Source organism: Paenibacillus sp. CB74 (assembly GCF_055687625.1).
Map to the genome: position 1 here is coordinate 5,535,201 of NZ_CM146009.1, position 115,343 is coordinate 5,650,543.

Annotated in this window: 97 protein-coding genes (2 of these 97 cut by a window edge); 67 read left to right on the forward strand and 30 right to left on the reverse strand. The window is 47.8% G+C overall.

The features are described from left to right. The 3 genes from ACX9NY_RS24500 to ACX9NY_RS24510 all read left to right on the forward strand — a co-directional run. Positions 1–127: the end of a hypothetical protein gene (locus tag ACX9NY_RS24500; RefSeq protein WP_339238756.1), read on the forward strand. Its footprint begins 428 nt before the window's first position; only the last 127 of its 555 coding nucleotides appear in the window; its start codon lies beyond the left edge, outside the window; the stop codon is at positions 125–127. Positions 128–648: 521 nt separating this feature from the next. Further along, positions 649–1,944 carry a GntP family permease gene (locus ACX9NY_RS24505; protein ID WP_472475597.1) on the forward strand — a complete coding sequence of 432 codons (1,296 nt, stop codon included), beginning with the start codon at positions 649–651 and terminating at the stop codon, positions 1,942–1,944. Between the two features lie 30 nt (positions 1,945–1,974). After that, complete coding sequence (locus tag ACX9NY_RS24510) at positions 1,975–3,141, forward strand: glycerate kinase (RefSeq protein ID WP_472475599.1); 1,167 nt, start codon at positions 1,975–1,977, stop codon at positions 3,139–3,141. A 135-nt stretch (positions 3,142–3,276) separates the two neighbouring features. Here ACX9NY_RS24510 and ACX9NY_RS24515 read toward each other — a convergent pair whose 3' ends face one another. Beyond that, positions 3,277–4,323 (reverse strand): CdaR family transcriptional regulator, encoded by a 1,047-nt coding sequence (locus ACX9NY_RS24515; RefSeq protein ID WP_472475601.1) that lies wholly within the window; start codon positions 4,321–4,323, stop codon positions 3,277–3,279. A gap of 467 nt (positions 4,324–4,790) precedes the next feature. Here ACX9NY_RS24515 and ACX9NY_RS24520 point away from each other — a divergent pair, with 467 nt between their 5' ends. Beyond that, entirely contained in the window at positions 4,791–8,831 is a 4,041-nt protein-coding gene (locus tag ACX9NY_RS24520) for an S-layer homology domain-containing protein (protein ID WP_472475603.1), read from the forward strand. 261 nt (positions 8,832–9,092) lie between these two features. Beyond that, positions 9,093–13,052, forward strand: coding sequence for a DUF4073 domain-containing protein (locus tag ACX9NY_RS24525; RefSeq protein WP_472475605.1), 3,960 nt, complete (start codon positions 9,093–9,095; stop codon positions 13,050–13,052). A 140-nt stretch (positions 13,053–13,192) separates the two neighbouring features. Here ACX9NY_RS24525 and ACX9NY_RS24530 read toward each other — a convergent pair whose 3' ends face one another. Both ACX9NY_RS24530 and ACX9NY_RS24535 read right to left on the reverse strand, forming a co-directional pair. Further along, positions 13,193–13,912, reverse strand: coding sequence for a hypothetical protein (locus ACX9NY_RS24530; protein ID WP_472475607.1), 720 nt, complete (start codon positions 13,910–13,912; stop codon positions 13,193–13,195). Between the two features lie 257 nt (positions 13,913–14,169). Beyond that, entirely contained in the window at positions 14,170–14,712 is a 543-nt protein-coding gene (locus ACX9NY_RS24535; RefSeq protein WP_339238748.1) for a GbsR/MarR family transcriptional regulator, read from the reverse strand. Positions 14,713–14,909: 197 nt separating this feature from the next. On the opposite strand from ACX9NY_RS24535, the gene ACX9NY_RS24540 reads away from it, so the two are divergent. The 7 genes from ACX9NY_RS24540 to ACX9NY_RS24570 all read left to right on the forward strand — a co-directional run bounded on the left by ACX9NY_RS24540 (position 14,910) and on the right by ACX9NY_RS24570 (position 22,336). Then, on the forward strand, positions 14,910–15,785 hold the full coding sequence (locus ACX9NY_RS24540; protein WP_339238747.1) for a carbohydrate ABC transporter permease: 876 nt from the start codon (positions 14,910–14,912) through the stop codon (positions 15,783–15,785). 89 nt (positions 15,786–15,874) lie between these two features. Further along, the gene (locus ACX9NY_RS24545; protein ID WP_248278243.1) at positions 15,875–16,690 is read left to right on the forward strand and encodes a carbohydrate ABC transporter permease; all 816 of its coding nucleotides are present in this window, start codon (positions 15,875–15,877) and stop codon (positions 16,688–16,690) included. A gap of 280 nt (positions 16,691–16,970) precedes the next feature. Next, positions 16,971–18,344 carry an ABC transporter substrate-binding protein gene (locus tag ACX9NY_RS24550; protein ID WP_472475609.1) on the forward strand — a complete coding sequence of 458 codons (1,374 nt, stop codon included), beginning with the start codon at positions 16,971–16,973 and terminating at the stop codon, positions 18,342–18,344. 152 nt (positions 18,345–18,496) lie between these two features. After that, the gene (locus ACX9NY_RS24555; RefSeq protein ID WP_472475611.1) at positions 18,497–19,267 is read left to right on the forward strand and encodes an HAD family hydrolase; all 771 of its coding nucleotides are present in this window, start codon (positions 18,497–18,499) and stop codon (positions 19,265–19,267) included. Then, positions 19,264–19,602: a DMT family transporter gene (locus ACX9NY_RS24560; RefSeq protein ID WP_472475613.1), complete on the forward strand. Its 339-nt coding sequence runs from the start codon at positions 19,264–19,266 to the stop codon at positions 19,600–19,602. Before ACX9NY_RS24555 ends, ACX9NY_RS24560 begins: the two co-directional genes overlap by 4 nt. Next, on the forward strand, positions 19,602–20,696 hold the full coding sequence (locus ACX9NY_RS24565) for a metallophosphoesterase family protein (RefSeq protein WP_472475615.1): 1,095 nt from the start codon (positions 19,602–19,604) through the stop codon (positions 20,694–20,696). Before ACX9NY_RS24560 ends, ACX9NY_RS24565 begins: the two co-directional genes overlap by 1 nt. A gap of 182 nt (positions 20,697–20,878) precedes the next feature. Then, entirely contained in the window at positions 20,879–22,336 is a 1,458-nt protein-coding gene (locus ACX9NY_RS24570) for a carboxylesterase/lipase family protein (protein ID WP_339238741.1), read from the forward strand. Between the two features lie 120 nt (positions 22,337–22,456). Here the strand turns inward: ACX9NY_RS24570 and ACX9NY_RS24575 are convergent, their stop codons facing one another. Beyond that, entirely contained in the window at positions 22,457–23,608 is a 1,152-nt protein-coding gene (locus ACX9NY_RS24575) for a VanZ family protein (protein ID WP_339238740.1), read from the reverse strand. Positions 23,609–23,851: 243 nt separating this feature from the next. Between ACX9NY_RS24575 and ACX9NY_RS24580 the strand changes: the two genes are divergently transcribed. From ACX9NY_RS24580 to ACX9NY_RS24605, 6 genes are all read left to right on the forward strand, one after another. Then, the gene (locus ACX9NY_RS24580) at positions 23,852–24,193 is read left to right on the forward strand and encodes a zinc ribbon domain-containing protein YjdM (RefSeq protein WP_339238739.1); all 342 of its coding nucleotides are present in this window, start codon (positions 23,852–23,854) and stop codon (positions 24,191–24,193) included. A gap of 144 nt (positions 24,194–24,337) precedes the next feature. Continuing rightward, entirely contained in the window at positions 24,338–24,577 is a 240-nt protein-coding gene (locus ACX9NY_RS24585; protein WP_472475618.1) for a class I SAM-dependent methyltransferase, read from the forward strand. Between the two features lie 15 nt (positions 24,578–24,592). Beyond that, complete coding sequence (locus ACX9NY_RS24590; protein WP_472475620.1) at positions 24,593–25,150, forward strand: class I SAM-dependent methyltransferase; 558 nt, start codon at positions 24,593–24,595, stop codon at positions 25,148–25,150. A 109-nt stretch (positions 25,151–25,259) separates the two neighbouring features. Next, entirely contained in the window at positions 25,260–25,517 is a 258-nt protein-coding gene (locus tag ACX9NY_RS24595; RefSeq protein WP_339238737.1) for a hypothetical protein, read from the forward strand. After that, on the forward strand, positions 25,514–25,900 hold the full coding sequence (locus ACX9NY_RS24600) for a retropepsin-like aspartic protease (protein WP_472475622.1): 387 nt from the start codon (positions 25,514–25,516) through the stop codon (positions 25,898–25,900). The genes ACX9NY_RS24595 and ACX9NY_RS24600 overlap by 4 nt, the downstream gene beginning before the upstream one ends. Before the next feature lie 154 nt (positions 25,901–26,054). Then, positions 26,055–27,107 carry an LLM class flavin-dependent oxidoreductase gene (locus ACX9NY_RS24605; RefSeq protein WP_472475624.1) on the forward strand — a complete coding sequence of 351 codons (1,053 nt, stop codon included), beginning with the start codon at positions 26,055–26,057 and terminating at the stop codon, positions 27,105–27,107. Positions 27,108–27,246: 139 nt separating this feature from the next. Here ACX9NY_RS24605 and ACX9NY_RS24610 read toward each other — a convergent pair whose 3' ends face one another. Then, complete coding sequence (locus tag ACX9NY_RS24610) at positions 27,247–27,906, reverse strand: TetR/AcrR family transcriptional regulator (RefSeq protein ID WP_339257949.1); 660 nt, start codon at positions 27,904–27,906, stop codon at positions 27,247–27,249. A 297-nt stretch (positions 27,907–28,203) separates the two neighbouring features. Here ACX9NY_RS24610 and ACX9NY_RS24615 point away from each other — a divergent pair, with 297 nt between their 5' ends. Continuing rightward, a complete protein-coding gene (locus tag ACX9NY_RS24615) occupies positions 28,204–29,019 on the forward strand; it encodes an SDR family NAD(P)-dependent oxidoreductase (RefSeq protein ID WP_339257948.1) in 816 nt (271 codons plus the stop codon). A 133-nt stretch (positions 29,020–29,152) separates the two neighbouring features. Here the strand turns inward: ACX9NY_RS24615 and ACX9NY_RS24620 are convergent, their stop codons facing one another. Further along, positions 29,153–30,454 carry a VWA domain-containing protein gene (locus ACX9NY_RS24620; protein WP_339257947.1) on the reverse strand — a complete coding sequence of 434 codons (1,302 nt, stop codon included), beginning with the start codon at positions 30,452–30,454 and terminating at the stop codon, positions 29,153–29,155. Between the two features lie 139 nt (positions 30,455–30,593). Beyond that, positions 30,594–31,058, reverse strand: coding sequence for a DUF4385 domain-containing protein (locus ACX9NY_RS24625; RefSeq protein WP_047840920.1), 465 nt, complete (start codon positions 31,056–31,058; stop codon positions 30,594–30,596). A 96-nt stretch (positions 31,059–31,154) separates the two neighbouring features. On the opposite strand from ACX9NY_RS24625, the gene ACX9NY_RS24630 reads away from it, so the two are divergent. From ACX9NY_RS24630 to ACX9NY_RS24645, 4 genes are all read left to right on the forward strand, one after another. Then, complete coding sequence (locus ACX9NY_RS24630) at positions 31,155–31,622, forward strand: YfbM family protein (RefSeq protein ID WP_339238728.1); 468 nt, start codon at positions 31,155–31,157, stop codon at positions 31,620–31,622. Between the two features lie 133 nt (positions 31,623–31,755). Beyond that, positions 31,756–31,884, forward strand: coding sequence for a hypothetical protein (locus ACX9NY_RS24635; protein ID WP_339238727.1), 129 nt, complete (start codon positions 31,756–31,758; stop codon positions 31,882–31,884). Between the two features lie 207 nt (positions 31,885–32,091). Next, the gene (locus ACX9NY_RS24640) at positions 32,092–33,600 is read left to right on the forward strand and encodes a copper amine oxidase N-terminal domain-containing protein (protein WP_472475627.1); all 1,509 of its coding nucleotides are present in this window, start codon (positions 32,092–32,094) and stop codon (positions 33,598–33,600) included. A 228-nt stretch (positions 33,601–33,828) separates the two neighbouring features. Next, the gene (locus tag ACX9NY_RS24645; RefSeq protein WP_339238724.1) at positions 33,829–34,617 is read left to right on the forward strand and encodes a glucose 1-dehydrogenase; all 789 of its coding nucleotides are present in this window, start codon (positions 33,829–33,831) and stop codon (positions 34,615–34,617) included. 177 nt (positions 34,618–34,794) lie between these two features. Here the strand turns inward: ACX9NY_RS24645 and ACX9NY_RS24650 are convergent, their stop codons facing one another. From ACX9NY_RS24650 to pdxR, 3 genes are read right to left on the reverse strand one after another with little or no spacing between them, the layout of a single operon-like run. Continuing rightward, positions 34,795–35,253, reverse strand: a complete 459-nt coding sequence (locus tag ACX9NY_RS24650; RefSeq protein ID WP_472475629.1) for a GNAT family N-acetyltransferase — start codon at positions 35,251–35,253, stop codon at positions 34,795–34,797. Further along, positions 35,250–36,170: a D-alanine--D-alanine ligase gene (locus ACX9NY_RS24655; RefSeq protein ID WP_339238722.1), complete on the reverse strand. Its 921-nt coding sequence runs from the start codon at positions 36,168–36,170 to the stop codon at positions 35,250–35,252. Before ACX9NY_RS24655 ends, ACX9NY_RS24650 begins: the two co-directional genes overlap by 4 nt. A gap of 12 nt (positions 36,171–36,182) precedes the next feature. Continuing rightward, positions 36,183–37,634 carry a MocR-like pyridoxine biosynthesis transcription factor PdxR gene (gene pdxR, locus ACX9NY_RS24660; RefSeq protein ID WP_472475631.1) on the reverse strand — a complete coding sequence of 484 codons (1,452 nt, stop codon included), beginning with the start codon at positions 37,632–37,634 and terminating at the stop codon, positions 36,183–36,185. A 669-nt stretch (positions 37,635–38,303) separates the two neighbouring features. Here pdxR and ACX9NY_RS24665 point away from each other — a divergent pair. From ACX9NY_RS24665 to ACX9NY_RS24720, 12 genes are all read left to right on the forward strand, one after another. Beyond that, positions 38,304–38,660 (forward strand): nucleotide excision repair endonuclease, encoded by a 357-nt coding sequence (locus ACX9NY_RS24665; RefSeq protein WP_253441952.1) that lies wholly within the window; start codon positions 38,304–38,306, stop codon positions 38,658–38,660. 207 nt (positions 38,661–38,867) lie between these two features. Then, positions 38,868–39,614, forward strand: coding sequence for a Bax inhibitor-1/YccA family protein (locus tag ACX9NY_RS24670; RefSeq protein WP_342573506.1), 747 nt, complete (start codon positions 38,868–38,870; stop codon positions 39,612–39,614). A 305-nt stretch (positions 39,615–39,919) separates the two neighbouring features. After that, positions 39,920–41,134: an ABC transporter substrate-binding protein gene (locus ACX9NY_RS24675; protein WP_472475633.1), complete on the forward strand. Its 1,215-nt coding sequence runs from the start codon at positions 39,920–39,922 to the stop codon at positions 41,132–41,134. Between the two features lie 51 nt (positions 41,135–41,185). Next, on the forward strand, positions 41,186–42,235 hold the full coding sequence (locus ACX9NY_RS24680) for an ABC transporter substrate-binding protein (RefSeq protein ID WP_339257939.1): 1,050 nt from the start codon (positions 41,186–41,188) through the stop codon (positions 42,233–42,235). 270 nt (positions 42,236–42,505) lie between these two features. Next, the gene (locus ACX9NY_RS24685) at positions 42,506–43,366 is read left to right on the forward strand and encodes an alpha/beta hydrolase (RefSeq protein ID WP_472475636.1); all 861 of its coding nucleotides are present in this window, start codon (positions 42,506–42,508) and stop codon (positions 43,364–43,366) included. 63 nt (positions 43,367–43,429) lie between these two features. Next, entirely contained in the window at positions 43,430–44,215 is a 786-nt protein-coding gene (locus tag ACX9NY_RS24690) for a 2,3-dihydro-2,3-dihydroxybenzoate dehydrogenase (protein ID WP_472475638.1), read from the forward strand. Between the two features lie 26 nt (positions 44,216–44,241). Continuing rightward, positions 44,242–45,585 carry an isochorismate synthase DhbC gene (gene dhbC, locus ACX9NY_RS24695; RefSeq protein WP_472475640.1) on the forward strand — a complete coding sequence of 448 codons (1,344 nt, stop codon included), beginning with the start codon at positions 44,242–44,244 and terminating at the stop codon, positions 45,583–45,585. Between the two features lie 3 nt (positions 45,586–45,588). Further along, the gene (locus ACX9NY_RS24700) at positions 45,589–47,205 is read left to right on the forward strand and encodes a (2,3-dihydroxybenzoyl)adenylate synthase (RefSeq protein WP_472475642.1); all 1,617 of its coding nucleotides are present in this window, start codon (positions 45,589–45,591) and stop codon (positions 47,203–47,205) included. 295 nt (positions 47,206–47,500) lie between these two features. Continuing rightward, a complete protein-coding gene (locus tag ACX9NY_RS24705; protein ID WP_472475644.1) occupies positions 47,501–48,499 on the forward strand; it encodes an isochorismatase family protein in 999 nt (332 codons plus the stop codon). A gap of 14 nt (positions 48,500–48,513) precedes the next feature. After that, on the forward strand, positions 48,514–55,740 hold the full coding sequence (locus ACX9NY_RS24710; protein ID WP_472475646.1) for an amino acid adenylation domain-containing protein: 7,227 nt from the start codon (positions 48,514–48,516) through the stop codon (positions 55,738–55,740). 12 nt (positions 55,741–55,752) lie between these two features. Then, a complete protein-coding gene (locus tag ACX9NY_RS24715; RefSeq protein ID WP_124116798.1) occupies positions 55,753–55,989 on the forward strand; it encodes an MbtH family protein in 237 nt (78 codons plus the stop codon). Continuing rightward, entirely contained in the window at positions 55,986–57,467 is a 1,482-nt protein-coding gene (locus ACX9NY_RS24720) for an MDR family MFS transporter (RefSeq protein ID WP_472475648.1), read from the forward strand. The genes ACX9NY_RS24715 and ACX9NY_RS24720 overlap by 4 nt, the downstream gene beginning before the upstream one ends. A 499-nt stretch (positions 57,468–57,966) precedes the next feature. Here ACX9NY_RS24720 and ACX9NY_RS24725 read toward each other — a convergent pair whose 3' ends face one another. Then, entirely contained in the window at positions 57,967–58,653 is a 687-nt protein-coding gene (locus ACX9NY_RS24725) for a 4'-phosphopantetheinyl transferase family protein (protein ID WP_472475650.1), read from the reverse strand. 162 nt (positions 58,654–58,815) lie between these two features. Then, entirely contained in the window at positions 58,816–59,688 is an 873-nt protein-coding gene (locus ACX9NY_RS24730; protein ID WP_472475652.1) for an arylamine N-acetyltransferase family protein, read from the reverse strand. 287 nt (positions 59,689–59,975) lie between these two features. On the opposite strand from ACX9NY_RS24730, the gene greA reads away from it, so the two are divergent. The 3 genes from greA (at position 59,976) to rlmN (ending at position 63,366) form a co-directional block, all read left to right on the forward strand. Beyond that, a complete protein-coding gene (gene greA / locus ACX9NY_RS24735; protein ID WP_339238706.1) occupies positions 59,976–60,452 on the forward strand; it encodes a transcription elongation factor GreA in 477 nt (158 codons plus the stop codon). 284 nt (positions 60,453–60,736) lie between these two features. Continuing rightward, complete coding sequence (locus tag ACX9NY_RS24740; protein ID WP_339238705.1) at positions 60,737–62,092, forward strand: sodium-dependent transporter; 1,356 nt, start codon at positions 60,737–60,739, stop codon at positions 62,090–62,092. 179 nt (positions 62,093–62,271) lie between these two features. Then, positions 62,272–63,366 (forward strand): dual-specificity RNA methyltransferase RlmN, encoded by a 1,095-nt coding sequence (rlmN, locus tag ACX9NY_RS24745; protein WP_472475654.1) that lies wholly within the window; start codon positions 62,272–62,274, stop codon positions 63,364–63,366. 165 nt (positions 63,367–63,531) lie between these two features. Here rlmN and ACX9NY_RS24750 read toward each other — a convergent pair whose 3' ends face one another. After that, entirely contained in the window at positions 63,532–63,972 is a 441-nt protein-coding gene (locus ACX9NY_RS24750) for a GNAT family N-acetyltransferase (RefSeq protein WP_472475656.1), read from the reverse strand. Positions 63,973–64,130: 158 nt separating this feature from the next. On the opposite strand from ACX9NY_RS24750, the gene ACX9NY_RS24755 reads away from it, so the two are divergent. The 5 genes from ACX9NY_RS24755 (at position 64,131) to ACX9NY_RS24775 (ending at position 69,164) form a co-directional block, all read left to right on the forward strand. Then, positions 64,131–64,637, forward strand: coding sequence for a MarR family winged helix-turn-helix transcriptional regulator (locus tag ACX9NY_RS24755; protein WP_472479393.1), 507 nt, complete (start codon positions 64,131–64,133; stop codon positions 64,635–64,637). An 84-nt stretch (positions 64,638–64,721) separates the two neighbouring features. Beyond that, positions 64,722–65,828, forward strand: coding sequence for a glycosyl hydrolase family 8 (locus tag ACX9NY_RS24760; RefSeq protein WP_472475658.1), 1,107 nt, complete (start codon positions 64,722–64,724; stop codon positions 65,826–65,828). 128 nt (positions 65,829–65,956) lie between these two features. After that, positions 65,957–66,832, forward strand: a complete 876-nt coding sequence (locus ACX9NY_RS24765; protein WP_339257927.1) for a diguanylate cyclase domain-containing protein — start codon at positions 65,957–65,959, stop codon at positions 66,830–66,832. Between the two features lie 155 nt (positions 66,833–66,987). Further along, positions 66,988–68,283, forward strand: a complete 1,296-nt coding sequence (locus ACX9NY_RS24770) for a glycosyltransferase family 2 protein (protein ID WP_339257926.1) — start codon at positions 66,988–66,990, stop codon at positions 68,281–68,283. Positions 68,284–68,435: 152 nt separating this feature from the next. Then, positions 68,436–69,164, forward strand: coding sequence for a class I SAM-dependent methyltransferase (locus ACX9NY_RS24775; protein ID WP_472475660.1), 729 nt, complete (start codon positions 68,436–68,438; stop codon positions 69,162–69,164). Between the two features lie 189 nt (positions 69,165–69,353). On the opposite strand, the gene ACX9NY_RS24780 is transcribed toward ACX9NY_RS24775, so the two are convergent. Beyond that, positions 69,354–70,136, reverse strand: a complete 783-nt coding sequence (locus tag ACX9NY_RS24780; protein ID WP_472475662.1) for an ABC transporter ATP-binding protein — start codon at positions 70,134–70,136, stop codon at positions 69,354–69,356. Between the two features lie 75 nt (positions 70,137–70,211). Further along, a complete protein-coding gene (locus tag ACX9NY_RS24785; RefSeq protein WP_472475664.1) occupies positions 70,212–71,435 on the reverse strand; it encodes an MFS transporter in 1,224 nt (407 codons plus the stop codon). A gap of 117 nt (positions 71,436–71,552) precedes the next feature. On the opposite strand from ACX9NY_RS24785, the gene ACX9NY_RS24790 reads away from it, so the two are divergent. From ACX9NY_RS24790 to ACX9NY_RS24830, 9 genes are all read left to right on the forward strand, one after another. Then, positions 71,553–72,356, forward strand: coding sequence for a helix-turn-helix domain-containing protein (locus ACX9NY_RS24790; protein WP_472475666.1), 804 nt, complete (start codon positions 71,553–71,555; stop codon positions 72,354–72,356). 353 nt (positions 72,357–72,709) lie between these two features. Further along, a complete protein-coding gene (locus tag ACX9NY_RS24795; RefSeq protein ID WP_036612224.1) occupies positions 72,710–73,627 on the forward strand; it encodes an ABC transporter permease in 918 nt (305 codons plus the stop codon). Positions 73,628–73,656: 29 nt separating this feature from the next. After that, positions 73,657–74,538 (forward strand): carbohydrate ABC transporter permease, encoded by an 882-nt coding sequence (locus tag ACX9NY_RS24800; protein ID WP_472475669.1) that lies wholly within the window; start codon positions 73,657–73,659, stop codon positions 74,536–74,538. A 69-nt stretch (positions 74,539–74,607) separates the two neighbouring features. Next, positions 74,608–76,203 carry an extracellular solute-binding protein gene (locus ACX9NY_RS24805; RefSeq protein ID WP_472475671.1) on the forward strand — a complete coding sequence of 532 codons (1,596 nt, stop codon included), beginning with the start codon at positions 74,608–74,610 and terminating at the stop codon, positions 76,201–76,203. 39 nt (positions 76,204–76,242) lie between these two features. After that, on the forward strand, positions 76,243–77,211 hold the full coding sequence (locus ACX9NY_RS24810) for a LacI family DNA-binding transcriptional regulator (RefSeq protein WP_339257920.1): 969 nt from the start codon (positions 76,243–76,245) through the stop codon (positions 77,209–77,211). Positions 77,212–77,282: 71 nt separating this feature from the next. Further along, on the forward strand, positions 77,283–78,395 hold the full coding sequence (locus tag ACX9NY_RS24815; RefSeq protein ID WP_472475673.1) for a glycoside hydrolase family 88/105 protein: 1,113 nt from the start codon (positions 77,283–77,285) through the stop codon (positions 78,393–78,395). Next, a complete protein-coding gene (locus ACX9NY_RS24820) occupies positions 78,392–79,444 on the forward strand; it encodes a pectinesterase family protein (protein WP_472475675.1) in 1,053 nt (350 codons plus the stop codon). Before ACX9NY_RS24815 ends, ACX9NY_RS24820 begins: the two co-directional genes overlap by 4 nt. A 384-nt stretch (positions 79,445–79,828) precedes the next feature. Next, the gene (locus ACX9NY_RS24825; protein ID WP_472475677.1) at positions 79,829–81,400 is read left to right on the forward strand and encodes a chitinase; all 1,572 of its coding nucleotides are present in this window, start codon (positions 79,829–79,831) and stop codon (positions 81,398–81,400) included. After that, positions 81,401–83,500: a glycosyl hydrolase family 18 protein gene (locus tag ACX9NY_RS24830; protein ID WP_472475679.1), complete on the forward strand. Its 2,100-nt coding sequence runs from the start codon at positions 81,401–81,403 to the stop codon at positions 83,498–83,500. 154 nt (positions 83,501–83,654) lie between these two features. On the opposite strand, the gene ACX9NY_RS24835 is transcribed toward ACX9NY_RS24830, so the two are convergent. Together ACX9NY_RS24835 and ACX9NY_RS24840 are read right to left on the reverse strand one after the other, a co-directional pair. Further along, positions 83,655–84,512 carry an aldo/keto reductase gene (locus tag ACX9NY_RS24835; protein WP_339238684.1) on the reverse strand — a complete coding sequence of 286 codons (858 nt, stop codon included), beginning with the start codon at positions 84,510–84,512 and terminating at the stop codon, positions 83,655–83,657. A gap of 194 nt (positions 84,513–84,706) precedes the next feature. Further along, positions 84,707–85,921: an MFS transporter gene (locus ACX9NY_RS24840; RefSeq protein WP_472475681.1), complete on the reverse strand. Its 1,215-nt coding sequence runs from the start codon at positions 85,919–85,921 to the stop codon at positions 84,707–84,709. A 164-nt stretch (positions 85,922–86,085) separates the two neighbouring features. On the opposite strand from ACX9NY_RS24840, the gene ACX9NY_RS24845 reads away from it, so the two are divergent. From ACX9NY_RS24845 to ACX9NY_RS24855, 3 genes are all read left to right on the forward strand, one after another. After that, entirely contained in the window at positions 86,086–86,481 is a 396-nt protein-coding gene (locus tag ACX9NY_RS24845; protein ID WP_017691613.1) for a winged helix-turn-helix transcriptional regulator, read from the forward strand. Beyond that, a complete protein-coding gene (locus tag ACX9NY_RS24850; RefSeq protein WP_339238682.1) occupies positions 86,478–87,155 on the forward strand; it encodes a TIGR00266 family protein in 678 nt (225 codons plus the stop codon). The genes ACX9NY_RS24845 and ACX9NY_RS24850 overlap by 4 nt, the downstream gene beginning before the upstream one ends. A gap of 130 nt (positions 87,156–87,285) precedes the next feature. Further along, positions 87,286–87,747 carry a MarR family winged helix-turn-helix transcriptional regulator gene (locus ACX9NY_RS24855; protein ID WP_339238681.1) on the forward strand — a complete coding sequence of 154 codons (462 nt, stop codon included), beginning with the start codon at positions 87,286–87,288 and terminating at the stop codon, positions 87,745–87,747. A gap of 144 nt (positions 87,748–87,891) precedes the next feature. Here ACX9NY_RS24855 and ACX9NY_RS24860 read toward each other — a convergent pair whose 3' ends face one another. After that, positions 87,892–88,866: an aldo/keto reductase gene (locus ACX9NY_RS24860; RefSeq protein WP_342573505.1), complete on the reverse strand. Its 975-nt coding sequence runs from the start codon at positions 88,864–88,866 to the stop codon at positions 87,892–87,894. 115 nt (positions 88,867–88,981) lie between these two features. Here ACX9NY_RS24860 and ACX9NY_RS24865 point away from each other — a divergent pair, with 115 nt between their 5' ends. Both ACX9NY_RS24865 and ACX9NY_RS24870 read left to right on the forward strand, forming a co-directional pair. Then, positions 88,982–90,022 carry an LCP family protein gene (locus ACX9NY_RS24865; RefSeq protein ID WP_472479395.1) on the forward strand — a complete coding sequence of 347 codons (1,041 nt, stop codon included), beginning with the start codon at positions 88,982–88,984 and terminating at the stop codon, positions 90,020–90,022. A gap of 192 nt (positions 90,023–90,214) precedes the next feature. After that, positions 90,215–92,803 (forward strand): DUF2339 domain-containing protein, encoded by a 2,589-nt coding sequence (locus ACX9NY_RS24870; protein ID WP_472475684.1) that lies wholly within the window; start codon positions 90,215–90,217, stop codon positions 92,801–92,803. A 328-nt stretch (positions 92,804–93,131) separates the two neighbouring features. On the opposite strand, the gene ACX9NY_RS24875 is transcribed toward ACX9NY_RS24870, so the two are convergent. Next, on the reverse strand, positions 93,132–93,287 hold the full coding sequence (locus ACX9NY_RS24875; protein ID WP_017691624.1) for a hypothetical protein: 156 nt from the start codon (positions 93,285–93,287) through the stop codon (positions 93,132–93,134). Positions 93,288–93,701: 414 nt separating this feature from the next. On the opposite strand from ACX9NY_RS24875, the gene ACX9NY_RS24880 reads away from it, so the two are divergent. After that, positions 93,702–94,373: an FHA domain-containing protein gene (locus ACX9NY_RS24880; protein ID WP_339238674.1), complete on the forward strand. Its 672-nt coding sequence runs from the start codon at positions 93,702–93,704 to the stop codon at positions 94,371–94,373. Between the two features lie 26 nt (positions 94,374–94,399). Beyond that, positions 94,400–94,978 carry a class I SAM-dependent methyltransferase gene (locus ACX9NY_RS24885; RefSeq protein ID WP_472475686.1) on the forward strand — a complete coding sequence of 193 codons (579 nt, stop codon included), beginning with the start codon at positions 94,400–94,402 and terminating at the stop codon, positions 94,976–94,978. 163 nt (positions 94,979–95,141) lie between these two features. Here ACX9NY_RS24885 and ACX9NY_RS24890 read toward each other — a convergent pair whose 3' ends face one another. The 3 genes from ACX9NY_RS24890 to ACX9NY_RS24900 are packed head-to-tail and all read right to left on the reverse strand — an operon-like array spanning position 95,142 to position 98,969. Then, positions 95,142–97,445: a carbohydrate-binding domain-containing protein gene (locus tag ACX9NY_RS24890; RefSeq protein ID WP_472475688.1), complete on the reverse strand. Its 2,304-nt coding sequence runs from the start codon at positions 97,443–97,445 to the stop codon at positions 95,142–95,144. Between the two features lie 26 nt (positions 97,446–97,471). Next, on the reverse strand, positions 97,472–98,152 hold the full coding sequence (locus ACX9NY_RS24895) for a DUF4956 domain-containing protein (RefSeq protein WP_091012463.1): 681 nt from the start codon (positions 98,150–98,152) through the stop codon (positions 97,472–97,474). Then, positions 98,145–98,969 (reverse strand): VTC domain-containing protein, encoded by an 825-nt coding sequence (locus tag ACX9NY_RS24900; RefSeq protein ID WP_472475690.1) that lies wholly within the window; start codon positions 98,967–98,969, stop codon positions 98,145–98,147. Before ACX9NY_RS24900 ends, ACX9NY_RS24895 begins: the two co-directional genes overlap by 8 nt. A 253-nt stretch (positions 98,970–99,222) precedes the next feature. On the opposite strand from ACX9NY_RS24900, the gene ACX9NY_RS24905 reads away from it, so the two are divergent. The 3 genes from ACX9NY_RS24905 to ACX9NY_RS24915 all read left to right on the forward strand — a co-directional run bounded on the left by ACX9NY_RS24905 (position 99,223) and on the right by ACX9NY_RS24915 (position 101,766). Continuing rightward, positions 99,223–99,900: a response regulator transcription factor gene (locus tag ACX9NY_RS24905; RefSeq protein WP_253442924.1), complete on the forward strand. Its 678-nt coding sequence runs from the start codon at positions 99,223–99,225 to the stop codon at positions 99,898–99,900. Then, positions 99,900–101,252, forward strand: coding sequence for a sensor histidine kinase (locus ACX9NY_RS24910; RefSeq protein WP_472475692.1), 1,353 nt, complete (start codon positions 99,900–99,902; stop codon positions 101,250–101,252). Before ACX9NY_RS24905 ends, ACX9NY_RS24910 begins: the two co-directional genes overlap by 1 nt. 202 nt (positions 101,253–101,454) lie before the next feature. Continuing rightward, positions 101,455–101,766 (forward strand): hypothetical protein, encoded by a 312-nt coding sequence (locus ACX9NY_RS24915; protein WP_076332227.1) that lies wholly within the window; start codon positions 101,455–101,457, stop codon positions 101,764–101,766. 433 nt (positions 101,767–102,199) lie between these two features. On the opposite strand, the gene ACX9NY_RS24920 is transcribed toward ACX9NY_RS24915, so the two are convergent. Continuing rightward, positions 102,200–102,967: an SDR family NAD(P)-dependent oxidoreductase gene (locus ACX9NY_RS24920; protein ID WP_076332059.1), complete on the reverse strand. Its 768-nt coding sequence runs from the start codon at positions 102,965–102,967 to the stop codon at positions 102,200–102,202. A 194-nt stretch (positions 102,968–103,161) separates the two neighbouring features. Between ACX9NY_RS24920 and ACX9NY_RS24925 the strand changes: the two genes are divergently transcribed. Further along, positions 103,162–103,800: a TetR/AcrR family transcriptional regulator gene (locus ACX9NY_RS24925; RefSeq protein WP_339238669.1), complete on the forward strand. Its 639-nt coding sequence runs from the start codon at positions 103,162–103,164 to the stop codon at positions 103,798–103,800. Positions 103,801–103,809: 9 nt separating this feature from the next. Here ACX9NY_RS24925 and cobA read toward each other — a convergent pair whose 3' ends face one another. From cobA to nirB, 4 genes are read right to left on the reverse strand one after another with little or no spacing between them, the layout of a single operon-like run. Continuing rightward, positions 103,810–104,580 carry a uroporphyrinogen-III C-methyltransferase gene (gene cobA, locus ACX9NY_RS24930; protein ID WP_472475695.1) on the reverse strand — a complete coding sequence of 257 codons (771 nt, stop codon included), beginning with the start codon at positions 104,578–104,580 and terminating at the stop codon, positions 103,810–103,812. Then, positions 104,577–105,458, reverse strand: a complete 882-nt coding sequence (locus ACX9NY_RS24935) for a formate/nitrite transporter family protein (RefSeq protein ID WP_472475697.1) — start codon at positions 105,456–105,458, stop codon at positions 104,577–104,579. Before ACX9NY_RS24935 ends, cobA begins: the two co-directional genes overlap by 4 nt. Positions 105,459–105,495: 37 nt before the next feature. After that, a complete protein-coding gene (gene nirD / locus ACX9NY_RS24940) occupies positions 105,496–105,813 on the reverse strand; it encodes a nitrite reductase small subunit NirD (protein ID WP_074092734.1) in 318 nt (105 codons plus the stop codon). A 16-nt stretch (positions 105,814–105,829) separates the two neighbouring features. Beyond that, positions 105,830–108,271 carry a nitrite reductase large subunit NirB gene (nirB, locus tag ACX9NY_RS24945; RefSeq protein ID WP_472475699.1) on the reverse strand — a complete coding sequence of 814 codons (2,442 nt, stop codon included), beginning with the start codon at positions 108,269–108,271 and terminating at the stop codon, positions 105,830–105,832. 591 nt (positions 108,272–108,862) lie between these two features. Here nirB and ACX9NY_RS24950 point away from each other — a divergent pair. Beyond that, positions 108,863–109,456 (forward strand): ANTAR domain-containing response regulator, encoded by a 594-nt coding sequence (locus ACX9NY_RS24950; RefSeq protein ID WP_339238665.1) that lies wholly within the window; start codon positions 108,863–108,865, stop codon positions 109,454–109,456. A gap of 18 nt (positions 109,457–109,474) precedes the next feature. Continuing rightward, positions 109,475–110,551, forward strand: a complete 1,077-nt coding sequence (locus tag ACX9NY_RS24955) for an anthranilate phosphoribosyltransferase (protein ID WP_339238664.1) — start codon at positions 109,475–109,477, stop codon at positions 110,549–110,551. Between the two features lie 35 nt (positions 110,552–110,586). Here ACX9NY_RS24955 and ACX9NY_RS24960 read toward each other — a convergent pair whose 3' ends face one another. Continuing rightward, positions 110,587–111,099 carry an acyl-CoA thioesterase gene (locus tag ACX9NY_RS24960; protein ID WP_124116913.1) on the reverse strand — a complete coding sequence of 171 codons (513 nt, stop codon included), beginning with the start codon at positions 111,097–111,099 and terminating at the stop codon, positions 110,587–110,589. A 204-nt stretch (positions 111,100–111,303) separates the two neighbouring features. Then, a complete protein-coding gene (locus tag ACX9NY_RS24965; RefSeq protein ID WP_091012490.1) occupies positions 111,304–111,927 on the reverse strand; it encodes an acetate uptake transporter in 624 nt (207 codons plus the stop codon). A gap of 435 nt (positions 111,928–112,362) precedes the next feature. On the opposite strand from ACX9NY_RS24965, the gene ACX9NY_RS24970 reads away from it, so the two are divergent. Next, on the forward strand, positions 112,363–112,539 hold the full coding sequence (locus ACX9NY_RS24970; RefSeq protein WP_339238663.1) for an aspartyl-phosphate phosphatase Spo0E family protein: 177 nt from the start codon (positions 112,363–112,365) through the stop codon (positions 112,537–112,539). 175 nt (positions 112,540–112,714) lie between these two features. Here the strand turns inward: ACX9NY_RS24970 and ACX9NY_RS24975 are convergent, their stop codons facing one another. Then, positions 112,715–113,644 carry a response regulator gene (locus ACX9NY_RS24975; protein ID WP_342571381.1) on the reverse strand — a complete coding sequence of 310 codons (930 nt, stop codon included), beginning with the start codon at positions 113,642–113,644 and terminating at the stop codon, positions 112,715–112,717. 330 nt (positions 113,645–113,974) lie between these two features. On the opposite strand from ACX9NY_RS24975, the gene ACX9NY_RS24980 reads away from it, so the two are divergent. Next, positions 113,975–115,343, forward strand: the 5' portion of a protein-coding gene (locus ACX9NY_RS24980; protein WP_339257903.1) for an alanine/glycine:cation symporter family protein. The gene runs 68 nt beyond the window's last position; only the first 1,369 of its 1,437 coding nucleotides appear in the window; it begins with the start codon at positions 113,975–113,977; its stop codon lies off the right edge, out of view.

The following is a 115,343-nucleotide window of genomic DNA, read 5'->3' on the forward strand; positions in this document are numbered from 1 at the left end:
CATCAAGTTATGGAACAAGTTGCCGGCGCTCGTGACACCGGATGATTTTCGCCAGAGTGAACGATTGCAAATGGTCTATGAAGGGAAATTGAGTGAGTATACGTTGGGGAATGCAGAGCAGGAATAGGATAGGTGCGTGTGCCGATGCTTGCCAAGGAGTTCAACCATAAACCAGCCTGCTGCCACGAGATGACGAGGCAACAGGCTATTTGTGTATTTCATATAGATAGTGGTGAGAGCCGATTTCTAAGGAACACAGGACGTCTTATTTGGCCTCTCGGCCCTCTTTTGAAAATGTAAGGAACACGAGACACGTTATTTCCCGCAATCACTTGATAAATACGCTGCAAACGGTTATTTATTCAGGTATAGCGTGTCTCAGGTTCATTAGATTTCTGTGGGCGCTTCAAACCGCTCAATAAGACGCCTCAGATTCTTTAGCGATCCGGTTCAGCTCAGCTTTTGCCCCAACCCCGTGGGTGAGAGGAAGGATTCGATTCGCGGCCGTCCAAGTGCAGTATATCATTTGAAGGGACGAAATTCATTATGCATATGCACAATGAATTTCGTCCTTTCATCAATATTTATTCTCGCCTCCAGCAACTATAATGAAAGCGTGTTCAACAAGTGCATGGGGGGCAATTACTAATGGAACCTTTAACAATTAGCTGGATTGGCGCGCTGGCAGGACTGGCTATAGCCATCATTTTGATTTTGAGGAAACTGAATCCGGTCTATTCTTTATTTCTGGGTGCAATTGTAGGCGCTTTAATTGGCGGAGCGAACCTGGATGAGACCGTAAATATACTGGTGAATGGCACGCAAAGTGTTATGGGAACGGTACTCCGTGTATTAGCCGCCGGGGTACTTGCAGGTGTCATGATGGAATCGGGAGCGGCGGAGACGATAGCGCAGGCGATCGTACGTAAATTTGGCGGAAGCAAAGCGATTCTCGCCTTGGCACTGGCTACGATGATCATTACCGCGGTTGGGGTATTTATCCCCGTAGCCGTGCTGATCGTGGCACCAATTGCATTGTCTGTAGGTAATAAAATGGGCATATCCAAATTGGCCCTACTGCTGGCTTTATCGGGTGGAGGTAAGGCGGGCAACATTATCTCTCCGAACCCCAATACCATTGCAGCAGCACGAGGATTCGATCTTGATCTGAGCAACGTTATGCTGGCAGGCGTAATTCCCGCCATCTGCGGCTTGATTGTAACTGTAATTGTAGCTTCAATGCTCAAGAACAAGGGGGTTATGGTTTCTGACCAGGAAGCCGAACAGGGCGATATAGATACATCGAAGTATCCTCCACTGAGCAAAGCCATTGTTGCTCCGTTGGTAGCGATCATTTTGTTAATGATCAATCCCATCGGCTCTATTACGGGCATTGATGTATTGTCTACTTTCAAAGTGGATGCGATGTACATCCTGCCGATTGCAGGCATCATCGGTATGCTGGCGATGGGGCAAGGCAGAAACATCGTGAAATATACAACCTCAGGATTAAACAAGATGACAGCAACTGTGCTCATTCTAGTAGGTGCAGGCGGAATCGCAGGACTTATCTCTGCTTCAGATCTGTCGGGTCAGGTCGTTGGTCTGATCGAAGCATCCAGAATATCCGGCACCTTCCTCGCACCAATCGCGGGCATTCTGATGGCGGCAGCAACGGCTTCGACATCGACGGGGGTTATCTTGGCAACAGGTTCCTTCGGTGATGCCATCCTGAACATGGGCACAGCACCACTCGCGGCCGCTGTTATGGTGCACACCGGGGCTACCGTTATCGATTCCCTGCCACAGGGCAATTACTTCCACGTGTCGGCTGACAGCATGAAGATGACAATTCGTCAGCGGATGGGCGTTATTCCATATGAAGCAATTGTAGGTGGCACGATGGCGATCGTTGCAACGATATTGTACGGATTTATCCTTTAATTCTTGAATTTAACGGATGGAGTGAGAGAGATGAGAGATACGGTAGAAAATAGAGGCATGACGTTTGTTCTGGCACCAGATTCGTTTAAAGAAAGCATGACTGCGAAAGAAGTATGTATCGCGATGGAAAAAGGATTGCGTAAAATATATCCGACCGCAGGATATATTCATGTCCCCATGGCGGATGGTGGGGAAGGCACGGTCCAGTCCCTTGTGGATGCTTCTGGCGGTTCCCTTCACCAGCAAAAGGTGAGTGGACCCTTAGGTCAGACCGTGACTGCCCAGTATGGCATTCTGGGTGACGGAACAACGGCGGCCATTGAGATGGCATCGGCCAGTGGCATACATCTGGTAACCAAGGAAGCTCGAGATCCGTTACGGACGACAACCTATGGAACAGGAGAGTTGATTCGGGCATGTCTGGATCTGGGTATCCGTAAAATTATTATTGGCATTGGTGGCAGTGCCACTAATGATGGTGGTACTGGTATGGCTGAAGCGCTTGGTGCGAAGTTTCTGGATGCACAGGGTCAACCGCTTGCGCGGGGTGGTGGGGCTTTGGATCAACTGGCTCAGATTGATGTATCCGGTCTGGATGAGCGTTTGAAGGAAGTGGAATTCATTGTCGCCTGTGATGTGACCAATCCACTCTGTGGGGAACATGGTGCATCGAGGGTATTTGGGCCACAAAAAGGGGCTACCCCAGGGATGGTTGAGCAGCTGGATGCGAACTTGTCCCATTATGCAGATGTGGTGAAACAGCAACTGTGCAAAGATATCCGTGATGTACCAGGTGCCGGAGCGGCTGGTGGATTGGGTGCGGGACTTTTGATTTTTACACAGGCAGTGCTACGTAAAGGGATTGAAATTGTCATTGAATATACGGAGTTGCGTGAAAAATTGACTGCTGCGGATGTGGTATTTACGGGCGAGGGCGGTATTGACTTCCAAACGAAATTTGGTAAAACGCCATATGGCGTTGCTCGGGCAGCCAAGGAAGCGGGTAAACCCGTGATTGCCCTTGCAGGCTTCGTGGGTGAAGGGATCGACACCCTGTACGCGGAAGGCATTGATGCCATATTTGGTATTGTGCCTGGGGCAGCAAATCTGGAGCGACTATTGCGAGAAGGCCCGGAGAATGTAGAGCGTACAACCGAGAATATTGCCAGGGTGCTGAAACTGGGTCTACTCTCTTAGATCAGTGACGATCAGGATCGTACGGGGAGTTACGTGATCGTATTGGAATGCGATGTAAAAAAGACGGGATACGGATATGCCTGAAATCAGGTGATCTGTGTCTCGTCTTTTGCTATTTTCGAAGCTGTTCTGACGTTATTGGTAGAACGCGAGTAGTCCGTGGGTAAGTTCAATGAGTTCCAGCAAATTACGGGGGTCTTTGCCCGTCAGGGTCTGTATGCGTTTAAGCCGATATTGAAGGGTATTGCGGTGAATATTGAGATGGTCTGCTGTCGTGGTCATGCTGCCGTTATGATGGATAAAACTGCGCAGGGTATCCAGCAGATCAGCTGTGTCCTCAAGTTTGCTGACGATGTTGGCATGAGGCGTTAAGTCAGCTGCGCTGAATCGTACCAGAAAGGGCACTTCCTCATACCGAATGATTAGCGAATCTGGTTGAAGTGCCAGCAGGATGTTCATCACAGACCGGGCCTGTTCATAACCGATGGCGATATTCGCTTCTTTTCGGCTGACGGCGATGAACGCTTCGGATGTGACCTGTCTCAAAGTTTGGATTGTAGGATCAACGTCTGCTTCATTCTGGATCAGAATGATCTGTGTGTCGCCATCACCTTCAACAGAGAATGAAGGAACTTGGTGCAATATTCGGTTGATCTCAGTGTCAGCAGCCATGGATTTCCTGGGGAAACGGATATATAGAAGAATGGTGGGCAATTGCAGATCAATACGGTATTGCAGGGCTTCCTTTTTGACCCTTTGTGAGTAGGAGCCGGATTGGTTCAGCAGTCGTTCGATAAAGGCTTTTTTACGTGAAGCTTCATGGGCTATACTTTCCAATTGATTACGCTGTTCGATCAGGAGAGATACGGTGGTACGCACGATGTTGCAGAAAGGCCGAACTTCATCCGGATGACCGGATATGCCAATGACTCCGACATGCTGCTGATTGATGAGAATCGGTTCGTTGGTGCCCATTTTCTCAAGTATGCCATCCCGCCAGACCTCAATCATGCTTCCTGTCGTCAACGCGCGGACAGCACCCTGATGAACGGTGCCCACACGTTCCTTCTGACCACTTCCAATAATAATGCCGTGCTCATTCATAATGTTGATGTTGTATGGAATGTCCTGCATCATTTTATCTACAATATCCTGCGCCTGTTTTTCCGAAAGCTGCAACAACGAAGTTCCACCCCTTCCATATCATCGTGCAAAATGTACTTCTTCTCTAATTAATGATTCTGCCCGATGTTCATATTGTTCATATTGTGCATCTGAATGAAATTATAGAGGAATGGTAAGGCTTACACAAGCGAATAGGCTAAAATGAAGAGATTGCACATACAGTTACGTAGTTAAAGACCAAAACATTCATGACCGGCAGTACGTTGTTTGTGGATGGCGGGTATATCTTGATATAAGATCCGGAGTTATATAGGTCCAAAAGAACATTATTTTAAAAATAAAATGATGAAATATGGCGAAAAAAGTTGAGATCTATCCTGTTTTTGCACTACAGGGTGGGTCTTTTTCCTTTTATTCTCATTTTTTGTTTAGATTCTGTTTATTGCAGTGCACTACAATAGGCCTTACGTATCAGATGGATTGAATTTATATGTAAAAAACATGAGATCGGGAGGATCAAGTACATGAATTACAGAAAGCTGATAAGCTGCCTTTTAATTGCGGTTTTGTTATTACAGGTGGTTAGTGAGGGTGGGGTTGCAAGTGCCGACCCGGTTACTCCAGTAGAGCAAATGAATGAATTAAAAAATTCAAATAAGGATATTGAAGAGATTGTTTTAAATCTTCAGAGTGTATTGGAAGATGACGGCATAATTGGTGTAGACAGTATATATAACGAGTTGGATAGTATTCAAAAGAGTGAAATCGCACGAGGCATGATACTCTTGCTACCGAGCGGGACGGATTACAGTAGTTCTGATCAGATTCTGGACGTTTTCCTTCTACTACATGAATTAGTAGTCCTGCCCAGAGAAAAAAATCCGGATTATGTCCAACAAATTTTGGATCATCTATACGACACTTCGTATCGAGAAGCCACTAGTTTTCTTCCTTTTGATCAAGCCGAACCAATGGTTGAAGCGAGTGCTAAATACAGCTTGTTGAAAGGCGCCGATAAGCAAATTTTTACGAATATTATCATGTTTGAACCTGTTATAGGGCCCAACCCAGATAAAATCCATTACCAGGGTCAGCTTGATGCATTAATAAAAACGCTGTCCGAATACCTCCCAATTAATAAAGCGAGCAATGTTACAGACATGGAGGCTGTACTAAATGCAATGTATTGGAATCACTTTATAAGTGTGAGTTTTGCTGGGAATAACCCTAGCCTTCAATTGTATATTTTTCCCGTCAATATGGAGAAGATGTCGACCATCCAGAACGATACAACCAAAAAATCCGAACTGGCTCAGTGGATGATTGATCATAAGCCGCAAAACGGTTATGAAACGGTATCCGAAGTTCAGAAGGAGTTTGATGCTTTTTTCGAACCCAATAGTTCAGCCTTGTTGGAGCAATTTAACGATATCAAAGAGAAAAAAGATCAGGATCCTATTACCGATTTCATCCCAGAAGTAATAGAGCTGCTTAGTAACAAAAATTTCATTGCTACTCCGGATTTTGAATCATTATCTGAAGAAGAACAATCTGAAATTGCAAAGTATATGTTGGAGGAATCAAGTCCGCCAGCATCTAGTAGGTATAAGAGTAAGGAACAAGTCCAATATGTAGTGCAGTTAGCCTTGCAAGCCTTGGAGCTTCCTCACAAAATTGGAGGAACTGACTCCAGAGAAGTCCTTGATGCATTTTTTAATAAACAAGCCGAACGAATACAGCAACAATTCAATGATATAGAAGCAGATGATGAATACTATGAACTTATTCACTATTATCTCAATTCCTCCGAAGTTGAAAGACGTATGGCAGCTTTTAGATATGAGCGTAAACTCACAAAAAAACTCAATATCTCGGAGATACTGAATTATACGCAATCAGCACTGGATGAAACCCCTTTTATTAACAAAGTAGAAACATCAGAAGAAATGTTGAAAAAGTTAATAAATATGTTAGAAATTCAGGGAGATATTGAGAGATATAATTCCGATGAAGACGTGGAGATTCCACTTGGAAAATTCCCGCTGGATGTTAGCAAATTGGATAATCTCAACTCTGAAGAGCAAGAACAACTGGCAGATCATATGCTTAGTGAGAGACCACTTGGTGGATATGCAAGTTTCGAAGCAATTCAGACTGCCTTTAATAAATTTTTCCCTGATGACAACGGAACTGATCCACTGACTGCCTTAAATATTGCAAAAAGCAACTTTGATAGAGATGCTATGCGTGTTGCGATGGAAAACCCGGATCTGGGTATTACTCTGCCGGATGGCTACGGCGCTTTAACCCCGCAGGTTAGAAATTTCATTGCAGGATTCCTGATTCAATATGTAAGTAAAGAGTTCAAAAATAAAGAACAGGTTCAATACATGATTGAACTGGGTGTCCTCGCACAATCGGTTTGGGAGCAAAAGGAATTTGTTACTCTTAAAAACAAGCTGGATGCACTTGCGCAGAAGTTGGCCAATTTGCCGGCATCCTTTAATGATCAACAAAGCGAAGAATATCGTAGTATTGGTCAAGAATACTTGAAACGTACGAACGAAGTAGACAAAAGTGTGTTTGCTTACAGATATTTGTATTCAATAGCCTACGAGAGGTTAGAAGGGAATTACCAAGGGGTTATAGTGGAACCTATGGTTGTGTTAGGGCTTTTGACTACGCCATACCAGTCTATCGACAAGGCTACCAAGGTTGATCGAATGGATCAATGGCTTGATTCAGCTATGAATGATTACATTACAGGTGAAGCATTCTTCAACAAATACAAGTTTGATCGTACAGGTGCCCTTGATTTATCCAAAAGAGCAGAGCTGAGTCCTGAAGACCAAAAGGAATTGGCAGAATGGTTACTCACTGAACAAGAAAGCTACGAGACTGTTGAGAATCTACAGTATGTATTTGATCGTTTCTTTACAGCTCCTAATGTGAAAGGGAATGACATCAATAACACCCTAACGGGCTTGGACGACACGATGGAGATTTCCTTTGACAACAAGTTGCACTGGTTGGATCTGGCTAATATTCAGAAACTTGATCTTAGCGGTAATAAAACGGTATGGGTTCGTTACAAAGCAATCAGCGATGAACTGCCAGGCCGCGCCGTGAAGTTTGTCTTTACACAGAACGGAGATAGCAACACTGATAATGGCTCAACACCTAACCCAGGTGGAAGTAGTGGGGGCGGTTCTACGTCTGCACCTGTAACATCTACACCTGCACCAACAACGAAACAGGAACAGATCGTGGTTGACGTCAATGGGACGAACGGTACCAACTTGACCAAAACACCGATTACCCGTACAACGGAAACCAACGGCACCATTAAAGATTTGGTGAAAATGACCGAAGCGATTGCGAAGGAATCCGTGGAAAAAGCGAAGCAATTGAACATGAACACCGCACGCATCGTGATTCCAGACACCAAAGATGCCGTGTCCGAGACACGGATTGAACTGCCTAAAGCAGCCGTGAAAGAACTGAATGATGGTTCGCTGAAACTCGAAATTTCCACTGAAAATGCAGTAATTTCCGTTCCGACGAGTTCCATCGCCGGATTCGATCAGGACCTGTACTTCCGTGTGGTTCCGCTGAAGAAAGAATCGGAGCGCAAAGAAGTTGAAGAGCGTGCGAAGAAAGAGCAGCTGATTCAACAGGTCGCTCCGAATGCGAATGTACGCGTACTGGCTCGTCCAGTTGAAATTGAAACCAATATGCAGAGCCGCGAAGTAACACTTACGTTGCCATTGCGTGATAGTCTGCCGACTGATCCGGCTGCTCGTCAGCAAGCATTGGACAACCTGGCGATTTACATTGAACACAGTGACGGCACCAAAGAATTGATTCAAGGCAAACTGGTACAACTCGCGGATAACAGCGAAGGCATTGAGTTTACCGTGACAAAATTCAGTACGTTCACCCTCGTTGTAGTGGATGGACTGAAAGCTTCACAAAGTACACATCAACCGTATATCCAAGGTTTTGGTGCAGATTTCCGTCCGGATGCATTCGTAACCCGTGCACAGATGGCAGCCATGCTGGCTCGCAATCTTCCAACTGAAGAAGCAGCAGCAAGTTCCACTACTAGTGTAAGCTACACGGATGTATCTGCGACACACTGGGCAACAAGTGAGATTCAAAAGGCTCAATCTGCTGGCATCATGAACGGCATGAGCAACACTCAATTCGCACCGGAAGGTTCGATTACCCGTGCACAGATGGCTACCGTTGCGTATCGTTGGATGCAGCAACAATCTACTACTACAGTCGTGAACGGTGCAGAAGTTTCCTTCACAGATGTACCCGCAGACCTGTGGGCAGCAGATGCGATTGCATACGTGCAATCGGCTGGCCTGATGGTCGGATATAACGATGGTACTTTCAAACCAGAAAGTAAGCTGACGCGTGCAGAAGCCGTGAAAGTGCTGAATGTATTGTTCAACCGTACACCACTCACTGGTGCAGCTACATCAACGTTCAGCGATGTACCAGCAACGCACTGGGCATATGCAGATATTGAAGCTGCCGCTCAATCAATAAGATAGGTAACAAAGAGGGCCGTCCCTTAGGGGGCCCTCTTTGTAGTTTAACGAACCTTGAGTTCAATTGAATGGGCGTATTACAGAAAAGTGCAAAAAAAGATGAATATTAGGTTGTGTTTGTAGAATATTATCGAAAATAATCGAAAAAATGCGAAATTTTAATGTTTTTCCTCGATTCTAAGCCAATTGTTCAGAATTCGTTCAGACCAAAGTACTAGAATGGTGAATATCAAGATTCGAGCTGGGAGGCTCAAGGAGGAAATAATGAAATCATATGCGAGGAAATTAGTTAGTGCTGCATTGGTATTATTGATGTTTATCCAAGTTGTCGCTGTCGTACCTGTTCAAGCGGAGTCCATGACATCTTTGGAGAAGTTGAATGCTGCAATCATTGGAGGATCTCTTAGCGATATACAAGAGGTACTGGAAGGGAACCCCATTGTGACGTTGCCATCCGGCTACTTTGAAATGTCTATACAGCAGAAAGAAGCAATAGCAGAGTTGGTGGCTACTTTGCCAGCAGGGGAAGCGTATTCTGATGAGGAACAAGTAGAATATACTTTTAACTTAGCATACCAAGGAATTATTCTAATCAGTAATACGGACTTATTTGCTATCCAAATCCAAATGGATCAGGTATACAATCTTTTGAGTCAGTCCATAAACTACTTTATCAATGAGAAAACCGAAATGATGTTTACTTCTGGTATGAAGTACGAAAAAATGAGCAGTGTTGACCGACAACTATTTTCCCATGTTATCCAGATGACCTTAATAGGTTTTTATGATAGTGAGGAATCGAATGAGTTATATAACTTATTTTTCAATGCAATATTCGGTTTGAACGAGTATCCTGAAATGAATAACGCAAAGAGTCAGGAATTGATGTTGAATACGTTAAGCTTTAACCAATTCTTTAAAGGGATCATTGATGAGTATATTGATGATAACCCTGAATCTGTTACAGTAGCGTATCCATTAAATTTTGATAAATTACAACCAATTCAGGAAGACTCGGAACAAATGACAGAACTGGTTAATTGGATGATTGAAAAGATGCCGCAAGGAGGCTTTACTAAAATAGAAGATATCCAAGAAGCTTTTGATCTGTTTTTTAATTCGCCCGCACCGTTAGTAAACGTAGATGATGATTTCAATATCATTGTTGGTGCGGATGATACTATGGAATACACTCAGGATAATGGCGAGAATTGGTATGATTACAGCACCACTAACCCACCTGAATTTAAAGGGAATAAAACGGTATGGGTTCGTGTTAAAGCAAACGGAAGTAATGCTGCAAGTCTCTATGAGATATTAATATTTACAGAGAACAAAGAAACAGACCCGCTTGAATTATTGAATCTAGCTAAAAGTAATGAAGATGTAGAAGGTGTCCTTAGCGAAATTCAAAATGTGACGTTCGGACTCGAGCTGCCTTTTGATTTCAGCGATTGGAGCAATGATGAGAAAGAATCTGTAGCTGTATTTGTCACTTTAATGAATGGGGCAAAAGGATATGTGAGTAAAGGACAAGTACAATATATACTCGATATGGCTGTAGAACCACGAAACCTGTTTAATCAACCTGCACTTATTGATGTTGAGGAGAATATACATTCTTATTTTTCCAAACTTTTGAATTTACCTGAGGTTTTTAGCATAAACCTCGACCCAAGTATTCAATCGCTATATAAAATAGGGAAAACGTATGAAAATTTGTCTGCTGTAGATAAACAAATTTTTGCATACCGTATGAAATTTTACTCCATGCGTGATGAAATTCCTTCATATCAGAACAGAGATCAACTGTCTTCGTCGTTATCTACTTACAATGCAATCAATGATGTGACTAATCAAACCAAGATGTATAATGCTTTGGTACGTCTTCGTTTAGTACAGAAGGAATCAACACAGTATAACAATCTGCCTAGTACCATCAACTATATGGTAGAGTTTCCGCTTAACATGGACAAAGTGGATAGCATAGATTATGAGACATATAGAAAACTTGCCCAATGGATGATTGATAAGCGTCCAGTTGGTGGTTATGAAAACTACAGAAATATCCAAAGAACTTTTGATCAGTTCTTTAATCCAACAGATCCTTTGAAGATAATCAATGAAGCTAGAGCTACGAGGAATACTGATGCTATTCTGGAAGCAATTACTCAACCAGAATGGTTGAATCTTCCGGCAGGCTTTGACATTCTCCAACCTGAGGAGAAGAAGGCCATAGCTAATGTGGTAATGACCTTTTTACCGAGTGACTATGCCTACGATCTTAAGAAACAAGTGCAATATGCTGTAGAAATTGGATATAAAGGCATCCAGACGATCAAACAAACAGACAAGATTCTTTTCCAAGAGCGTTTGAATGAGTTCTATTCCCTTTTTGTTGAATCAGCAGATTACTTTCAGTATCCAGGGATGGAAATGCTTAAAGAGTTAGGTCAAAAATATTTGAATTCATCTAAAGTGGATAAAGAGTTGCTGGCTTTTACGGCACAACGGCTGTTTCAGAGAACGGATATTTCAATTGAACAGGTATATGGTGCTTCATTAATGTTAGTTATGAATTATTCATCCATTAATGATGCTTTAGACGTTAGCGAGATGAAGAAAGCTATGCTGGTGCTATACAGCTTTCAGCAGTCTACTGAGATGATGGAGCCTTTCGAACCATTCCTACTTAAGTTGAACGCTATGAAGGATCTAGCAGAAGATGATACTCAAATGGGAAAACTTGCTCAATGGATGATGAATCACAAGCCTGCTAACGGATACAGCAGTATTAGTGAATTGCAGACAGCCTTTAATCGTTTCTTTGATCAGATCGTTATTATTAATCCAACACCTAACCCTGGTGGAAACACAGGGGGGGGAGGATCTACGTCTACACCTGCACCAACAACGAAACAGGAACAGATCGTGGTTGACGTCAATGGGACGAACGGTACCAACTTGACCAAAACACCGATTACCCGTACAACGGAAACCAACGGCACCATTAAAGATTTGGTGAAAATGACCGAAGCGATTGCGAAGGAATCCGTGGAAAAAGCGAAGCAATTGAACATGAACACCGCACGCATCGTGATTCCAGACACCAAAGATGCCGTGTCCGAGACACGGATTGAACTGCCTAAGGCAGCCGTGAAAGAACTGAATGATGGTTCGCTGAAACTCGAAATTTCCACTGAAAATGCAGTAATTTCCGTTCCGACGAGTTCCATCGCCGGATTCGATCAGGACCTGTACTTCCGTGTGGTTCCGCTGAAGAAAGAATCGGAGCGCAAAGAAGTTGAAGAGCGTGCGAAGAAAGAGCAGCTGATTCAACAGGTCGCTCCGAATGCGAATGTACGCGTACTGGCTCGTCCAGTTGAAATTGAAACCAATATGCAGAGCCGCGAAGTAACACTTACGTTGCCATTGCGTGATAGTCTGCCGACTGATCCGGCTGCTCGTCAGCAAGCATTGGACAACCTGGCGATTTACATTGAACACAGTGACGGCACCAAAGAATTGATTCAAGGCAAACTGGTACAACTCGCGGATAACAGCGAAGGCATTGAGTTTACCGTGACAAAATTCAGTACGTTCACCCTCGTTGTAGTGGATGGACTGAAAGCTTCACAAAGTACACATCAACCGTATATCCAAGGTTTTGGTGCAGATTTCCGTCCGGATGCATTCGTAACCCGTGCACAGATGGCAGCCATGCTGGCTCGCAATCTTCCAACTGAAGAAGCAGCAGCAAGTTCCACTACTAGTGTAAGCTACACGGATGTATCTGCGACACACTGGGCAACAAGTGAGATTCAAAAGGCTCAATCTGCTGGCATCATGAACGGCATGAGCAACACTCAATTCGCACCGGAAGGTTCGATTACCCGTGCACAGATGGCTACCGTTGCGTATCGTTGGATGCAGCAACAATCTACTACTACAGTCGTGAACGGTGCAGAAGTTTCCTTCACAGATGTACCCGCAGACCTGTGGGCAGCAGATGCGATTGCATACGTGCAATCGGCTGGCCTGATGGTCGGATATAACGATGGTACTTTCAAACCAGAAAGTAAGCTGACGCGTGCAGAAGCCGTGAAAGTGCTAAATGTATTGTTCAACCGTACACCACTCACTGGTGCAGTTACATCAACGTTCAGCGATGTACCAGCAACACACTGGGCATATGCAGATATTGAAGCTGCCGCTCAAAAGTAATTTCTGTTACACAAGCATAGAGCCCAGAATGAAGGGGAAAGAGCAGGTTATCGATAAGATAACCTGCTCTTTTTTGGTATCTATGAGGTTAAGAGAGAGAGCAAACCTTCAGCAGCCCCTCCCATACTTATTGATTGATGTTAATTATTGAACATGGGTTCTGTTCGGAGCAAATAGTTACCCCTAACTTCTGCAGCCCAATATGCAAAGACCTCTCTCCATTGAACACTGTTAAAGAATTCCTCAACGGATTGATTCTCGGAGTCCCAATCAACAAATATGTTGAGTGGTGTGATGCCCCCAGCCCAGATTCCATTACTGACATCCGTTCCCGTCTCTCTAACTAATAAGATGGGAATTCCGAATTGAAAAGCCATGGCAGGTTCGATTTGAGAAAAAGTAGAACCTTCCCAGAATGGTGTGCTCGTTGGTGGACCACCCACATTGGATTGAAGAATTTGAACAAAAAATCGTTGGAAGTTGATTGCGAGCAAGCCATAGCTTGAAAAAACCAAGCGTCGGATATTTGTCAGGATATTTTCCGGATATTGTTCACTTACGGGCAATGTGCGTGGGAAGAGTAATGCATCTTCAATTTCTGCAATAAGACGGTTCAGAAATTGTCCTTGCAGGTCATTTACCGTGTTGGTTGTACTCAAGAAAATCGGAATACGAAAAGCGCGATCTACGCATTCATTAATAGCCGAGGATGTGTCCTTTTCATTATGGGTGGGGTTGGGATTCGAGGAGGAATTCCTTGCGTTACCGCGGACGGGTGGGAGTTCAGATATAATGCTTACGGGAGAAAGTTTTTTCATGGGAATTTGCTGGGTCTTAACCTTATTTTTTGGATTACTCAATGTTCACATCTCCAATACATAAGAATCTGGATTTTATTTAGTCCCAGTCTATGCATTAGCCCATTTTGTGTTACCAATTGCCCCAATATAGTTGGTGATGTAGTCGTTAGTCCGTTGTTTTTACATTGCTTGTATCAAAAAAACGGCATAGGACTCGGTCCATACCGTTTTGGAATGACTTCTTATTCCTATCTTGTCTTTACTCGTCTCTCATTTAATGCGATTACTGCATACTAGTCGTTTTTCCGAGGAGAACTCTAGTAAAACTTACCGTCACGCAACTGATCCACGAATCCTTGTAACCAGACGTAATATTGCTCTGCGTGTTGGAGTTTGTGCAGATCACGCAGGGCATCATCTCGATCTTCGGAAGAGGTGTGCTCCGAAAGAATCATTGCCGACAGGTCCGGAATGACCTCACGAATGCCTTCTAACATCACATCCACTTCCCGTTGGAGCTTGGACCCGAAGAAATTTTGAAATGTACGATAAAAGTCGGTCTCAGCCACATACTGATCCTGACGTTCTTTCTTCTCCTCCAGTTTATAGATCATCTGTGACTCCGTAAGTGACCGAACCGCATAGCTCATGTTGCTCTTACTCATATTCATCGAGGTCTTCATCTCTTCAAGTGTCATCGGTCGATCTTCGAAATACATAATGCCGTATAATTTGCCAAACGTATGATTCACCCCATACAGATCCATCGTATTGGCGATGGCCTCAATGACTCTCTCCCTCAGCGCATGCCGATCAGGTAACGAAGGATGATTCGGTTTCCCGTCAGTTTCTTTTCCCACAATGTCACCTCTGGTTTATGATAACGTTCCCCTAGCTGCCTCATATTTTACATGACTTGCTCCAATTTTAACATAAGCCGGAATTAGAATTTTCAATACGAGTGTACAATAAATTTTGTATAGAAGAAATATAAAGCTGATTATACTCAATAATTCCCAATCGTTAAAGAAAAATTGAACAGTAAGGAGTGGGGGATTTGCGTTTAAAACTATGGAGGGAGTCTGAGGCGGTTCTATTCACGCTACCAGCTCTAATCCCGTTGCTGATCTTCTGGCTGGGACCTCTGGGATATATCGTGTATCTCAGTTTCACCGATTGGGACTTCATGAGCCCAGACAAGTTGTTTATTGGGTTGGACAATTACAGTTATCTGCTGACGAACTCTGAATTCTATCGATCCCTGAAAGTCACCCTGTTATTCGGACTGGGAAGTGTAATCCCAACCATTGTGGGCGGATTGGCGCTTGCGATGCTCATGAATAGCAAGATCAAATCATCCGGCATCTTCCGAACATTACTCTTCTCACCATGGGTTACTCCGACAGTTGCGGTGTCCATTGCGTGGTCCTGGATCTTCGAGCCCGAAGTGGGACTGGCCAATCTCATGCTGGGCTGGGCCGGTGTATCCCCGATCGGCTGGTTGCGTGACGCAGACTGGGCACTGGTTGCCGTCCTGATCGTTACGCTCTGGAAATCGATTGGGTGGGCGATGGTATTTTATCTGGTTGCACTACGCAATCTACCCTCTGATCTGCTCGAAGCAGCTTCAATCGATGGGGCCAACGGTTGGGATAAGTTCAGAAGTATCACGTTGCCGCTGATCTCACCAACGACATTTTTTCTCTCGATTATTCTTACCATCCAGTCCCTGCAAGCCTATGACCAGATTAATGTCATGACGCAAGGTGGACCGGCAGGATCAACGAGAACGTTGCTGTACATGTATTACCAGTCAGCATTCGAATCTTTTAATGTGGGTGAAGCTTCGTCCATCGCCGTTGTGATTATTCTGATCTGCGTGTTGCTGTCGGGTGTATCCTTCCTGCTTGGCAGACGTCTGGTGCACTACTAATGACAATGACATTGCCTAACAAAAAGTCTAAACGGATGAAGCGCAAGGAGTTGCAGAACGTGTCACAACCGAATTTTAAAATAAGTAAAATGATCCGCTATCTGCTGTTGGCCGTTATCGCGCTGGGTACAGCCTTTCCCTTCTATTGGATGGTCATTAGCGGATTCAAAACCAATGATGAGATCTGGCAGTTCCCGCCGACCTTCTGGCCGGAAACGTTCCTATGGAGCAATTATGTGGACGCCTGGAATGCGGCACCCTTTGCCCGTTACATCCTGAACAGTACCGGGGTAGCCTTAGCCATCTGTCTATTTCAGATCGTCAACTCCAGTATGATGGCGTACGCCCTGACACATATGAAATTCCGTCTCAAAGGTGTACTGACATCCCTGATTCTGGTGGGTTATATGATACCAAGTACAGCCGTGTATCTGCCTAGTTACCTGGTGCTTAGCGAACTTAATCTGCTAGATTCCTACACGGGCTTGATTGTATCCAACTGTGTCAGCGTGTTCTCGATCTTCCTGATCCGGCAGGCGTTCATGCAGGTATCTCACGAATTGGTGGAAGCTGGACAGCTCGACGGTGCGTCCCACTTCCGGATTCTCTGGACAATTATCACGCCGCTTGTTCGCTCAAGCTTCGCCGTGATGGTACTGATTACGTTTATTGAACAGTACAACAACTATTTCTGGCCTATGCTCATCACCAAAGACCCTGACTTGCAGCTGGTATCGGCGGGTCTACGCAGTTTCTTTGTAGAAGGCGGGGCATACGGACTTGCTTGGCCACAGATTATGGCTGCGAGTGCCTTCACGATTGCACCCCTACTTATTCTCTTCCTGTTCACCCAGAAGACCATCATGCAGAGCGTGAATATCACGGCAGGTGTGAACAAGAACTGATATTAACTACCTTACTATATAAATTGAAATAAACATTTACACAAAACGGAGAGGACAGAAATAATCTGAAGAAGCGAAGCGCTCGCCTAAAAGCTTTCTGCAAGAAAGCTACATCGGAAGCATACGCTTATCCCCGGATTTTACCTTTATAAAAAGGAATCAAAAAAATCTGGGGATAACAGCGATCGGAGGGTTGTTCTGTCATTGGAGTGGCTAGTGTAAATATTCTTTAGTTCAATTTATGCAAACTACCATTTCACCTAAAACGGGAGGAACGACAATGAACTGGAGTCAAGCAAGCATGACATGGAAAAAGAGATTGAGGTTGAACTGGAAGGGTGGCATGTCGCTGGTACTCGCGACCAGCTTTGCTCTACTGACCGCTTGTGGAACACAAGCACCCGCAGAATCGGGCACGACGGCTGCTGCCAGTGGAACCGAAGTTCAGGCCAAAGATCCGGTTGAGATCGAGTTCTGGTATGGTCTGGGTGGTAATCTGGGCGATAACATGAAAAAGACGATTGATGCGTTCAACGCCTCACAGAACGAAGTCGTTGTGAAGGGAATTGTACAGGCAGATTACACGGAGACGGAACAGAAGCTGCAAGCAGCGATTGCTTCCAAGAATGTTCCCGCCGCGGTACTTAGCTCCAATATAGACTGGGCACGTAAAGGATATTATGCGCCCATGGATGAGATGATTGCTGCTGATCCGAATTTTAGGAAAGACGACTTCATTCAGACATTCCTGAAACAGGGACAGGTGGATGGTAAGCAATACTTTTTACCAATGTACGGTACAACCCAAATCATGTATTACCGCATGGATACGTTCAAGGAGAATGGGATCGACCCAGCAAGTTTGACGACATGGGAGAAGCTGGCTGAAGCAGCTGCGAAGATGAGCAAGCAAGAGAATGGCAAGACCACCTTCTACGGCTGGGAACCGATGTGGGGTAGCGACAATATGATTGATGCCGTGCTGGGTAGGGGCGGACAGATTATTAGCGACGATGGCAAAACCGTCATGATTGACTCCCCGGAATGGATCGAGACATGGGACCTGTTCCGTAAATGGATCAACGAAGACAAGATTATGGGCATTCATTATGGTGGTCAGGGCTGGGAGTATTGGTACAAAACGATTGATGATGTGATGAAAAATAAAGCAGCAGGTTACACCGGATCCAGTGGGGACCAAGGTGACTTGGACTTCAGCGTAGTCGCTGCAATGCAACAACCAGGCTGGGAAGGTATGGGTGAAGGAAAACCGGTAGCAAGTGCCATATCAGCAGGTATTCCGTCAGCGGCAAGTCCAGAGCAACAACAGGCAGCCTACAAATGGCTTACGTATTTCTCCGAAACTTCGAACACAGCTTCATGGTCCATGAACACCGGATATATTGCAGTGCGTCAATCGGCACAACAAGATCCAGAATTCATGAAGTTCAGTGAGGAGAATCCACAGATCACTGTACCATTGCAACAGGCAGCTCACGCCTCGGCTCCATTCCAGGATCCAACAGGTGGCAAAATCAATGATGCATTAAAAGATGCAGCTGATCAGGTGCAGATCAATAATATGCCAGCCGAACAAGCGCTGAAGGAAGCGAAGGAAAAAGCACAGAAAGAACTGGATCGTGTAACGAAATAATGGTATCGATGAATGGTTTCCACGTGCTTCGGTCGTGAAGCTGCTCGACTAACAAGCAAAACGTATTGCTATAAGTAACTCATGCGAAAAGGGCGGTACATGCTGTACCGTCCTTTCCGTTCATACAAGATCGCAGACAAGGAGTTTAACTGATGCAAGATGAAACGTATGTGGAAGGATTAACAATTCCGATTGAAGCCGTATTGTTCGACAAGGACGGAACATTACTTGATTTTACGCGCATGTGGGGGTTCTGGACCGATTGTGTGTTGGGTGGCTTCAAAGATCAGCTAGCTACCCGGGGACTGCGTATCAATACAGAGGAACTTCCACAGATCTGGGGTACATTCCACGATGACCAAGGCCGAATGAATGGCTATGACGTGCGCGGGCCGCTTGCGATGGGAACCATGGATGAGGTGTACGCTGTGTTAACATGGCACGGATATCGTGCGGGTCTCAGCTGGGCGGAAGCCAAGATGATGGTTCGGGAGTGTTTGGCGCAAGCAGAGGAAGAGATGGAGAAGCATCGCCCGGCACGTCCATTACCAGGAGTTCGAGAATTCCTTGAACAGTGCCGTAGCGAAGGCGTGGTTATGGGTGTCGTGACGGCGGATGATACACCTAGTGCAGTCAAGCACTTGCAGTGGATGGGGCTGGAATCCTTTTTTGACGTAGTGATTGGTACGGATCTGGTGGAGCGGGGAAAACCTTTCCCCGATATGCTTCTGCTTGCATGTGAACGGTTGGGAATACCTGTACAGCATACTGTGGTTATTGGAGATACGGACGGAGATATGGAGATGGCACGAAAAGCTGGTGCAGGATACAGGATTGGGATTGGAGAAAAAGGAAGAATCCGCTTGGCGGACAGAACGATTCAATCATTTCATGAATTGCTGAATGGTGGGCTGAGTCGATGACGAACAGTCACGCCTACTTGGGCTGGGTACTGTTGGCGCTGGCCATCGGTCTGGAGCTGAGCGCTACCATTTTGCTAAAAGTATCGGATGGGTTCTCACGGTTCTGGCCTTCGGTGTTGATGTTTGTCTGTTATGCTGCGAGTTTTACGCTTCTTAATTATGCAGTGAAGTATATGCCGCTGGCTGTAGCTTATGCGATCTGGTCTGGCGTGGGCATTACGCTTATTGGCGTTGTGGGGCATTATTTTTTTGGTGAACGTCTGCGGCTCAATTCGATAGTATGGATCGGTTTTATTCTGATTGGCATTATTGGACTGAAATGGAGTGATTCTTGATGAAAAATGAACATACACCGGAGCAACCTATTGCCAGCTTCCAGGTCATTACGGACACACATGTGCGAGATGAGGCAGACCATATTCATAATCGGCATCTGGACCAAGCATTCGCCGACATAGCTACATTCAGTCAAGGGAGCAGCGGAATTATGCATGTGGGTGATGTGACGGATCGGGGGCTGCCGAGCGAATATCGTGAGTTGCAGCGCATATGGAAGCAACATGCGGAGAGCTTGCCGGACATCCGGTACACGGTAGGTAATCATGATATTGGAGCCGTGATATGGCAAGATCCGCCGATCGTTTTGCTTGAGATGAATGAGGACGAAGTAGCCGAGCTGTTGGAGCAAGAAGCAGATATGGAACGGATCACAACACAAACTGCTACTGAATCAGCTGCACTGATTGAGCAACTATCCGGCGGGACCTATACGTTGTCTGCTGCACCTTCGGGGCAGGAGGGTCAGGATGGGCGACCGATCTCTTCAGGAGTCGACCCCATTACGGTTGCAGGGTTATGGCAGCGTCGATGGAGTGATTTTGGAGGGACAACAGGCATGAAGGGCTCTTACCACGATCACTGGATTGATGGATATCATTATATATTCCTGGGCACTGAGCAACCTCACCCGAAGGATTGCGATATGTCAGTTGAACAGTTGGAGTGGCTGGATGCAAAATTGTCTGAACATGCAACACCAGATCATCCCATCTTCCTGTTTTTGCATCAGCCGCTGATGGATACGGTAGCAGGATCAATGAAAGAGCAAGGCTGGCATGGTGTGAATCAGGATGCGGAACTTAAAGCGGTTCTGGCTAAATACCCGCAAGCAATTCTCTTCTCAGGACATACCCATTGGCAGTTGGAGGCGCAGCATACGATGTACGATGGTGCGGGCCACATGCCAACCATGTTTAACGCTTCGTCTGTAGGTTATCTCTGGACGGATGAGGATGAGCATCTGGAGGGCAGTGAAGGACTTCATGTGGAGATTTATAAGGATCGAGTTGTTGTGAAGGGACGGGATTTTGTCGCGGGCGAATGGATCGAGGGTGCTGAGTTTACGGTTCTTTATCCACGAGAAGGGTAGTTAATTGGGTTGGGGGATCAAAGGGGAGGGTCACTCCCCTAAAGTTCCACGTGAAACGTAGTAGGAATGTATAGAGTTGGGTAAAGTTGTAAATGGGTGGGTGTACAAACTATACTCAAATAAGTACACATAACGTAATCAGCAATAGTCCAACCTATTCACGGAGAGGAAGTAGAAGCGGCATGAGAGAACTTCAGGTTCAAACGAAATATGGTACAGTTCAAGGCGAGCTTTTGCACGGTGCAAGTGTATGGAAGGGCATCCCTTATGCGAAACCCCCGGTAGGTGAGTTGCGGTTCAAGGCTCCGGTACAACCCGAGTCATGGGATGGAATCAGACAGGCTACGCAATTTGGGCCTGAGAATATACAACCTCGGAATCATCAACCTGAAGGCCTGACAGAACTACCGAATGAGTCAGAAGATAGTTTATATCTGAATATATGGGCTCCTGGGGAAAAGGCAGAACTATCATTGCCGGTCATGGTCTGGATTCACGGCGGTTCCTTCGTATCCGGTTCGGGCAGTCAACCCATGTATGATGGTACACAGTTAGCGGTACGGGGCGACGTCATCGTTGTCACGATCAATTACCGACTGGGACCTTTGGGTTTCCTCCATATGGCTCCATTAGGTGATTCATATGTATCCAATGCAGGTCTGCTGGATCAGGTGGCGGCATTACAGTGGGTGAAGGATAATATCTCTGCTTTTGGTGGTAACCCGGATCAAGTAACGGTGTTCGGCGAATCGGCAGGCAGCATGAGTATTGCGGCACTGATGGCGATGCCATCGGCCAAAGGACTTTTCCAACGTGCAATTATGGAGAGTGGTGCTTCCCAGTTCATGCCGGCAGAGCAAGCCTCAGCGTTGCGGGAAGGCATGCTGAAGATTCTTGGGGTGGACCCGGATCATCTGCAGAAGTTAAGTACAATCCCTGTAGAGCAGATTATTGCAGCCGGTGAAAAGGTCAAACAGCAGAGCGGGGCAGGTCTGGCCTTATTGTTCCAACCTGTCTTGGACGGGGAGACTCTTCCGCAAGTGCCACTACAGGCGGTGAGCGAAGGCTCGGCACAGGACATTCCTGTGCTGATTGGTACGACATTGCACGAGGGTGCACTGTTCATCCAGCCGCATGTGCCGTATTCAAAAGAGATCGATATGGTGCAGGGCGTAGACTTTATGACGCCAGATCTGGAGAACCGGGCAGCCATCGCGGACAGTTATCCCAAAACAGCTGATGGACAAGCTCAGGTCATGACCGATATGTTCTTCTGGCGTTCAGCGCTACAGTACGCTGGTGCACAGCAGAAGTATGCCCCGGTGTGGATGTATCGATTTGATTGGGTCATGCCGGAACATCCCTTGTTAAAAAGAGCGATTCACAGCATAGAAATGTTCTTTGTGTTTAATACACTGCATGTCCTCAAATTCATGAATGCGGAGCCGGATGAAGCTGCGGCGGCACTTGCCCTCAAGGTACAGGATGCCTGGATTTCCTTTGCCAAGAACGGCAAACCTGAAGTTGCTGGTGTAAGCTGGCCTGAATACGAGCAGGATCGTGCGACACTAATCTTTAACCATGAGATTGAAGTTGTGCATGATCCGGATGCAGCCAAGCGAGAGCTGTTGGGTTTATAATTCAGACCAAAGAGGAGTTCATTCTCAGAATGAACGTCCTCTTTTATTAATTAATTCGGCTGAAGAAGCAGAACGTGAGAAGAGATTCAAGGAAAATCATGCATGGTTATATTCCAAACATTATTTACGAGAGGCCTGCGTGTTGGACACCTCATCGAAGTAGAAGGAACGTTTCCCACGGGAGAAGAGCACGATCAAGACATGAACAAAGAGCACCGCGTAGACCAACATATAGACACCGACTGTTCCGAGGGAAAGCCATATTTGATAAGGCCGGAGCATGACATCCTCATTACTGGTGAAGGCATAATCATTGACCCAGCGGATGATTGTAATCACGAACCAAGGCGTGTAAAGTGCGAGCAGTCTTTTAAATAATGATTCCATGGTCGGTGAACCACTCTGGCGATTCACATAACGGAAGCGCAGAATAGCTGAGCCTGGTGTTATTCCGTTTCGTACCCATGGAATAAAGAACAGTACAATGACCATTGCAATGGATGTATTCAATGCTCCTTGAATTACATCGGACGGGGTGAAGATGGACAACACATTGCTAATCAGCACGACTACCGCACCATCGATAAGCAATGCAAGCAGTTGTGGTACGGGATACACGCGATTTTGCTCCACAATCTGCTCGCTCTTTGCCTGAATGCTTGCACGCGATGGGAATAAAGCAAGCAGGATGGGCGCTGTGAAGAATCCAATGACCGTTCCTGAAGTATTCAATAACAGATCATCTACATCGAAGAGACGGTAAGGGCAATTATAATACCCGTAGAATCCGGTGATCTGGGTGATCTCGAAAAATAAGGAAAGCCCGAAGCCACCAAGCAGGGCATACGTCCAGAACGATCTCTTTTGAAAGAAATAACGGATATATACACCCAGCGGCATAAGGAGCAGGACGTTAAATAGAACTTGCAAAAAGGCTCTGCCCTGAATCATACCCATATAGCTGGATGGCTGAGACCATACAATGGGTGTTTCTTTCATGATGTCTTTGACAAAAGTGAATGGAACCAAATTGTAGTAGATCGTGTCAGCGGCTTGCTGCGCACAGGTATCTCGCGTAGTGGGGAACGGGAGAATAACGAGGCAATAGGCGGCCAGGATATAAAAGATAAAGGAAAAGCTGATGCCAAACCGCGACCAGCTGAAGAAGCCGTCTTTGCGATAACCATAGATCAGCCACGGCACCAGCAAGAACATGGCCGCAACAACAAAGATGAAAAAAGCCGTTTGCACCGGAAAAACATAGGGAGACATGAGTAGGCACTCCTTTGGTATGTGGTATCAAATATAGTAACTCTCATAGAGAAATAGATAGGATTTAAGTATGTGTAGAGAATATCTGATAGTTACATCATAAGTTGTTACCCTTAAAGTGAGGGATGCATGAACCTTAAATTTGGTTTAAATTCATTCATGCAGTGATCAACCATATGGAACATACCGCCGAAATCCCGTATACTTGCTGGATAGCCGATCGTAGAATGGAGAGTAATACATATGTCTAATTTGCCTAACTGCCCGAAATGTAATTCGGAGTACACGTACGAGGATGGTAACCTGCTGGTATGCCCGGAGTGTGCACATGAATGGTCTTTGGAAGCAGACAATGAGAACGCAGAGGATGCGAAAGTAATCCGTGATGCCAACGGAAATGTGCTGAATGATGGTGATACTGTTACGGTTATTAAAGATCTGAAGGTTAAAGGTAGCTCGCTTGTAGTCAAGCAGGGCACGAAGGTGAAGAATATCCGCCTGATTGATGGGGACCATGATATTGATTGCAAGATCGACAGCTTCGGTGCGATGAAGTTGAAGTCCGAGTTTGTGAAGAAAATATAAGATTGAGAAACGTTCAGTTCTGCATACATTGGGAATTGAACGTTTTTTGGTTGACAGGAAATATTTAGCAGATATATACTGGTTGGAATTTAATTTTTGAATATGGTTGAGTGCTCTACATATAAAAAGGCAGGTGTCAGAGCGATGAAGAGAGATCACATTATTGAATATTATTCGAGGTTTGATGAGTGGGGGAGACTGGAGCGGGAACCGATTGAGTTCATCATTAACATGCATTACATCAAGGAGTGTCTCCCCGCTACCGGTCATATTCTGGATAATGGCGCTGGACCGGGAAAATATGCCATGGAACTGGCGAGACTGGGGTACCAGGTCACTTTATCGGATCTGACACCGTCCTCCGTGGATACTGCACGGCAATAGGCTCAGGAGTTCGGTTTGACACAGCAATTCGATGGATTCCATGTTCTTGATGCCACTTCGCTCTCCGGTATGGCTGACGAGACGTATGATGCTTCCCTTATGCTGGGGCCGTTATATCATCTGCAGACAGAGGAGGAGCGAACGGCCGCTGTACGGGAGTTGTATCGGGTAACCAAGCGAGGAGGCGTGGTATTTGTAGCGATGCAAAGCCGTATGCGCATGAGTATCAATTCGCTGCAATCCCCGCAGCATTGGAAACCGAATGATAACATGGCAGCAATTCGTTCTTTTGTGGAAAAGGGTATATTCGATCATCAGGATCAAGGACGATTTACGGGGGCATATTATTTTAATATTCAGGACGTTACGCCCTTCATGGAGCAACAAGGATTTGAAACTGTTGATTTCATTGGTTCATCCAGCCTTAGAGCCATGCTTACGGACGAGCAGCAACAACACTGGAAAGAACGTGGCGAGTATGATGAACTTATTCAATATATGATTGAAGCCGCCAAAGACCCTTCCATTTTGGGTATCTCGTCTCACCTGTTGTACATTGGAAGGAAGAAATAATGGATTTACCAGAAATGATCTAAAAAAGTATCTAATTTAGAATGTCATCCCGTGGAATGCTGTTTGCACATGATATAATATTTGTATCTAATGTTCTGGAGGTGTCACTATGCAATGGAAGGAAGTTCAGGAGCGATTCCCTAATGAATGGGTCGTTTTTGAGGCAACCAAGGCGTACTCTAGTGAAGGCCAGCGTTACATTGAAGAGATGGCAGTGATTGATTCATTTGATGATTCTACAGAGGCATTAAAACGTTATGGTGAATTACATCAGGAAGATCCCAGACGGGAATACTGCTTTTTTCACACTTCACGTCCAAAGGTTATTGCAAGAGAACGATATATTGGCATAAGAGGCCTCCGATGAAAATTTCAGAGATTTACGGTCTACCCTTTATAAGTATAGAACTTAAGTTTAGAGGAGAAGTACTTCATTTAGAAAGGGTCCTTTTGGATACCGGGTCAGCAAGTACGTTGTTAAATGCAGATACAGTTCGAGAAGTAGGGATGGTTCCTGAAGAGGATGATCTCGTTGATATTATTAGAGGCGTAGGAGGTATAGAGTATGTTTATACCAAGTCTCTGGATTCTATAACTGTGGATGGAACAACGCTCAATAACTTTCAGATTGAAATAGGAAATATGGATTATGGCTTGGAGATTGACGGAATTTTGGGATTCAATTTCATGCGACAGGCCGGTGTTGTAATTAATGCCAATTTCATGGAACTTAGTATAGACAAGCCATAATTATAGAAAATAAGCATAAAAGTACCCCCTGGAAACAAGGGGTACTTGTGTTTTTTATCAAAATAGTTCAATATTAAGATACATAACAAAAGGTGATCTACTTACAATAGGTTAGATGAACGACGGATCGCTTCATACCAAGGAGGAACAGACAATGGAAATCGGAATTAGTACATTTGTGGAGACGAATCCGGATGTAAAAACAGGAGAGCTAATCAGTCATGCGCAGCGTATTCGCGATGTCGTTGAGGAGATTGTTTTGGCAGATGAGGTGGGTCTGGATGTATACGGCGTGGGAGAACATCATCGTGTTGACTATGCGGCTTCATCACCAGCTGTCATTCTGGCGGCGGCAGCTTCACAGACCAAGAATATTCGCCTGACGAGTGCCGTAACGGTGCTGTCATCGCATGATCCGGTACGGGTATATCAGGATTTTGCGACACTGGATGGCATTTCGAACGGTCGTGCAGAGATTATGGCAGGGCGGGGATCATTTATCGAATCGTTCCCACTGTTCGGCTATGATTTGAATGATTATGATGAACTATTCGACGAGAAACTGGATTTGCTGCTCAAGCTGCGTGATTCGGAAAAAGTAACCTGGCAAGGCAAACACCGTCCTTCCTTTAACAATCTGGGCATCTACCCGCGCCCGGTACAGGAAAAACTTCCGGTATGGATCGGCAGTGGTGGTAATCAGGAATCGGTTGTTCGTGCAGGACTGCTTGGTTTGCCACTGGTGCTTGCCATTATTGGTGGCCGTCCGGTGCAATTCGCACCACTGGTGGAGCTGTACAAAAAAGCAGCTGCTCACGCGGGACATGATGCTTCCAAGCTGACAGTCGCTTCTCACTCTCACGGCTTCATTGCCGATACAACAGACGAAGCGGTGGAGAAATTCTTCCCGCCAGCTCAAGCGGTCATGAACATGTTGGGCCGTGAACGTGGCTGGGGACATTACAGCCGTGCGACATTTGATGCGGCGCGCAGCCTTGAAGGTGCATTGTATGTAGGTGATGTGGATACGGTAGCTCAGAAGATTATCTATCTACGTAAAGAAGTCGGAATTACCCGCTTCATGTTGCACACCCCTCTCGGCACCATGCCGCATAACGAGGTGATGAGAGCGATCGAATTGCTCGGTAAAGAAGTCGCTCCAATTGTGCGCAAGGAAATTGCACGTTGGGAAGCGGAGAACCAGTAAACACGTTCATCGACTGAAAGTTGATACAGTTATAGACTGAGTGAACCAAATAAAGGAGCACGTCCTCGGCGGATTAAGCCATTGGACCTGCTCCTTTTTCATTTGTTTGCCGAAACGCTATAAAGTACAGATTACATGCTTATTCACTCGCAGATGTACTGACAAGGGAGTGGATTACCATGGACACCGTATGATCATAGAGCGTTTTGGCAGCTTCCTCGCTCTCAATATGGCCTCCCAGGTACAGATGAATAACACCGTGTAAGGGAGCCCAGATCATTCGTACCGCAAGCATGGGATCTTGCACCTGAAGCATTCCCTGTTCAATGGCTACCTCTACCAAGGCAGATACTTGCTTCAGTGCAGTCGCTGTTCCCTGCAAATTCTCTCCATCCGGTTTGAATTCGGAAAAAGACCCTCCAAACATCAGCTGATAGAAGCTGGATTGTGAAATGCCGAAGTCCCAGTAGACGTGGGCCAGATCCCGGAAATATTGTTCGAACGATTCATGCCGGGGCATAGCTTCAAACCGCTGGGCCATGAGAGAGCAACCCTCTAAATATAAATGCTTGGCTAACCCTTCTTTTTTGCCAAAAAGGTTATATATGATTTTGGTGGAGCACTCCATGCGTTCAGCTACACGGCGTACCGTGACGGCTTCCGGTCCATGCTCTTGCAGTAAAGCAGCAGCAGCATGCACAATATTTTGCCGCAGATTATCCGAGTGCTGGAGTCTGGCTTCCTGAAAAGTTGTTACCGTATGTGCAGATTCCGTGGAACCCGAATTAAGATCCTTCATTGATTTTCATCCTCATAACCGTATTGTTGTTGTTTTTGTATAGAAAAACTTCAGCTTAAATGCGGTGTGTCTTCTATGAAAGTACGTCGATATATTTTTTTCTTATGGTCATTCTACTGTTTTACGTCGGATAACGTCAATTTAATCCGAATCCAGTAAGGAGGCGCACCGCTCAAGATCCAATTTTAACAAATGTATTTGACAGTGTCATGAATTTCGATTACGATGATTCCATTAGGAAACGTTGTTTCCATATGAAAACAAATGTTTCAATCATGTGTAGAGGGTGGATGAGAGATGTTAAAGGATCAACAACAATGGGCACTTATTACAGGCGCATCATCAGGTATTGGGGAAGTTTTTGCACTTGAAATGGCTTCCAAGGGTAGAAATATTGTGCTTGTGGCCAGAACAGAGACCAAACTGATTCAATTGGCACAACGAATAGAGCGTATATATCAAGTAAAGGCGGAGGTGATCGTATCGGATTTGTCGCAAGTTGATGCACCTCAGAGCGTATATGAGGAATGTCAGAATCGGGGCATACACATCGATATATTGATTAACAATGCTGGATTCGCTACCCATGGATGTTTTGAACAGGTGGATGGTTCAAGGCAACAGGACGAGATTATGTTAAACGTGTTGGCCGTGACCAATATGACACATCTTTTCCTGCCAGGCATGTTGCAGAAGCGAGAGGGTGCTGTCATTAATGTCTCGTCGACGGCTGCCTTTCAACCTGATCCGTATATGGCTGTGTATGGAGCGACAAAGGCATTTGTACTTTCTTTTACCGAGGCGTTATACGAAGAAAACAGGAAGCGTGGCGTTCAGTTCTTAGCGCTATGTCCTGGCTCAACCGAGACTTCATTCTTTGATATCGTGGGTGCGGAAGAAGCTTCTGTGGGCAAGCGTGATACACCTGAGCATGTCGTAGCCGTGGCCATGAGGGCACTGGAATCAGGCAAACCCTACGCTGTGCCGGGGTCCGGTAATTATTGGACAGCGCAGTTCACTCGTCTCGTGCCACGCAAGTTGATGTTGCGAATTGTGGGAGGTATGCTTCGTCCGCGTTCCAAGGGTGGTAAACCAGAAAAAGCGAAAGCCTGAGAATGATAAGTGGTGAGTAGTTCGAAAGTGGTAAAGTAAAAAGAAAAACGCTGTCAGCGAGGTATTCACTGGCAACGTTTTTCATGAATTGGAGTTCGTTCATCTTAATATCGTGGATGATGTGATCGGAAGTTTATGTCAGAATCCCTTTGGCCCGAGCTTCTTTGATCCAGCCTGGAAATTCATTCAGAAGCCGATCATATAGCTCTTCATCACTGATCTTGGAGAAATCGTCCAAGGCAAAAAAGTCGGCGTTATCTATGAAGCGTCCAGGCATGTCATCCAATTTTTCCAATACTCCATAATAGGACCGTCCCAGGCCAACAAACTGCCAGAACAGGTTTTTGTGCGAGCTTTCGGTAATAAGCTGTGTGATTTTGCTTTCTTTATCCACACCTCCATCGCTGAAAAAGATAATGTAGGTTGGGATATGTGCATTAGGCTCTTCCACCGTATACTTACGAATAACATCTTCCATTACCTTGGGTTCATTGTTTCCGAAGCCCCTACGTCCGAGAACATACGTGCGAACAATGTAATCCTTGTAATCTTTGGCTGTTACACTTGGCGCACGCATAAAATCATCCGCAAAGAACCAGACATCCAACTCGCCATTGTCGTCAAACGCTGCCGCAACGGCGAGTATACGTTCAAAGGCTTCTTGCACAATGCCACTGCGGTATAGATTGAACATGGAACCGGATGCATCGAAAACAACGGCTACACGTGCCTGTAAAGGATCAACTTTTTTCTTTTCCAGAGATAAGGTGACTTTACGTTCAAGCAGATCTATTTTGGTCAATTTCAGTGGTTTAGTTTTTTTCTTTTTTGCAGGACTAGGAGGTTTCACCGGCTCGGCCATTGGTACCTGTGACTCTTGGGAAGCGGCAACTTCAGACTTGGCTTCGCTCGGACTTTCAATTTCAACACCAAACGACTCGGCAAGAGGCTGCAAACCTCCAAAGAAACCGCGTCCGATGGCGCGAACTTTGAACCCGTCCTGATGCTTATAAATTTCAATGAAAATAAGTGCTGTTTCTGACGTAGCTTGCGTAATCTCGTATGTAATTTGTTGTGAACCTGCTCTTACAATGGCTTGGCATTTCTGAACATCTGCAAACGTACCTACGGAGTCAATCGTAGCGGTGAAGACGCATTTTTCTACAGGAGCCTGTCGTAATTTACGGGTATCTAGCACAAAGGATGACTTGAGATCCTCGGCATGTTGGAGAACAACGCTGCGGTGGGGATCAACATTCTGATTATAAAATACAAAATAATCGTCCGAGGGAACTTGTCCCCTGTCGTTGACCATAAAACAGCTTGCATCGAGAGCAGAAGGTGCTGAAGCACTTTGAATCGTTACGTGAATCTGGCCTGACTCATGAATCGTGGTATTTTGGCCGGTGCTTAAATGAATGATGGGATCTGTCATATTCCGATTGCCTCTTTTCTTCAAACTCATTAATGGTACTACATAGTAACAAGTTAGATTTTGATACATATGTTTCCATAAGTCAACGAGCAGATGACAGATCCAATCAGTGAGACTATATTACGGTTCCCCCGTTTTTCTACGCCTCATCAGACTCATACTTTTCCCGATGCTCCTTCTTCATCTTCACATAGTCTGGGTCCGTTTTCGCAATCTCCCATTGGGCTTTGAATATGGCTGCGGCTTCTGCCTTCACCTTATCATTCTGATAGGGCAAGATTGAGCCATCCTCCTTCGAATATTTGCGTCCGCCTTTGTGATTCGTATACCGTCTGGCCCGTGTATAGCCCATCTGGAGAAATTTGCGAGCCATATCCATACCCACGAAATCCCCTTTTTTCTTATACTCCAAAAATAGCTCATAGATTTTCTCCGATGACTCTGTCGCAATCTCGGGTGTTTTGAATCGCCAGTGTGGAAGAATCTCGCCCTTGTATGGCTCAACCATGAGAACACCCTGCTCTCCCCGGCCTACGGTGTATAGCTCAGGATGTTTGCGCAGATCCAACTCATCATAATTGAGACTGTAGTCAAATTTTTTCATGTATACGACCTCCTTGATAGGAATTACCCCGATTCTGAACCAACAAGCACGGTTAATGGGGAACATTAGAATCAATTACACAGGAGGGATAACGGTATGGGAATGTCCGGAAGATATCTTGTGGTAACGAAAGAGCTAGTTGAATCCATCAAGTCAGGGGAGATCAGTGTCCATGATTGTGCAGTTGATCTGGATATCGATAAAACCTGGCAGATGATCCAATTCACGCTGAACGGCAATCTGGTAGATGGGAAGCCACCCCTGGGCTATGTAGTGCCTCTCGCAGGTGAGCAATACTTGGGAAACTATTCGGATATGGATCTGTTCTTACTCAGTAATGAGCAGGTGCTGGAGGCTTACATGGCGTTGGAGCAGCTCACACCGGATGAATTAAAGCAGCGGTATAGTCTGGAACAGATGATCACTGAGGGCGTCTATCCAGTCATGGAAGATTGGGATGCGGAAGAGACATTTCAGGAGATTGTCCAGACGGTGGATGATATCCAGGCCTTGTTTCAGGCAACGGCTGCAAGTGGAAACGGAATCGTGTTTTATGTTTTCTAAACGGGCACTGAAATGATGGGAAATGGTTGTCCGTCGCGGAGACAGGTTTGAACTGTGCCTATTCGGGTTATTGATAGACACAAGGCTCATGCCTTGCTGACATGACAATCTGGTAGAAGAGAGGGAATGCGATATGACACAGGATCAGAACGAAGAGAATAAAGCGATTCAAGAGGACGAGCCCGATCAATTCGAGACTCCCGCAACTGTGAAAGATGAAGAAACGGATGAGAAACTCGCAGAAGATCAGGATCAAGAATAACTTCCAGTATTGCATAATGAAGCAGGATCTTTTATCGAAACATACGATATGTTGAAATATAGATAGACCAGAGGTCGGACATGTTCCGGCCTTTTGGTTTATTTTTTGCGTATCCGTTTACAACAATTACCTATACCTTCATAATGGAAATGAATCATATTTTTCTAAGGAGGGGATCTTATTACGAATCGGAAGTTAGTCCAATGGATGGCAGTGCCACTGGTATTATTAATGGTTGTTCTTACAGGATGTCAGGCTGTGGGTGGAGTAGACGTTGGCAAAGCAATGGCCAATGGTGCGAGTATCAAGTCCGGTGAATCCAGACAATCCATGAATATAAACATAGAACCGGCTAAGGAATTTGCGACAGAGAACGACCTTGAAATGATCGAACGTATTAATTCCATATCTCTGGATATTGATCAAGCCAAAATGAAAGATGCGAAGACAGCATCGATCAAAGGTACACTGAGCATGGAGGGAACGAAGTTACCTTTCCACCTGTCCATGAATGAGTCCCAAGTGGTGATTGATCTGGATGGAGCCCAGAAACCGCTGTACATATCTCTGGATACGTTCCAGGATGCACAAGCTCTTCCAATGGTGGATACGAAGGCTCTGGAGAAACAACTCGAGGAAATCTCACCGAAACTGTTCTCTTTTGTCCTGAAACATCTGTCCAATCCGAAGAATATCTCTGTAACACCGGTACAGGAATCCGTGAATGGCGAAACACTTAGCCTCTCCAAGCTGCACCTGGAGATCAGTGGTGAAGAGATGCTTGCCATGGTTAAACCGTTCCTGACGAGTGTCTCGAAGGATGAGCAAGGGCTGAAAGACCTGATTGGAGATCTGTACGATGTGTTCTATCCTGTACTGGAAGCTGTGAACGAGGTTGAAGGCGGGGGAGATGAAACGCTGAATTCGATCGTTCCTGAATCGAAAGATGAAGCCGTTGCTTCACTATATGCCATAATCAAAGTAGGACTGGACAGCATGCTGGTCAATTATGATCAGGAGCTGAACAACCTGTTGAATGAGACTCCAGAATTCAAAACGGTATTTGGTACAGAAACCAAACTGAAATTGGACTTCTATCTCGACAGCAAGCTGGATATCCGCAAGCAAAACTTTGAACTGAAGGTAGCGCTACCGGCCTCCGAAGATCTGCCAGTGAACGCTGTAACCGTGAGCGGAAACAGTGAACAGTGGAATATCGGTGGAACGGTTGCAGTGGATGAAGTGGATGTATCGGGCGGCGTTATGGATCTGATGAAGGATGATATTACACCTGGAAAGATGCTGCGCAATTTTGATTCCAATTCACTTGCATATCAATTGCTCAAAGATGAAGCTGGGATCACGAATAAAAGTGTAGTACTCTTCCCGGATGATGAATACGCCGGGGCGATCACCGTTAAGAATACAACATTTGTTCCGCTTCGCTACGTATCTGAAGAATTGGATGCTGAAGTGAAATGGACCAAAGGTTCGAACCGAATTGTTGTCATTGACGACATCACGGGTGATGAGATTGTCCTGACCGTAGGTTCCAAGAAGGCAACCGTTGCTGGTAAAGAAGTAACCATGGTGGAATCCGCTTATGTAGGCAAGGACGGCAAAACATATGTGCCGCTGCGCTTTATGGCTGAATCCCTTGGAGCTACTGTAGATAAGGAACAAGAAACAGGCTGGATTTACATTGACCGTCCTTAAATTTTTATGACTAACAAAAACGATGAATTAATTCTATGGGGAGTGCTTCTTTTGGAGGCGCTCCTCTTTGTTGTGCTATCTCAGGCCAGATGAATGACTGGATGGGTATAGAAGCATACTAATCCGGTTGAATTTTTGGTTGTAAGAGATCCCCGTTTGATTAGAGCAAATGATGAAATGGGTAATTATGTGTTGAAGATGTCAAAAACAGCAAAGGGAGGTCTATGGATGATGTCTGAACGATTTGCAGGTAAAGTAGTCCTGATTACAGGTGGTGGTTCGGGTCTTGGCCGATCAGCTGCGGTGGAAGTCGCGCGTGAAGGGGCAAAACTTGCCCTGGTGGATGTGAACATGAAGGCGCTGGAAGAGACCAAGCGTGTGATATCAGAAGAGGTAAAGCATGCCGAGTTCCTGCTAATTGAAGGTGACGTAGCCGACGAAGAAGCAGTGAAGAAGTATGTTAGTGATACGGTAAATGCGTTTGGACGTATCGATGCATTTTTCAACAATGCAGGCATTGAAGGCAAGCAAAACCTGATCGAGAACTACGAGACAGAGATGTTCAATAAAGTCATCGACATCAACCTGAAAGGTGTATTTTACGGGTTAAAGCACGTCTTGCCTGTAATGAAAAAACAGGGTGAAGGCTACATTGTGAACACGTCCTCTGTCGGTGGCATTCGTGCTGTGCCAAACCAGATCGCCTACGGGGCGAGTAAACATGCCGTTGCTGGCATGACCAAAGATGCGGCGATTGAATACGCTGAGCACGGAATCAGTATCAATGCGGTAGCACCTGGAGCCATTCTGACAGATATGGTCATCGGTTCGTTCAAACAGATCAATCCGAATGACTGGCAGTCTGCATCCAGAGAGTTCGTGAAGGACAATCCGGCGAAGCGCTTGGGTGAACCGAAAGAAGTGGGACGCCTCGTTGCCTTCCTGCTGTCCGGCGAAGCACCGTTTATTAACGGAGCCATTATACCAATCGATGGTGCACAGTCAGCCAAATATTGATCCCAGATATGTTACGGTACTGATTCGACCTGAAAATTCAACATAGAATAACCAATAGATTACCTGGAGAATCATTCCTTCCACCATGTACCTCGGATACGAAAGAACGCCCTTAACTGGCCAATGTGCTGAATGGGGCGTTCTTTTTCGTGCATCCAGATAGCGTATATCCGCAGGTTAAGTGTGTTGTAAGGTCTGAGGCTTCTTGCTAAACCCGGTGCTTCCGGCTGTAAAGCCCATCTGACGATAGAATTGATGTGCAGCTTCACGTTCCGGGCGATTGGCACTGTTCAGAGACAGGGAGTCCACGTTATGCGTGGCTGCCCATTGCTCAGCTTCAAGAATGAGCTGACGGCCGATGCCAGAACCTCTGAACTGGTCATGTACAACCAAGGCCAAGATACGGCAGTGTCTTCCGTTCTTCTCATATAGATAAGACGTCTGTAATCCGATCAGTCCAACTACGCGTCCGCGTACCTCAGCTACCAGTGTCGTAAAGTTTGCGTCCGCAGAGATATGAATATAACGCTCTTCCATCTCGGCGTAAGTGGTGGGGTAACCGAGTTGGTCCATCAGAATGACCATATCTTGCAGATCGGTAGGGGAGCTGTGTCTAATCGTCACATCCAGGCTCATAATGTTGTATCCTCCTTGGGTCTTTCCTTCAATGAAAGTTCAATAATGGTATCCAGTAGTTCTGCAAAAGAAATGCCTGCAGCAGCTGCACTTTTGGGCAGCAGACTGTTACGAGTAAGTCCCGGCAGCGTGTTCACTTCAAGCACATAAGGCATGCCTTCCCGAATCATCATATCCACGCGAGCGTAGACGCTGCATTTTAGCACCTGATAACAGGCCAGGGCCGTGGCTTCGACGCGATGGTGAAGGTCCACAGGCAATTGCACAACCTGCTCATCGGCCCCATTGTCATCGTATTTGGAAGAATAGTCGAAAAACGCAGCGTTCGAACGAATGGAGATCACCGGCAGCATCTTACCATCCAGAATGGCACAGGTGATTTCCTCACCCTCGATATACTGTTCAATCATGACCGTGTCATCCCAGGCGAGGGCAGCCTCTACAGCAGCAGGCAGGGCGGAAGCTTCCTTCACCACTTGGGTACCAATGCTGGAACCGCCTGAATTCGGTTTGACCACCACGGGGTACGTTAATTGTTGAACAGCAATAGAGGCCAGCTCCTCCATATGACTCACTCGCAACCATTCACCGGTAAGCACACCTGCATGCTGCATGAGCTGTTTGGACATGTCTTTATCCATGCATACACTGCTTGCAAGCACACCACAGCCTGTGTAGGGAATACCTAGGGATTCCAGTGTGCCTTGAACCGTACCGTCTTCGCCGTATTTGCCATGCAGGGCAAGCAGTGCCACATCGATTCCCGCTGACTTGTCGATCAGATCGCGCTTGGAATTCAGTTCAATGGGCACAACCTCGTATTTGTCTCTATTCAGATTGGCAATCATCTCCTGTCCGGTGAGCAGTGAAATATCCCGCTCTGAAGATGTACCGCCCATAATTACGCCAACTTTCATGTGAAATCCTCCTTATCTCATTTGAGCTGCTGTCTCGCCAATGATGCGAATGCCTTTACGTATATGCTCATCGCTCACTCTGGAGAAACCCAGACGCATCGTGTTCACACCCTGACCGGGCTCCAGATAAAAGGTATCCCCTGGTGTGAACGTTACACCTTTCACTTTACAAGCCTCTAGCAGTTCACGGGTTCTGTATTCGGACGGGAACTGCACGAACAGATGCAGACCACCCGCACCGGAAATCCGGCACATTGGCAGATGTTGCTTCAGGCAACGCACAACCAATTCATATTTTCGCTTATACTCCGTGCGGGCTCGCTTCAAATATTTCTCGAAATTGCCGTTGCTCAGATATTGATACAATAACGATTGGTCCAGTGTGGAGGTATGGATGCTGCGTGCCCGTTTCATACTCTCCAGATAATCAATCAGCGCCGTATCAGCAATAACCCAACCCACCCGCAGACCTGGGAACAGGACTTTGGAGAAGCTGCCCAGATAAACCAGTCCATTGCCCTTGCCCATGCTGGCGATCAAGGGAGATACGTGGGAACCGGAATAGCGCAATTCTTCGTTGAATCCATCCTCAATGATGGGAACCTGATACTTGTTCATCAACCGGATGATCTCTACCCGTTTCGCAGGAGACGTCACAATCCCGGTTGGATTGTGGTAGGAGGGCACGAGATACGCCAGATCATATGGACTTTCCTCAAGTTCATGTTCCAGCTGCTTCAAGTCCAGGCCATCCGGCTCCATATTGACACCGGTTAGGTGGAACTGGTGCAGCTTCAGGTTTTTGATTGCCGTGTGGTGCGTGGGATTCTCACAGAGCGCTTTTCCGCTTTTTTTGCGCAACGCTCCAAGCACCAGATCGAAACCTTCCGTGAATCCGTTGGTGATCAGGATGTCCTTGCCACGGAGGTTAACACCTTTGTTCTCCATATATCGTAGTAAATAGTTCATCAGCGGTCTGTATCCTTGCGCATATCCGTAATTCAGCAGTACTTCGCCTTCAAGTGACATGCGATCCAGAAAAGCCCGTTTCACGTTCGGCAGATCAAATAGCTTTTCATCCGGTGCTATGCTGGTAAACGAGATCTCGCCGCGCTCTGCCCCGGAGCCATGCTTCATCAGATCGTACTGCTCTGCCTGGATGGCATACTTACTTACCTCTGTCTTCCAGTCCAGTTGCCAGCTCGCTGTGGCCTCAGGAGCCTCAATGGAAGCACTAACGTAATTGCCTTTGCCTTTGACCGCGTAGATCAGACCTTCATCTTCAAGCTCGGCATAAGCGAGCAGAACCGTGCTACGACTAACCTTCATGAGTGTACTAAGTTCACGGGTGGAGGGCAGTTTTTGTTTGGCTTGCAGGCCACCTTTGAGCATCAATCGCTTCATATAATCTTTGACTTGTATATATACAGGGCGGTCCTCCGTCAGTTGCAGATCGGAATACATCCCATCACTCCTCTACTGGTATCTTGCCATATTATAAACCCGACAGAAAGAACCACGATACCTCTGTTTCCCTGAGGAGGTGGTCGGTTATTCGCGTAAACGCAAAAAAGCCCAAGCAATATGCCGGGGCCTGTGGTGAGACTTGATCCATTTTCTATAGTACTGCTGCTATAATTCTACAGTTGCATTGCATGACTAGTCTCTCTAGGATCGATAGCTATCTGACCTTCTACGTGTGTCTATTAACTCAGTACGACTATAATTGCAGGCTTTCTAGGTGATACTTAAAATCTACAGTGAATCAAGAATCTAGGTCTTTCTACGTTTGCTTGCTGCAAGGGTCGATTAGATGATGAATCTACAATCTATAAGCTAAGGTTCTTGCTAACTGTACTCTTGTCGTGATCACGTAACAGAATTCAGCATGAAAAAGAGTTTCAATCATAGGGTACAATAGACGGAGGTAGATATAAAGACATGTGTCTCAGTGCCCAATTTCTTCCTCATACCCCTATAGTAACACTTTGAATCAGGGAAGTTAACCTTTTTTTTGAAATATTTGTCGTAATAGCGAAAATTGCGTGAATTGTACTTCTTATAGATTGAAATGGTGTCCCTTTATAATATGTGATAGGATGTAAACCTATAGATAATGAGGAAGTGAGCCTATTGATTAATATTACTGTGCCAACACCGGATGTAACCATTACGAAGCAGGTTGATCCACAGCTTAGCCACATTTATGGATTTACGGATTTTCACCTGATAACCCGGGAACTAGGCGGGATTTTCATGTTTTACAATGCCGCTGGAGAGCTGTTATTTGTCGGGAAAGCACGAAAATTAAGACCACGTATCAAAAAGCATTTTGAAGATACCGTATCACCAATGAAGAACCACCGCGAAGAAGTAACGAAGATTGAAGTGTGCGTGATTGAAGATCCGGTAGATCGTGAAATTTACGAGACGTATATCATCAACACGATGCGTGCGAAATACAATGTAGATAAAGTATTGTACAAGTAAGATGCATAAAATCTGAATTAACATGCAACGACTAGGACATATGTCCTAGTCGTTGCAACACGAGGTAAGGATGTAATCGAAGGGTTGCATCCGATCCTTTGTGGTGCCATCCCGCTCTTTCAAGGGAATAGCTTGTAGAATTTGAAACGTAGAACGCCCAAACCCAGTATCACAGATATACCAAATACATATGAAGAGGTGATTGTGTTGATCGGTCGTAGCGGTAACCCTACCCTTAAAGACAGCACGTTTGAGAACAGAGGATATGGAGAAGATCGGTATCAGAATTATATGACAATTAACGGCACGGTGAACAAAGCGTTTATTACGCTGGTGATCCTGTTGGCTAGTGCGTTTGCAACCTGGATGATGTTCTTTAACGGACAAGAAGTAATGCCGCTCGCGTATGGCGGATTGATCGTTGGTTTCATTCTGGCACTTGTGATTTCGTTCAAACCGATAACAGCACCATATCTCGTACCCGTCTATGCCGTGGCAGAAGGCCTGTTCCTGGGGGCGCTCTCCGCAACCTATGAATCCCTGTATAACGGAATTACCTTGCAGGCTGCTCTGTTGACGATGGCTGTATTCATCGCGCTGCTGATGGCATACAAAACCCGTTTGATCAAAGCTACAGAGAATTTTAAGCTTGGGGTCGTCGCTGCAACCGGCGGTATCATGATCATGTATCTGCTGAGCTTTGTACTTGGTTTCTTCGGCATTTCGATTCCTTATCTGCATGACAACAGCTTGATCGGCATCGGTATTTCGGTCGTTATTGTTATTGTGGCTGCTCTCAATCTGGTCCTTGATTTTGACTTCATCGAAGGTGGCGCTGAGCGTGGTGCGCCCAAGTATATGGAATGGTACGGTGCATTTGGATTGATGGTAACGCTGGTATGGCTGTACATTGAGATCATCCGTCTGCTTGGCAAATTGCGTAGCCGGGACTAGTCTTGCTTCAATTATGTTCGAGAAGTAAACGGAGTTTGAATTTAAAGTCAAAAAGCTAACGCGTGTTACTCACGTCGTTGGCTTTTTTTGTTTTATATGGAGGTAGTCTGAAAGCAACATGGAAAGTAGAAGGAGGACAATTATGTAGAGTCAGATGTGTACATGTTACCATATTTGGATTGACGGTCTGGAAATAGTTATGTTATTTTATTGATAATGATTATCATTTTCGTTTAGAGGTTATTAAGTTGCCTGATGTTATCATTCTCTAGCTAAAAATCAAGCAGATCGAAAGGAGTGGCCTCATGTTACTGGAAAATGATTCGCAGATTGCTGCGCACCAGCCTGTTACCGGCCGCAGTCCCAAAACGAATCTTGCCAACGTTAAAACATACATGGACAAGCATTACGACCAGCACCTATCAATTGCAGATCTTGCCTCGAAAGCGGGAATCAGTCCGAAATATTTCGTAGATCTGTTCAAGAAAACGTATGGACAAAGTGCAATGGAGTATCTTACTGATCTGCGCATTAATCGCGCCAAGCGATATCTGAAGGAATCCCGATACAAGCTTCGCGATATTGCGCTGAGGGTGGGATATAGTGATGAATACTATTTTAGCCGCAAATTTAAAAAGGAAGTCGGCGTATCTCCTTCGGATTATGCGAAAAACGCCAGAAAACGGATTGCCACCTGTTCTTCCAGTGTGATTGGGCAACTTCTGGCACTCAATGTCATTCCCGTCGCTGCACCCATCGATCCCAAGTGGACGGCGTATTATTATAATGCACATCGTACAGAGATTCAGTCCCACCTGAAATTGACGGACCCGTACACGAGCTGGCGGTTTGAGGCCAATGTGGAACGGTTGGTTCATATTCGTCCTGATGTCATTGTAGGTACAGACGAAATTAGTGAACAGGATCAGTCCCAATTGGCCGAGATTGCGCCTTGCTGTTTTGTCCCCAAACATCATTCGGATTGGCGGACACAGCTGCGCATGATTGGATTATTTCTGGAGCGGAAGGAACAGGCGGAGCAATGGATACACATGTACAACCAGCGAGCAGAAAAGGCGCGTGAATCGGTACAGCGGGAAGTGGGCCGGGAGAAAGTGATCGTTGTGCGGGTATACGGGCAAAGTCTGTACCTCTATAGCAATCCCGGTATTGAAGAAGTATTGTATGGAGCGCTGCAACTGGATACATTCTCTGATCTTAGTGCCAATGATCCGTTAACGTTGGAGCAGCTCGCCGCCATGAACCCCGATCGAATTCTCGTTATGGTGTGTCCCGAAGCAGCTTCACGGGCATACTGGCTCAGCTTGCAGCATTCGGTTACATGGCGCCAGCTTAAGGCCATTCGTCAGTATCAAGTTCATCTGATCACAGGCGACCCCTGGTTTGATTATTCGGCTGTAGGTGTGTTGCGCATGTTGGATGAAGCGCTATTGATCTTCACGGGATATTGTCCAAACATATATCTGGATAACGTCCATGGTGATTCCCGGGCGACGTGACATATAATCCTTGTATCTAAATGAGAATGTTTATCAAGGGGGATATCACACATGTTTCACTATATCAAAAACATCGGACAACGTTCCGTTGGTAACCAATTCCGCAGTGCCCGGCTCTCAGCTCTGATTCTACTCATGTTAATGACAGGACTGTTGTCCGCCTGTGGCGCAGCATCCGAGAATACAGGATCGGCCCAAGCAGAGCAGCCCACAACGGAAACTTCAAACCCGGCTTCAACCGAGACAGTTGCAGAGGAAGAACATGGGAAAGAAACAGCTGGTGAACGCACCGTAAAAGACGATCTGGGACATGATGTGATTGTTCCAGCGAAGACTGAACGCGTATTTGCGCCATATCTGGAAGATTCCCTGTTAACCCTTGGTGTTAAGCCGGTAGCCCAATGGGCAAGTGGTACAAAAGGACACGTCTATCTCCAGGATCAGCTCAGTGATGTGCCTACACTTGATTTCTCCAGTGGGTTACCTTCACCTGAAGCGTTGATGTCGTATAAACCTGACTTTATTATTTTACATACGGCCCAATATGCCGAGAACGGGGTGTACGAAAGTTATTCCAAGATCGCACCGACCTACGTATTTACGAATGCTTCGGGTGATGTAGAGAAGTCTTTGCAGGTCATTGGTGATCTGCTGGGCAAAACGGCTGAAGCCGAAAAAGCCATTGAAACCTACCATGCCAAGGTTGAGTCAGCCAAAGCTGAGCTGGCGAAAGTAGCCGAAGGCAAAAAAGCAGCCATTATCCGTTTTGCCCCGCGTGGCATCAGCATGATGGGTGGCAACTACTTCAGCGGTTACGTCGTATATGAACAGCTGGGACTTGGTAAGCCTGCATTGGTCGAGTCGGAGAACAGTGCTATTGTATCCACTGAGATATTACCAGAGATTGATGCCGATTTTATTTTCACCGTGGAACAGGGCCCGGGTAGTATGAAGGAAATGACCGAAACCAACGTATGGAACAGTATGCCTGCGGTAAAAGCAGGGCATGTGTACGCTGTCGAGCCAGCTCCGTGGCTGGGCGGTGGATTGATCGCATACGGTCATGTCATCGATGATACGCTCAAAGCGTTAACGCAATAATTGGAGAAGTACAACTCCCTTTGGAGTGTCGGAAGCCGGATGTTAGTCCAGTGTTTCGGATACACCATGAGGGAGTTTTTTTCGATTGAAACGTGAACTTGATATGACATAAATATGGAAATATGGAGATAATCAAAATGATTTCTGGATATCGTCCATGGGACAGCCGCATTCACTCTTTTATAATTGGTAATGAGAATCAATCTCATATAAAGATGCAGTTCAGTATTCAACTTATATAAGCAGAACAACGAGGAGGACCCATCCGTAATGACGTTTCAGCCCAACCTAACTGTTCCTGGCACCCTGGAGCACATCGCACGCAGTACCATTCAGATCCCGAACGCCGAACAATGGACCATGAAATCACGTTCAGGCCACCATGACTATCAGATTATGGTATTCAAGCCTGCCGAACCTCCGCCTCCGTCCGGTTACCCGGTGATTTACCTGCTGGATGCCAATTCCGTATTCGGCACCATGGTGGAAGCCGTTCGTGTGCAGGGACGCAGACCGGAGAAGACAGGATCGGTCCCAGCAATTGTTGTGGGCATCGGGTACCCGATCACGGGCCCCTTTTCCTCTCAACGATACTATGACTTTACTCCACAGGCCACGACTGAATATACCACCAAGTCCGATGGTACACCTCTTCCGGAACAAGGAGGTGCTGATGAATTCTTACGTTTTATTGAAGAAGAACTGAAACCGGATATGGAGCAGCAGTTTCGGATTAATCAAGATAGACAGGCTATATTTGGTCATTCACTCGGTGGGTTGTTCGTGATCCATGCGTTGTTCACGAAGCCAGAGGCTTTTCGATATTACATTGCAGGCAGTCCCTCACTGCACTGGAATCAGAAGGTTATGCAGGCTGAGGAACAGGAATTTGTCGCAAGGCTGGAACAGCAGCCGGTGAACGTCAGGGTATGGATTGGTATGGGAGAACAGGAAAAGACCCACCCGGCTCGTAACAATAATAAGGCATCCAGTCTTACGGAACGCTTATCCGCATTGAAGCATCCGGGGCTGGATATCGCATACACCGAGTTCGAAGAAGAGAATCATGTCTCGGTATTGCCATTTTTGATTAGTCGTACGATGCGTTTTGCCTGTAGTCCGGAGTCATAGAAGGTTGGAATGAGGAAGTTTTTAGGGGAGAACACAGCTATAGGCAGTATGGGAGGTATACGAGTGAGCTACACAGGAATCGATGGAACAGTGGCCGTGGTCACTGGTGCTGCGCAAGGGATTGGTGAAGCAGTGGCGAGGTTGCTTGCACAGAATGGCGCGATCGTTGCACTGGTGGATCGACAGGATAATTCGCTTAATCAGCTTGTCACCGATCTACGCAGTCATGGCCATCAGGCAACAGCCCATGTTGCTGATATATCGGATCGTCAAGCCGTTGAGGATACTGTTCAACAGATCGAAGAGACGGTTGGCCCTATTGGCATTCTGGTGAATGCTGCGGGTGTGCTGTACACAGGGGCAGTTAGGGAGCTGACAGATGAGGAATGGATGAGGACGTTTGACGTAAATACACACGGTGTATTTTACATGTCGCGTGCAGTAGTAAGAAATATGGCTGAACGCAGGACGGGTGCGGTGGTTACCGTGGGTTCGAATGCTGCTGGTGTTCCGCGAATGTATATGTCTGCCTACGCTGCTTCCAAAGCCGCTTCGACCATCTTCACCAAATGTCTGGCTCTGGAATACGCGGATCAGCATATTCGCTGCAATATTGTCTCTCCAGGTTCAACGGATACGCCAATGCAGCGAGCCATGTGGCAAGATGAACATGGCGCTGAGGCGGTTATTGCAGGCTCACCGCAAACCTTCCGTCTGGGCATACCGCTGAACAGGATGGCATTGCCCGAGGATATCGCGGATGCGGTGGTCTATCTGGTATCGTATCAAGCCAGACATATAACGATGCACGATCTGTGTGTGGATGGAGGCGCCACACTTGGTGCCTGAATCAAGAGATAAGGAGATGATGAATCATGTCAAAAGCGGGTACGGTCACTGTAACTTCCGCCATACACCTTCTGGAGCAATATCGAGAGGGGACGTCCTTTTTCTGGTCTTCACCGCAACATACCTTGCTCGCGCAAGGAGAACGGGTTCGTTGGTCTCCGCTGCATACGGAGCACGCAATTCAATCAGATCTCAGCAATTCTGCTGTAGTTATGGAACATAAATATAAGGAAGAGATACATCTTTTCATAGACGGTATTCAACAGCTTATGGACAAGGCCAAACAAGCTGGTCAATCGAGCCCGATGGTGGTTGGCGCCATTCCATTTGATCCGCTGGATGCTGCTGCTGAGTTATATGTACCTGAGACGGTGCAGTGGGCTGAATCGTTACCCCCGGAATCACGTGCATTAATTCAAAAGCTGCCAGCAGCCGTAAGCTGTGAAGTTGTTGAGGTTCCTGCGGGGGAAGTGTATGAACAAAGTGTAGACAACGTATTGGTTGACCTGAACCAGCGTGATCTCCACAAGGTCGTGTTATCCCGTACGCTTGAGGTGACTTCACAGACCCTCGTGGACACGTATCAATTGCTGCGTAATCTGTTCAGGGACAACACACATGGATATACATTTGCGGTACCAATGAGAGGCCAAACCCAGTTAGAAAGTACTATAACAACGAATGAAAGACAATACAAACTAGACGGACACATTGAAAATAAAACGAGTCGCACCTTCATCGGGGCAAGCCCGGAACTGTTGGTTACCCGCAAAGGAATAAATGTACGAGCCAATCCACTGGCAGGCTCTGCACCCCGGAGTGAAGATCTAGCAGAAGATCGCCGCCGTGCAGAGGCACTGCTGGCCTCAGCCAAAGATCGTCATGAGCATGCCGTAGTCATTGAAGCAGTTGCGGAGGCGTTACGTCCATTATGCCGACAACTATCCGTTCCAGCAGAACCTTCGCTGATTCAGACGCGCACGATGTGGCATTTATCTACCGAAATACACGGGGAGCTGGCGGACGCGGCCACAACATCACTGGAGCTCGCTTTGGCTCTTCATCCCACACCCGCTATCTGTGGAACACCTGTACAGGCTGCGCGGACAGCTATTAAGCAACAGGAGCCATTCGACCGGGGATTATTTACGGGAATGGTGGGCTGGTGCGACAGTGAAGGCGATGGCGAGTGGGCTGTAACGATCCGATGTGCTGAAGTGGAAGGCACAGCTGTGAAATTGTTCGCGGGAGCAGGCATTGTAGCAGGATCTACGGCAGAAGCAGAGCTGGCAGAGACTGCTGCCAAGTTCAGAACGATGCTGCTTGCGATGGGGTTGGATTCGAATGTATCGATTCAGAAGGAGGAATGAACAATGCTGCCAGGATATCAGGCTTGGCCTGAGGAAGTTGCAGAACGTTATCGGCAGGAGGGATGCTGGGAAGGGATTACGTTTGGAGAGATGCTCCGTCAGCGTGGTGATCTATATGGCAATCGGGTAGCCGTTATTAGCGGGGAACAACACCTCACCTATGCAGAACTGGATGAACGGGTGGATCGATTGGCATCCGGCTTATATGCCAAAGGTATACGGCAGCATGACCGAGTTATTATACAGCTGCCTAATATGACTGCGTTTGTTGAAGCATGTTTTGCTTTATTCCGCATCGGTGCACTGCCTGTATTTGCTCTTCCCTTGCATCGAAAGAGCGAAATCACCTATTTCGCTCGTTTCTCTGAGGCCGTAGCATACCTGATCCCGGATCAGGATGGCGGATTTGATTATCGCACTCTGGCAGAGGAGGTACAGGCAGCGGTGCCGGGACTTCGACATATTTTCGTGGCGGGAGAAGCGGGGCCGTTTACAGCCTTAGAAGATGTCTATGCAGAACCTGTCACACTGCCGGATGCACCGACATCTTCCGATGTTGCTTTTCTACAGTTGTCGGGTGGAAGCACCGGATTATCCAAGATGATCCCACGTACTCATGATGATTACATTTACAGTTTGCGAAGAAGTGTCGAGGTATGTGGCCTCAGTCCCGAGAGTGTCTATCTGGCTGCACTACCAGTAGCACATAACTATCCAATGAGCTCACCCGGCATTCTGGGCACATTGTATGCAGGTGGCACGATTGTGTTGTCTCGGGGATCAAGCCCGGATGAGGCCTTTCCGCTCATCATGTGCCATCAGGTAACGATCACGGCTTTGGTGCCGCCGCTGGCTCTCGTCTGGCTCAATGCAGCGGCTGCCCGTGGGATCGAGCTTCCGTCGCTCCAGGTTCTTCAAGTGGGAGGAGCCAAATTCAGTGCAGAGGTAGCGGCACGCGTCAAACCGATTCTTGGCTGTACATTACAGCAGGTATTTGGCATGGCCGAAGGGCTGGTGAACTACACACGTCTCGACGATTCCGAGTATGTCATTACCCACACACAAGGTAAACCAATGTCTCCTTATGACGAGCTGAGGATTGTGGATGACGAAGACGTTGAGGTGGAGCAGGGACAAGCCGGACACCTGTTGACACGTGGACCCTATACCATACGTGGTTATTACAAAGCGGAGGAACATAACGCCAGATCATTTACGACCGACGGTTTCTATCGCACAGGCGATATCGCGAGTCTGACGGCTGACGGATATCTCGTTGTGGAAGGGCGGGCGAAGGATCAGATTAACCGTGGCGGGGATAAAGTGGCTGCCGAGGAAGTGGAAAATCACCTGCTGGCCCATCCTGGCGTGCATGATGCAGCATTGGTATCCATGCCCGATGAGTATCTGGGCGAACGCTCTTGCGCATTTATTGTGCCAAGCGGTGAAGCTCCGGGGGTGGCCGAGATCAAGTCTTTTCTACGCAATCGGGGACTGGCCAGTTATAAAATTCCGGACCGGATTGAGTGGGTAGACACTTTTCCGAAGACACAAGTAGGCAAGGTCAGCAAAAAAGCATTACGTGAGATGTTGACCATCGGGCAACCTGTTTCTAAATAAGAATTCTCAATCACGTTGCACTGTATCGGTTGAACTAACCATTTACACAAGAACGTAGAGGGCAGAAATAACCTGAAGAAGCGAAGCGTTCGCCCAAAAGCTTTCTGCAAGAAAGCTACATCGGAAGCATACGCTATCACCGGATTTCCACCTTTGTAAAATTGAATAAAAAAATCTGGGGGTAACAGCGATCGGAAGATTATTCTGTCATCGGAGTGGCAAGTGTAAACATTCTTTAATTCAACTGATATGGCTGAACGTGATCTGATCAATAAAGCTGAAAAGAGGGATATTCATGGCACTTCCAGTGATTCAACCATATGCAATGCCTGTAGCGTCGGAGCTTCCGGTCAACAAGGTATCCTGGACCCCGGATGCGAAGCGTGCAGTACTTTTGATCCACGACATGCAGAACTATTTCATGAATGCATTTACGGCGGGAGCATCCCCGGCGGTAGAGCTGATTGATCATATTGCACAACTTCGTTCAACGTGTCATGAACTAGGGATTCCCGCGGTCTACTCGGCACAACCGGGTGGGCAGACACCGGAGCAGCGCGGACTACAGCTGGACTTCTGGGGTGCAGGGATCGATGGCGGACCTGTGCAAAAAGAAATTGTTGAATCGCTTGCACCCGCTCCACAGGACATCTTTATGACCAAATGGCGCTACAGCGCCTTCCAGAAGACAGAACTGCTTGAATTGATGGAGCGGCAGGGCCGGGATCAATTGATGGTTTGCGGCATATATGCGCATATCGGATGTCTGATGACGTCAAGTGAGGCATTCATGCGAGACATTCAGGCGTTTCTGATTGCCGATGCGGTTGCTGATTTTTCAGCGGAAAAACATCGTATGGCGCTGACGTACGCGGCAGAGCGATGTGCGGTAACACTAACGACCGAACGTTCGATTGCGTTGCTGAATGCATCAGCCTCAACCAGAATTGGAGAGGAAGTTACGTCCGAGGTGCAGCAGCAATCAGCATCCACCGCGGAGATTGGGTCTGTCGAGCAAGGACGAGAAGCCGTTGATCATGCAAGGTTGGTAGCATTACGAGCTCAGATTGGCGATCTGTTACAGGAGCAGTCCGATTCCATTGGGGAGCATGACGATCTGATTCAGAACTGGGGAATGGATTCCATTCGCATGATGAGTCTGGCTGAACGTTTTCGCGCGGAAGGAGCAGAGGTTACCTTTGTTGATCTGGCGGAGCAGCCTACACTGGCCGCTTGGGCAAGACTCCTTGATCATGTCCAACCGAAAGTACTGCCGAACGGAGACTACTTTTGAGCGGGGCGGTGCAGATGTCGCATCGTCGGAACACAGCTTGGCCTTTATCTTCTGCACAGTCGGGCATCTGGTATGCCCAACAGTTGAATCCGGACAACCCGATGTACAACACGGCCGAGTATGTGGTTATTGAAGGTCAGATCCATATGGGACGATTAGAGGAGAGTGTACGCCAGACCGTGATGGAGGCCGAATCGCTGAATATGGTATATGGCGAAAATGAGCAAGGCCCGTGGCAATGTCTGCGCACCAATAGGAATGATTGGACATTCCATGTCATGGATGTTCGTAATCAGGCTGATCCTCATATGGCTGCGCTCAACTGGATGAAGCAGGATCTGGCACGGCCTGTTGATCTGGCAGTTGGTCCACTCTTCACAGAAGCCCTGTTCCGGGTGAGCGAAGATCGGTATTACTGGTACCAGCGCATTCACCATATTGCGATTGATGGGTACGGCGTATCCCTGATCACACGCAGGGTTGCCAGCTTGTACTCTGCAAGCTTTCAGGGAGAGAGTGCGGGACAGATACAGGGAACGGCAGCGTTTGGATCACTGACTTCTGTTCTGGAAGAAGATGAAGCGTACTCAACCTCCACCAGTCGGGAGCAGGATCAGCAGTTTTGGATCGAACGATTCGCGGATGCACCGGATGTGGTCAGTCTGGGTGAACGCTCTTCACGTACATCCACCGAGTTCTTACGACAGAGTGCGGTCTTCACGCCGTCACAACGGGAGCAATTGCAAGCAGCAGCGGGAAGGTTCGGTGCGACTTGGCCGGATCTGTGTGTAGCGGCAACAGCGGTCTATGTGCAGCGAATGACAGGGTCCAACGATGTTGTTCTGGCCTTGCCCGTGATGTGCCGATTGGGTTCTGCATCTCTACGTGTTCCGGGCATGGTCATGAATGTGCTTCCGCTCCGCCTGTACCTGAATTCGCAGATGAACTTGTCTGAATTGATGGGACAGATTGTGAAGGAGATTCGGTCGGTACGCAAACACCAGCGATACCGACATCAGGACCTGCGGCGGGACCTCAAGCTTCTGGGAGAGAATCGGCGTCTGTTTGGACCGATGATCAATGTAATGCCCTTCCATCATGAGTTGAATTTTGCAGGCGCACGCGGCATGATCCATAATCTGTCCACCGGTCCAGTGGATGACCTGTCGATTCATATTGTAGACCAGGGACATGGTCATGGACTGGGTATTTCTTTTGATGCGAACCCTTCGATCTATGTGGATTCGGAACTGCGTAATCATCAGCTTCGTTATGTGCAAATCCTGCAATCCATGATGTCAGAAGGGGCAGAAGACATATCGGTTGGACAGACCAACATTCTGCTCCCTGCCGAACGCGAACAAGTGCTGGAAGGATGGAATCAGACGCAACATGCCGTTGCTGAGTGCAATTCAGCAGCGTTATTCGAGCAGCAGGTTCGGCGTACACCTCTTGCAGATGCAGTGACATTCGAAGGGTCATTGCTAACCTACGCAGAGCTGAACGAGCGTGCCAATCAACTGGCACATGAACTGATACAGACTTACGGAGTAGGGCCTGAGCAGGTAGTTGGCATTGCCATGCCTCGTTCAGTGGAAGTGGTTATCGCGATTGTAGCTGTTCACAAAACAGGAGCAGCCTATCTGCCGCTTGATCCAGATTATCCCCAAGAGCGTCTCATCTACATGTTGGAGGATGCCAAGCCTGCTTGTGTAGTGACGGTGATGAACAACTTCTCTCATATTCCGCAGGCGCCCAGTGTACCGATTCTGGTCATGGATGAACCGGACAGTATACAGGCAGTGAGCGGTCGGTCGGGAAGCAATCCCGAAGATGACGATCTGTCAGGCACGGCTTCTCTGCTCAACCCTGCGTATCTGATCTATACCTCGGGTTCTACCGGTAAACCAAAGGGTGTGGCTGTGACTCATCTTGGATTAGCGAATCTGCTTGAAGATATGAAGACGAGACTACAGGTCGGTCCGCAGGATCGCTGGCTGTCGGTGACCACGATTGCTTTTGACATCTCGGTACTGGAAATCTTCCTGCCTCTGACGACTGGGGCCAGACTGGATATCGCACAAAAGGAAACCATTCTTGATCCGGTAGCACTGGCCAGGAAGATGAGAGAGCAAGAGACGACGATTATGCAGGCTACGCCAACGTTATGGCAGTCTCTGGTTGCGAGCTGCCCGGGAAGGTTCGACGGAGTAACGGTGATTACCGGAGGAGAGGCCTTATCCGAGGAACTGAAGCTTTCGCTGGAGGCGTTGGGGTGTCAGGTCAATAATCAGTACGGGCCAACGGAGACAACCATCTATTCTACAGCTGCATCGCTTAGGAAAGGACATTCAGGCAAACCGTCTATTGGTGGTCCCGTTCGTAACACACAGCTCTATGTGCTGGATCAGAGTATGCAACCTGTCCCTCCGGGTGTAGCAGGGGAATTGTATATCGCAGGAGAGGGACTTGCACGGGGATATTTGGGCAGACCTGATCTGACCGCAGAACGTTTTGTCGCGAGTCCCTTCGGACAGCCGGGCAGTAGAATGTACCGGACAGGAGACTTGGCCAAATGGTTGCCGGACGGTTCCATCGATTATTTGGGACGAGCAGATCATCAGATCAAAATCAGGGGCTTTCGCATTGAACTGGGGGAGATTGAATCCGTCATCTCCAGATATCCGGGTGTAGCACAGGTCACGGTCATGGCACGTGAAGACCAACCTGGGAACCAGCGGTTAGCGGCATATATTGTGGCTGATGCTGAAGATCGTCAAGCTGACATGGATTTGGCTGATATCAGAGCACAGGTAGGTGATGCGTTACCGGATTATATGGTGCCTTCTGCCTTCATGCTGCTTCCAGAGATGCCGCTGACACCGAACAAAAAAATCGATCGCAAACGCCTTCCTGTGCCTGCATTGACAACTAGTGCAAACGGAAGGGAGGCACGTACACCGCAGGAGGAGATCCTATGCAGCCTATTTGCAGAGATTCTGGGTGTAGCTCGCATAGGGATTGATGATGATTTCTTCGAACTGGGTGGACATTCCCTGCTGGCCGGGCGAATTATAGCCCGAGTGCGTGATGTATTCGGAGCTGAATTGTACATCGGCAGTGTGTTTGAATCTCCGACAGCGGCAGGGCTTGCCCGAAAGCTGGATCAGGCGAAGTCCGTCAGACCCGTTATTCAACCTGTTCCGCGTGCGGGTGAGATTCCGCTTTCCTTTGCCCAGCGACGGTTATGGTTCCTCTATTGCCTTGAGGGGCCTAATCCCACCTACAATATTCCGTTGGTTGCACGGTTGACCGGGAAGCTGGATGTGGACGCTCTCCGAAACGCTCTGCAAGATATTGTTGCCCGTCACGAGACGCTGCGCACATTGTATCCGCCAGATCTGGGTTCGGCGAGCCAGCATATCCTTCCTGCATCAGAGGTGACGGTGAATATGAAGCTCACCCGGGCTTCGTCTGAGAAACTGCCCGAGCTGCTGGCAGAAGCGTCACGTTACAGCTTCGAGCTTAGTACCGAGCCGGGTATACGCGCAGAATTGTTCCATACGGATGCGGATGAACATGCATTGCTGTTGCTGATTCATCACATTGCAGGGGACGGATGGTCCTTATCAAGGCTCATCCTGGACTTGTCGGAGGCCTATACTGCTCGTCTGCGTGGGTCCGCTCCGGCTTGGGAGCCGCTACGCATTCAGTATGCAGATTATGCGGTGTGGCAGGAGAGCCTGCTTGGGGATGAGAAGCGGCAGGACAGTCTGATCGCGAGGCAGTTAGCGTTCTGGACTGATCGGCTAGCAGGATTGCCAGAACAAATCACGTTCCCGGCAGACTATGCCCGTCCAGTTGCGTCCAGTTACCGAGGCGGATCGGTGCCGTTTACGATCAGTCAACGTCTGCATGAGCAACTTGCGATAGTTGCCCGTGAGCATAAAGTCAGTCTGTTTATGCTTCTGCACTCCGCGTTATCTGTGCTGCTTACTCGAATGGGTGCAGGGACGGATATTGCGATAGGTACACCGATTGCCGGACGGAGTGACGATGCGCTGGATGATGTCGTGGGGATGTTCATCAATACGCTTGTTCTGCGTACAGACACCTCGGGCGATCCTACTTTCCGAGAGCTATTGGCCCGCGTGCGGGATGCAGATCTTGCGGCTTATGAACATCAGGATTTACCGTTTGAACGGCTGGTCGAAGTGCTGAATCCGCCCCGATCTCGTTCCAAACATCCACTCTTTCAGGTGATGCTGGTGCTTCAAAACACGCCAGATGTTCGTCTTGACCTGCCAGGTGTTGAAGCGGAGACTCGCATCCACGGTTTGGGTTCATCCAAATTCGATCTCACACTTGAACTGACGGAGAAACGGGAGCAGAACGGACTTCCAGCCGGAATTGAAGGTGTACTGGAGTATAGTACAGATCTCTACCGTGAATCGACTGCTGGAGAGCTGGTGGTTCGGTTAATGCAGGTGCTTGAGGATGCCGTACAGCAGATGGATGAACGCATCAGCAGATTTGACCTGGTTACACCTTCAGAGCATGCCCAGCTTGAGAAGGAATGGATATCTTCACAGGATGAAGGTCCACAGCTGACCATAGCCGAGCGTTTTGAAGTGCAGGCAGCCGCTCACCCCAGTTCGGTTGCCCTCCATTGTGAGGATATCCGTATGACTTACAGGGAGCTGAATGCACGGGCTAATCGATTGGCCAGACTGTTGATCGCAGAAGGTGCTGGGCCGGAACAGATGGTGGCTTTAGCCTTACCTCGATCGGTAGAGATGGTCGTAGCCATTCTTGCTGTACTCAAAACGGGCGCTGCCTATCTGCCCTTGGACCCGCATTATCCGGCAGACCGTTTAACGCATATGCTGACGGACGCAGCGCCGAAAGTGTTGATTACAAGTACAGATGTATACGCCCTGCTGCCGCAGATGGCGAATATTGAATGTATCAACATGGACGATCTGCATACCCAGGGGCAATTGGAATCCATGGATGAGCGAAACCCGGCAGACCATGAACGGAACGGACGGGTAACTCCGCTGAGCCCGGCTTACATGATCTATACCTCAGGTTCAACAGGGAAACCCAAAGGTGTCGTGATTCCACATGCGAATGTCATCCGGTTATTGGATGCTACGCAGCACTGGTTCCTTTTTGACGAGAGCGATGTGTGGACGTTGTTCCATTCCTATGCGTTTGACTTCTCCGTGTGGGAAATCTGGGGTCCTCTGTTGTATGGAGGCAGCTTGGTTGTTGTTCCCCATGAGATTAGCCGCTCACCTGGAGCGTTCCTGCGACTGCTCGCCGAAAAGAAGGTAACCGTACTGAACCAGACGCCATCTGCATTCTACCAACTGATGCAGGCTGACAGGGAAAATCCGGTCTGGGGACAGCAATTTGCGCTCCGCTATGTGATCTTTGGAGGCGAGGCACTGGAGCTGGGACGTTTGGATGACTGGTATGAACGCCATGCGGATGACGCTCCAAGACTCATCAATATGTATGGTATTACGGAAACAACGGTTCATGTCAGCTACAAGGAACTGCACGCGGGCAGCGCTGCAGAAGGCGTAAGCAGCTGGATTGGCTACGCTATTCCAGACCTGCGCGTTTATGTGTTGGATGATGATCTGAAGCCTGTACCGACAGGTGTAACTGGAGAGATGTATGTGGCCGGAGCCGGTCTGGCACGTGGATATTGGGGACGACCAGATCTCACGGCAGAGCGATTCGTCGCTGATCCTTATGGGCCACCAGGCACGCGAATGTATCGTACGGGCGACTTGGCCAAACGTCTGCATGACGGGTCGCTTGATTATCTGGGACGAGCAGATCAACAGGTGAAAATCCGCGGGTTCCGCATTGAGCTTGGCGAGATTGAGGCTGTACTGGCAAAACATCCGAGCGTGGCTCAGGCTGCTGTTATCGTTCGTGAAGACCAGCCGGGAGATAAGCGTCTTGCCGCTTATATTGTTCCTGCATCGGACAATGAAGCGGAACTGGAAACGCCTGCGTTACGCCGACATGCGGCAGCGAGCCTTCCGGATTATATGGTTCCGTCTGCGGTTGTTTGGATGCACATCCTGCCACTTACGCCAAATGGCAAGCTGGATCGTAAAGCGTTGCCTGCACCAGAGATGCAATGTTCGGTTGATGGCCGAGCACCGCGCAATCCGCAGGAGCAGATTCTCTGTGATCTGTTTGCCGAAGTATTGGGATTGCGGAGTGTGAGTATTGATGACAGCTTCTTCGAACTGGGTGGTCATTCGCTGCTTGCGGTGCGCCTGATGAGTCGAATTCGTGAAGCGATGGGCAAGGAGCCGGGCATCGGCATTCTGTTCGAGACCGCCACGGTGGCTGGTCTGGCCGAGCGATTGGAGATGGGTGCCGATTCCGGGAAAAGCTCGCTTCAAGTGTTGTTACCGCTGAGGACTCATGGGCAGCATCCGCCTGTATTCTGTGTGCATCCGGCGGGAGGACTCAGTTGGTGTTATGCCGGGTTGATGAAACACTTGGGTATGGAGTATCCGCTGTACGGGTTGCAGGCAAGAGGGATTGCCGAGTATGAGGTGCTCCCGTCAACACTGGAGGATATGACAGCGGATTACATCCGTCACATCAGGTCTGTGCAGCCCGAAGGCCCTTATCGTTTGCTTGGCTGGTCACTGGGCGGCAACGTGGCACAGGCTATGGCCGTGCAGCTTCAGTCTGAAGGAGAGGAAGTAGAGTTTCTGGCCATGCTGGATGCGTATCCGAGTCACTATCTGCCTATTCGCGGGGAACCAGATGAGGAAGAAGCTTTAACGGCATTGCTTGCACTTGGCGGATATGATCCGGACAGTATTGGGGATGGGCCGCTGGATATGGCAACAGCGATGCGTATTCTTCGTAGCGAAGGCAGTGCACTTGCAAGTTTAGATGAAGAGACGATCATGAAGCTGCGGAAAACCTATGAAAATTCCGTCCGGATCTTGGGGGCTTACACGCCATCCCGATTCGAAGGTGACCTGATCTTCTTCCGTTCTACCATTATCCCCGACTGGTTCGATCCGATTGAACCCGAGATGTGGAATGCATTCATTGGAGGCCAATTGGAACGTCATGATATTGCCTGTCGTCACAAAGATCTTTGTCAGCCGGGGCCATTGGAGGAAATTTGCCGTACCCTGTCCATCCGGCTGGAGATGCTGAACAAGAATCGTAACATTCAACACAAATAGGAGGATAAGCTGATGAGCAACCCTTTTGAACATGAAGACAGCAATTATCTGGTGTTAATGAATGATGAAGGACAGTATTCGCTGTGGCCTGCATCCATTCCGGTACCGGCAGGTTGGACCCTGGTGCTGGGGAAAGCCAAACGACGTGTATGTCTGGATTACATTGCGGAGCAGTGGACAGACCTGAAGCCTCTGAGTCTCTGTGATGAAACGGGGATGCCTGGCATGATTCATGAGGCTGGCAGATGAGGTTTCGTCTGAATCCAAAGGCAATTGTGAGCATTGTCTATGTTCTGGCGATGTTTATGGTTGCCATGGATGCAACGGTCTTAAACGTGGCGCTGCGAACCATCAGTAACGAACTGGGTATTCCGCCGGCTGCTGCCGGTACCTTAAATGTAGGTTATTTGGTGAGTTTGGCAGTATTTTTGCCTGTCGCCGGCTGGCTTGGTGACCGATGGGGCACGAAACGGGTTTTCCTGTCGGCGCTGACACTGTTTACGGTGTCCTCTGCGCTGTGTGCCACAGCTGATCAACTAGGAACGTTGACATTTTTCCGCATTTTGCAGGGAGCAGGGGGCGGTCTGCTTACACCTGTGGGGATGGCGATGCTGTTTCGGACCTTTCCACCGCAGGAACGGGCCAAGGTATCTCGCATGTTGGTGCTGCCCATTGCCCTTGCTCCAGCCTTAGGGCCGATTGTGAGCGGATTGATCGTGGATCAACTGTCATGGCGCTGGATTTTCTATGTGAATCTGCCTGTTGGTATTCCAGCCGTGATCTTCGGCATGCTGTATCTGAAGGAGCACCGAGAACAGGAAGCAGGTCCTTTGGATCTGCCGGGGTGGTTATTATCTGCACCGGGACTCGCACTGATGATGTATGCGCTCAGTCAGGGGCCGCTGCGAGGCTGGACGTCACCGCTTATTATGGGAGCGGGCTTTGCAGGTATTCTGCTGCTGACGTTGCTCGTCGTGGTCGAGCTGCGCACCAAGCAGCCGTTGCTTGATCTGCGTTTGCTGAAGCACCGACTGTTCCGTTATACAGGCTTGGTATCCGTATGTGGGGCAGCCGGATTGCTGGGCATGCTGTATGTGTTTCCAATAATGTATCAAAATGTACTACATGCCTCTGCGTTGGAAACAGGACTTACCACATTCCCAGAAGCGCTGGGACTGATGATTGCTTCTCAGCTTGTCCCTTGGACTTATCCGCGGCTGGGCCCGCGAAAGCTGATCTCGATGGGCTTGATCTGTACGGCAGTCATTTTCATCACGCTTAGTCAGATCACAGTGGATACGAACCCGTGGTTCATTCGTTCATTATTGTTCGGTGTGGGAATTTTCCTGGGACAGACGGTAGGGGCGGTACAGATCGCTGCATTCGCCCAGATTCCTCCTGCATCCATGGGGAGAGCTTCTACCTGGTTCACGGTACAAAATCGTCTGGGATCAGCCATCGGCATGGCTTTACTCTCTGCTGTTCTGGCAGGTGTAGGTACAACAACGGTGACTGCTACAGGCGCGATGGAGTCGAATATGTTGGCGTACCGTTTGGCTTTGCTGGGGGCAGCAGCATTTCTGCTCATCGGGCTGTGGTTTGCCCTGAAGATCCGGGATGCTGACGCGGCAGCCACGATACGAAAGACGCCAGCTGGAGGATTGTTTGGCAAGTTGAATCGTTCATCGGCTGTGAGTTCTGAATCGGTGGTACAGCAAGAAGGATAGGATTGAGTTTGCGAATGAAGCAACGAAAGACAAGTAGACGGTTCTACCTGATAGGGTTTTGATAAAAAAAAGCGAGTCATACGGGACGTGGTTCATTTGTCGCCGGATTGACTCGCTCTTTTTTGGGTTGGTTAGTTAATTGGTTAGTCACTTATTTATTTGCAGGATTTGCAGGAAGAGGTGAGAGATTCTAACGAATCTATCACATCTTAATAGAGGATTTTTAGTGTTTTGGGAAAACTAACGAACCTCAGACACCTTATTGTTGCAGAATTCGGCAATATCAACGTGAAAAAGGACATATTAGAGCATATAGGGTGCGTAGGGTTCCTTAGAATGCCAGACCTGTGTAATTGAAGCCCATAAGGCGTGTCAGGTTCGTTAGGGCATGAACCCAATCTTAACCCCGACCCCCAAAACCCGGCCCTAAACCCCAAGCCTGAAAACCAAATCCAAACTATACTTCACGATCCCCTAATAAGCCGCAACTAGCCGAACACTACATCAACTCCGTATATAGACCCTCCAAGGTTACAATCTTGGGCTGGCTTGGCAACTCTCCCCCAGCCGAACATGCCGCAAGCATATGCCCATCGTCCAGTCGCTGACTGAGAAAGCGATATGCCCCGGCTTGCTCGCAATACCAAACTCCGCCCTCATCCGGCAGGATGGCGAAGGAGTCCAGCGGTATGGACAACCCCATACCCACTGCCTTGATATAACTTTCCTTCAGCGTCCATAGACGGTAGAAGGTATTCAGCCGACGATCGTCAGGCGTGGCGGACAAGAACTGGCTCTCCGTTGGAGAGAAGAAACGTTCTGCAATCTGCATGTCAATGGGGGCTATTTTCTCGACGTCCACACCCAGTTCATCGGTACCGCCGGAGATCAGAGCAATCCAGTCACCAGAATGGGAGACGTTGAATTGTACATCCGAATGGTGGCTGAGGGAAGGTTTGCCGTAGGGATTACGGGTAAAAGAAAGCTCAGCTGGCCTTAGGCCAGTTAACCTGCTCAAAGTCACACGAGTCAATATTTCTCCCAACACGGAGCGATACGCATCAGCCTGACGAACAAAACGTGAAGCCTGGGTGCGACGCTCTGCCGAGACTTGGGACAGAAAATGATTCCAGTATGCCTCAGGCATTACTTCTGGAACTTGGAGTACACGAATCGTTATCATCATTTATCACCTAAGGACGTATTCGGCGTGGATCAGTAGCTTTCCTTTATATGGAACAATCCCTTATGTGATTTCTATTTAAGTGCCCCCTATACGGATGCTTAATCAAGATAATTATCCTGTTTTCCTTATCGTGTTAAGGCCTCAGGTTCTGCATCTTCCTCTTTATGCTTCTTGCGCTTGTTTCCATTCCGTATGCGCAGCCTGCACTCGTTCCCACATGTCCTGGCATTCCAGTTCGCTGTAATTCACCAAGGGTTCATGGAATATTTCAGTTAATACGTTACGCCATTCGGTATAACTCTGAATTTCCGTTTTCCGAATTCCTTCGATATCATGGGTTCGGAGCATACATCCTCGTAGTTCGTGACTGCGGTTCTCATTCCGCTGACGAAGCAAAAATACATTATGCCAAGGGGATTCGGCCGCCCGACTGTAGAATTCATGTTTCGGTATGAACTCCCCCAGATCGTGAACTGCTTCAGGAGCATAGTCGACGCCTTCACTTGGCCCATTCGGTTCGTACTCAAGCCGCCATCCCCCAGAAGCAACAGATGATGGCATCAGTTGGTAAGTGAATGGAGCGGAACCATGGGTTCCATAACGAAGTGGCAGAGGTTCAAAGGGCATTCCGCCCAGACCTACATCCACAATCCAGCGTTCAGTTGTTGGATCGGCATCCGGCAGAAGGACAGACAGACCGAGATGGAATGAATTCACGCGGGGTTGTTCCCCATGAGGCTGTACTCCGCCACGATGCCAATCAACCGTATAACCCAGCGAGCGGAGAAGAACACTAAATGCACCGTTTAGATGAAAGCAGTAGCCGCTGCGCCCCTGTAATATGAGCTGAATTGATTCTTGAAGACTGATTCCTACAGGACGGCCTGCAAAAATATCGACCGTTTGCCACGAAAGATATTGCACATGTGTACGTTGGAGTTCAATTAAGTATTCCAGCGTAGGTTTCTTTATATCATTCATGCCAATCCGTTTCAGATAGGCCTGTATTTCAGATGGATTTAATATAACGTTCATTCAGATCACCTCAGGATATATATTGGGCTGCAAGCAATGGTTATAAACTTCTGCTGCCCTGAGTTCATTGTAAGAGTCAACGGGTGAAAGAAACATCGTCAATTAAGCTAATTGTAACGGTACAATTAGTAGGACAACTCTGAAAATCATTTCAAGAGGTAATCATGGTTTTGATGGTAGTGAAATACAATATATGGATGAGCTATTTCTTTTTCTGGGGTATGCTAACCCTTTGGAGTGGATATAGGTTAGAATATAGATAGATAGCAGGATTAGGAGATGGAAAAATGGCTAATGAAGAAGTGATTTTGACACAGGAAGGCTTGGAAAAGCTGGAGGACGAACTGAGGGAATTGAAGACAGTGAAGCGTAAGGAACTGGCTGAGCGTCTGAAACTCGCGATCAGTTACGGTGACCTGAAGGAAAATAGTGAGTATCATTCAGCCAAAGATGATCAGGCCTTTATGGAGACCCGGATTCTGATCGTGGAGAAGATGCTGAAAAACGCCAAAGTCATCACATCCGAGAATATGGATGCTACCAAAGTGGGTGTAGGTTCCACTGTATTGCTCAATGATATCGAATTCGCTGAGAAGATTGAATATAAATTGGTTGGTCCTGCTGAGGCTGATGTAGCAGATAATAAAATTTCCTATGAGAGTCCACTTGGCAAAGAACTGATGGGCAAAGAAGTGGGCAGCGTCATTCATGTTAATGCTCCGATGGGTGTTATCAAATATGAGTTGCTTGAAATAAGAGTTTAATTTTAAAAGAGAGGTGTTCCCCAGTCATCAAAGTGGCTGAGGGACACCTCTTTTTCGCTCTAATGGGTTTTGAAAGGTTGGAGATATGGTTATGTTATAACTCCATACGGTTGGCCTGACAGAATTTATCACATACTGTGTTTAGGGAACTTATGAGAATGAAGATGATCGAGTGCTTTTATATGTAAAAAAATAACATTTCGACAAATTTCGAATTTCGAATGACCTGACAAGGCCAGTAGTATATAATTACGGGAAAACTTTAAAGTGATGGAGTAGATATAATGAATTTTAGTAAGCCTAATCGAAATCAAGACAACGCTGGCAAAGGAGAGCGTTTTTCCCAAGCTGGATTTATCCTGGCAGCCATTGGTAGTTCGGTTGGTCTGGGCAACATGTGGAAATTCCCGTACATTACGGGTGAGAACGGAGGAGCTGCGTTTTTCCTGCTCTTCATCGTCTGTTTGCTGCTCATCGGTCTGCCAGTGCTCCTGGCTGAACTTGCGATTGGTCGCAGTGGACGAGGTAGTGCTGCTACTGCTTTTATCAAAGCAGGTGGACATAAGGGTTGGCTCGCAGCCGGATTGCTGCAAGTATTAACGCCATTTATCATCTTGTCCTTTTATGTCATTATCGCGGGCTGGACATTGCAATATGCAGTGACTTCCTTCAGTGGAACATTGTTTAATAATCCGGATTATGCTGGACAATTCGGCTCCTTTGTAAGCGGGTATTTGCCGATCGTTTGGCAGCTGGTTGCAGTTCTGATTACAGGCTGGATTGTTGCCAAAGGCGTTTCGAACGGAATCGAGAAGTTCAACAAGGTACTGATTCCGGCAATGTTGGTTTTGCTTATTATCCTGATGATTCGTGCTGTTACGTTGCCAGGTGCAGGGGCCGGGGTTTCCTTCTTCCTGAATCCGGATTTCTCGCAGCTGACAACGGAATCTGCACTGGTGGCGCTTGGACATGCCTTCTTCTCCCTGTCACTCGGGATGGGTATACTGGTGACTTACGGTTCGTATGTGGATAAAAATCAATCTCTCGGTGCAGCGACCGTCGCTGTGGGTGCGGGTGACCTCATCTATGCATTCATTGCTGGTCTGATCATCTTCCCAACGACATTCTCGTTCGGTATTGCACCGGACCAAGGCCCGTCACTCATCTTTGTGGCTCTTCCGGCAGCCTTCTCAGCTATGCCGCTTGGATTCCTGTTTGGCGGATTGTTCTTCATCCTGCTCGCTATTGCGGCTTTGACGTCAGCCGTGTCCTTGCTGGAAGTCCCTGTGAAGTATTTCATGGAACGTCTGTCATGGAGCCGTAGTCGTGCGGTATGGATTATCTCGCTAGGGGTCTTTATCGTGGGGCTTCCTTCGGTACTATCGCTCGGTTTGCTGCCTGAATGGACGATTGGATCGAAGAGTGTGTTCGACTGGATGGATTTTGTAGCATCCAACATCCTGCTGCCTGTAGGTGGACTGCTTGTGACGATTTTTGCGGGATACTTCTGGAAAACGGCTGCTGAAGCTTCCGGTCTGCGTTCCGGATGGTTCCGGGTGTGGCTGTTCATGCTGCGTTACGTGGCTCCGATCCTGGTTCTGCTGGTTCTACTGCACACATCCGGTATCATTCACTTCTAAATGTGAAGGCCCGATAGGGTTAAATATGGTCTGTTGTGCAGATTTACCATGGATAAAACCTCTTGGAAGAAATGCAAAAGCCCTTGTTTTCCCTCGTCAATTTTGGGACAATACGGAGTAGAGGTTTTTTGGGTAGGACCGATAAGCCATATGCTTTTTTGCGAAAAGAGGATTATACAATGAACAAATCATCCATATATGGATTAACATTAGAGCAATTACGTTCCTGGCTGCCGGAGCATGGACAGAAGAAATCCCGTGCATCCCGGATCTGGGAATGGTTATACCAAGAGCGTGTGCATGATTTCTCGGCGATGTCCGATGTTCGTCAGGAATGTCTGGACGTTCTCTCCGAGCATTTCACCATGAACTCGCTGAGCGAACATGTGAAACAGGAATCGGCAGATGGTACCGTGAAATTCCTGCTTCGAATGCAGGACGGCAACCTGATTGAGACGGTATTGATGCGGCAAAAATACGGACTGACTGTCTGTGTGACCACACAAGTCGGCTGTAATATTGGCTGTAGCTTCTGTGCGAGCGGTCTGATCAAGAAGAGCCGTGACTTGACTGCTGGAGAGATTGTCGAACAGATTATGCATGTGCAGCGACATCTGGATGCAGCAGGACAAGACGAACGGGTAACCAACGTGGTTGTGATGGGTATTGGTGAACCATTCGATAACTTCCAGCACATGAGTGATTTCATCGAAGTCATCAAGGATCGCAAAGGACTGGCACTTGCCGCCAAACGCATAACGGTGTCCACTAGTGGCCTTCCGGACAAAATCAAGGAATTTGCAGACAGCAGTCTCCAGGTCAATCTGGCGATCTCCCTGCATGCGCCTAATAATGAACTGCGTACGCACATCATGAAGATTAACCGGGCTTTCCCAATCGAGCAATTAATGGATGCAGTCGATTATTATCTAGCTACGACGAACAAACGCATCATGTTCGAGTATATCCTCCTGCGTGATGTTAACGATCAACGTGAGCATGCCGCGGAGCTCGCTGAACTGTTGTCCAGTCGCAGGAGTATGGTCAGTGTGAATCTGATCCCATACAACCCGGTGGATGAGCACAGTCAGTATCAACGGAGTACTGAGGAGTCGATTCTGGGCTTCTATGATACGCTCAAAAAGAACAACATCAACTCCACTGTACGTATGGAACATGGTACGGATATCGATGCTGCGTGCGGACAGTTGCGCAGTAAACAAATGAAGAACAACACTGCCGAATCAGAGCCAAACCGTCTGGCACTGGGATAAGACACAACACGGAGCTGGCAAGTAAGTTAGTTAGCATACTTGATTACTATAATCGGGTCTGTACGTGCCATTTCCGTTGTTGGGTTGCGAATGAATGTGTTGCCTGAATACAAAACGCCTCTGTACATCACTGAGAAGTGATAACGGAGGCGTTTTTGGAATACATTATTTCAGTTTTTTGGTCATCAGCAGATGGGGAATGCCGTCTTCCATAAACACGTCCGATGCAGGTGCATATCCGAGACGTTCATAGAACCCGGAGGCTTGTACCTGGGCGTGTAGTTTGGCTTTCTCCAGTCCGTCGGCAATGGCCATCTGCTCCAGCTTGTTGATCAGCACACGGCCCAGACCGTGTTTGCGGTAATCGAGCATGACACAGATCCGTTCCAATTTGGCGACCTGCTCAACAACGCGCAGTCTGGAGGAGGCAGCAGGTACACCGTCTACGTAAAGCAGAATGTGGCGCGCCTCTGCTTCTAATGTATCATAAGCGTCGAATTCATCCGCTGCGGATACGCCTTGTTCTTCGACAAAAATAGCGGTACGGATGGCGAAGCAGGCATCGAGCAATTCCTGATTATTAACTTCAACAATCGTTGTATTCATGAATGTTTCTCCTTTGGGTGAACGTAATGTGATCCTGACGTGATAAACTGGTACATAACAGGAACGTGGAACCATTTTCGTTCCATGTATACGGTTTGAGCTATATGTTTAAAATTGAAACCAATTCAACTGTAGTTATACCATCAATTATGTTGCGAATGCAACAATTTTATAGGGGCGTGAATGTGTTGACCGAAAAAAAAGAAGTGCTGCGTGAGATTGGTATGATTGCCCGCTGTCTGGATTCCATCAGTAATGTCGAGTTTCAGCATCTGAACCTGTCCCGCGGACAATATCTCTATCTGTATCGCATCTGTGAGAATCCGGGAATCATTCCGAATCAGCTCGCTGAACTGATCAAAGTGGATCGCACGACTGCCGCCAGAGCCATTAGCAAACTCGAATCCGATGGATTCATTATTAAACAGCCGGCAATGGGTAATAAGAAGAATAAGGTGTTGTATCCCACCGAAGCTGGACTTGAGGCATGGGAATTCATTCGTAAAGAGGGCGTACATTCCGATCAGGTGACTTTGGATGGTCTGACCGAGGAAGAGATCGAGACTGCCATTCATCTGCTCAGACGGATGCGTCATAACATTGAAGTGGATTGGAAGTTTGTCAAAAAAGGTGGACGAAGATCCTACATGGATAGTGAAGAATAAGTGCACACTTTAGATAGGTTGAAATCCTCAACCAGAGGCGTTGTAGTTTCTTTGTCGTACACAAGCAGGAGGAATGGCGTAAGGATGATATTCCGAAAAAAACGAACTTGGCTTGTATTGCTGCTGCTTACTGCTACCGTAGCCAGCATATTGTTACTTAGGGAGCGGTTCCTGATGAATGGAGTATCCCCGACCGTGTCTTTCATTGAAGATCATATGACCAACCCGAATGGTACACTGGCCACATATTTGCAGGATGCAACATCGAAGAGGGCAGATACTGTTGCAGGCAGAGAGGCATTGTCCGAGTCTCTTGGCCTGTGGATGCAGTATGCTGTAACGAGTGATGATCAAGCATTGTTCGAGCAGAGCTACGAGCAATTGAAGACCTATTTTCTCACGCCGCCAGATCCTTATATAGCCTGGAAGCTGGATGCCGAAGGTAATTCCCATGTAACAACCAATGCACTTGGCGACGATCTTCGTATCATTGGTGCCCTGTTGCAGGCTGCAGATCAGTGGGAACAAGGGAGAGAGGCGAAGCTTACGACCGCAGCCGCCATTTCCCGTGCCTTAACACAGTCAGCTCAGCAGCGAGGATATTTGGTGGATTTCCATGATTTTTCAAGTGGTCACTCGACAGATACGTTAAGTCTGGTTTATGTTGATCTCCTTTCTCTTCAAGCGATGGAAGAGCATCAAGTGGTGGAACCCGGAACCTACGCGAAATACAAAGCAATACTGAAGAAGATGCCTGACGATGAATTGTTCTATCCGAAGACCTTCGATGTGGTCCGTAAAGAATATACGTATGATGACACCGTAAACTTGATCGACCAGTTGATCGTGGCGAATCATCTAACGGTGACCGACCGCAAACCGGATAAGCTCATTTCTTTTTTGAAAAAGGAGTTCAGCGCCCGTCATCAGCTGCCCGGACAGTATACGCGAAAATCACACACACCTGCCGTCTCGTACGAATCTTCATCGGTATACGGCCTGGCCATCCTACTGGCTGTACGTTCAGGTGATCCGAAGTGGGCCAAACAGCTGTATAACCATATGATTACATTGCGTGGTCAGGACTCTCGTTATCCAGGTGGATATGTATTTGACGGTAACACGCATCTGTTTGATAATCTTTTTCCTTTGTTGGGAGAAATTAATTTACAGAAAAGCATTAAAAAGTGATGATTTTGTCATTTAATAAATTCTTCAATGTGTTAGCATAGTTTTGTCTAATCATGTCATAAATTGTTGCAATTTAAGAGAATTGAGTATGTACAAGTGTTCTAAAAATTCAACGGAAAGAAGGAACTATGAAGAATAAAGCGCCTACTCGCCGTATTGCATGGGGATATGCCCTTTTAATTGGACTTGCCCTCATGCAGCAACTGTTGATTTATCTTAAAGTGTACATGGATCAGAGCTACACAACAGGAGATATGATTTTTAGTATCGTGTCACTGGTTGCATTGGTTTTTGGTCTTATGCTGCCTGTTGGCATATCCGTTGTAACGGGATTTGTATATCTAGTTTCTTATTTTGTGTGGCTGGTTACTTACGCTGATGCGAATGTGCTTGTTTTCTCCTGGTGGTTGCTCATCCCGGCCAACGTGGCTGTGGCTGCATTCATCAAGGCAAGCCTGCTGCGCAGTGCGCGTGTAGTGGAACGCCTTCAGGATATGCAGGATCGTAACCCGGAAATCGATCTGGATACCTCGCTTGGGAATAAAGGCGCTCTGGCAGATACGTTAATCAAACAGAGTAACCTTGCGCGTCGATACTCCGAAAAGTATGGATTCAGCATTGCCATGTTCAAGATTGAATTCTTGCCATTGGTGATGGAATCTCTCGGTTCTGCCCGATATGCACAGTTCCTGCTTGAAATCTCGGGTACGATCCAGAAGCAGATTCGGTATGAGGATTATAAATTTTTCGTGGATCGTGGGCGATTTGTTATCTTATGTCCTCTGGTGAATGTGGAATACCTGCCACTTCTGACACAGCGGATCAAAAAAGCCATCATGGATCTTCACGTGATTGATAAAAAGGGAACTGAGCTACAGACGGTGATACGCTCCGGTGCTCTGGTATTTCAGAAGGAGCAGTTCAGCAAGTACGATGATATAGACGCAGTGATTGCCGCCCTTGAACGAAACACAGAGACCGATCTTATCGGAGAATATATATAACAGGAAGGAGAGATGCACAGTGGACTATATGTCCTGGTTCATTCCGATCTGTATCGCCGTAAGTTGTATATTTGCGGTATTTACGATTTGGTTAACGATTGCAACCCTTCGCTTTCGATCGAGAGTTATTCGCAAGTATGATCGGAGGAAAGTAAGTGGCTGATTTTATTTTAATATTATCGATATTTAGTATATGGATTGCCGTATTCGAGTCGATTGTTATTATGGCAGGTGCGATTCGTTTTATTAATAAACAGGACAAAAAAGGGATTCAGATTCCTGAAGATATGAATCATTATCCAACAGTCACTGTCATGGTACCTGCGCACAACGAGGGTAAGGTCATTGTCGCGACGGTAGAGCATATTCTGCGCCTAAATTATCCGGAGGATAAAGTTCAGGTCATCGTGATCGCGGATAACTGCACAGATGATACCGCAGAGAAGCTAAGATCATTCCTCAGTCAGACCAGTTATATGCATCGCAATGTGACGGTAATGGAGCGAAAGGGAACAGGTGGCAAGTCCGGGGCTTTAAACGATGGACTGGAAATGGCCACGGGTGATTGGATCTGTATCTTCGATGCAGATGCCGCACCTGAACGGAATTCATTAATGTTTTTGGCGCAAAAGTCGCTTGAAAACCCTGAACAATATGGCGTGGTTTTTGGCCGAAACAAAGCACGCAACAGAGGGCAGAATTTCCTTTCAAAATGCATCAATCTGGAGATTATTACATCCCAACGTGTGTATCACACGGGCCTGTGGGAATTGTTCCAGCTTGGTTCCATTCCGGGAACGAATTACATTATCAAAACCAAGTTGATTCGGGAGATTGGTGGTTGGGATGTGACAGCCATCACAGAAGATACAGCATTATCATTCGAGATTTTGAACCGCGGACAGTTTGTGGCACTGGCGCCTCAAGCGGAAGCCTATCAGCAGGAGCCGGAACAGCTTAGTGTATACATGAAGCAACGTGAACGTTGGGCCAAGGGGAACTATCAGGTGGTGTTGGATAATATCCATAACCTGTTTAACCGCTCCAGTTGGCGTAACAAGTTGTTGGTTATCTATTATGCCGTGAGTTATTTCTGGTTTATGCTTGCGATCATTGTATCGGATATTATTTTTCTCGTGAATCTGGTTTATCAGGTCATTGCCCTGTTTAAACCGGAGGTAAGCTCACCATTTCAGTTTGCTGGCGATGCGTATGTGTTCCTTGTCATTGGTTGGGCGCTCATGTACTTTATTTACGTGTTGCAGATCAATCTGGCACTTGCCGCAGATATTGGACAGAGCAATACCCGTAATTTCATCTATGCCTGCGTGTCCTACTTCACGTATGCACAGCTATTCATCCTGATCTCGATCAAGGCATTCTATTCCTTGATTACGGACAAGATTCGGAAACGCGAGAGCAAATGGTACAAAACAGAACGTTTTGGCTAAGCTGCGAAAATGGTAGAAGTATAAGGCAGAAGGCTGTTTGCTGGATAATTCCAGACAACAGCCTTTTTTGTTATAGCCAGGAACATCCATATTCTGTATACTCATACAGGCTGTAAAGAGGATCATGCTTATCCGAAACGGAGGGTCACGGAATGAAGGACAGAGGATCAGACTTTTACGATGATGAGGCGAATTTCGAGAAGTATATGGAACGTCGCAAGTGGCAGGAGAACGCCAATGATACATTGGAAAAGCCGGTGATGCTGGAGTTGATCGGAGATGTAACCGGCAAGAATATACTGGACCTTGGTTGCGGGGATGCAAGGTTCGCCGCAGAATTGCTGGGCAGGGAGCGTGAAGGTGCGACGTATACGGGGATTGAGGGTTCGGTGAATATGATTCAGGCAGCTAATGAATCTGTAAAAGGATTGAATGCCCGGATTGAGCAAGCGTTCATGGAGGACTGGACCTACCCGGTCGGGGCGTATGATCTGGTGATATCGAGACTGGCTGTCCACTATATTGAGGATGTGGAGGGCCTGTTCCGCAACATATACAATACGTTGAAAGAGAACGGGACATTCGTATTCTCCGTAGAACATCCTGTGATCACGTCCACACTGCAACCCTCCGGGACACGAACGGATTGGGTGGTTGATCAGTATTTTGTGGAAGGATTCCGTGAGCAGCAGTGGCTGGGCGGTTCTGTGAAAAAGATGCATCGGTCCATTGAATCCTACTTTATGGCATTGCAGCGGGCGGGGTTCCGTGTAGAACATTTGCGCGAGTCAACACCACAGCGTGCCCATTTCATAAACGAGGAAACCTATCTGCGCAGGCAGCGTATTCCATTGTTTCTGTTCCTGGCTGCCCGGAAATAGATCGCGGTGAAGAAACAGATGGAATAGCTGAGTTATACTCAAAAAGTAGAAAGTTCTACACAGAAAACAGTGGATAACACTAGATATAGCATTGAAAAGCCCAAAATCTATCCACAAGTGGATAAGATATTGGGCTTTTACTGTTAAGTTTCTGTACCTATGCTGCGTGTGCTGTGTATAACCACGTAATTATGAATCCGCCGCAGCTCTGACATACACACGTTCCCCGTGCCGATCAACTTCCACAGGGGCCTCGAAGAAGTTGCTCAGCACTTCGGTGTTCATCAGCTCGCTCGTTAGTCCGCTATTCACGATTTCACCCCTACGAAGCAGGAGACTATGACCGAACACGGGCAATATTTCCTCGGTATGATGGGTGACATAGATGAGTGAAGGGGTGTCAGGACGCTGTGATAATTCACGAATGCTGTCCAGCAGTCGCTCTCTTGAGAACAGATCCAGTCCATTGCACGGCTCGTCCAGAATGAGTACGCGCGGATTGGCCATGAGTGCTCGGGCAATAAGGAGTTTCTGTTTCTCACCTTGAGAACAGGTACGATATTCACGATCCCACAGGTGCTGACAGCCCAGCGTTCGCATCAATTCCTGTGCCTGTTCCAGATCATCATCCGATAGCTTGTCATACAAGCCAATGGTGGCATGTTTGCCGCTGATTACGACATATTGTGTGCGATCCGTGCCGTACAATTTCTCTTGCAGAGATGAACTGACCCAGCCGATGGATTTGCGGAGCTGTCTCAGATCGACATCGCCATATTCATGGCCCAGCACGGATATCTTGCCTTCCGTCGGCCAGAGATACCCGGTGATCATGTTCAGGAGTGTTGTTTTGCCGGAGCCATTCAGGCCAAGCAACGCCCAGTGTTCACCGTCATTAACCTGCCAGCTTACATCGTTCAGCAGGGTAAGAGGTCCCCTTTTCCAAGTGACATGCTGTACATCAATAATCATGCGTTATTCCCTCCTTCTGTTATCCTCGATTGTCCTAGGTGTATTGTAGTCACAACATCAGTGAGGTTTCAACGGTTATCCCGCTGTTCTTGGTTGGTCCTTGCGCAGTAATACGGCACACACACCAAGCAGTGGCAAAAACGAACATAACTTGATAACAAATGCAACGCTGGTCACATCAATTAAGGAACCCAGCACCACCGAGCCAAGTCCAGCCATTCCGAATGACAAGCCAAAAAATAACCCGGATACCGTTCCAATATGACGAGGAAGCAGCTCCTGTGCATAGACAATGATGACGCTGAAGCCGGACATCAGGATTAGTCCAATCATTCCGCACAACAGCATGGACAAGACGGGTCCTGCATAAGGCAGCAACAGGGAGAACGGTGCAGTGCCTGCAATGGAGAACCAGATCATCGGTTTGCGTCCATAGCGATCAGCGAGGGGGCCGCCGAGCAAGGTTCCGACCATGCCTGCGAATTGCAGAATAAACAGACAGATCTGTGCCTGGGAGAGCGGCAAGTCATATGCATCCGCGTAATAGAAGGCATAATATCCGGTCATGCCAGCAATATATACGAATTTGGAGAATAACAGCAGGATAAGAATTCCCATTGTAAAAGCGATGAATCCCCTGCTCACTCGAGCGATTGGTTCTGCGCCGCTTGATTTTAAAGGTTGTTGCTGACGAATGCGAGTCTCGGCAAGTTTGTCTCTGTACCAACGACTGACATAAGACTGAATAAAGATGCCGAGCAGGGCAAAGCCCATTAGCCATAGAAAACTACGCTGCCCATGTGGCAACAGGATGAAAGCAACCAGTAATGGAGCAATGGCCTGTCCTGTGTTGCCTCCCACCTGGAAGATCGACTGCGCCATTCCACGTCCACGGCCGGCTGCCATATGAGCCACTCGTGAGGACTCGGGGTGGAGGATGGATGAGCCTATGCCAATCAATGCTGCAGAAACAAGCAGCATCCATAACTCGGAAGACAAGGCTAAGCCGAGCACACCGATCAGGGAGAATAACATGCCTCCGGGAAGCAGAATCGGCATGGGTTTGCGATCTGACATATAACCGACCAGGGGCTGAAGGACGGATGCAGTAATATTCAGGGTGAAGGCAATCCAACCCATCTGGGCGAAACTGAGCTGCATGGTTTGCTGAAACAGCGGAAAAGCAGATGGAACCACGGTCTGCATCGCATCATTCAGCAAATGGGCGAAGCTGACTCCGGCGAGTGCCCAATTGGCGGAAGAGTTGATTTGCATTTTGCTTAAAGTGGCCTGAGCCATGGGAGATCACCTCGAATTATTTTTTTCTATGATAAAAGATACGGTCGGGCATTGTCTTTGTGAAAAGTGCTTGGAAAGTGAGCACGATTTGCTATAATGTCAGCAGGTGAGGAAACGATGGAATTAAACATGACGTTAAATGGGTTGGAATTATGGAAAGCTACCGGAGGGTTCGCGAATGAACCTCATGTGCATGATGACTGGTATCAGCTAACGTTGCCGGTCAGAGGCCAATGTCATCTGGTACAGGAACGGCACGCATACCCTCTGAACGCAGGCAAGGGGATTATTGCTCATCCTCAGACTGAGCATTATTTTGAGATAGGGTCGGATTCGGCTGTCATCGTGATCAAGTTCCGTAAACCGCCATTAGGTAGTGTAGAAGGTGCGGAGTTAAGTGGGGGGCGAGCTGAGTTTCGACCTATCCAGACTTTTGATCCCGCTGAGATCAGTAGTCTGTTCCGAGGCTGGAACTCCATTTTGTTAGATGACATGCCGGATTCGCTCCAAGTACAGGAAACAGAAATGGCGGTCGAGATGTATCTAAGACGCATGTTGATGGGGCAGGAAAATGGAAAAACGATTGCAGATAATGGTCCATCTATGGACCCTCATCTCCGCCGGGTGCTGGATTACATTCACAGTGCCTATACGGGTCCAATGGATATTGATTCAATGGCGATGGTCGCGCATCAGAGCCGATATCATTTCATGCGCTCTTTCAAGACTCTTACGGGAAAGACACCGTATCAATATTTATTAAATTTGCGTGTAGAAGAAGCCTCCAGAAGGCTCCGCCTTACGACGGATTCGGTAACCACCATCAGTTATGAACTGGGATTTTCAAGCGTCAGTCAGTTTTACAGAGCGTTTCAGCGAGTATATGTTATGACACCGATGGAGTATCGGAATCAAGTGTAGATTATAAATACAGTCTCGCGTATGCGAGGCTGTATTTAGTGCGTTGCAGCATGTCACTGATTTTTGTTGTTGCCAAACAATGGAGACTTTGCTAAGATGGGAAAAAGTTTATGTAAGCGTATACATTTAATTTAAAATTACAACGTTGTAATTATGGTTTTAACAATTGATTCAAAAGAAAGAACTACATTGTAAGGAGGACTATTTCGATCAAGGATCTCTTTTTACGCAGAATATTATAGGTTGTTACCAAAGGTGGATGGGATGATAACAAATACGTCAGTAAAATGAAAGTTCATTTTTATTCAAAAATTCAAACGTTGTAATTATATGGCGAAGGGGAGTGCTTCACGTTGAAAAAACGCATGTCCACGCTGTTCAGCCTGATCAGACGAGATAAGTATTTACTGCTGATGTTTTCACCTATCTTCCTGTATTACCTCATCTTCATGTACCTTCCAATGCCTGGCGTGTTGTTGGCATTTCGTAATTTCCTGCCGGGTCAGGGCATGCTCAGCGGGGAATGGGTGGGACTGCGCTGGTTCGAACAGTTCGTGAATTCCATTTACTTCTGGCGACTGCTGCGCAACACGTTCTTGCTTGCATTTCTGCCACTCCTGTTTGGCTTCTCGATCCCCATTCTGTTCGCGGTCTGCATTGTGGAGATCAAGAATCGGACATTCAAACGATTTGCCCAGACGGTTACCTATCTTCCTCATTTCATCTCCACTGTCGTTGTAGCCGGCATGATCATTAACTTCCTGTCACCAACAGACGGTATTGTGAATACCCTCATCGCGAGTCTGGGCATGGAAAAAGTGAACTTCATGATGGATGCCAGCTGGTTCCGTACCATCTTCACAAGTTCCGACATCTGGCAGAGCTTTGGCTTCAGCTCCATCATCTACATTGCAGCCATTATGGGGATCGACCCCGAGATGTATGATTCCGGCAAAATCGACGGCGTCAACAAATTCCAGGAGCTATGGCACCTGACCCTTCCCAGTATCAAACCAACCATTGTCATTCTTCTGCTTCTGTCGCTTGGCGGCATTATGAGCGTAGGCTTCGAGAAAGTATATCTGCTCTACAACGGAGCCACCTACGAAACGGCGGATGTCCTGTCCACCTATGTATACCGGATGGGGATTGAGGGCCAGAATTACGGCTTCGCCACAGCGGTCGGCCTGTTTAACTCCATTATCACTTTTGTGCTTGTGTTTGCTGCCAATTCCATGACCCGTCGCCTGACCAAGATGTCACTCTGGTAAGACTATAACCCGGACCAAAGGAGACCTGTATGCAAAAATCAAGAAGTGACCGTGTGTTCTACGGATGTGTCTACCTGCTGACCATACTGGCGGTTGTCGTCACGTTGTATCCCTTTCTGTACGTCATCAGCATTTCATTCAGCTCGGTGGATGCCATCGACAAACAAAAAGTCGTATTGTGGCCTGTTGGCTTTACCCTGTCAGGTTACCAAATGGTACTACAATACAAGGAGTTATGGGTTTCGTTCTACAACACCCTCTGGTACACCGTGGTAGGCACACTGTTGAATATTGTGGCAACATGTCTTGCCGCGTTTCCGTTATCCAGACAGCAGTTTTTCTTGCGTCGCAAGCTGAACTTTTTCATCGCTTTCACCATGTATTTCTCGGGTGGACTCATTCCGGTCTACATGCTGATTACCTCGCTCGGGCTGTACAATACCCGCTGGGTCATGGTGCTGCCTGTGCTGGTGATTACGTTTAACGTCATGATCTGTCGTTCGGCCTTTGAAGGCATTCCGAATGAGATTTTTGAAAGTGCCAGTATCGACGGGGCCAATGAGATGACAATGCTGTATCGTCTGGCGGTTCCGATCATCAAGCCGACACTGGCTGTGCTCACGCTGTACTATGCCGTATTCCACTGGAACAACTTTTTCTCGGCCCTATTATATCTGGGCAAACAGGATATGCAGCCCTTACAGATGTTCCTGCGAAGGGTGCTGATCATGGCATCGCCTGAAGTGATGCAGAAGATGGGCGGCACGATGACATCCGGGGCGCTGGCGGTATCGACCCTGCAAGTACGTTATGTATCCATTGTGGTCAGCATTCTGCCTATTGTTACGATCTACCCGTTTATCCAACGGTACTTCGTTAAGGGCATCACCCTCGGAGCCGTGAAAGGATAGCTTTTATTACTTAAGTGTCATGTCATTCAAGGGAGTTCAAAATGGTTCATACCTAAGGAGGAATGATGGATGAGATTTAAAGGGGCAGGAAGAAAAAGTGTAATGGCAGCGATACTGGCAATCAGTCTGGCGGGATGTAGTGGTGGAACAGGGGCTGGAACCGATGCGGGGAGCACTCCGTCCAGTTCGGAGCCAGCCTTCAATTATACCGGGGCAGGGCCGGTAACGGATCAACCGGATGCCAAGCTGTCCATTCTCGGCACTAACGCCTGGACGACCAACGTGGATCTCTCCACCGCAGCTATCGTTAAGAAAATCGAGAGCAACGCCGGTGTTACGGTCGATTGGGATCTCATACCGCCGCAGAACTATGCGGATGCCGTAAATCCGAGGCTGGCTGCCGGTACCGGCTTGCCCGATATCGTGTACCTGCCGGATCAGGATCAACTGATGAAGTACATCAACAGCGGTCTATTCATTCCGATTAATGATCTGGTGGAGAAATACGGCGTGAATCTAAAAAAAATATATGAAAAGTCGCCTTCGGTCAAAGCCAGTTTAACGACGCCAGATGGTAAAATGTATTATGTCCCGCAGCAGACGCTAACCCGCAACTACATGCCGGTATTTATGGTCAATGTGCGCTGGCTTGATAAGCTTGGATTAAGCGAGCCGACCACGTTGGATGAGTTTACGGCAATGCTGCGCAAGTTCAAGACAGACGACCCGAACGGCAACGGAAAAGCCGATGAGATTCCGCTGTCCATGGAAGCGAAATTTGTGTCCATGGCCTTTGGCCCTGCATTTGGACTTGATCTGTCCAATCAGTTTTATGCAGACGATCAGGGCAAGGTGCATTTCAGCTATTATGAGCCGGCATACAAGGAGTACCTGACCTATCTGAATGGACTGTACAAGGAAGGTCTGCTTGGGGTAGATTATGCGAGTACCACGAGTGATCAGGTCACATCGCGGATCTCTCAGGATGTGACCGGCGCAACGTTTAATTTCAGCTGGTACATGTCGATGGTCTACAGCCCGCTGTTCAAGGATTACAATCCGGAAGAGCCAATCATCAAAGGCATTCTGCCACTGAAAGGACCGCATGGCGATCAGTTTTACGTAGGACGTACCCCGGTTAGCGGCATCTTCGGTATTACGCGGGATAGCAAAAATCCGGAGCTGGCTTTCCGCTTCCTGGATTATGCGGTAAGTGAAGAGGCACAGACATATTATACGTGGGGCATCAAGGATGACACGTATACGGAAGAGAATGGCGTGAAGACATTTACGGACAAAGGCAAGGACAATGAATACATTCAGAAGCTCGGCATCGGGCCGGTGAATCTGCCGAACATTCAATCGACCGATTCTGCCGATTCCGTTGTGGCCCCTTGGCATGCGAAGATGGATAAGGAACTGGAGCCGTATGTCCGTGAACCGTTCCCGTTTGTCTATGCCCTGCCGGATGAAGCGAGCGTGGAGAGCATGGCGATGCCTGACATTACCACATATGTGGAAGAGATGAACTTCAAGTTTATTAGCGGTGATGCCAGTCTGGATCAGTTTGACAGTTATATTGAGACGTTGAAGAAGATGAATATAGAGCAGGTTATTGCGGGCAGACAGGCACAATATGATCGTTATAAGGCTGCACAGAAATAGGAAATAGGGTTTCAGGCGTATGAGAGGTGTTGATTGATTTTGATAACCATTAAAGACATTGCCAAACTGGCGGGGGTGAGCTATAGCACAGTATCCAAGGCGCTGAATGATGATCCCCGAATCAAACCGGCTACGAAGCAGAAGGTGCTTGCGGTCGCGGAGAAACATCAATATCGAAAAAATATGCTGGCCCGGCAACTCTCCACCGGCAGAAGCAATATCATCGGCTTTGTGCTGGATGAACTGAGCAATCCGTTATTCTCGAACATCTCCGGCCGTCTGCACACCGAGCTGAAGAAGCGGGGGTATCAGATGATCCTGGTTGTAGCGGATGATGGTGTGGATGTCTTCAGCCAGCTGCGTGTGGACGGATGTATTCTGTGGGACTATGCACTGGACAATCGGGAGATGTTCTGGAAAAAGTTCGCGACACTCAACATGCCATGTTTTGTGCTGGGTACAGATGAAGCGCCGAACTCTCCTTACATTAAGATTGATCGCAAAGAAGGACTCTTCAAAGCAGTGGAGCATCTGAAATCGCTGGGGCACAGCCGAATCGGGTTCATCGGCAACTCACAGAATATTAAACTGGAGGGATACCGGGAAGCGTTGCAGCGTACGGGTCTGGCTTTTAATGAAGACCATGTGCTGCCAGCGTATTCCTCCTGGGAAGACGGGTATTTTGCCATACGTAATCATGCGTTTGGGCCGGAGTCGCCGACAGCTTTTATTGGGCTGAACAACCTGGTCACCCGAGGTGCACTTCGGGCTTTGCTTGAGGCAGGTTACAGCGTTCCGCGCGATATCTCGTTAATCGGGTATGATGATCTGCCGGATATGCAGTATGCCGAAGTGGCCTTGACGACAATTGGCCCGTCTCTGGATGAACTGGCCGTGCAGGCAGCGGAGCTGATTGTATCGTTGATTCGTGATGAACAGGTCGATGTTCCGGTAGTCGTTCAGCCCAAGCTGAACCTTCGCAATTCAACGGCAATGTGCCGACAATAAGCAAGAGTGAAGCGGTTATCCGTTAGTCATACATGTATTAGGTGGTTACAACATTCAAGGAGGAATTGCTTATGCAGGTACAGACGCAGTTATCCTGGTCTGAGCGAATTGCAGCAACGATCATCCAGCAATGTGACGGGGACGGTTATCATGCGTTCCCTTCGGGACGATGGGCATACGTGGAAGGCATGACATTGATGGCGATGGCTCGAACTGGGCGATATTATGGCAAGCAAGAGTATGTTGATTTTATGAAAAAACATATGGACTTGTATATCCAGCCAGATGGTTCTATTGGCACGTATACTTTGGAAGAATATAATCTGGATCAGATTAATCAGGGGAAAAACCTGTTTGCATTACTGGAGGGAGCTGAAGATCAGCGTTACGCAGAAGCGGCACATCTCTTGGCCGCACAGCTCGCAGGGCAACCTCGAACGTCGGAGGGCGGCTTCTGGCACAAAAAAATCTATCCATTCCAGATGTGGCTGGACGGCCTGTATATGTCCTCTCCCTTTCTATCCGAGTATGCGAAGACATTTGATAACCCCGAGTTATGGGATGAAGTAGCGCACCAGATTCTGCTGATCGAACGCCAGACCCGTGATCCCCGGACCGGACTGCTCTATCATGGCTGGGATGAAGCGAAGGAACAGGTCTGGGCCGATTCATCGACAGGGTGCTCGCCACACTTCTGGAGCCGGGCGATGGGCTGGTATGCTATGGCGATTGTGGACAGCGTGGAGCATTTCCCCGTGAATCATGCAAAACGCGGCACCATCATCGGTATCTTCGAACGGATGTGCCATGCTTTGGTGCGCGTGCAGGAGCAGGAGAGCGGGTTATGGTTTCAGGTGCTGGATCAGGGCTTCCGCAAAGGCAACTATCTGGAAGCATCCGGGTCAAGCATGTTTGTATATGCACTTGCCAAGGGTGTGCGGCTGAAGTATCTGGAGCCGCATTTCAGAGCTGCGGCGGAGAAAGGATGGCAGGGGCTTTACTCCAGATTGGTGGAGGAGACGGCTGATGGCGTTCGGTTAAACGGGATCTGTCATGGCGCAGGACTAAGTCTGGACCGGGATGGCTCGTACAGCTACTATGTGAGCGAAGCGGTTGTAAGCGATTCCTTTATGGGGGTGGCTCCGCTCCTGCTGGCAGCGCTGGAAATGGAGCGATTGCCATGACACAGCAGAAATTGCCGAATACAGCATTGGAACCATCGACTCCCTGTCTGACTGTTGCTTCAGATGGGACGGGGGATTATGTGACGATTCAGGCTGCAGTTGATGCGCTGCCGGAGAATGGCATCGGAAACGTTCCGATTCGAGTAAAAGCTGGCGTCTATTATGAGAAGCTGCATATGGAGAAGCCGGGCATCCATCTGATTGGTGACGGGGCGGAGCAGACGATCATTACGTATGATGATTATGCACTTAAGAAGTTCCCGGACGGGTCGCCATATCATACGTTTCATTCCTATACCGCTTTCATCGGTGCCGATGATTTTACGGCAGAGGGCATTTCCTTCGTAAATGCTGCCGGGCCGGGCAAGGAGGTTGGTCAGGCGCTGGCCGTTTACGTAGATGGAGACCGGGCGGTCTTTCGCCGCTGTCGTCTGATCGGCCACCAGGATACGATCTTCACCGGCCCATTGCCGGAGCAACCCATGGATCGAAGTTACTTTGGCGGGCCACGTGATGGTGCCGAGCGGCGCAAACTGCGGCAGTATTTCGAAGACTGTTACATTGAAGGCGATATCGATTTTATTTTTGGCTCGGCTACGGTGGTATTTAAGGGCTGCGAGATTTTTACGAAGAATCGCCTGACCGAAGCGGAGGCTGCGGATGGACAAGTGAACGGCTGGATTACCGCAGCGTCTACTCCGGAGGATGTACGATACGGCTATGTGTTTCTGGACTGTGATCTGACCAGCAATGCTCCGCCGCAGTCGGTGTATCTGGGCAGGCCGTGGCGTCATCATGCCAAAGTCTGTTTTCTGAACTGCTGGATCGGCGCTCATGTGAAGCGGGAGGGATGGCATAACTGGAACAAGACAGATGCGGAGCAGACCGTTCAGTATGCGGAATATAACAGTGCCGGGCCTGGTGCCGGACGTGCTGCTGATCGTGTGGCCTGGGCCAAAATGCTGACCGAACAGGAAGCGGCGGAGTACGCTATACCTCTGATTCTATCCGGCATGGATGGTTGGCAGCCTTTTGAAGGGGAAGGGTAGCAGCGGTAAGATTCGCCCTATTCTCTACACAATATATAACACAGGCTTTCTTTCAAGTCTCCTGAGGACTTGGCGGAAAGCCTTTTCGGCGTGCCATATTACATTTTTCGCCCCCAATAGAACTATTTTATCCCTTATCTCCCAGGCATTTTACTGATTAAATACAGGGTGAGGATCTGTAAATTCCCTGTAAAATTTGGTGATGTCTGCTGAAAGAGAAAACGAGAGGGAAGGTCCATTTTGATAAGGGAAGGGAGTGAAGCGACACGCAACATCAGATGGCTGAATGAGGCTGGCTCTAATCGATCACAGATCAGATGCAGGTGGGCGATGGATATCTTTGTTTGCAAGGTGAACGTATCCTTAGTACAGGAGGGATTTTGCTTGAATCAAGCTGTTCGATTCCGCCCGGTTATTACATTTGCTTTGGCATTTCTTCTACTTCTTTTGTGGTTTGCACCGAGAGCCGATGCCGCCGCCCAGTGGCAGGCAGGCACCGCATACAAGAAAGGAGACCTCGTCACTTATCAAAATAAAGATTATGAGTGTATTCAGGCCCACACGGCATTGACCGGATGGGAGCCCTCTGTTGTACCCGCGTTGTGGAAATACGTCGGGGAAGGTTCGGGAGGGGAAACGCCAACGCCAGATACGGCACCGCCTTCTGTTCCTGCGGGTCTGACTTCATCCGCCATAACGAACACCTCCGTTAGCCTTGCCTGGAATGCATCCACGGATAATGTGGGTGTAGTGGCATATGAGGTGTACCGGAACGGCGTTCTTGTGACAAGTACTTCAACTACAACAGCTGTAGTCACGGGACTGACAGCTAGCACGACCTATGCTTTTACGGTAAAAGCCAAAGATGCCGCAGGCAATATATCCGCTGCGAGCACCTCCCTCAGTGTAACGACTTCCAACGGGTCTTCCAATCCTGGGCCAACCGGCAGCAAATGGCTGATCGGCTACTGGCACAACTTCGATAATGGTTCAACGAATATCAGACTTCGTAACGTATCAACAGCCTATGACGTCATTAATGTCTCCTTTGCCGAACCAATTTCACATGGCAGCGGAAAGCTTGCTTTTACTCCATACAATGCAACGGTAGCCGAATTCAAATCTGATATTGCCTACCTGCAAAGCCAGGGGAAAAAAGTACTGCTTTCCATGGGGGGAGCCAACGGTACCATTGAGCTTACCGACGCGACCAAGAGACAACAATTCGAAGATTCGTTAAAATCAATCATTTCTACGTATGGTTTCAATGGTCTTGATATCGATCTGGAAGGAAGTTCCCTCTCTCTGAATGCAGGGGATACCGATTTCCGTAGTCCAACTACACCGAAAATTATTAACCTCATCCAAGGCGTGAAAGCGGTTAAGTCACATTTCGGCGCTAATTTCATCCTGACGGCTGCGCCGGAGACGGCCTATGTACAGGGTGGATATCTGAGCTACGGCGGCCCTTGGGGAGCTTACTTGCCAGTCATCCATGCCTTGCGTGATGACCTGACCTTGCTTCATGTGCAGCACTATAACACGGGCTCCATGGTGGGGCTGGATGGACGCTCTTACGCGCAAGGAACAGCTGATTTCCATGTGGCCATGGCGGAGATGCTGCTTCAAGGCTTCCATGTAGGCAGCAGCTCAGGCCCGTTCTTTAGTGCCCTGCGACCGGACCAGATTGCGATCGGCGTACCGGCCTCCCAACAGGCTGCCGGGGGCGGGTATACCACGCCAGCCGAACTGCAGAAGGCGCTGAATTACCTAATCAAAGGTGTGTCGTACGGCGGTTCCTATACTTTGCGCCAGCCTGCGGGTTATGCGGGGATAAAAGGGATTATGACCTGGTCAATCAATTGGGACGCATATACGAATAACCAGTTTTCGAGCGCACATCGTCCGTTCCTGAATGGGCTGAGTACGCAAACGACAAAGGAGGTTGTGTATTAGATGATACCTTTCAATAAACACACTGCTTTCAAGAAGACTGCAACGTTTTTACTGGGTCTATCCCTGCTCTTATCCATCATTGTTCCTTCTTTTGTGCTCCAACCCGCTACGGCGTCAGCAGCTGATGCTTATAAAATTGTCGGTTACTACCCGTCTTGGGCTGCGTACGGGAGAAACTATAACGTAACGGATATCGACCCAACCAAGGTTACGCATATCAACTATGCTTTTGCCGATATCTGCTGGAACGGTGTTCATGGGAATCCGGACCCTTCGGGCCCTAATCCGGTGACCTGGACATGCCAGAATGAAAAGAGCCAGACAATCAATGTACCGAATGGAACAATCGTACTTGGCGATCCATGGATTGATACCGGCAAGACATTTGCAGGGGATACGTGGGATCAGCCCATTGCAGGCAATATCAATCAGCTGAACAAGCTGAAACAGATCAATCCTAATCTGAAGACGATCATCTCCGTCGGAGGATGGACATGGTCCAACCGCTTCTCTGATGTGGCTGCGACTGCTGCAACACGGGAGGTATTTGCGAACTCTGCCGTCGAATTCCTGCGCAAATACAATTTTGACGGGGTAGATTTGGACTGGGAGTACCCGGTATCAGGCGGGCTGGATGGTAATAGCAAACGTCCGGAGGATAAGCAAAATTACACGCTGCTTCTGAGCAAAATCCGTGAGAAGCTGGATGCTGCCGGAGCTGTGGACGGCAAGAAGTATCTGCTTACGATTGCAAGCGGAGCGTCGACGACCTATGCTGCAAATACTGAGCTTGCCAACATAGCTTCCATCGTCGATTGGATTAACATTATGACATACGATTTTAACGGGGCTTGGCAAAAAGTCAGCGCGCATAACGCGCCGTTGAACTATGACCCTGCGGCTTCGGCTGCCGGGGTGCCGGATGCCAATACATTTAATGTGGCTGCCGGAGCACAAGGGCATCTGAATGCCGGAGTACCAGCCGCCAAACTTGTGCTTGGTGTTCCATTCTATGGCCGCGGCTGGGATGGATGCGCACAGGCGAGCAATGGCCAGTATCAGACCTGTACGGGAGGTTCCTCCGTTGGAACATGGGAAGCAGGTTCCTTTGACTTCTATGATCTGGAGACCAACTACATTAACAAAAACGGGTACACGCGTTACTGGAATGATACGGCCAAAGTGCCATATCTCTATAATGCATCCAACAAGCGTTTTATTAGCTATGATGATGCGGAGTCGATTGGATATAAAACCGCTTATATCAAGAGCAAGGGGCTCGGCGGTGCGATGTTCTGGGAGCTTAGCGGTGACCGCAACAAAACACTCCAAAATAAACTGAAAGCTGATCTGCCTACCGGAGGTACAGTACCTCCAGCAGATACGACGGCGCCAAGCGTACCGGGAAATGCCCGCTCGACAGGTGTGACGGTCAACTCGGTGACGCTCGCTTGGAATGCTTCAACGGATAATGTCGGGGTTACCGGGTATAACGTCTACAATGGTGCCAATCTTGCTGTCTCCGTCAACGGAACGACCGCAACAATCAGCGGTCTGTCCGCGGGTACTTCCTATACCTTTACGATCAAAGCAAAGGATGCGGCAGGTAATCTGTCTGCAGCCAGTAATGCTGTAACTGTAAGCACCACGACTCAGCCTGGAGGTGATACGCAAGCGCCAACTGCACCGATGAACCTGGCATCGACAGCGCAAACGGCATCCAGCATAACGCTGAGCTGGGCGGCATCTACGGATAACGTGGGTGTAACGGGTTATGATGTGTACAATGGAACGGCTTTGGCGACATCTGTCACCGGAACGACAGCAACGATCAGTGGGCTCGCTGCGGATACCTCGTATACATTTACGGTAAAAGCAAAGGATGCGGCGGGGAATAGTTCTGTTGCGAGCAATGCGTTGACTGTGAAAACGGCAGCAGGGACGACGAACCCGGGCGTTTCCGCCTGGCAGGCGAATACAGCCTATACTGTAGGACAACTGGTCACGTATAGCGGCAAGACGTATAAATGTTTGCAGTCCCACACTTCCTTGCCTGGGTGGGAACCTTCCAATGTGCCTGCATTGTGGCAGGTTCAATAGTTAAAATATGCAATACCTCATTTTGAATTGAATTATGCAGTGTTAGCGAGGTTTGGCTATAGGGAAGAGAGTATAACGAAAAACCACCGGCTCCTGGTCCGGTGGTTTTTCGTTATGTTATATCAAACAACGCAGGCTCGCAAAAGGTTATTCATTAAAAATCGAAGTTGTCCGGATCAGGTCCAACGCGTACATCTTCGTTCAGAGCACTGATCTGATCCATCTCTTCATTGGAAAGTTCAAAGTCGAAGATGGAGGAATTTTCAATAATCCGGTGTTCCTTGGTGGACTTCGGAATGGTAATGACTCCATTTTGCAGATCCCAACGCAGGATGACTTGTGCAACAGATTTGCCTTTGGCTGAAGCAATAGCCGTGAGTACTGGATTGTCCAACAGCTGGCCTTGCATCAGAGGGGACCATGCTTCGAGCTGGATACCATGCTTTTCGCAGAAAGCCTTGAGTTCTACCTGAGTCAGGCGAGGGTGGTATTCCACCTGATTAATCATCGGTTTCACTTCGGCATCCTGCATCAGGTCTTCGAGGTGATGAATCTGGAAGTTACTCACACCGATGGCCTTAATGCGGCCGGCTGCGTACAGCTCCTCCATGGCTTTCCAGGCTGCTTTGTATTTGCCTGCCTTAGGCCAGTGAATCAGATACAGATCCAGGTATTCCAATCCTAGTTTGTTCAATGTGGTATCAAAAGCAGCAAGTGTCTCTTCATATCCGAGGTCTGCATTCCATACTTTAGATGTAACAAACAGCTCTTCGCGCTTCAAATTGTTTTCTTGCAAAGCTTCTGCAATCGCTTGTCCAACACCGGATTCATTACCGTATATTGCAGCAGTATCGATACTGCGGTAGCCATGTTTAATTGCATTTTTCACAGCATCAACCAATTCAGTTCCTTCTTCTACCTTAAATACACCTAATCCGAACCAAGGCATAGAAACACCGTTATGCAGACTTACTGTGGATTGTAAATGTTGTGCGGTTTGAGCTGTTGTCATGAGATTTCCTCCTTAAAGTGTGTAAAAATCAGTGATTTCAAGCTGAATTATCATTTTTTATCATACAAAATTAAATCATAGTAGATCAAATTGGGTTCAACGTATATAGTATAATAAAATACGATATGAAACCGGTTCCCCTTGAAGACTGACATGGAAATATATCAGAGTGAGACCCAAAATCAGAATGGAAATTAGAATGAAGCTTTCTCCGTGTTGACGGACCCATGTTGATCCTTGCTTTCCAGCATTTTAGCCCATGCGGTCAGGATCACAGCTACGAGAACCATCAAGGCTCCGACCCATGTCGTGTGAATCAAACCAATGGAGTCATTGATTACTCCGCCCAAATAGGCACCTATGGCGATGCCTGCATTAAATGCGGCGATGTTAAAGGCTGAGGCTACATCTTTGGCCTGTGGTGCATATCGTTCAGCCAAAGTTACAACGTACATCTGAAGACCAGGCACATTCATGAAGGCAAGTAGCCCCATCCCCATAATGGTGAGCAGTGCTGCCAGCTTAAACGGAACGGTGAAGTACATGACACCTAGAATGATGGTCTGAATGATGAACATGTAGAAGAGCGCCTTGAGCGGGTTACGATTGGCTGCTCTGCCGCCGATGATGTTGCCGACAGCAATGGCAATTCCGTACAACAACAGAATGAACGCGACTGTTTTCTCGGAATATCCACTGATATCATGCAACAATGGGGACAGATACGTGAAGACAACAAATGTTCCTCCGTACCCGACAGCAGTAATGGCAAAAGCAAGCAGCAAGCGCCCACCTGTAACCAGCTTCAGCTGATCCCGAAATGCCGTTCGTGTTCCTCGCTTCAACGTGGATGGCACGAGTATGAGGTTTCCAATCATCGCAATGATGCCAACCCCAACAATCAGGATAAATGCAGCGCGCCATCCCATATGTTGACCGATAAGTGTACCAAGAGGTACACCGGTTACTGTGGCAATGGTCAGACCGGAGAACATGATGGCAATGGCACTCGCCCTACGGTTGGCAGGTACCAGATCCGCTGCGATGGTGGAGCCGATGGACATGAATACGCCATGTGCCAGCGCGGATATCACTCGTGCTATGAGTAACATGGTAATGCCTGTCGATAGCGCAGCCATCGTGTTACCTGCGATGAATACAATCATGATGGCAAGCAATAGCGTTTTACGTGATATGGTAGACGTCAGTGAGGTCAGAACAGGAGCCCCAAAGGTAACGCCCAATGCATATAAAGTAACGGTCAGTCCCGCTGTAGTTACGGAAATGCCCAGGTCATCTGCAATGAGGGGCAGGAGCCCAACGCTGATAAATTCTGTGGTACCGATGGCGAACGCACTAATGGCCAGTGCCAGCAGCGCCCATGTGCTGCGTTTTGAATCTTGTAACATTTCTTGCTCAACTCCCCCGAATGTAGATTTACGTACCGGCAAATGCTATTATGAGTTATTCAGTATAGATTGAATAGTACGTACTTTTTAGTACCCTACGTACTTTTTGGTGCCTATACAGCATGCGACGGATGTAATCCAATTCATCAGGGAGGTAACAAGTTATGGTCAGAAAGAAATATAACATCTCGGTTGAAGCTACTCTGGAGGTGATCGGTGGCAAATGGAAATGCGTCATTCTCTGTCATCTGACACATGGGAAAAGACGAACCAGTGATCTCAAGCGTATTATGCCCGCAATTACACAGAAAATGTTAACACAACAACTGAGAGAGCTTGAAAACGACGGGATCGTTAACCGAATCGTATACAATCAGGTCCCTCCCAAAGTAGAATACGAATTAAGTGATTACGGGCGGAGTCTTGAACCGATTCTCAATGCGCTCTGTAATTGGGGAGATCAACATATTGTGAAGGAATACGGAGACAAATCAGCAGTTCTGGAAGACAATGGGCTCAATGATTTTAACTCTGACAATAGGGAGCTGGTGCAGCCGTGAACTATGAGATTCTATATGATGGTGCTTTTGCGATGCTTAAGGTACATTTGCAGCGGGGAGAGCGTTTCAAGGCCGAAAGCGGTGCGATGGTATCCATGACGCCAACGGTTGAACTGAAGGGTTCAGCAGAAGGTGGAATGTTTGCCGGGTTCGGTCGAATGCTGAGCGGAGAGAAGTTCTTCTTTCAGGAACTAACGGCTGCGGGCGGGCCGGCAGAGATTCTGCTCTCACCTTCAAGCATGGGCGATGTAGAAGCTGTCGAATTGGACGGTTCCTATTCACTCTATGTGCAGAAAGACGGATTTCTAGCGGGGACCGAGGGCATACAGGTGAATACCAAAATGCAAAACCTGAAGAAAGGTCTCTTTTCGGGAGAAGGTTTCTTCATTATTGAGATCAGTGGACGTGGAACTGTATTTCTGTCTTCCTACGGAGCAATCCATGCGATTAATCTGGCAGCAGGTGAAGAAATGATCGTGGATAACGCTCATCTGGTGGCATGGCCTCATTATGTAGATTACCGTATAGAGAAGGCTTCACAGGGCTGGTTATCCAGTGTTACAAGTGGAGAAGGATTGGTATGCCGGTTCCGTGGAGAAGGGACCATTCTTATACAGAGCCGTAATCCGCAAGGATTCGGACAATGGGTGAAGCAGTTCATCCCAACGCGCTAATTTTATTCAAAAGAACGTACAGGGTTGCAACGGATGTATCTCCATCATCGTTATATGAATAATGGATTTACTTCATTGACTGGTGGGTACATAATCTGTTGCATAAGGTCGCACATCATGGAGGTATGAGATGAAAAGCTCACGGTATAAAAACGCACAAGAAAGCCCGGGATATCTGTTATGGCAGGTTACAGCGATGTGGCAAAAGGAAGTACGCAGGGTGCTGGAGCCACTCGAACTGACACAGCCCCAATTTGTATTGTTGCATGCCTGTCTGTGGCTCAATGAACGTGATGAGGAAGGCAAGGGAGTCACTCAGGTTCAGATTGCACAATTTGCCAAAGTAGATGTTAATGTGACTTCTCAGGTTCTGCGTGCTCTTGAAAAGAGAGGCTTGATTACGCGTGCTCGTCATCAGACGGATACACGTGCCAATATAATTACCACAACGGAAGAAGGGACCCGATTGGCCATTGAAGGAATCCACTTGGTTGAGGAGTCGGACAAGGCTTTTTTCGAAACTTTGGATGACCGTAAGGAAGAGTATATGCAGATCATGCAGGAGTTTCTTCGCCAAAAAACAGAGGGCTAATCCATAATAAGATTTTTTTTAATTTATTAAACTACAGATTGTAGTGGAATTGGGAATTTTCTGAATACTTATGATTATAATGTCTATACAAAAATCAAAATGAACCTCCTGACTTTATCCGTCGGGAGGTTCATTTCATTTACTTTAATCGATTCGGTAGGACGCAAATGGCTCGCGGCGACGGAAAGAGTCACTGATCTGATCCAGATCGGTCAACAGCTCATCGGGCAGTGACATATCCAGACTAGCCAGATTATGCTCCAGCTGTTCGGTGCCTGTAGCGCCAACAATGACTGTGGATACAGCCGGACGTGTCAGTAGCCATGCGAGAGACAGCACACTCGGGGAACACCCGTATGAAGCAGCTTTGGCACTCACTTGTTCACTCAGTTGAAGATTATGCTCCAGCAGAAAACGATTGAAGGTCGGGTCGGTGTCGGCTCTGGAGCCGGAAGGCACGCTGGCCTGTCCGTTATATTTACCCGTCAGAATACCGCCTGCGAGCGGGAAATACGGGATAATGCCTACACCCTGATCCAGACACATCGGTACCAATTCCAGTTCAGGCGTACGGTCTGCCAGGGAGTAGCTGGTTTGGGTAGAGATGTAGCGCACATAACCTTTCTGTTCACTGATCCCGAGAGCTTTCATCAGCTCCCAGGCTGCGTAATTGGAGGCGCCGATGTACCGAACTTTGCCGGAAGTGACCATATCGTCCAGCGTGCGGAGTGTCTCATCCAGCGGTGTATGCGGATCAAAGGTATGGATCTGATACAGATCCACATAATCCGTTTGCAGACGCCGCAGGCTATGTTCTAGCTCTTGTTGCAGATGGTAGCGGGAGGAACCGCGCCCATGGGGACCGTCATGCCGGGGAAGTCCGGCTTTGGTCGCAAGCACCGCGTTTTCCCGACGACCTGTGAGGGCCTGTCCAATGATGCGTTCTGATTCGGTACCTGCGTAGATATTGGCGGTATCGATAAAGTTGATGCCCTGATCCATCGCTGCATGAATAATGCGGGTAGAAGCTGCTTCATCCGCGCGTTTGCCAAATGCATTGGTGCCGAGCCCCAGTGCCGATACCCGTAAACCACTATTGCCCAAACGTCGATATTCCATCATTCATCGCTCCCTTTATGTTCATTTATGTAATGCAGATTATAACGTAATCTATTGTCAACGTGTTATTAATATAGTTAAATGATTCTAAGAACCCGTTATTAAAGGAGATATGATGGAAAACAGTGCTGCACATTTAACAAGACGGAAGCCGAAGAAACCGAAGAAGAAATGGAAGAAGCCATTAATCATCACCCTAAGTGTGCTGCTTGTGCTCGGAGGACTCGGATTTATTTATCGAAAGCAACTCGTCGTGTTTGCCTTTAATATGTTCGCCTCCGGTACGGTGAAGGAAGCCTTGGATGACTCCTTTAAACCAGCTGGCGATAAGGATGCCCCTGTCGTGGAACATACGGACCCATTCTCGCTGTTGTTGCTCGGTATTGATCAACGCGATAACGAACCAAGCCGTTCGGATACGATCATCTATTCCGTCGTGCGTCCAGAAGACAATAAAGTGCTGCTGCTGTCCATTCCACGTGATTCCTATACCGAGATTGTCGGGCGGGATGTGAAGTCGAAGATTAACTCAGCGTACGCCCACGGTGAAGCCAAGATGGCGATGGATACGGTGGAGAATTTGCTCGGGAACAAAGTGGATTTCTATGCCGCGATTAATTTTAATGGGCTCAAGGATATTGTTGATGCGGTGGGTGGTGTTGAACTGCCGATCAAGAAAAACATCGAGAACAAATCAAAAGCGCATGAGAAACTGTTCGTTGAAGCCAACAAACCGATCTATAGCGGCGAAGAAGCGCTTGGTTATGTGCGTTACCGGGAAGATTCCGATTTCAATCGGACGATGCGTCACCGGATTTTCCTAAGTGCCTTCATGAATCGTGCGCTGGAGGTCAAAAATCTGACCAAGATCCCGGACGTCATCCAGATTGCCGGATCGAATTTTACAACCAACATGACTTCGGACTTCATCGTGAAGTTTGCCGAGTCCTTATATATGAAAGACAATGCACCCACGATCAGCAACTATATGCTGAAGGGTGATGGCGCGATGCGCAGTGGTACATGGTACTATGACCTGTCAGAGGACGATCTGCAATATGTGCGTGGCATGATCGCCAGTTGGCTGGACCCGGATGCGACCGAGATTATTGAACCGGAAACAGCGGATCAGACAGATACACCGGATGCAGCCTAAGCATCCATTCTTGTACAAAATGCTCATATGAATAAAAAGTCGGGAGAAGCGTTTGCTTCCCGGCTTTTTTTGCGTTTGAGATCCCACTGATGAAACGTTGTACGGATATATCTAATGTTTAAAACTCTTTTTATGGCATACATATAGTAAAATACAGGGAAAAGATTAAACATCAACCAATGGAGGAAGTACATGAAGGAGTTTAAGGATCGGCTTGAACAGGTTCAGGAGCAGCAGAAACAGCTGGCGAAGGAGTATCACGCCTTGCTCCAGGAATACCACTCCGATGACCTGATCGTTAAGAATGAACAGTTACAGGAACAGTATGAAGCCCAGAAGCTCAAGCTGCACCAGCTTGAACTTCGCTCGCGCAAGATGGAAGAAGAGAATGCACGTCTTCGCATGGCGTTATCTGAACAGATGTTGGATGAGAAGCTTAATCTGATCCGGGTATCGCGGGAGAAGATGGAGACGTATTTTCAAGGAAAAACGGCGGTACATAATGATCGAGTTGCTTTCCATGAACATCGAACCAAGTCCAACCTGAACGCGCTGTACAACCAGGCAGCACAGGAGTTACAAGAGGATTCCCAACAAATGAAGGAGAGGATTGCTTACCTGGCGGCAGAGGTGAAAGAGCGCATTGAATCACACAAGCGAGCCGTATGGGAACGAGAAGAGGCTCTACGTGGGCATATGGAACATGGATATGAGCAGATGGCGGAGGAGGGATTGAGCGAAGAGACCATTCAGCGCCGGATCAAGCAGAATCGCATGGAGATGAAGATTGGGCTTAGCTGGATCAACAAAGTAGCCATCCTGCTCCTCATTCTGGGGGTTGGGGCAGCGTTCCAATACTCATACTCGACTTGGTTTAATGACGAGATGAAGAGCGTAGCCTTTTTCCTGCTCGGTGCACTGATGCTCGCTGGAGGAGAGTGGCTGTTCCGCCGTAAAAAGCAGACGTTTGCGATGGGCCTGCTCGGTGGCGGGATCTCTGTGTTGTTTGGCTCCATCTTCTATAGTTACTTTTTACTGCATATTATCGGGTTATATACGGGACTTGCCCTCTCTGTATTGGTATCGGCAATCTCCGTATTGTTGTCCCTAAGGTATCAGTCGAAGACCATCTGTTCACTCGGTCTGGTGGGCGGATATCTCCCGCTATTCTCCTATATGTTCTCGTTCGGGCTTGAGGGTACTGCTGTCTATGTAGCCATGATCTATCTGCTGCTCTTAAACGGCATTATTGTGTTCATATCATTCGGCAAACGATGGCCGGTAGTGCACTATATCAGTTTCCTGTTCAACACACCATCCATGCTTATCCTCTTGTGGCTGTCGCCAAGTGAGAAGATTGGCATGTTGTATTCCATTGTGACGTTTGCATTATATCTGGGCATTACACTGGCATATCCGTTCAAACATCGGATGAAGTTAACCTGGTGGGATTTCGCTCTGCTTGCTATGAATACGACCATCAGTTGCCTAATGTTATACGTGTTATTTGATGTGGCGGATTGGAATGATGCTCAGGGCTTGTTGGCATTAATCTTCTGCCTGGTATATCTGGGTCTCGCACGATTCGTTCAGCGCAATATGGCTCAGGAGAAACAGACCATTCTGCTCTTCTATATCACTTCCCTGACCTTTGCCATTCTGATTATTCCGTTCCAGTTCGGGGCCAAGTGGTTATCGATGGGCTGGTTAATTGAAGGGGTTCTGTTGGTTACGCTTGGACATCTGAAACGGTTCAAGTCGGTGGAACGTGCCGGATGGGGTATTGTGCTGCTATGTCTAATCACTTTCGTGTATTATGACCTGCTCACGCTATTCTTCATCGGGGAACGTTCTTACTTCATGTTAAAATACTCCAGCATCACGCTGGGGACCCTGCTGATTACACTGTATTATGCCTGGGCAGTTTACAGCAGCTCATCTGCCAGGGAGAGATTCAACTACAGCCCGCTGGAACTGGGCTTTCTGAACGGATTCAAGTATGTAACACTCGCCAATCTGTGGATATACGTGCTGTATGAATCGAATGAATTGTATACCAGAGCTGTGGATGGGACGTTCCTGTTATACATGTTCTACAAGCTGCTCATGTTTGCAGCGCTGACCATTGCATTGGCCTATGGATTGAGCAAAGTGAAGTTGTTGCGTGATCCATACGTACAGATGTATACGACTTTCCTGCATGCCATTGGTTGCTGTATTGCACTGGCTGTCACCTTAACCATGCCAGCGCTTCAGCCGGAAGTTCAGCAGCATACAGCGGCAGAGATTGTGGGTTTGCTGGTGCTAATCATCTATAACGTAGGGGTGTTCTTTGCAGGAAGGGATCTGCTGATTGCAGGCATCCGCAGGCAGTTCAAGAGCATTGAATGGTACCCAGTTATCGCGGGGGTATATCTGCTAGGGGTCATCACCGTATTCCTGACGATCCAGTTCCAGTGGGGTGATGTGGGGCTGATGTTCAGCCTGATCTATCTGCTGCTGGCGATTCTCTATATTGCCTATGGATTCCGTAGAAAATATGTCATGATTCGGCGTCTGGGTCTTGGCCTAACGTTGTTCGCCACCGGTAAAATGGTGTTCTACGATGTGGGTATGCTTACCTCGGGCAGCAAAATCTTTGCCTATTTCAGCTTCGGTGTGCTGCTGCTTGGCATCTCTTACCTGTATCAGAAGGTGTCGAGTCGGATGGAGGAAATTCAGTCCAGAGAGACAGCGAAGCCTGACGACGAACCCACTATGCCGGAGGATGAACAAGATTGATTTGATTTTGAACGACCGAAGTCGCATTTGCGATCATATGGGGAGGGAATACGGCGCAAGAAAGAAGCGACTTTGACGTGAGTGTTGGTGGGATAGTGGGAATCTGCTGTCCACCTCACTTCGCTATGGGAAATAACTCGTTACCTCTGTTGTTCAAAGGATAGACGATCTTGCGTGTAATATAGATTTTTATATTAAAATGAGGCTCCGGGCTGCTGTGACCAGCAATCTGGGGCCTTTGATCTGTTTTAATTTGGATTCGATGCCATAGCCTATTATGACATTCGTGAAACGTTTTGCGCGGAGATCACGTTATAATAGAGTAGACTCAGGGTTGGATCTTCATCTGTAACCATGAGGTTTCGGCAGCCGAGGTGCCTTTCAGTGATTCTCCGCCATCATCATTCATACGGGAGAGCACGGTTAATGTCATGGACAAGGCGAAGGCGAGCAATACGTATATGAAAATGTTTTTTTTATTCATAGGAAGGTACCTCTCTTGTTGAATGAGCTATAGTAGATATCCGGCCGTCATGAGAAAAAAAGCACAACGTCTGGTATAGTAGAGTGAGCAGAACCAAATATAAATCGTTCCTGTATACCACTATATTGGTGTATGGTGGTACAAACAATGGAACAAATCTGATGAATTTATCATTATTGCTTCAAGATATGTTTATAGTACGTGTTCAAAAAGACCGGTTTTCAGTACCGAGAAGATGGTATGAAGCTAGAAATGGAGTAGCGGAGCGTAGGCAAACCTACGTGAGCAACGGACATTTCGGCTGAATTCCATATTCGATGTTGATGATGCCGTTAGGCATCCGTTGTAATCAAAAGCGGTTTTTTGAACAACCTCTTATAGAGATCGAGTGATCGTTGAAGGTGGGAGAATAATATGCGGGAGACGGCAAAAATCGTCATTCGTACGCCAGGGCAGGAAAGTGACGGCTCGTTCGCTTATGTAAGCCAGGGTCGCTCCATTACGGTGGGACGTTATACAGGCGGTAGTGAATTGGACTTGTCTGTTTATAATCAGATGATATCGAAGCGGCATTGCCGCATTCATTATGATGTACAGCAACAGTTATGGATTGAGGATCTGGATAGCAAAAATGGAACCGAACTGAATGGGCAGCGTCTCGTTCCCTATGAGAAATATCCATTTGGCGAAGGAGACAGCCTGACGCTCGTCAACGGTTTGATCCAGCTTCGCGCTGAAGGGGATCTTGGAGAGACAAGGGAATATCGGGTGTCGGATCTGTTGGGTGAGGGTGTACGCTTGCAGGATCACCTGCAAACGGTGCAGATTGGAGAGGTGGAAATTCCATTATCCAAGAAGGAATATCAGCTGTTCAAGCTGTTGTACAGCGAACTTGACCACTTTGTGACAAGGGAACAGATTGTGGCTCAGGTGTGGCCGGAGCGGAGCATGCTGGAGAGTGAAGCGGTAGGGATTGACGAGATTAACTCGCTCATCTATCGGACGAATCGCAAGCTGGGTGTACACTTTACCATCAAGTCTGTTTATAAAAAGGGTGTATATATGAAGTCTCATGTGCCGGATTGAATGAGTCATAACAAAGGGATGAGTTCATGTTCATCATTTACCTGATTCCATGGCTGATTGCTGTGGTGACATTGATCGGTGTCATATCCATCGTACTTATTAGTTGGAAAAACGGGATTTCCCCGATGCCCACATCCGGCCGCGTCAGGCAGGTGGTCATTCAAGAGGTGAACCGTATACCCGGGTACGGTGACGTGCTTGAAGCAGGTTCCGGATGGGGCACACTGGGACTGGATGTTGTAAGGCATTGTCCTGGTAAGAGGCTGACTGGAATCGAGAATTCAGTCATTCCCTTATGGTCATCCCAAATAATTGCCTATCTCAGTGTTCGCTTACGTCGAGCGAAGGGGGAAAAGCACTCTCTCAAGGGCAGGCTGCGCTTCATGCGCGGGGATATCTACACCAGTTCCTATGAACATGCGGATTGTGTGATCTGTTATCTGTTTCCGGGAGCAATGACCCGACTTCTGGACAAATTCAGTCGGGAGCTTCCGCCGGGCGCCAAGGTGATTAGTGTCTGTTTTGCGCTCCCGGGTAAGGAACCACTACGTACGATTACATGCCGTGATGCCTTGCGTACCAAGGTGTATGTATATAGCTTTTGAGGAAAAGGAGTACTTGGACTTCCCCTTGAGCAGAATGCTGTAATTCTGGTTCCAGAAGAATAACGAAAGAAAGCTCCGAACTCACATAACGTGAATTCGGAGCCTTTTTTGTTTCGCCTGCGCCTGAGAAGCGAGTTATGCGCTATGTCTCAGGACATGATGATTATTTTGCAGAATCGGTAGTGCCTGTGCTGTCGGATGTTGTACTGGATTGTGATCTGTTTCTGCCGCCTCCGAAGCCGCCTTGACCACGACCTCCTCCTGGACCACCCATACCTGTATTGGCTGTGGTCACACCAGATTCATTCACCCAAGTCACATTACTGGTCGATTGGAATGCAACCACTTGTGTTCCGCCACTGTAAGTACCGTCTGTGTATAGCCCATCCACCGCTTTACCTGTAGACGTACCACCGGAGTAAATCACGTATGAACCATCTTTTGCAAGATCCGGTGAGCTGACAACCACAGTTTGATAATCTTTTGCCGGAGCAAAGGTCAGGATGTTATTGCCTTCGCTATCTTGTACATGTACAAGTGTTCCAGCTTTTTGTGTTGCAGGGAACGTCATTACAATGGTATTTTGCGTGGACGCATCGGATGTTCCTTGTGCCATACCAGAGCTTCCGGCAGCTACGAGATATCCACCGCTGATTACAAATGTACCGTCATAATCCAATGCTCCGTTACCGTTATCCGTTGGTCCGTTCACAATAACCGTACCACCAGTCATATTAATGGAACCATTGGAATCCAGTCCGTCACCACCTGCGTTCACGGTAAGTGTACCGCCGTTAATGTGGAACTCGTTATTACTCGCTGCTCCCATTCCGCCCGGTCCACGTCCTTGCTGAGTAGCAGCTGTACCTTGGGATGCCTGATCGGTAGTCGATGTTGTACCCGTCGTCTCGGTTACAGAGATGTTGGATGTCGTAGCAGCATCGGTTGCTGTAGTAGCGCTATCTGTACTTGCCGCTGTATTTGCCGCTGTTTCCGTCTCGCCACCTGCAGCATTGACGCCATCATCGGATGCCGTTACATCCACATCCCCATCGTTCAGGGTGATGATTGCTCCTTCAAGTCCTTCATAGCTCTTCGCAATGGTGATGGTGCCACCGTTAATCGTCAGTTCCTGATCGGCATGAATGCCATCATCACCGGATTCAATGTTGAATGTTCCGTCGTTGACTGTCACGTTATTGTTGCTGTGCAGGGAATCATCCATGGAATCAATGGTATACGTACCGCCATTCACCGTAAGGTCTGTACCTGCTTTCAGTGCTTTGGCACTTGTGGACTCGGTTGCTGTTGCAGCAGTGTCCGCATCGGCATTGGTTTCGGTATCGGTTGTTGCTGCTGTGTTGGCAGAGCTGGACGCTGCTGCGCTGTTTGTATTAGTACCTGCATTGCCGCTGTTATTAGGCATCTCCGGCATATCTGCAGGAGATTCGCCATCCGGTGGTGTGCCCATATCGGTTGGAGGTGTTCCGCCACCCCATCCGCCGCCACCGCCACCAAATGGACCTTCTTCGACTTTGGCTGGAGCATTGGCGCTACTGCCAGCAGTCACAATGTTGTATGTGCCGCCATCCGTAACAAGTGCGGTTTCGGCTTGAATACCGTCGTTACCACTTTGAATATCGAAGGTACCTCCTGCGATGGCAACGAAACCTTTGGTGGTATCCGTGTCATTGGTGGATTTAATACCGTCGCCTTCGGCTTCAATGGTAATCGTACCCGCTTGAATGGCGACCATGTCTTTACCTTTGATGCCGTCATCGGCTGCTTTGACGCTGATGTTACCGCTAATGATCTTCAGATCATCCTTGCTCGTAATCCCTTCATTATAGTTACCTGTGACGGTCAATTGACCTGCACCGTTGAACGTAAGATCCGCTTTGCTGAAGATTGCAGCATCCGGCTCGTCTGTTGTAGCGTCAGCGTACACATACGTTTTACCATCCGATACGGTATTCTTGGTTCCTTTTTCGAGTGTAATCACCGCTTTACCGGCCTTCTGAATATAGATCGCTGCACTGTCATTATCATGGATCGTAGCTCCGTTTAATACGAGATGTACGGTGCCCTTATCGGCAACGTTGACCACGATCTGACCGTCGGTTAGCTCACCGCTAAGTACATAAGTACCTGTTTCCGTAATTGTTACTGAGCCATTGGCTGCTTTGGCGCCCGAACCGGTTACCGTTGCCGTTGTGCCGTTCAACTTAATCGCTGTGGAATCTGCCTCGCTCCAGCTAATGTTGGTATCGTCAGCATCCAGAGAGACCAGATCTGCATATTTCACAGAGGTTTGCTCGCTGACCGATACCGTTTTGGTTGTTCCTGTCGTTGACGTTGCGGCATTGGCGGTTGTGCTTGTGGTTGCAGGTGAACTGCATGCGGCGAGTAGGCTGGTAATCATGGCGATGGACCAAAGTTTGCTGCCTGTTATCACGTTTTTCTTCATATAGATCGTTCCCTTCGAATTAAGAATTAATATTCCGTTGTTGGACTCATGGTTAACGAGATATCCAGGTTGCCGTTCCGTGTGCGGATGGCATCAAGGAATTCCTTTTGGCTAACACTTTCGTGAATGGTTACACTGTAGACCAGCTCATACAGACTGCCGAGCTCGGTCGTTCTGATCTTTTTCAGGTCAAAAGGTACATTAAATGTATGGAACACTTCATTAAGCGCTTCTTCATAGCTCAAATTCTCAGGAATGGTGACTTTCAGCGTTTTCAGCTGACTCTTCTTGCCGCCGAAGTTGAAGCGACTCAGGACAAACATCAGCACACACAGGATAATCGTGAACAGCACTGCGTATCCAAAAGCACCTACACCGCAGGCAAGACCTGAAGCCATCGTGAACAATACATAAGCAATATCCTTTGGATCACCAGGTGCACTGCGGAAACGAATGATCGAGAAGGCACCTGCCAAGCTGAATGCTCGAGCAATATTGCTGCCGATGAGCAGGATGATGATGGCGACAATGACGGGCAGGACCACCATCGTTAGGGTGAAGCTCTGGGAGTATGTGGCTTGGTTGGTCTTCATGTACGTGAGGCTGATGATTAATCCCAGAATGATGGCAAGACCAATGGTGATGACTGCGTTGTTAAACGTCAGGTTGGTATCGGTAAGGGCGGAACTGAATAGTGAATCAAGCATATAGGACACGCTCTCTTTCTATAATCGTTTTATCTTGTTCTTGTTCTATGGATGGGTTGAAATCGGTGCCTGGTACAAGAATGCGCTCCGACTGGTAATTCAGGTTGGTTGTTCTCACCAGATGTCTGAACTCGTTGCCGTATTTGGAGAATCCAGTGCGGTAGAGACCATGCTCACAGAGCAGTTGCGACAGCCACAGCGGAACGGTTTTCTCGGCTTTCACTTCCATCAGCCATCTTCCGTCCTTCACGAGCGGTTCACCGTAATCTCCTTGTTCCAGCTTCAGATCGTATCTGCGGCTGCGAATGTTGGTGTCAAAGGTAATGCGGAGATCCCGGCTGTTCTTGTCAAAGAGTGCTTTGCGTTCATACGCCAGATACACTTTCGGTTCAAGATCGTAGAGGCGAAGGAAGTATTTGATCTCTTCCACAACCTGTTTGTTCATATAGTTTGCCAGCTCCGGTGCCTGTCCTGAACGAACGAATTCGTACGCTTCATCCAGCTTCAAGGCGGTTCTGCGCTTGTTCACCAAGCCAAAGACTTTCTTTTTGATCTCCAGATACACTTTGGCATTCTCTTCAGGTATTCCATATGCCCGCAGTCTCAGCTTCTCCTTGTATTTTGGTTTGGAGAGACTGGCGCGAATTAGGGAATCCTGTGGAGTGTCGAAGTACAGGTTACTGATGGAGTAGTATTCATGTTTCTTGTTGTAGGCATCCAGCTCCATGTATTTCAGCAGGTCGTTGTAGAAATGGGCGTACTGTTCATCCGTCAGAAGGTATTTGCTCTCATATCGGTTGAATACTTCAATTGCCATGTGGGGTTCAGTCCTTTCGTTGGTGGGTTGTATGTTTTGTTCCATCGTGTATTGCTTCCATGTCTGTATCTTAGAGGGCCAACCTTGAATGAATCTTAAATGGTTTTACATTGCGTTAACATTTTTTTACCTTCCTATAATAGTTCGCATCCGCAAAATGAATTAAGATTGATTCAAGGTTTAATTGATAGAATGGGAGATATCATACAGCGTTCATGAAGACGAATAATTCAAGCAGAGGAATGAATAGATGATGAGAATATTAATTGCGGAAGATGAGGTTCATTTGGCAGAGGCAGTATCTCAGATTTTGAAAAAAAACAACTACTCCGTGGACATGGTCCACGACGGCAGATCAGGACTCGATTATGCGCAGAGCGGCATCTATGACCTGTTACTGCTCGACATCATGATGCCAGAGATGGACGGAATCACCGTCCTGAAGAAACTTCGCAGTGAAGGCAATCATACGCCTGTCATTCTGCTTACGGCCAAGGGTGAACTCTCAGACAAGGTCACAGGCCTCGATTATGGTGCCGATGATTATATCGCCAAGCCCTTCGCCACAGAAGAATTGCTGGCCCGGATTCGTGCAGCCTTAAGGCGGAAGGGCGAAGTGGTTCCGGAGGACGGACTGAAATTCGGCGACATGGAGCTGAACACAACTCAGTTGAAGCTGAGCGTTCAGGGGAAGGAAATCAAGCTGAATCTGAAGGAGAATGAACTGCTGGAGCTGTTGATTACGCGCAAACAGGCGATTACCTCCAAAGAGCAGATTATTGAGAAGTTGTGGGGATTCGATTCGGAAGTGGAGTATAACAATGTGGAGGTGTACATCTCGTTTTTACGCAAAAAATTAACGTTCCTGAACTCGGCTGTCCGCATTAACACGATTCGGGGTGTAGGGTATGTGCTTGAGGTGACGTCCTGATGTTCAATAAACTCCGAAATCGATTCCTGATCGTGAATCTGGTGTCCATATCGATTATGATGCTGGTGGCATTTGCGACGATCTATACGATTACGTATCAGAATGTGCAACGGGAGACAAATATGGAGTTGTACAAGGTTTCTGATTTCTATCATAGTCCTTATAATTCATCCAAGATGCCGCGCGGGGAAGGTGGGGGGATAGGGACGGGGTCTGGATCAGGCGCTAGTACAGGTGCTTCCGGTTCAGATTCGCTACCTTCCAATGCCATGAGTGGTAACAATGAAGGACCCGGTGGAGACCCCAATGCACCTCCGGCGCGTTCCATTTCATTCATGATCAAAACGGATGACCAGTGGAAGATTACGGATACGCAATCCCGATTTGATATGGAAGATACGTTCTACACCGAGGCGTTGCAAAAGGTTGACCAGAATAAAGTTGGTAATTCGGAACGGCAGACTGGACAATTTGCATTGGATGGAACGGACTGGGCCTATGTAGTTGATCCGAGTGGTGATGGCCATATGATCGTATTCATTGATGTGACGGCACAACAGGGTATTCTGACCAATCTGATCTATACATTTGCTGTTGTTGGATTAATCATGTTGATTGGAATATACTTCCTGAGCCGTTATTTTGCGAATCGCTCCATTGCACCGGTTAGAGAAGCATTTGAGAAACAAAAACAATTCATCGGCGATGCTTCACATGAGTTGAAGACCCCTCTGGCGATCATCAATACCAATGCTGACGTGCTGCTTGCAAATCAGGAGGATACCATAGCGAACCAGGCGAAGTGGCTTCACTATATCAAGTCGGAAACCGAGCGCATGACCGGACTTACGAATGATCTGCTCTATCTGACACAGATGGACGACTCGCGCTCGACGATGATTCATGCGAAGTTTAATATGAGTGATGCGGTAGAGAGTATTATTTTGCCAATGGAAGCCGTTATTTTTGAGAAAAACATCTCACTTGATTACAACATTGAGCCGAATCTTACGGTTCATGGGAACATTGAGCAGATCAAACAGGTCATTCTGATCCTGCTCGATAATGCGGTGAAGTATTCTGGGCCCAGAGGGTCCGTAAACGTTACGCTACAGAAACAGAATAATGATGTCATGCTGGCCGTGTCCAATACAGGTGAAGGCATTGCACCCGAACATCTGGATCGGATTTTCGATCGATTCTATCGTACGGATTCGTCCAGAGCCCGCACACATGGTGGACACGGTCTGGGACTGGCGATTGCTCGGTCCATTGTGGATCAGCACAAAGGAGAGCTATACGCCAGAAGTGTGGTCGGAGAGGGCGCTACATTTTACGTACGGTTGTCGTAGGGATATAGTGAGGCGCTGGCGTAGAGTTGAACTCTCAACTCACTACGATGCAACAACGTCTTATTTTCACCTAGATGAGAATAGAGTATTTTACCTGCATTGCGGTTTCCCACACTAACCCTCGCTGCCGCTCTATAATCATTCGTTAGGCATAAGTTCTGCCTGTAATGGGTTAACCTATGCTACAATGGCAACAGTATGTATGAATCAAGGAGATGAACTGAACGTGGCAGAAGCAAACGCAATTAATGAACAAGAAATGATGCAGTATATTGCAGATAAAACGAAGGCAAGCCAGGCAAATATCGCCCTTGTACTGAAGCATGAGCAAGCGTACATCAACAAGGCGCATGAAAATGCCAAAGGTAACGATGTGGATATTGACGGCGATGATCTGGCTGACTACATCCTTAGTCGCAAAGATGTGAAGCTGGATGAGTTGACCGTAGAAAGCATTTTGGATGCTGAGATGGACTACTTGATGGACAAGGGTCACGCGGGGTACGTCGATTAAGTGATCGTAGGCAAAGTTTAACGAACCTGACACGCCTTATTCAGGTATTTCTCGCTCGATTGGAAATCTAACGAATCTCAGATACGTTATTCTCTGGATTCTAGGGCTTTTCGGTGCAATTGCAGCATTTGTGCGGAATTAGCATGTCTGAGATTCGTTAGTTCGGGGAATAAGCACTTTTAGCCGAAATAAGGTGTTCTGGGTTCGTTAGCGTGAGTGATCACAAGGGCAACGGCGAGGCGTTAAATGGCTGTTCCCAAAGTAACATTTCACATGCGCAGCCTTAAACATGCTAAGTTTAAGGCTAAGTATCGTACTGTAAAAAAGACCTCAACTCCACGTTACTGTGGTGTTGAGGCCTTTTTTTAGATTGTAGTGACAAGGCATCCCTTGGGGGATACTTGTCGGTATAACTCCCACAGTTTACAGCTTCTTATTGACCCATCATACCGCCATCTACGGTGTAGAGGGAAGCTGTTACATAGGATGCTTCTTCGGACAATAGGAAGTTCATTACCGCAGCGACTTCTTCCGGTTCACCGTAACGGCCCATTGGAATGGCAGATACCGTAGCAGATTGATAATCTTCCACATTGCCGGAATTAGCTTCGATCTGGCGCATCATGCGGGTATTGATTGTGCCTGGCAATACAGCGTTAACCCGGATATTGTAAGGTGCCAGTTCATTAGCAGCGGTACGTGTGAGGCCAACTACGGCATGTTTGGACATAATATATGGAGATACGGCAGGTGCGCCCATCAGACCCGCAAGGGAAGAGGTATTTAGAATCGCACCGGATTTTTGTTTTTTCATAACGGGAATGACATTTTGCAGACCCAGGAATACGCCACGAATGTTGACGTTATACACGGTGTCGAGTGCTTCAACACTCAGGTCTTCGATCAGTCCTGTTGGGCCTTCAATGCCGGCATTATTGGCAAAATAATCGATTCGTCCAAACGCATCCAGTGCTTTTTGCACATAGTTTTTCACGTCTGCTTCCTGGGATACGTTCGCTTTTACAGCGATGACGTGTTCCTTGTCGAGGTTCAGATCGGTGATCGTTTGCTGGATGGCTTCTTCATTCAGGTCAACCAGTACCAGATTGATTTTGCGCTCTGCGAGACGGCGTGCCAATTCTTTACCAATGCCTCCGGCTGCTCCTGTAATAACGGCTGTATGTGTATACGATGTACTCATGAATGATTCGCTCCTTATTCATTATTGGCAGGTATTTTTAAAAAAAGTTTCAACCTGTCGTCTATCTTTCCTGTCTCAATGTTAAGATATACATAGCCATGTGACAATAATCATTGACAGCGCATATGTCAGCTATCGGACAGAGATGTAAGCGGTGTTCATTTAGTTTACAATAATGAACAAAGGAGGCGAAAATGTTGATTATTGAACATCCTCAGGACCGGAGAGCACGAAGAACGCAGGATGCCATTATCGCTGCGGCGGTTTCTTTGATATTGGAGAAGGGAGCGGATGCCCTCACCATCCGGGATATTACGGAGCGGGCGGATTACAACCGCGGAACTTTCTATTTACATTTTCCTGGCAAACCGGAGTTGTTGCAGTTCATTCTGGATGATTTCATGCAGGGGGTAGGACAGGCTTATGCAGCACCATACGCACAGCTCAAAGAAGTGGATATGACTGCATTGCTGCCATCCACGATGCCGGTATTTGAATATATTGAAGCTCATCAGGATATTTTCCGCGCATTAATGACGATGCATTCCGATATGGGTTCCCGGCTGTGCAATATGTTTAGAACGTATTTAACAGAGGATTTTGTACTGGTGACCGAAGATAGCGAACACACGATTAATTACGACATCATGTTAAGTTATCTGGTATCTGCTACGGTGGGCGTGATTATGCACTGGGCGGAGATTGGGTTCAAATATTCTGCGCATTATATGGGAGAGCAGCTTACGGCACTGATCAACATCAAACCGACCCGTCTGCTGATTGAACCAGGGCAGAAGGGTCGGACGATTCACGAGCGTATGCTGTTGGATTAAAGTGAAGGATTACCCTGTCATGGAGGCATTCGCAGCCTGTTGCATCTGAAGCAGCTGTTCGCGAATCAGGACCGACTCTCCGATCATGATCAATGCCGGATTATTCACTTGATGTGACAGGGCTAGGGAATGAAGTTCAGCAAGTGTGCCGGTAATAATGCGTTCCTCCGAAGTGGTTCCCCTTTCGATTAAAGCCGCAGGGGTGTGTCCACTTTTCCCATGGAGAAGCAATTCATGTTGGATCTGGGGCAGTTGGCTAATGCCCATATAGATGACCAGTGTATCCACGCTATGTGCGAGCAGGTCCCAGCGAACGGATGAAACATTTCCGTCACTGCCGGTTCCCGTGACACATGCAAACGATGAAGCAATCCCCCGATGGGTTAACGGAATAAGGGAGGAAGCGGATGTACCTACAGCTGAAGTGATGCCGGGAATGATCTCGAATGCAATCCCTGCTTCTGCCAGCACAAGCGCTTCTTCACCACCACGGCCAAAGATAAACGGATCGCCACCCTTGAGTCGTACGACTTGTTTGCCTTCCGCTGCATGTGCAGCAAGCATCCGTCCAATCATCTCCTGACTCATGGAGTGAAGCCCTGGAGCCTTGCCGCAGTAGATGCGGAGTGCTCCGACGCGAGCCTCAGCGAGCAATTGATCATTCACAAGCCGATCATACATAATGACATCTGCGGACTGAATACGTTTCAGGGCTTTTACCGTAATCAGATCCGGATCTCCAGGGCCAGCGCCAACGATACTAACCAAGCCCCGGCTCATGATCGTGTCCCCAATTTCGGTGCCGCATCGGAACTTGCCAATCCGGAACGACCACCCTGAATGGTTGCCAGTTTGGTTGATAGCTTCACCGGTTTCCCCCAGTGATGGGCAGCATATAGGCCGAGGCCTGTAAATACAGCTCCGCCAATGAGGTTACCCACCAACACCGGGATCTGATTCCAGAGCCACCAGTCCGCGACACTGACCTGTGCACCGAGCATCATGCCTGCCGGAATAACAAACATATTCACCACAGCGTGCTCAAAACCTTGGGCGAAAAATATCGCAATAGGTAGCCACATCGCTACGATTTTGCCTAGAGTTGATGTGGATGTCATCGCCATCACGGCCCCGAGTGTGACCATCCAGTTACATAGAATGGCCTTGATGATCACCAGAACAATGCCTGCTCCGCCCAAATGCTGATATCCCAATGTCTTGGCTTCACTGGTCTGGATCAGCGTTTGAATGAGTGGATTGCTCATATCCGTACCCATCTTCGTAAGGGTCAGGCCGTATAACAGAGCATAGAATGCACATCCAAGCAGATGACCTGTGATCACCCAAAAATAATTTCGGAGCATATCCATCCATGTAATTCTGCGTTTCATCAGTGCGAGTGGGAGCATCGCAAAGTTTCCTGTCACCAATTCAAGGCCCAGCAGAACAATAATGACGAATCCCGCGGGGAATATCAGTGCACCTGCCAAACCAACGGAAGTTTGAGATACAGCGGTATATGCCAATGTGGTTGCAAAAGCAAGGATAGCCCCTGCCAGAAAACCGCGGATTAGCATCTGTACCCGATTCATTCTGGCTTTGCTCTCACCAGCTTCGAGCATCGATTGCAGCACTTCTGCAGGTTTAACAAAATCCATAGCGCACGCCTCCTTGATGTCAGAGTATCTTTAGCATTTAACCCGCAATTGTGATATAGATTTCTCCACTGTTGCCGTCTACTTCTGTTTTGTAGGTGTTCAGACAGCCCTCATCCGGCTCATGTACCTTACCGTTACGCAGATCAATCTTCCAATCATGCAAAGGACAATGAACCGCTGTCCCGCATACCATGCCTTCCGACAGCTTGCCGCCCTTGTGAGGGCAGCGATTCTCGACGGCGTGCAGACTCCCGTCGCTCAGTTTGAAGACTGCAATTTCGGTATCCTGTATCAGGAAAGTCCGTGCACCCTTTTCATCAATATCCGCAAGGTGTCCAATCCGGAATTTGTTCATCGCTGTTCCTCCTCTTCTAGTGAGTTACCGGCTCGGCACCGGACAGTGGGGTGAAGTTTTTACGCAATTTCTCGTCTTCAATGATTTCTTTCCAAGGATCAACCGTGTGACCCAGCGTAACTTCCAGACGTTCGACCAGAGCGAGACGTACATCCCGATCCGCCAATGCTTCCTTCACATGTTCCAGACCTACCCGTTCAATCCATGCCGCTGTTCTCTCATTCCATTTTGCGTTCTCTCTATAATATTGCAGGTAAGAGTAGGTCCACTCTTCCACTTCCGCATCGGTCTTCACTGTGCAGAGCAGCTCGGCTGTGCGAACTTTAACTCCGGCGTTACCACCAACATGAATCTCCCATGCACCATCGATGGCGACAACACCCAGATCCTTGATGGTCGCTTCAGCACAGTTCCGCGGACATCCAGATACAGCAAGTTTCACTTTTGCTGGAGCAACCATTTTATCGAGTTTTTTCTCCAGACGAATGCCCATCTCGATGGAGTCCTGTGTACCGAATCGACAGAATGTATTGCCAACACACGTCTTCACGGTACGAAGTGCCTTGCCATAACCGAAACCGGAAGGCATATCGAGCTCTTCCCAGATCTTCGGCAGGTTCTCTTTCTGTACTCCGAGCAGATCGAGCCGTTGTCCACCCGTGAACTTCACCATCGGAACATCGTATTTCTCTGCGACAGTTGCAATCTTGATCAATTCAGCCGGGGAAGTAACACCACCATAGATCCGTGGAATAACGGAATAGGTACCGTCCTTCTGAATGTTGGCGTGATAACGTTCATTGGTGAATTTGGATACACGCTCATCCCTGTATTCAGCCGGCCAGATCATACCGAGATAATAATTCAGGGACGGACGACACTTGGAGCAACCTTCCGGTTCATTCCAACCGAGAACGTTCATCACTTCCTTCACGCTTTTGAGTCCCATTTCCTTGATTTGTGCAACAATCTCATCCCGATCATAGGAGGTGCAGCCACAGATGCCTTCTTTGGTCTGTTCGCCTACATTATCACCGGCATAATACGTGAGCAGGTTTTCGATAATCGGTTTGCATCCACCACAAGAAGCGGAAGCTTTGGTACAGGACTTGATGGCACCGAGCGTATTACAGCCTTTATTCAGAACGGCATCTCCGATGGAAGCTTTGGTAACACCGTTACAACCACAGACGATCTCGTCATCTGGCATGCCGGCCATACGTTCTGCGACAGATGGACCCGAGCCTGAAGCGCCGGAAGGCACGCCGAGCAAAATTTCTTTCTCACGGCCGCTGATGTTCTCGCCACTTTTAATGAGGGAAAACAGTGATGCGCCATCTGTGGTATCCCCGAAAAGTACGGCCCCAATCAGCTGCCCATCCTTGATCACCATCTTTTTGTACACACCGTCGACATCATCCTGAATGCGAATGCTGCGCGTATCTGCAGCATCTTTGAATTGTCCGGCAGAGAATACGTCGACTCCGGATACTTTCAGTTTGGTGGAAGTTACTGAGCCTGCATATCCTTCGGTGGCCGCACCAGCCAAGCGTTTCGCGAGCACCATACCTTGTTCATATAATGGAGCAACCAGTCCGTAGGCAATACCACGGTGTTCTGCACATTCGCCGACGGCAGAGATCCCAGGAATGCTGGTATGCATATAATCATCTACGATGACACCACGATTGACATCCAGGCCGGCATTTCGAGCCAGTTCGATCTGAGGACGAATCCCGACAGCCATGACAACCAGGTCAGCTTCAAGTACGGTCTGATCCGTGAAACGAATGGCTTTCACTCGATGCTTGCCTGTGATTTCTTCGGTATGTTTATTCAAAAGGAACTTCATGCCCTGCTCTTCAAGCTCCCGCTGGAGCATCAGCCCTGCTGGCAGATCCAGATTCCGGTCCATCAGATGACCGTTAATGTGGATGACCGTGACGTCCATGCCCAGATTGAGCAGCCCACGCGCTGCTTCAAGTCCTAGCAATCCGCCTCCAATGACGGCAGCTTTGCGATATTTTTGTGAGGCTGCCATCATGGTCTCGCAATCTTTAATATCGCGGAAACCGATCACGCCTTCCTTGTTGGCACCGGGAAGTGGCAGGATGAACGCTTGTGATCCGGTTGCCATAATCAGCTCATCATAGGCTGCGCGTACACCGTTCTGAGATACAACTTCCTTGCGCTCGGTATCGATCTGAACAACCGGGTCTCCCGGGTATACCTGAATGCCGTTATCTTCGTACCAGCTCCACTCGTTGATGACGATATCTTCGATGGATGTTCCGCCAGCCAATACAGAGGAGAGCATGATGCGGTTGTAGTTGGGATGCGGCTCTGCGCCGAAGACTGTAATTTCATAAGCGTGCGGAGCGAGCTTGAGGATATGTTCGATTGTACGAATTCCCGCCATGCCATTACCGACCAATACCAGCCTTTTCGTTGTACTCATTATGATTAGCCCCCTTAGGTCCATTGTGCAAATTGCCTCAAAATCTTGTCTCTAAAATCGAAAAAGCCTGTTATGCCTCGGAGGACTGCGCATATACATACGCATCCCTTGCTCCGAGATTGCAAAACAGGCTTCATTGCCGTTTCAACCAGCTACGCCGTTGTAACTGTGATTGATTCAAATATGGAGTTGTTATGGTTTAACTATAAAAGATCGATCTAACCATGTCAATATAGTTGACACAAAAAAGTGTTTGAAATTTAAAGTTAATTATGTTTACATGAGTTTATTGGAACACGAATGATCGAAGAGGTTTTAAGGGTATATATTCATGAAAATGAATGTTTTAGTGGCAAATAGTGTGGCAGTAACTACAAAAAGCATAGAAAACGTGTCATGATTAGTGTTTCATTCTTTTGGGTCACTAGGACGATCCGTCATGATTGTTGTATTTATTACTTTGGAATCATTTATAAAATCAGATTGATTTGTGCTTTTGTCAGGTAATATAACATATATAGCGCTTTCATGTGTTAATGTCTTAAATAATACGATTCTAATTATACGTAATCAGGGAGGGATTGCTCCATCATGCGATCTTTATTGGTCATCCGTATACAATCAACGATAGCTGATTCGTCCGATGCAATCCCTCTGACACCGGAGAGGCTGCTGGGAGCGAACGGGTACCATGTACAGGTGGCAGGCAGTGAGGCGGAAGCGGTGAAGCTGGCTCGTGCGGCGGAAGCATCCATCTTGCATCTGTCGCTGGCTGACGTGGAGTACTGGGTGAACTGCCTGGGAAAGGGAAAGTCGGATTCCCCGCTGCTCTGGTGGTGCGCGCCAGACACAGCCTCTTCCTCCGCAGACTCCTGCGAGATCGAAACTTCATTTGATGGAATACTTACCCCTTCCATGACCGGGTCGGAGATACATTGGACGCTTCACTTTGCAGCCCGGCGCTACATGGAACGTAAGCAGTGGGAACAGGAACGGAAGCAGTTGCAATCCAGGCTGGAAGATCGGAAGTGGATTGATATGGCGAAGGCCATCCTTAGTGATCTGAAGCAGATTTCCGAGGCTGAAGCCTATGACCTGTTACGCAAGAAAGCGATGGATGAACGCAAACGGATGGTCGATGTAGCCACAGCCATTGTGAAGGCGCATCAACTGCTCCAGTCTTAATTGGAAGGAGGATTCTCCATGGATATGTCTCAGATACTCCGAGAGGTCGGACGTGGGAAACGAGGCTCGCGTGATCTGAATTATACAGAGGCACTGACCGTTGCAGAGAAAATCCTGAAACAGGAGGTTTCCCCTGCCCAGACGGCTGCCTTTCTCATGGCTGAACGAATGAAAATGGAAAACGTCGAGGAACTGGAAGCCTTTGTTCATGCATGTCGTAACAGTGCGGAACGTTTCTCCGTTTTTCAGGACGGATTGGACTGTGCTGGGCCCTATGACGGGCGGACGAAGTCGTTCATGGCCACGTTTCCGGTTGCATTTGTACTCGCGGCAGCCGGGTTGCCTGTGACTTTGCACGGGAGTGATCCTTTACCGCCCAAGTGGGGCGTTACGCTGTCGGTACTGTTGAAGGAAGCAGGAATAGATACGGGTAAGATGGATCGGGCAGATGCCCAAGGCGCTGCGCTCCATTCAGGTGTCATGTATGTATCCTCCGAGGAGTGGTGTGAGCCTCTTCGCAAGCTTCGTCCGTTACGGGAAGAGCTGGGATTCCGCACGGTGTTTAACACAGCAGAGAAACTCATTGATTATAACCATTCACCGTATCTGGTGTTTGGTGTGTTTCATAATACCTTTCTGGATCGGATTGCGAAGCTGCTTACCCGGTTTAATTATCGTCGTGCTTATGTGGTGCAGGGAATGGAAGGTTCTGAGGATCTGTATATTGATCGGCCAACCCGCGTATACGCCGTGGAAGATGGTGATATGAAGCTGGAACTGGTTGATCCTGCAGCCTATGAATTGGATATGCCCGTACCGGAACTGGTCTGGACGGCTGCGAAGCAGCTGGAAGTGGCGGAAAGTGTATTAAGCGGTGACGGTCATATTGCTTTTGTGAATCAGGTTCTGTTAAATGGAGGATTCCGCTTGTACGCAGCGGGGCGTGTCAATTCCATCGAAGAGGGCATATACACTTGTCAGGGATTGCTGGAGAGTGGTGCGGCATATCGTATCTATCAACAGTGGTGTGTCTCCATGGGTGGCGAACTGCCGGATAACAGGGCGGTATCCATTTATCCGGCATCGTCCAGGTAACCCTTGGTTCAAGCTTGTGCTTGTTTAGCGTGTTCTTATTCCCAAGGATAAGTAACGGTCAGGAAGTCAGCGAATTTCTTGCTCTCTTCCCGCCGCCTTTTCCGCATGGCCGCCCGATCCGGAGCGGTCTCGTATAGTTTCTTCTCTTCTTCCGTCTCTGGGATAATGCGGGGTACGATCAGTTTGCGATTATTTTCGTCCAGGGCCACAAAGGTCAGAAACGCAGTCGCCGCGATTTTTTTCTCTCCGGTCTTCAGATCCTCACGAATCACCTTCACAAAAATCTCCATGGAACTGCGCCCGGTCCACGACGCGAACGATTCCAGCGTAACGGAATCTGTTGGGTTAATCGGGTACAGGAAGTCTACCGAGTCGGTTGATGCGGTAACGGTATTGACCCGGCATAGCTTGGAAGCGGCAATGGATGCGATATCATCGATGTAGGACATGAGCTTCCCGCCGAAAAGGGTGTTGTGATTGTTGACATCGGTTGGGAACACCCGTGCCGTCTTAAAACAACGCGTTTCGCGTACATACTTTTTCTCCACCTGATCCATCTCCGTAGGTTTCGGTATTTCTCTCATGCTTGTTCCTCCTTACCGTATGGCTGCTGTGACATTTCATGTGTTGCAGGGTCTTTTTTGATCTGTTATCCCTAGTATAGGTGTCGGTCAGAACCATATTCAAATGAAGTTGGACTGCAAAAAAACCGCCAGGCGCGGACCGGCGCGCTGGCGGTTTACTGCTGTATATTAAGCCTTGGGCTTGAAAATGCCGGACGGTTTGCCGATTGGCAAGAACGCATAGCCGAAGTGAGCGTTCAGTACCGAAGCACCTGTACCATACAGGGACACAATTCCGATCGCCATTTCAGCGTATGCTGCAATGGTGTGGAAAATGTGAGGAGCTACGCCGAAAGCGTCAAAGGTCAAGCCAAGGAACAGGAAGTCAATCAGAATGAAGATGATCAGCAATACTTTATTCGCTTCAATCGCACCGATGGTCATGAACAGGGTGAATACAAGGTATCCGGCAAAAGCAAATCCGAGCTGCTTGCCATCGGCCTGTTCCGCAAGCGTGGAGCCAAATACGCCCATTTTGATCATCCAATTGGCCGCCATGGCGAACCAGAAGAATGCGTATGCACCAAAAGCTGTTGTGCCAAAGGTATTGTTGCGTTTGGAATCTTGAATGCATGCAAATAACTGGGCAAAGGCGCCCAGGAAGATTGCCCAAGGAATAGCGTAGCTGAGTCCATCTGTGATGCCAAGCTTTTGGGAAGAAGCGACCAGGGTTACGATAGCCAACCCAAATAATCCCATTGCGCTGGGATCGGCGTTAACAATTTTGACTTTAGTCTGTGAATCGGTCTGCATGTTGATGATAAGCCTCCAATAATATCAAATCAGGATCAATGGCCGTCGTTGGCCGTCCTCTAAATTACATCATTTGTATCCGCCGGGTCCGGACACACACATCGCCCTATTGTACCTGAATGACCCCATTATGGAAAGGGATTTTATTACCTTTTGAACCAATAGACTTTTTGTTTTTCTAATATACACATTTACGACACAATCCATTCTGGCCGTGAATGATGAGGTCGGATATAAGAATAAAGCCCTCGTGATTACCGCTAAAATTGCGTCATATCAGCCATTTTCGGATAAGCACTTGTATGATAAAATATTCTTTATCAAAAAATGGAGAAGAATACAAAACATCCTTGTCTCCTATGCCATATGTTAATCCCACTATAGATTGACAGGAAAAACTAAAATGGTTCACAGAATAAGGAGGTATCAGGGGTTATGGTTATGAGTTTGGATTTGAAAAATAAAATAGAAAAGGCCAGACATAACCTTTATATGCTGGTAGAGCATAACAAGGGTGGTCTTGGACATCCCGATGTGATTCGGCAGTCTATGGCATTGGACGAATTGATTAATGAGTATAACCGAATTAGCCGAAACCATTCACGGGCCTGAACCCGAAGGGATTTTAATTTTATATACAGAACGAATCACATAGATAAGTAACACTTGATCGTACAGACGGGCATGAATATAGCCGGTATAAACAGCCTCAGTTGAAGAGGCGGTATCCTACCGGCGTCATATTCATGCCCGTTTGTTTTTGTTGCCACAGTCAATATCTATCTGTCTAATGCAGCATTCGTTTGGCTTCCAAATATAGAACCTGTACGAATTTTTTCGTATTGATGCGTGTCTGGGACAGGGAAGGTTCCACGTTGTTTTGCAGCTCCAGCATTTTCTTGCGAATTTCGGTGAAATCAAAAAATTTGGATGCATAGTTCTCAAACTTGGGATGTGTATAATCGGTTAATCCAAGAGACACCACATGGCTCAGTGTCTGGAAGATGGCTCTGCGAACCCGTTGTTCCGATGCCTTAATCTCCTTGTTAATCTCTGCGAGTGAGGCGTTCTCACCCAACTTGCGGATCGCTACGTTATGAAAGATGTCTTTGAGAGACGGGAACATATAGGGGGACAGCTTATGCTCATCGGTCTCTACCTGCTCCAGATATTCCAGCATGTCCAGCAGATCCCTGCTGCCCGCTTCGCCGATCATGCCCATCTCGGACAGCAGGAAGTGTCCTGCTGTTGTAATGGTTTTGTCCGGAACCGGAGCGGTAGTACGCTCATTCAGATGCAAACCGGACAATCCCTGCAACGTCCGCTGAATATCTGCGATGGATTGCTGCATTCGAACTCTTTCGCTGACCAACCGCAGAACAGATAGGATCTCCAATCGGTTAATGGGCTTTGTAATATAATATTCAATGCCTAGCGAATAGGCTTCGCCGATCATATTTTTCGATTCGATCTGGGAGATCATGACGATCTTGCCCTCGAACCTTCCTTCGAGCGCCCGCACGGTCTGAATCCCGTCTCGTTGTGGCATCAGCAGATCAATCAGCAGGACATCCACCTTATGCAGTTCCATCAGTTCCGCGTGAATATGTGCTCCGTCCTCAGCTTCCCCGGCAATATCGCCAAGGCCTTCATCCTCAATAATATCCATCAGCATGGAACGAACGCCAGGATCATCATCCACGATAAAATAACGCATGTCAGTCATTCCCTTTCTCTGCGAATGGTGTGATTGATAAATCTATGGTAAAGGCGGTTAACTCCGCCATGAACTCTCGTTTCAGTGTAATCGTTCCTTTCCCTCTTGTATAGAACCTGACATGTTAGGTTAAATGACAATGATTGGGCGATCAAAGAACATTTTTAAATTTAAATATTGAAATTGCATGTAGGTATTTGTCGATTTTCGTAGATGCCCTTGTAGTATAAGTAACATCCCCAAGTCCGGGGCAAGTATTGTGCAGAATGGTACAAACTTTTCACGTGAACCATCTCTGTAATTGAAATACACCATAAAAGGGGCATACCGATGGAGCAAACAATACAAGATATTGTCGGCATTTTCAATGATTTTCTATGGTCCAAAGTGTTAATTATATTATTGGTAGTATGTGGTATATACTTCACCACCAAGACCCGATTCATGCAATTCCGCATGCTTGGAGATATGGTGAAGGTGCTTCTGGAGCGGAAAAGCAAGGAGCCAGGCAAAATTTCCCCTTTTCAGGCGTTCTGTATCAGTATGGCGGCCCGTGTAGGTACAGGGAATATTACCGGTATAGCATTGGCTATCGCATTGGGGGGACCTGGTGCTATATTCTGGATGTGGATCATTGCAATTATCGGATCAGCCTCCAGTTTTGTGGAGAGTACGCTCGCTCAGATCTATAAAGTGAAGGATAAGGGTGGATTCCGTGGGGGTCCGGCGTATTATATGGAGCGTGGGCTGGGCAAACGCTGGATGGGGGTTTTATTCGCCATTCTCATTACGCTTTCATTCGGTTTGGTCTTTAATGCGGTGCAGTCCAACACCATTACCGTAGCATTCCAAAACTCATTTGGTACGGATCGGTTAACGGTAGGGATCATTATGGCTGTGATATTTGCTGGGATTATTATGGGCGGTGTCAAACGGATTGCAAAGGCCTCGGAATACATCGTCGTTGTGCTTGCTGTATTGTACATTGGGGTAGCGGCTTTTGTGGTGCTGGCGAACATTACCCAGCTTCCGGCCATGATTGCGTTAATTGTGAAAAGTGCCTTCGGCATCGAACAGGTGGCTGGCGGAACGTTGGGCGCGGCACTGATGAACGGTGTGAAACGCGGATTGTTTTCCAATGAGGCAGGTATGGGTAGTGCCCCGAATGCGGCTGCAACAGCAGATACAACACATCCGGTGAAACAGGGACTCATTCAGGCGTTTGGCGTACTGACAGATACGTTGGTAATATGTACAAGTACCGCCATGATTATTTTGCTATCAGGAGTGTACAAAGGCTCCAGTCTGGGTGGCATTGAGTTAACTCAGGCTGCATTAAGTGTTCATATTGGTTCATGGGCATCGGGATTCCTGGCGGTTATGGTGTTCCTGTTTGCCTTCAGTACACTCATCGGAAATTATTACTACGGGGAAACCAACATTGAGTTTATCAAATCCAACAAAGTTTGGCTGTGGGTATACCGCATTTGCGTCATCGCGATGGTGGTGTTTGGCGCAGTTGCCAAAGTTCAGCTAGTGTGGGATTTGGCTGACCTGTTCATGGGGCTGATGGTGGTGGTGAACCTGATTGCCATCCTGATGCTGTCCAAGGTCACCTTTGAAGCATTGAAGGACTACAAGAAGCAGAAGGCTGAAGGACGTGACCCCGTCTTTACGCGTGACCGGATTCATATTCCGG

Excerpts from the sequence above, each read along its gene's own strand:
- ACX9NY_RS24725 (WP_472475650.1), bottom strand. The coding sequence starts at position 58,653 with ATGATGATAACGATTCGTGTACTCCAAGTTCCAGAAGTAATGCCTGAG.
- ACX9NY_RS24685 (WP_472475636.1), top strand. The coding sequence starts at position 42,506 with ATGACGTTTCAGCCCAACCTAACTGTTCCTGGCACCCTGGAGCACATC.
- ACX9NY_RS24890 (WP_472475688.1), bottom strand. The coding sequence starts at position 97,445 with ATGAAGAAAAACGTGATAACAGGCAGCAAACTTTGGTCCATCGCCATG.
- ACX9NY_RS24740 (WP_339238705.1), top strand. The coding sequence starts at position 60,737 with ATGAATTTTAGTAAGCCTAATCGAAATCAAGACAACGCTGGCAAAGGA.
- ACX9NY_RS24835 (WP_339238684.1), bottom strand. The coding sequence starts at position 84,512 with ATGACAACAGCTCAAACCGCACAACATTTACAATCCACAGTAAGTCTG.
- ACX9NY_RS24620 (WP_339257947.1), bottom strand. The coding sequence starts at position 30,454 with ATGACAGATCCCATCATTCATTTAAGCACCGGCCAAAATACCACGATT.
- ACX9NY_RS24720 (WP_472475648.1), top strand. The coding sequence starts at position 55,986 with ATGAGGTTTCGTCTGAATCCAAAGGCAATTGTGAGCATTGTCTATGTT.
- ACX9NY_RS24585 (WP_472475618.1), top strand. The coding sequence starts at position 24,338 with ATGAAGAGAGATCACATTATTGAATATTATTCGAGGTTTGATGAGTGG.
- ACX9NY_RS24805 (WP_472475671.1), top strand. The coding sequence starts at position 74,608 with ATGAGATTTAAAGGGGCAGGAAGAAAAAGTGTAATGGCAGCGATACTG.
- ACX9NY_RS24865 (WP_472479395.1), top strand. The coding sequence starts at position 88,982 with ATGGAAAACAGTGCTGCACATTTAACAAGACGGAAGCCGAAGAAACCG.
- ACX9NY_RS24925 (WP_339238669.1), top strand. The coding sequence starts at position 103,162 with ATGTTGATTATTGAACATCCTCAGGACCGGAGAGCACGAAGAACGCAG.
- ACX9NY_RS24870 (WP_472475684.1), top strand. The coding sequence starts at position 90,215 with ATGAAGGAGTTTAAGGATCGGCTTGAACAGGTTCAGGAGCAGCAGAAA.
- ACX9NY_RS24965 (WP_091012490.1), bottom strand. The coding sequence starts at position 111,927 with ATGCAGACCGATTCACAGACTAAAGTCAAAATTGTTAACGCCGATCCC.
- ACX9NY_RS24570 (WP_339238741.1), top strand. The coding sequence starts at position 20,879 with ATGAGAGAACTTCAGGTTCAAACGAAATATGGTACAGTTCAAGGCGAG.
- ACX9NY_RS24630 (WP_339238728.1), top strand. The coding sequence starts at position 31,155 with ATGGGAATGTCCGGAAGATATCTTGTGGTAACGAAAGAGCTAGTTGAA.
- rlmN (WP_472475654.1), top strand. The coding sequence starts at position 62,272 with ATGAACAAATCATCCATATATGGATTAACATTAGAGCAATTACGTTCC.
- cobA (WP_472475695.1), bottom strand. The coding sequence starts at position 104,580 with ATGAGCCGGGGCTTGGTTAGTATCGTTGGCGCTGGCCCTGGAGATCCG.
- nirB (WP_472475699.1), bottom strand. The coding sequence starts at position 108,271 with ATGAGTACAACGAAAAGGCTGGTATTGGTCGGTAATGGCATGGCGGGA.
- ACX9NY_RS24830 (WP_472475679.1), top strand. The coding sequence starts at position 81,401 with ATGATACCTTTCAATAAACACACTGCTTTCAAGAAGACTGCAACGTTT.
- ACX9NY_RS24955 (WP_339238664.1), top strand. The coding sequence starts at position 109,475 with ATGGATATGTCTCAGATACTCCGAGAGGTCGGACGTGGGAAACGAGGC.
- pdxR (WP_472475631.1), bottom strand. The coding sequence starts at position 37,634 with ATGTATTCCGATCTGCAACTGACGGAGGACCGCCCTGTATATATACAA.
- ACX9NY_RS24595 (WP_339238737.1), top strand. The coding sequence starts at position 25,260 with ATGCAATGGAAGGAAGTTCAGGAGCGATTCCCTAATGAATGGGTCGTT.
- ACX9NY_RS24880 (WP_339238674.1), top strand. The coding sequence starts at position 93,702 with ATGCGGGAGACGGCAAAAATCGTCATTCGTACGCCAGGGCAGGAAAGT.
- ACX9NY_RS24790 (WP_472475666.1), top strand. The coding sequence starts at position 71,553 with ATGGAATTAAACATGACGTTAAATGGGTTGGAATTATGGAAAGCTACC.
- ACX9NY_RS24560 (WP_472475613.1), top strand. The coding sequence starts at position 19,264 with ATGACGAACAGTCACGCCTACTTGGGCTGGGTACTGTTGGCGCTGGCC.
- ACX9NY_RS24525 (WP_472475605.1), top strand. The coding sequence starts at position 9,093 with ATGAAATCATATGCGAGGAAATTAGTTAGTGCTGCATTGGTATTATTG.
- greA (WP_339238706.1), top strand. The coding sequence starts at position 59,976 with ATGGCTAATGAAGAAGTGATTTTGACACAGGAAGGCTTGGAAAAGCTG.
- ACX9NY_RS24635 (WP_339238727.1), top strand. The coding sequence starts at position 31,756 with ATGACACAGGATCAGAACGAAGAGAATAAAGCGATTCAAGAGGACGAG.
- ACX9NY_RS24555 (WP_472475611.1), top strand. The coding sequence starts at position 18,497 with ATGCAAGATGAAACGTATGTGGAAGGATTAACAATTCCGATTGAAGCC.
- ACX9NY_RS24550 (WP_472475609.1), top strand. The coding sequence starts at position 16,971 with ATGAACTGGAGTCAAGCAAGCATGACATGGAAAAAGAGATTGAGGTTG.
- ACX9NY_RS24580 (WP_339238739.1), top strand. The coding sequence starts at position 23,852 with ATGTCTAATTTGCCTAACTGCCCGAAATGTAATTCGGAGTACACGTAC.
- ACX9NY_RS24755 (WP_472479393.1), top strand. The coding sequence starts at position 64,131 with ATGCAACAATTTTATAGGGGCGTGAATGTGTTGACCGAAAAAAAAGAA.
- ACX9NY_RS24655 (WP_339238722.1), bottom strand. The coding sequence starts at position 36,170 with ATGAAAGTTGGCGTAATTATGGGCGGTACATCTTCAGAGCGGGATATT.
- ACX9NY_RS24860 (WP_342573505.1), bottom strand. The coding sequence starts at position 88,866 with ATGGAATATCGACGTTTGGGCAATAGTGGTTTACGGGTATCGGCACTG.
- ACX9NY_RS24710 (WP_472475646.1), top strand. The coding sequence starts at position 48,514 with ATGTCGCATCGTCGGAACACAGCTTGGCCTTTATCTTCTGCACAGTCG.
- ACX9NY_RS24565 (WP_472475615.1), top strand. The coding sequence starts at position 19,602 with ATGAAAAATGAACATACACCGGAGCAACCTATTGCCAGCTTCCAGGTC.
- ACX9NY_RS24910 (WP_472475692.1), top strand. The coding sequence starts at position 99,900 with ATGTTCAATAAACTCCGAAATCGATTCCTGATCGTGAATCTGGTGTCC.
- ACX9NY_RS24510 (WP_472475599.1), top strand. The coding sequence starts at position 1,975 with ATGAGAGATACGGTAGAAAATAGAGGCATGACGTTTGTTCTGGCACCA.
- ACX9NY_RS24950 (WP_339238665.1), top strand. The coding sequence starts at position 108,863 with ATGCGATCTTTATTGGTCATCCGTATACAATCAACGATAGCTGATTCG.
- ACX9NY_RS24815 (WP_472475673.1), top strand. The coding sequence starts at position 77,283 with ATGCAGGTACAGACGCAGTTATCCTGGTCTGAGCGAATTGCAGCAACG.
- ACX9NY_RS24840 (WP_472475681.1), bottom strand. The coding sequence starts at position 85,921 with ATGTTACAAGATTCAAAACGCAGCACATGGGCGCTGCTGGCACTGGCC.
- ACX9NY_RS24700 (WP_472475642.1), top strand. The coding sequence starts at position 45,589 with ATGCTGCCAGGATATCAGGCTTGGCCTGAGGAAGTTGCAGAACGTTAT.
- ACX9NY_RS24765 (WP_339257927.1), top strand. The coding sequence starts at position 65,957 with ATGAAGAATAAAGCGCCTACTCGCCGTATTGCATGGGGATATGCCCTT.
- ACX9NY_RS24675 (WP_472475633.1), top strand. The coding sequence starts at position 39,920 with ATGTTACTGGAAAATGATTCGCAGATTGCTGCGCACCAGCCTGTTACC.
- ACX9NY_RS24775 (WP_472475660.1), top strand. The coding sequence starts at position 68,436 with ATGAAGGACAGAGGATCAGACTTTTACGATGATGAGGCGAATTTCGAG.
- ACX9NY_RS24610 (WP_339257949.1), bottom strand. The coding sequence starts at position 27,906 with ATGAAGGATCTTAATTCGGGTTCCACGGAATCTGCACATACGGTAACA.
- ACX9NY_RS24615 (WP_339257948.1), top strand. The coding sequence starts at position 28,204 with ATGTTAAAGGATCAACAACAATGGGCACTTATTACAGGCGCATCATCA.
- ACX9NY_RS24545 (WP_248278243.1), top strand. The coding sequence starts at position 15,875 with ATGATCCGCTATCTGCTGTTGGCCGTTATCGCGCTGGGTACAGCCTTT.
- ACX9NY_RS24780 (WP_472475662.1), bottom strand. The coding sequence starts at position 70,136 with ATGATTATTGATGTACAGCATGTCACTTGGAAAAGGGGACCTCTTACC.
- ACX9NY_RS24640 (WP_472475627.1), top strand. The coding sequence starts at position 32,092 with ATGGCAGTGCCACTGGTATTATTAATGGTTGTTCTTACAGGATGTCAG.
- ACX9NY_RS24920 (WP_076332059.1), bottom strand. The coding sequence starts at position 102,967 with ATGAGTACATCGTATACACATACAGCCGTTATTACAGGAGCAGCCGGA.
- ACX9NY_RS24855 (WP_339238681.1), top strand. The coding sequence starts at position 87,286 with ATGAAAAGCTCACGGTATAAAAACGCACAAGAAAGCCCGGGATATCTG.
- ACX9NY_RS24915 (WP_076332227.1), top strand. The coding sequence starts at position 101,455 with ATGAATCAAGGAGATGAACTGAACGTGGCAGAAGCAAACGCAATTAAT.
- ACX9NY_RS24975 (WP_342571381.1), bottom strand. The coding sequence starts at position 113,644 with ATGCGTTATTTTATCGTGGATGATGATCCTGGCGTTCGTTCCATGCTG.
- ACX9NY_RS24650 (WP_472475629.1), bottom strand. The coding sequence starts at position 35,253 with ATGAGCCTGGATGTGACGATTAGACACAGCTCCCCTACCGATCTGCAA.
- ACX9NY_RS24600 (WP_472475622.1), top strand. The coding sequence starts at position 25,514 with ATGAAAATTTCAGAGATTTACGGTCTACCCTTTATAAGTATAGAACTT.
- ACX9NY_RS24875 (WP_017691624.1), bottom strand. The coding sequence starts at position 93,287 with ATGAATAAAAAAAACATTTTCATATACGTATTGCTCGCCTTCGCCTTG.
- ACX9NY_RS24625 (WP_047840920.1), bottom strand. The coding sequence starts at position 31,058 with ATGAAAAAATTTGACTACAGTCTCAATTATGATGAGTTGGATCTGCGC.
- ACX9NY_RS24785 (WP_472475664.1), bottom strand. The coding sequence starts at position 71,435 with ATGGCTCAGGCCACTTTAAGCAAAATGCAAATCAACTCTTCCGCCAAT.
- ACX9NY_RS24760 (WP_472475658.1), top strand. The coding sequence starts at position 64,722 with ATGATATTCCGAAAAAAACGAACTTGGCTTGTATTGCTGCTGCTTACT.
- ACX9NY_RS24520 (WP_472475603.1), top strand. The coding sequence starts at position 4,791 with ATGAATTACAGAAAGCTGATAAGCTGCCTTTTAATTGCGGTTTTGTTA.
- nirD (WP_074092734.1), bottom strand. The coding sequence starts at position 105,813 with ATGAACAAATTCCGGATTGGACACCTTGCGGATATTGATGAAAAGGGT.
- dhbC (WP_472475640.1), top strand. The coding sequence starts at position 44,242 with ATGTCAAAAGCGGGTACGGTCACTGTAACTTCCGCCATACACCTTCTG.
- ACX9NY_RS24705 (WP_472475644.1), top strand. The coding sequence starts at position 47,501 with ATGGCACTTCCAGTGATTCAACCATATGCAATGCCTGTAGCGTCGGAG.
- ACX9NY_RS24575 (WP_339238740.1), bottom strand. The coding sequence starts at position 23,608 with ATGTCTCCCTATGTTTTTCCGGTGCAAACGGCTTTTTTCATCTTTGTT.
- ACX9NY_RS24935 (WP_472475697.1), bottom strand. The coding sequence starts at position 105,458 with ATGGATTTTGTTAAACCTGCAGAAGTGCTGCAATCGATGCTCGAAGCT.
- ACX9NY_RS24645 (WP_339238724.1), top strand. The coding sequence starts at position 33,829 with ATGATGTCTGAACGATTTGCAGGTAAAGTAGTCCTGATTACAGGTGGT.
- ACX9NY_RS24900 (WP_472475690.1), bottom strand. The coding sequence starts at position 98,969 with ATGGCAATTGAAGTATTCAACCGATATGAGAGCAAATACCTTCTGACG.
- ACX9NY_RS24505 (WP_472475597.1), top strand. The coding sequence starts at position 649 with ATGGAACCTTTAACAATTAGCTGGATTGGCGCGCTGGCAGGACTGGCT.
- ACX9NY_RS24885 (WP_472475686.1), top strand. The coding sequence starts at position 94,400 with ATGTTCATCATTTACCTGATTCCATGGCTGATTGCTGTGGTGACATTG.
- ACX9NY_RS24895 (WP_091012463.1), bottom strand. The coding sequence starts at position 98,152 with ATGCTTGATTCACTATTCAGTTCCGCCCTTACCGATACCAACCTGACG.
- ACX9NY_RS24750 (WP_472475656.1), bottom strand. The coding sequence starts at position 63,972 with ATGAATACAACGATTGTTGAAGTTAATAATCAGGAATTGCTCGATGCC.
- ACX9NY_RS24730 (WP_472475652.1), bottom strand. The coding sequence starts at position 59,688 with ATGAACGTTATATTAAATCCATCTGAAATACAGGCCTATCTGAAACGG.
- ACX9NY_RS24605 (WP_472475624.1), top strand. The coding sequence starts at position 26,055 with ATGGAAATCGGAATTAGTACATTTGTGGAGACGAATCCGGATGTAAAA.
- ACX9NY_RS24800 (WP_472475669.1), top strand. The coding sequence starts at position 73,657 with ATGCAAAAATCAAGAAGTGACCGTGTGTTCTACGGATGTGTCTACCTG.
- ACX9NY_RS24680 (WP_339257939.1), top strand. The coding sequence starts at position 41,186 with ATGTTTCACTATATCAAAAACATCGGACAACGTTCCGTTGGTAACCAA.
- ACX9NY_RS24715 (WP_124116798.1), top strand. The coding sequence starts at position 55,753 with ATGAGCAACCCTTTTGAACATGAAGACAGCAATTATCTGGTGTTAATG.
- ACX9NY_RS24845 (WP_017691613.1), top strand. The coding sequence starts at position 86,086 with ATGGTCAGAAAGAAATATAACATCTCGGTTGAAGCTACTCTGGAGGTG.
- ACX9NY_RS24820 (WP_472475675.1), top strand. The coding sequence starts at position 78,392 with ATGACACAGCAGAAATTGCCGAATACAGCATTGGAACCATCGACTCCC.
- ACX9NY_RS24905 (WP_253442924.1), top strand. The coding sequence starts at position 99,223 with ATGAGAATATTAATTGCGGAAGATGAGGTTCATTTGGCAGAGGCAGTA.
- ACX9NY_RS24970 (WP_339238663.1), top strand. The coding sequence starts at position 112,363 with ATGGTTATGAGTTTGGATTTGAAAAATAAAATAGAAAAGGCCAGACAT.